The organism is Tenacibaculum sp. UWU-22 (assembly GCF_041021355.1).
Taxonomy (GTDB): domain Bacteria; phylum Bacteroidota; class Bacteroidia; order Flavobacteriales; family Flavobacteriaceae; genus Polaribacter.
In genome coordinates, this window is record NZ_JBFNGP010000002.1 from 1 (window position 1) to 115,343 (window position 115,343).

Genomic DNA, 115,343 nt, shown 5'->3' on the forward strand with positions numbered 1-115,343 from the left:
TTGATGACAACGGTGTTGTAATTAATAATACCGATGGGTATACCACACCCAGCTCAAATTACACCACCCCTGCCCCAATTGCCTTAAACACTCCTTTTGAAGATGTTAGTTTTTGTGAAAATTCTAATGGCACCATAACTGTCGATTCTAATGCCGATCAATTTCAATGGCAACAAAGCACTGACGGAACAAATTGGAATAATTTAGCCAATAACACTACCTACAGCGGAGTGAATACCAAAGATTTAGAAATTGCGAATACCCCTTTAACCCTCAATAACTATCAATATAGGGTTATTTTAAATAGAACAGGTAACAGTTGCGATTATATCACTAACGCAATTACGCTAACCGTACATGAAAAACCTACTATAACCTCACCTGTTACCTTAAAACAATGTGACGACGATACCGATGCCTATACTTATTTTAATTTAACCGAAGCAAATAGCTTAATTTCTAACAATAGTAATAACGAAACATTTAGTTATTTTAATTCGTTGGCAGACGCAGAAAACAACAAAAATCCTATTAAAAACGACACTTCTTACCAAAATAAAACCCCTTCTAGCGATACAGTTTACGCAAGAATTATTAATGCAAATGGATGCTATAAAACAGCCACTGTTAATTTAATTGTTTCAACCACCAAGGTTCCTTCATCATACAAACGAAATTTTGAAGAATGCGATGATTTTTTAGATGTTAATGGTAATAACACCTCTAATAACGATAATGCTGACGGAATTACATCATTTGATTTTAGCAGTGTTAAATCTGAAATAGAGTCGTTTTTTTCTGCTCCTGGTCAAAGAATAACAGCTACTTTTTATCGCAATCAAAGTGATGCTCTTGCCGAAGAAAATGAAATTACTAATACCACAAAATATAGAAATATAGGATACCCAAATACGCAACAAATTTATGTTAGAGTAGAAAGTGATATAGATAACAGTTGTTTAGGTTTAGGCCCTTATGTTAAATTAACCGTAATTAGTGTACCTATTGCAGAACAGGTTTCCGATTTAGTGCTTTGTGATGATGATACCGATGGTTCTAATACAAATGGATTTGTTCAAAATTTTGATTTAGAAAGTCAAACACCTACTGTTTTAGGAAATCAAGACCCAGCTACTTTTCAAGTAACCTACCACAGTAGCAAAACTGATGCAGACAATGGAAACAACCCCTTGAGTTCTCCTTTTACAAATACTATTGCTCACCAACAAACCATTTATGTTCGGGTTACTAATAAAAATACGGGATGCTATACAAGTAATACCACTTTCAACCTTATTGTAAATCCTATACCTATTGCTAATCATGTAGACAATTTACAAGTATGTGATGATGATTCTGACGGGTCGGCTCGTAATGGGTTTGCTCAAAATATTAATTTAGAAAGTCAAACTTCTGGTATTTTAGGAAGTCAAGATGCCGCCTCTTATACCGTAACCTATCACGCTTCGCTTGCCGATGCTCAAAATGGAACAAACCAATTAACCAGTCCTTTTTCTAACACAAAACCTCATAAACAAACTATTTACGCTAAAATTATTAGCAATAAAACCAACTGCAGTAGTAATATTTCAACTTTCAATGTACTGGTTAATCCCGAACCACTTGCTAATCCAGACCCTTTGAACCCAGTATCAAACCTATCTATGTGTGATGATTTAACCGATGGAGATGACACCAATGGTATTGTACAAAATTTTGACCTCGATAGTCAAATACCTGATATTTTAGGTGCTTCACAAGACCCCGATGATTTTATTGTAACTTTTCACCTATCTAAAGCAGAAGCCTCTAGCGGAACAAACTCTTTACATTCGCCTTTTACCAATACCATTGCCCACCAACAAACCATTTACGTGCGAGTACAAAACAAAGCAACAGGTTGCGTTAACGATAATTTTTCTTTTCTACTAATTGTTTATCCAATACCCGATTTCGAGGTAACCTCACCTCAATATATTTGTTTAAACAATACCCCTCTTACCTTACAAGTTGAAAATCCTGATGGTGAATACACCTATCAGTGGAAAGATACTAATGGAAATAATCTAGGTACTGATATTTCTCAAAATGTTTTTGAACCTGGTAAATATACCGTTACAGCAACTACCACAAATGGCTCTGAATGTTCTAAAACAAAAACCATTATAGTTAACCAATCAAATATTGCAACCCTTACATTAGACGATATTATAGTTAAAGATGGCACACACAGCAATACTATTAGTATCAACAATAACAATCATAACTTAGGCGAGGGCGATTATGAGTTTTCACTATTATACCCTGATGAAACTACAGCTGTCGATTATCAAGACAGCCCTATTTTTGAAAATTTAGAAGGTAATATTTACACGGTTTTAGCACGCGATAAAAACGGTTGTGGGGTTGCTCGTATAGATGTATCGGTTATGGAATTTCCTGACTTTTTTACCCCCAATGATGATGGATATAATGATACTTGGCAAATAAAAGGCGTAAATGCTAGTTTTTACCCTAAAAGTGAAATCTATATTTTTAACAGAATGGGTAAAGTACTTAGCAAACTAAGTCTTGATAGCAATGGTTGGGACGGAACCTACAAAAATAAACTAGTTTTACCAGACGATTATTGGTATAAAATTACCCTAATTGATAAAAAAGGAAATATTCATACTAAAACGGGGCATTTTTCACTTATTAGAAAATAAATTAGTTAACACAATACGGATATAATTTTATCCATAAAAAAACATATGGTTTTTCTTTAAAACAATCCGTATTTTTGTTTATATGGAATTCAAGCTTGTATCTAAATTTAAACCAACGGGAGATCAACCTCAAGCTATAGAGCAATTAGTTTCTGGAATACAATCTAACGAAAAAGACCAAACGCTATTAGGAGTAACAGGCTCTGGAAAAACTTTTACGGTTGCCAATGTAATTAATACGGTACAACGTCCTACATTAGTATTGGCTCATAATAAAACTCTAGCAGCACAACTATACTCTGAGTTTAAACAGTTTTTTCCTGACAATGCTGTTGAATATTTTGTTTCGTATTACGATTATTATCAACCCGAAGCATACCTGCCTGTAACGGGTACATATATTGAAAAAGATTTATCGATAAACGATGATATAGAGCGGTTACGAATTAGCACTTCATCATCTCTACTTTCTGGTAGACGCGATGTTTTAGTGGTGGCATCGGTTTCTTGTTTGTATGGAATTGGAAATCCAATTGAATTTAAAAAGAATACAATCACTATAAAAACAGCACAACAAATTTCACGAAGTAAATTTTTGCATCGCTTGGTTACGAGTTTATATGCAAGAACAGAAACCGAAATTAAAAGCGGTACCTTTAAAGTAAAAGGAGATGTAATTACAATATACCCTTCTTATGGAAACAATGGTTACCGAGTTCATTTTTTTGGAGATGAAATAGATGAAATAGAATTATTTAATCTAGAAAGTAATGAGATTATTAATAAATTAGATGAACTAACAATTTATCCTGCCAATTTATTTGTAACCTCTCCTGATGTTTTGCAAAACGCCATACATCAAATTCAAGACGATTTAGTAAAACAAGTTAATTATTTTAACGAAATAGGTAAACCCTTAGAAGCAAAGCGTTTACAAGAACGAACAGAATTTGACTTGGAAATGATTAGAGAGCTAGGATATTGCTCAGGAATTGAAAATTATTCTCGTTATCTAGACGGTCGTAAAGCGGGCTCTCGTCCCTTTTGTTTATTAGATTTTTTTCCGGAAGATTATTTAATGATTATTGATGAAAGCCATGTAACCATACCACAAGTTCATGCAATGTATGGGGGCGATAGAAGCAGAAAAGAAAATTTAGTAGAATATGGCTTTCGCTTACCTGCGGCAATGGATAATCGTCCATTAAAATTTGAAGAATTTGAAAGTCTACAAAATCAAGTAATTTACGTTTCTGCAACACCTGCCGAATATGAACTACAAAAAACAGAAGGTATTTTTGTAGAGCAAATTATTCGTCCAACTGGATTATTAGACCCTGAAATTGAAGTAAGACCAAGCCTTAATCAAATAGACGATCTAATCGAAAAAATTCAAATAAGAGTAGAAAAAGATGAACGCACCCTTGTAACCACCTTAACCAAACGTATGGCTGAAGAACTAGCAAAATATTTAACACGCATACAAGTTCGTTGTAGATATATTCATTCTGATGTTGATACCTTAGAGCGGGTTGAAATTATGCAAGATTTGCGTAAAGGGCTTTTTGATGTACTGATAGGGGTAAACCTATTACGGGAAGGTCTTGATCTTCCTGAAGTATCTTTAGTAGCTATTTTAGATGCCGATAAAGAAGGGTTTTTACGCTCGCATCGTTCACTTACACAAACTGTGGGTAGAGCTGCTCGAAATGTAAACGGCAAAGCGATAATGTATGCCGATAAAATTACGAAGAGTATGCAATTAACAATTGACGAAACAAATCGTCGAAGAGAAAAACAAATAGAGTATAATACCCTAAACAAAATTACACCGAAACAAATAAACAAAAAAATAAACAACACTCTATCTAAAAGTGCTATAAGCTCTTATCATTATGACAATGCCATTAAAAAAGTAGCCGAACAAGATTTAGTATATGCATCAAAAGAAACAATAGAAAAAAAGATTAGAGAAAAACGAAAAGAAATGGAAAAAGCAGCAAAGGCTTTAGATTTTATTGTAGCTGCACAATTACGTGATGAAATTGCTTTATTGAAAGAAAAATTGTAGCGAAACTACAACCGCTATAGATATAACTGGCATAGCGACACCTATACTCAAAACTTCAAGGCAAAAAAGGCTTTCACCAAATACCCCCTTTATAATGCAAATTATACAAACATAGCTTAGGGTTATTATTTTTTGTATAGCTCTTTGTTTTCTTAAAGCAATGTGTTACAAGTGCATTGATACATAAAAACTTACATTGTGGTAGCTGGCGGGAGAATAAAAAAACAGGGAAATCCACAAAGTCTAAGCGGGGAGAATTTTTTTGCCCTAGAGATTTTACTTTCCGTAATGGTAACGACAAGCTGCAATTAACAACTGATGGTTTTCGTATTTATAAACCAATCGATGTTCCGATGTGATTCGTCTTGACCAATAGCCTTGCAAATCTCCTTTTAAAGCTTCAGGTTTTCCGATTCCTTCAAAAGGTGTTCGCATACAGCTTTTAATAAGTTCGTTAATTCGTTTTACTATTTTCTTATCGACTTTCTGCCAATACAAATAATCTTCCCAAGAAAACGTAGACCAAGTTAATTTCATCTATTCGATTAAGCCTTTTTCCATACCGTTTCCTGTTTCTAATTCTTTGATAGAGTTTAATAAAACATCTCTATTTTTTCCTGTTAGCAGATAGGTGGTTTCTTTTAATGAGTTGTATTCATCCAATGATATTAAAACGAGGTCTTTACCATTTTTACGCTTGATAATAACGTCACTTACATCATTGATTACTTTATCAAACCAATGCTTTAGATTTGAACGAAAGTCTGTGTAATTTACTGTTTCCATAATGCAAAGATAACAAAAAAAGAACTTATTTAAGTACTTTTTACTTAATGTTTAACTAATTGAATGAAAGCTGTTAACGATTTTGTGTAGGTTTTCTAAACACAAATAAATCTTGTACTATTATTGGTTCGTTTAAACTTGCATCATCATTATAAGTTTCCACAAGTACATTATTACCCAAAATAAACATCTTTTTTTTTATAAATCTTTCAGTTACACTAGCAACTTTTGAATCCCAAACAATACTCTTATTTCCTTTTGCCCCTATTCACTCAATACAATCATCTGCTTCCAATTGTTCAATCAATTTTATAAAATTTGTTATTTCTATTTCATTATTTTCTCCTGTTATTGTATGAATATTTCCAACATAATCCATCCCTAAATATTTTGCTGTTTCAGAAAAAGGAAGCCAAAAATTTTCTCCAAGATTATTCCCATTTGAACAACTTATCACAGCCATTTTTTTTCCTCGCAACTTTTTTCCAAGTTCTTTTTCAATAGTTAACAAATCTGTAAATCGATCAAAAAACACTTTCATTATTCCACTCATTGAATACCAGTACACTGGTGTTACAAAAATGAGTGTTTTGTATTTTTTAATAATTATTTTCATTAAACTTAGATAATCATCATTTCTATTATCATGCTTATAGTTATAATAGCTAAATTGATAATCATTTAAATTAACCAAATCCCATTTTGATTTTTCAATCAATTGCTTTGTTAAACTTACTGCATCTCCATCATTTCTTGAGCTCCCAACTATTAGTACTTTTTCCATTCAACTTTGTTTTTGCCCCAATAAACTATCTTAAAGCTGTACCTGATAAAACAGTAACTGAACCCGCTTCTAAATCATAGCTTTTATGCACTACTGCATCGCTAGAAATATCTAGTTCTAATGGCTTTAAAACAAACGGTTTTACACTATTATCAGGGTTAGGTTCTACAGAAATAACAACTTTAGCTCCTCTTAAATCTGTTGGAAAAGTTACCCCTACTGCTTGACCCGTAAGGTAATCTTCTCCTGGAAAATCAGGTCCGTTATTTGCCGTTCCTTTATAAGATGAACTTGCTGCGTTATCATCTGCCATATCAACCTTAACAAAAGTACCTGTGCTAACAGGTTTATTATAAAAAAGAACCCAACCTTCGTATTTCCATCCTTCCGATAAAGTAGGTAACGACAAACCTGCTATTGAGGTGCCTGTAGTATTATCTACAAACCAAACCCCACTTAATTCATTGTCAATTGAACCATCTGTTGGGGTGGCTAAAATAAATTTACCCTCAGCATCCGCTAAAGAACCTATAGCACTTGTAGAAGATACAACACTATTATCCGAATTTATTGCCGCAGTATTTCCTTCAAAATCACCCGATAAAATTTTTGTGCTCGCTGGTAAAGCATCTGTATCTGGATTGGGCTCAACACTCACTTCAAATCTTGTGGCTGCTGCCAACTGTGAAGTATTAACTACAAAAGAAGTATTAGAAAGGTTTCCTGAATCATCTACGGTAAAGGTACCTGTTGAAATTGGTTTACCATTTACTATTATCCATCCTTCATATTGATATTGAGTACCTAAGTTTTCTAAGCCACTAATACTTAATGTTAAAGATGAAGTTGACGAAATGTCATTATCACTACTACAAGCATTAAAAATAAAGGCTGCCAAAACAAAAATTGCTAAAATTATTTTTTTCATTCTTTAATTTTTTACGTTTATATTATTTAAGTGATAAATAATAGTTGAAATTACAAAAAAAACTCCAGAAAAAATATCTGGAGCTTTTTTAAAATTTCTATGTCTAGTAAGCCTAAGCGTTTTGCTTCTTAATCAAATTTAAAGCAGACCCCTCTTTATACCACTCTATTTGTCCTGCATTATAAGTATGATTAGCTAAAATAACATCTTTAGAACCATCGCTATGAACCACCTCTATAGTTAAAGGTTTTCCTGGTTGAAACTGGTTTAAATCTAAAAAGTTAAACGTATCATCTTCTTGTATTAAATCATAATCATTTTCGTTAGCAAAAGTTAAGCCTAACATTCCTTGCTTTTTTAAGTTGGTTTCGTGTATTCTAGCAAACGATTTAACTAATACCGCTACCACTCCTAAATGACGAGGCTCCATTGCGGCATGCTCTCTTGACGATCCTTCACCGTAATTATGATCACCCACTACAATGGTTTTTACTCCTGCTTCTTTATATGCTCTCTGTGTTTTTGGAACCGCATCATACGCTCCTGTTAATTGATTTTTTACAAAGTTTGTTTTTTTGTTAAAAGCATTTACTGCACCAATTAAACAGTTATTAGAAATATTATCTAAATGACCACGGTAGCGTAACCAAGGTCCTGCCATAGAAATGTGGTCAGTAGTACATTTTCCAAAGGCTTTAATTAATAATTTAGCCCCTTTAATTTCGTCTCCAATAGGAGTAAAAGGAGTAAGTAATTGTAATCGCTCAGACTCTGGGTCAACAATAACATTAATACCACTTCCGTCTTCTACAGGAGCCAAATATCCTGGATCATCTACAGCAAAACCTTTAACAGGTAACTCCCATCCTTTAGGTTCATCTAACATTACCTCCTCTCCTTCTTCGTTAATTAAAGTATCTGTAATTGGATTAAAATCTAAACGCCCTGAAATTGCGATAGCAGCTACCATTTCTGGTGAAGCTACAAAAGCATGTGTGTTAGGGTTTCCGTCGGCACGTTTAGCAAAATTTCTGTTAAACGAATGAACGATGCTGTTTTTAGGTGCTTTTTTAGGATCTTCGTAACGCCCCCACTGACCTATACATGGACCACATGCATTGGTAAATATTTTAGCATCTAAGTTTTCAAAAACTTCTAAAATACCATCTCGCTCTGCTGTAAAGCGCACTTGTTCTGACCCTGGATTTATACCAAACTCTGCTTTAGTTTTAAGCCCCTTATCTATGGCTTGTTGAGCAATTGAGGCTGCACGAGATAAATCTTCGTAAGAAGAGTTGGTACACGAACCTATTAGCCCCCACTCTACTTGTATTGGCCAATCATTTTCTTCTGCTTTAGCAGTCATAGTACCAACAGGTGTTGCTAAATCAGGAGTAAAAGGACCATTTAAATGAGGCATTAAATCGTCTAAGTTAATTTCAATTAATTGATCAAAATAATTTTCTGGATTTGCATATACTTCTGCATCACCCGTTAAATATTCTTTTATTTTATTTGCTTCGTCAGCTACTTCATCTCTTCCTGTAGCACGTAAATAACGCTCCATAGATTCATCGTATCCAAAAGTAGATGTGGTTGCTCCAATTTCAGCTCCCATATTACAAATAGTACCCTTACCTGTACAAGACATTGAGGTCGCTCCTGGCCCAAAATATTCTACGATAGCTCCAGTACCTCCTTTTGCAGAAACAATACCCGCTACTTTTAAAATAACGTCTTTAGGGGCCGTCCATCCAGAGAGTTTACCAGTTAATTTAACGCCAATTAATTTTGGGAATTTTAATTCCCAAGGCATTCCTGCCATTACATCAACAGCATCTGCTCCACCTACTCCAATAGCAACCATTCCTAATCCACCAGCATTAACCGTGTGTGAATCGGTACCAATCATCATTCCGCCAGGAAAAGCATAATTTTCTAAAACTACCTGATGAATAATTCCTGCACCAGGCTTCCAAAATCCAATTCCATATTTATTTGAAACTGATTCTAAAAAATTAAAAACCTCATTACTAGTATTTAATGCTGTTTGTAAATCTACAGACGCGCCTATTTTAGCTTGAATTAAGTGGTCACAATGTACTGTTGTAGGCACGGCAACTTTACTTTTTCCTGCCTGCATAAATTGCAACAATGCCATCTGTGCCGTCGCATCTTGACACGCAATACGATCTGGAGCAAAATCTACATAATCTTTACCCCTCTCAAAAGATTTTGTGGGTTTCCCGTCCCAAAGATGCGTATATAAAATCTTTTCTGCCAAGGTTAATGGTTTACCAGTAACTTTACGAGCTGTATCTACTCGCTCAACTACATTTGCGTAAACCTTTTTAATCATATCAATGTCAAAAGCCATATATTTAAGAAATTTTGAGTTTAAGTTGGGCAAAATTACATATTTTCTGCTGATTTTAAAAGATAAACAGTATTATATGACATTTAATAAATTTTTTATATTTTTTTTACCATAAACACAATTTATAATGTAAATAATTAATGCTTTTTATCGTTTTATCAAGTTACTTTACCCCCTTATATCATAACAAATCTTTGTAATTTTGATTTTTTAGCTTTAAAAACTAATTTACAAAATCTAATTAACTATTTTGTTATATCAAATGAGTTTATTAACAGTAAATAAATTGAAGAACTTAATTTTTATTTAAATGAAAATATATACTAAAACAGGTGATAATGGTACTACCAGTTTATTTGGCGGAATACGTGTACCTAAACATCATTTACGAATAGAAAGTTACGGAACAGTAGACGAATTAAATTCGCACATTGGTTTATTAAAAGATCAAGAAATTGAAGAATCAATAAAAAGTTCGCTTTTAAAAATTCAAAACGAATTATTTACCATAGGAGCTATGTTAGCAACGCCTCCTGAAAAAGAGGTTTTAAAAAATGGGAACGACCGTTTAAATATTACTAAAATCAGTATTGATGCTATCCAGTTTTTAGAAGACGAAATTGACGCCATGAATAAAAACTTGACACCTATGACTCATTTTATACTTCCTGGTGGTCATTCAACGGTGTCATTCTGTCACATAGCTCGATGTATTTGTCGTAGAACAGAGCGTTTAGTAACCGCCTTAAATGATAATGAAAGTGTAGATTTACATATTTTAATGTATTTGAACCGACTTTCTGACTATCTTTTTGTGTTGGCACGAAAATTGTCTAAAGACCTATCAGTAAGGGAGATTAAATGGATTCCTGAAAAGAAAAAATAAGTTCTTTTTTTATCAATTTTCACATTTTTCAAAAAAAACTTGACTTTTTCAGTAAAAAAATTACTTTTGCAGAAATTAATATTTTAAGAAATGTATTGGACACTTGAATTAGCATCGTACTTAGCCGATGCACCTTGGCCCGCTACTAAAGACGAACTAATAGATTATGCTATTAGAACGGGAGCACCGTTAGAAGTAGTAGAGAACTTACAGGATATTGAAGATGAAGGCGAAGCTTATGACTCTATTATTGAGATTTGGCCCGATTATCCTACAGAAGAGGATTATCTTTGGAACGAAGATGAATACTAAAAAAATACAATGTAAAAAATATTTATAAAAAGTCTCTGTAGAGGCTTTTTTTTTGGGTAATTTTGAGCGCTAATATTTTTTTTCTTTTCAATACTTAAGATAAATAAAACAATACAGTTTTCTTAAACTGCAAAATACATACATAAAAATGAATATTTTAGACTCAGTTATTAAAGTTTTTGTTGGCGACAAACAAAAAAAAGATTTAAAAACACTACAACCTATTGTAGATAAGGTTACTGCCTTGGCAACAAACATTGGTAGTTTATCTAACGACGAATTACGAAATAAAACCGCTGAATTTAAATCAAGAATTACAGAAGCCACAAAACAATTTACAGATAAAATTTCGCTATTAGAAGAACAGGCAAAAAATGCCGATATTGACAAACAAGAGGCTATATATACCGAAATTGACACATTAAAAGACGAATCGTATCAAGCTTCCGAAAAAGTATTAGATACAATAATGCCAGAAGCTTTTGCCGTAATAAAAGAAACAGCAAAACGATTTGCAAACAATCAAGAAATAGAGGTTACAGCCACCCCTTTTGACAGAGAGTTGTCAAGTAAAAGACCTCATGTAACGTTAGAAGATGATAAAGCTTACTGGTCAAATTCTTGGGATGCCGCTGGTAAAGAAGTAACTTGGGACATGGTACATTACGATGTGCAATTAATAGGCGGGTCAGTATTACACCAAGGTAAAATTGCCGAAATGATGACTGGTGAAGGAAAAACATTAGTTTCTACTCTTCCCGTATATTTAAATGCTTTAACAGGTAATGGTGTACACGTGGTTACCGTAAACGACTATTTAGCAAAACGTGACCGCGCATGGATGGCGCCAATATTTGAGTTTCACGGATTAAGTACCGATTGTATCGACCAACACCAACCCAACTCAGAAAGTCGTAGAAATGCCTATAATGCCGATATTACTTACGGAACAAATAACGAATTTGGTTTCGACTACTTACGTGACAACATGGCTTCATCTAAAGAAGATTTAGTACAACGCGAACCTAATTACGCAATTATAGATGAAGTAGATTCAGTATTAATTGATGATGCACGTACCCCTTTAATTATATCGGGGCCTGTACCTCAAGGAGATCGACACGAATTTAATGAATTAAGACCTTTAGTAGCCGATTTAGTTTCGTTACAAAGCAAATACTTAGTAGGTGTATTAGCAGAAGCTAAAAAATTAATTTCTGAAGGAAACACAAAAGATGGTAGCTTTTTATTATTACGTGTATATCGCGGATTACCTAAAAATAAAGCCTTAATAAAATTTTTATCGCAAGAAGGTATTAAACAACTACTACAAAAAACAGAAAACTTTTATATGGCAGATAACAATAAGTTAATGCCAGAAGTTGATGCCGAGTTATGGTTTACTATCGAAGAAAAAAACAATCAAATATACCTAACCGATAAAGGAGTTGGACACCTATCAACCAAAACCAATAACGAAACTTTCTTTGTTTTACCCGATATTGGCGTTCGTGTTGGTGAAATTGAAAATAGTAATGCTTCAGCTGAAGATAAAGCACAACAAAAAGATGAGCTATATCGTGATTTTAGTATAAAAAGCGAGCGTATTCATACAATGAATCAATTATTAAAAGCTTATACGCTTTTTGAAAAAGATGTTGAATATGTAGTAATAGACAACAAAGTATTAATTGTTGACGAGCAAACAGGACGTATTATGGATGGTCGTCGTTATTCTGACGGATTACATCAAGCCATTGAAGCTAAAGAAAATGTAAAAATTGAAGATGCTACGCAAACCTTTGCTACCATTACCTTACAAAACTACTTTAGAATGTACCGAAAATTATCTGGTATGACTGGTACAGCGATTACTGAAGCAGGCGAATTTTGGGAAATTTATAAATTAGACGTTGTTGAAATACCCACTAATAAACCCATTGCCCGTGATGATAAAGAAGATTTAGTATACAAAACAACCCGTGAAAAATATAATGCAGTTATTGATGATGTTGTAAAACTAGTAAACCAAGGCCGCCCTGTTTTGGTAGGTACTACTTCAGTAGAAATATCTGAATTATTAGGGCGAATGTTACAAATGCGAAAAATACCGCATAATATTTTAAATGCAAAATTACACAAACGTGAAGCTGATGTTGTTGCCGAAGCTGGTAAATCTGGAATAGTAACCATTGCAACTAACATGGCTGGTCGTGGTACCGACATTAAATTAACCGATGAAGTAAAAGCTTCTGGCGGACTTGCCATTATTGGTACTGAGCGCCATGACTCTCGTCGAGTAGACCGTCAATTACGTGGTCGTGCAGGACGTCAAGGAGATGTAGGTTCTTCTCAATTTTATGTAGCCCTAGACGACAATTTAATGCGTTTATTTGGTTCTGAAAGAATTGCTAAAATGATGGATAAAATAGGCTTAAAAGATGGCGAAGTTATTCAACATTCTATGATAACCAAATCAATTGAAAGAGCGCAAAAAAAAGTAGAAGAAAACAACTTTGGTATTCGTAAACGATTGTTAGAGTACGATGATATTATGAATGCTCAGCGTGAGTTTGTTTACAAACGTCGTCGTAATGCTTTAGATGGAAAACGATTACAAATCGATATTGCCAATATGATTTACGATACTTGTGAATCTATTGTTACTGAAAACAAGTCTACAAAAGACTTTCAAAATTTTGAATTCGAATTAATTCGATTCTCTTCAATGACCTCACCTTTTTCTGAAGATGAGTTTAATAATTTATCTGAACGAGAAATTGTTGACAAGTTATACCAATTAATTACAGAGCATTATAAAAATAAAATAGAGCACAATGCAATTATAGCATTCCCTGTAATTAAAAACGTTTATGAAAACGAAGGAGACAAGTATCAACGTATTGTAGTACCTTTTACTGACGGTATAAAAACCTTAAAAGTAATTACCAATTTAAAAGATGCATACGAAAGTGAAGGAAAGTCATTAATTACTGACTTTGAAAAAAATATTACCTTAGCTATTATTGATGAAAACTGGAAAAATCATCTTCGAAAAATGGATGATTTAAAACAATCTGTTCAAAACGCATCATACGAACAAAAAGACCCTTTATTGGTATATAAATTTGAAGCTTTTGAATTGTTTAAATCTACCATTGATGAAATTAATAAAGAGGTATTGTCATTTTTATTTAAAGGAGAGTTACCTAATCAAAACAATCCTCAAATTTCAGAAGCTCAAGAACAAAAACGTGAAAAATTAGATTTACGAAAAGACGAAGTTCAAAATTCTACACAACAAGCTATTCAAAATTCGCAACAATCGCAACAACAACCTGTAGAAACCATTACTCGCGAACAACCTAAAATAGGTAGAAACGAACGAGTTACTATTAAAAACGTAATGAATGGAGAAGAAAAAATGGTAAAATATAAACAAGCTATTCCCTTATTAGAAAAAGGAGAATGGGTACTAAATAATTAAAATAATCATTCTTTATTTTTTATAGAATAACAAAAAGAGACTGTCTTAAAAGGCAGTCTCTTTTTTGTGCTTTTTTCTTTCCAAAAGAAAGAAAAACGGTACAATTCAAGCATACCAAAATCTATCAACATAAAATGAGAAAGGCTGCAAAAGCAGCCTTTCTTTTGTGAAATTATATTATTCACAATGAATTAGAAGTTTCCCCCAAAACTTTCTAATTCTATTTTATGTATCGTTTAAAAGACCGAAAAAACTATACTGCTTGTATAACTTTTTATAAATTTAAACTACGTTATAATTAACAAAAGCCCTTTGTTTTTATAATTTGTTAATTTAACTCGGTCTAACACAGAGTAACCTCTGATTCTGTATACTACGACACAGAAAAAATAAAAAGTCACAATTTTTTTTGAAAATTAACTAAGAATCGTAATTTTTGAATTTACAACGTCGGTAACAGGTAACACAACCTTTCCTTCTCTAGTATTTATAACCATGCAAATATTATCTATTGAAACAATAGTTCCTTTAACATCGTTAAACTGAATATTTTGCCCTATTTGAAAGTTTTTGCGAGAATAATATACATACAACATTCGTTTAATAATATCTCTAGAACCCAAACCAAAAGCTATAGTAAAAGAAACCAATATCGAAGCAATAATTAAAGTAAGGTTACTTTTAATTACTGAAGTATTAACCCCTGCTTGGTCTAATGCCGTTATAGAAAGAAAAACAACAATTAGATAAAAGGCAATATTTCCAAGCAAATTACCCCCTGTTATTTCAAGTGATTTTAACATTGTTTGAATAGCCTTTTTAACAAGTGTACCCACGTATACACCTGCCACAAAAATACCTAGAGCAGTTAATAATCTTGGTAAATAAGCAAAAAAGCTTTTGATGCCGTTAGAAACAGTATCCATACCAAAAATATTGGCTCCTGCCATTATAAAAATTAAAACCAAAAACCATTTAAAAACATTCAATATCAAATTTGTGAACACTACATTTATAGTAGTATTTCCAAAAATTTTGGTTTCACTTAATTTTTCTGACCATTTATCTATATTGGTTTTTGCTAAAATTTTTCTTAAAGCATAAATTACTAACTTAATAAATAACCATGAAAAAATTACAAACCCAATAAATTTAAATACTGTAGGTAAGGCAGCTAAAATATCTTGAAAAATTGATTGAAAAGGCTGTAAAAGTGCATTTTTAAATTCTGACATTGTTAAAATAATTTTAATCTAAGTAAGTGTTATATGTTTTTATTTATTTTTATTGTGCTTTTGTTTATTCGTCTTGTTTAGGGTCATCTTTTAATAGGTCAGCTAAAATACTAGGATAATTTACAACAAATAAATCAGCCATATCAATCATTAGCTTAACTTTTGCAACATCATTAAGAACGCGTTCCTTCAATACTTTCGGAACTTCTTCATTAGATAATATTTTCTTAAACGGATTTTCCATAATTACATCTCTTGACAAATTTTCACCACCTTTTCCTTCGCTCGTTTAATTCTCATTTTTACAGCACTAGCTCCTAACCCTAAAACCTCCTGAATTTCTTGAATACTCATATCATCTTGATATTTCATCAACAAAATCATTTTTTCTTGAGGATCTATCATTTCTAGTGCTTTTGCTAACTTGTCTGATTTTAACTCTAACAGGGTTGCATCATCAATTTCATCTATAGGTGATTTCTCTTTAATATTATCAGTAACTACAGTTACCTTTTCTTTTTTCTTCTCAACATTTCTTTGTACGTAATTCACACAAAAATTATACGTAAATGAATACAACCATGTTGAAAATTTAGATTTACCTTTAAATGTTCTTAATTTAACAAACAACCTTACAAATACGTCATGCGTAAGATCTTGTGCTTCTTCTTTATTTTTAGAAAAGCTATAACATCTGTTGTACACAACCTTTGCATACCGGTCATACAATACTGCAAACAAATGAGTGTCATTTGACTGCACTATCTTAAAAACCAGATCTTCATCAGTTAATTTTTTAGCTTCTATTATCCCCAATATATTTAGGTTAGTAATTTACTTCGTATTGAATACGTTATTTAACTCGACAATTAAAATACTTAACCCCTTTATTTACAAGAGATTATTTAAATTTTAAAAACTTTACTAAGATACTATTTTCTAATTATAAAATAAAAATAATAATATTTTTTGTAACAAAAAACATAAAAACAACGTATAAGTAAGTGTACGTAAGTATATTATTTTTAAAATTGTATAAATATCATAGATGAGACAACTTAAAATTACAAAGCAGGTTACTAATAGAGAAACCGCATCTTTAGACAAATATTTGCAAGAAATAGGAAAGGTAGATTTAATTACCGCAGACATGGAGGTTGAGTTAGCGCAACGAATCAAAGCTGGAGATCAACGAGCTCTAGAAAAATTAACAAAAGCAAATTTGCGTTTTGTTGTTTCTGTAGCTAAACAATATCAAAACCAGGGATTAACTTTACCTGACTTAATAAATGAAGGAAATTTAGGTCTAATTAAAGCGGCTAAACGATTTGATGAAACACGTGGGTTTAAATTTATATCGTATGCCGTGTGGTGGATTAGACAATCTATTTTACAGGCTTTAGCCGAACAGTCTCGTATTGTACGCTTACCATTAAATAAAATTGGCTCTATAAATAAAATTAATAAGATGTACGCTTTCTTAGAACAAGAAAACGAACGCCCACCTAGCGCCGAAGAAATTGCTAAAAAATTAGACATGACCGTTAATGATGTTAAAGAGTCGATGAAAAACTCTGGACGTCATGTGTCTATGGATGCCCCGTTAATAGAAGGAGAAGACTCTAACCTATACGACGTATTAAACTCAGGAGAATCTCCAAACCCAGATAAAACCCTATTACACGAGTCGTTACGTATCGAAATAAATAGAGCCTTAGAAACGCTTACCCCGAGAGAAGCTGATGTGGTTAAATTATATTTTGGGTTAGGCGAACACCAACCCATGACCTTAGAAGAAATTGGAGAAACATTTGATTTAACAAGAGAACGCGTTCGTCAAATTAAAGAAAAAGCTATTCGACGATTAAAACACACTTCTCGAAGTAAAATTTTAATGACCTATTTAGGCTAAAAAATCTTTTATAAATCAATTACCAATAGTTTTATTATCGTAAAACTGTTCGTTTTTTTGATTAGTGAATAGAAAACTCTCGCATACAACTTTCGAGAGTTTTCTATTTTATTGTACTCCGTATAGATTTAATTATATTTGCAGCAACAAACTAAAGCAACAAACAACAAATGAGCAAACTTATTGCCCCTTCAATTTTAGCAGCCGATTTTGCTAACTTACAACGCGACGTAGAAATGTTAAACAATTCTGATGCCGATTGGTTTCATGTAGATATTATGGACGGCGTTTTTGTTCCAAATATTTCTTTCGGAATGCCTGTTTTAAAAGCCATTTCTAAACATGCCAAAAAAGTTATCGATGTGCATTTGATGATTGTTGACCCTGATCGGTATATAGACATTTTCTCAAAATTAGGCGCAACAAATTTAACCGTTCATTACGAAGCTTGTACTCATTTACACAGAACCATTCAAGCTATTAAAGCCGCTGGTATGAAAGCTGGAGTTGCATTAAATCCACATACACCAGTATCTTCTTTAGAAGATATTATTAAAGACTTAGATTTGGTATGCCTAATGAGTGTAAACCCTGGTTTTGGCGGTCAGTCATTTATAACCAATACTTACAAAAAAATTAAACAATTAAAGCAGTTAATCGACACTTCTAACTCGCCATGTAAAATTGAAATTGACGGAGGGGTTACCGACCAAAATGCTGACGAACTAATTAAAGCTGGAGCAGATATTTTAGTTGCTGGAAGTTTTGTTTTTAAAAGCAATAACCCTACCCAAACCATATCAAACCTAAAACAAATTGTAACTAAAAGAAGCTAATTTTATTAAAAATAATAAGCCGTAAAAACAAAAAAGCTCATAATATCAAAAAGCTTTTATTTTTTTGTGATTAACAAAAATATTTTTATACATTTGCCCAATGTTGATAATAAAAGATATAACACGTAATCGTCTTCCCAGTTTTAGGGTACGACGCTGTAGTTTCTGTTAATCGTTTGTGTATAAAAACTTAATTACGTATTTTTATTTTTACTCTTTTGAAAACAATTTATCAAATACCATCTCTTACAAAACAAGTTATTGAAAACAATAACACGGCTTTCGTACGCCATTTTTTACCCCGCCGCCCGTAAGGGTATATTCTTAATTTACAGAACTCAGGTGTGTCCAGTTCTTTTTTTCAAACCAAAAAACAAAATAAATAACTTAAAATCAATTCAATGAAAATTGTAATTGCTGATAAATCGCATAGTATATATGCAACCACTATTTGCGAAACTATTGAATCTGCTGCAAAAGTTAGAGGTACTGGAATTGCAAAACGTAAACCATCGTATATTATTGAAAAGATGGAAAAAGGTAATGCTGTAATTGCTTTAGATAATGATATTTTTGCTGGATTTTGCTATATAGAATCGTGGAGCCACGGAAAATTTGTAGCAAATTCAGGACTAATTGTTCATCCTGATTACAGAGGTATTGGACTTGCTAAAAAAATAAAAAAAGTAGTTTTTGAACACTCAAGAGCCAAATTTCCTAATGCAAAAATATTTAGTATTACTACTGGCTTAGCCGTAATGAAACTAAATAGCGATTTAGGCTACAAACCCGTTACTTTTTCTGAACTTACCGACGATCAAAGTTTTTGGGACGGTTGCCAAACTTGTAAAAACTACGATGTGTTACAAAGAACCAATCAAACAATGTGCTTATGCACTGGAATGCTATTTGACCCTAACAGCAATAACAATAACCATAACGATTCTAAAAAAATAAAAGACAAAGTGTTTAATCGATTAAAACGCATAAAACAAACATTGTTTTTAAAAAAACAACAAACACCCCCTTCAAAAAACGATTAAAACACAAAACAAACTTAACTTTATTTATATGAAAAAATTAGTAATTGCTTATAGCGGTGGGTTAGACACTTCTTACTGCGCTGTAAGTTTAAGCAAAGCGGGATACGAGGTACATGCGGTATCTGTTAATACTGGCGGGTTTACCGAAGACGAAATTAATGCTATAAAAACTAACGCCTATAAAATGGGTGTAGCTACATATAAAAATATCGATGCCATTAGCACTTATTACCAAGATGTAATAAAATACCTTATTTATGGTAATGTTTTAAAAAACAATACTTACCCCCTTTCAGTAAGTGCCGAAAGAATTATTCAGGCTATTGAAATTATTAAATATGCTAAAAGTATCGATGCGCAATATATTGCTCACGGAAGCACAGGTGCAGGAAATGACCAAGTAAGATTTGATATGATTTTTCAAACCTTAGCTCCAGAAATACAAATTATTACTCCTATTAGAGACGAGCAACTAACAAGACAGCAAGAAATAGAATACCTTAAAAGCAACGGTATTGATTTACCTTGGAAAAAAGCCAAGTATTCAATTAATAAAGGTCTTTGGGGAACTAGCGTAGGTGGCTCAGAAACCTTAACTTCTTCTAATCCTTTGCCAGAAAGTGCATACCCTTCTCCATTAGAAAAAAATACAGAAGAAAAAATAACAATTACCTTTACCAAAGGTGAGGTAACTGCTATAAATAATATCGCTGATTCACCTGAAAACAATATCGAAAAATTAAATAGCATTGCTTCTAAATATGCTATTGGTAGAGATATTCATGTGGGTGATACGATTATAGGTATTAAAGGTAGAGTAGGTTTTGAAGCTTCAGGGGCATTAATTCTTATTAAAGCGCATCACTTACTAGAAAAACATACACTTACCAAGTGGCAATTACAACACAAAGAGTACTTAAGTAGTTTTTACGGAATGCATTTACATGAAGGACAATACCTAGACCCTGTTATGCGAGACATGGAAGCTTTTTTACAAAGTAGTCAAAAAAATGTTTCTGGAAACGTGTTTGTTACCTTAAAACCTTATCATTTTTCGTTAGACGGAATCGAATCTAAACACGACTTAATGAACGCTAAATTTGCAAGTTATGGTGAAGAAAGTAGAGGTTGGACAGCTGATGAAGCAAAAGGTTTTATCAAAATCATTGGTTATCAAAACAAAATATATCAACAAGTAAATTCTGAACTATGATACAGGTAGGAATTATAGGTGGCGCAGGCTATACCGCTGGAGAACTAATACGATTATTAATAAATCACCCTAAAACCGAGCTTAATTTTGTATACAGCACTTCTAACGCAGGAAACAAAATTAGTGCTATACACCAAGATTTAGTAGGTGATTTAGACCTTAATTTTACCGATACTATAAACACCAATGTTGATGTCATTTTTCTTTGTTTAGGTCATGGAAATTCAAAAGCATTTTTAGAAAAAAACACGTTTTCTAACAATACAAAAATCATCGATTTAAGTAACGATTTTAGATTACAACAAGATAGTACTTTTCAAAACAACACCTTTGTATATGGTTTACCTGAAATACAAAAAAAGGCTATTCAATCAGCAAATTATCTTGCTAACCCTGGTTGTTTTGCTACCGCTATTCAATTAGCAATATTGCCTTTAGCCGCAAATAATTTATTACAAAACGACATCCATATTAATGCCGTTACAGGAGCAACAGGTGCAGGAACTTCATTGTCTAAAACCACCCATTTTACTTGGCGAGACAATAATTTTTCATATTACAAACCTTTTACCCACCAGCATTTAGGCGAAATCAAACAAACAGTTAATATGTTGCAGAAAAATTTTAATTCTGCTATAAATTTTATGCCTAACAGAGGTGATTTTTCAAGAGGAATTTTTGCTACAGCTTACACAAAATTCTCAGGAACATTAGATGAAGCTTACTCGCTGTATAATGCTTTTTATAAAAATGCTGCTTTTACTTTTGTTACCCATACTGAATTACATTTAAAACAAGCCGTAAACACAAACAAGTGCTTAATTCACCTACATAAACACGAAGACAAACTTTTAATTACAAGTATCATAGACAACCTTTTAAAAGGTGCATCTGGACAAGCCATTCAAAACATGAATCTAATGTTTGGCTTTCCTGAAACCGAAGGATTACATCTTAAAGCTACTTACTTTTAAAAACACGTTAACATTAATTTAAAAACAAAAAAATGTCTTTTAAAGATTATTATTCGAAATTAGAATTAAATGAACTTCTTGAACTTTCAAAAACACCTCATAAAGTTAATACAGGAGGAATTCCTTTCTTAATAGATGAACTTGAAAAAAGAGGAGAGAAAGGATATAGAAATAAAGTTGAGGAATATTACCAACAGACAGATAAATTCAAATTTGGTCATTTAAAAATTAGTGGATGGCTTTGGATCATTTTGATAGGGTTAATAATTAATGTAGTTAGGTCAAGTATAAATGTATTTGAATTATTACAAAGTAATTTTGAAAAGATTGAAGCTTCTCTAAACACTGATATGAGATTTGACTTTTATTTATACTATGGAATTGAAATTTTTATGATAATATTTTCAATTGTTTTAATTGCTATGATGTTAAGTTTTAATAAAGATTTCAGAAAATTTATGGTCTTTTTTTATGTAATTTCTGTTGGTTCATCTTTTTATTTTGGATTTAAAAATTCAGAAATTAATGGATTAATTATTTTTCAAGCGTTTTTTGCAATGATTTGGAGTTATTACTTACTTTATTCTGAAAAACCTAAAAAAGTATTTATAAAATAACTAATGCTAACAACACCTAAACTGCATTAAAACGCAGCTTAGCCAAACCGTTGTAGGCCTAGAAAAACAACTACAGTATAAACAAAAGAATTTAAAAAATGAAAATAGCCATTATAGGAACCGGAAATTTAGGACGCTCAATAGCCAAAGGCCTCATTATAAACAACGCCATTACATCATTATACTTAACCAAAAGAAACCTAAGTGGTATTCAAGATTTTGAAGGTTATAAAAATGTAACGTTAACAACAAACAATCAAGAAGCTGTAAAAAATTCTGACATCATTATTTTTGCTGTTCAGCCTGCCCATTTTAATAATATTTTAATTGAAATAAAATCGTTATTAACCGAAAAACACATTCTTATTTCTACCATTACAGGTTTTTCTATTACAAAAATGGAAAGTATTGTAGGAGAAGGTGCTTTTTTAATGAGGGCTATGCCTAATACAGCCATTGCTGTTGGTAAATCTATGACTTGTATTTGTAGTAATGAAAAAGGTAAAGAACGCATAAAAATTGCCCAAGCTATTTTTAATAAATTAGGAAACTCTATTATAATACCTGAAAGTCAAATGCAAGCTGCAACTGTTGTTTGTGCAAGCGGTATTGCATTTTGGATGCGACTTATACGTGCCACTACCCAAGCAGCGATACAATTAGGTTTTGATGCTAAAGAAGCACAAGAACTAGCCATGTATACTTGCGAAGGATCTGCAAATTTATTAATTACCACAGGCAATCACCCTGAACAAGAAATAGATAAAGTTACCACTCCTAAAGGTTGCACGATACAAGGTTTAAACGAAATGGAGCATAAAGGATTAAGCTCTTCGCTAATACAAGGTATGGTAGCTTCTTTCAATAAAATTAACAATATAAAAACCGATCAATTATGAGTTTGTTTGATGTATACCCCTTATTTGATATAACTCCAGTAGAAGGAAAAGATGTTTATGTTTACGATGAAAACGGAACAGAATATTTAGACTTATACGGTGGACATGCAGTAATTTCGATTGGACATTCACACCCTAAATATGTTAGTAGCATAAGTAATCAAGTAAGTAAATTAGGATTTTACAGTAACTCTATTAAAAATCCGTTACAAGTAGAACTAGCAGAACAATTAGGCAATTTTTCGGGCTGTAAAGAATATCAACTTTTTTTATGTAACTCGGGTGCTGAAGCCAATGAAAACGCTTTAAAACTAGCATCATTTTATACTGGTAAAAAGAAAGTTGTTGCTTTTAAAAATTCTTTTCACGGACGTACTTCTGCCGCTGTTGCCGCTACCGATAATGCTAAAATTATTGCTCCTATCAATGCACAACAAGAGGTTGTTTTTTTAGAAGTTGAAGATTTAGTTGGTTTAGAAAACACCCTTAAAAATGACGATGTTTGTGCTGTAATTGTAGAAGTTATTCAGGGTATTGGTGGATTAGATGAAGGCTCTACAAAATTTTACAAAGGCATTGAAACACTTTGTAAAAAATATAATAGCTTATTTATTGCCGATGAAATTCAATGTGGATATGGTAGAACGGGCGACTTTTTTGCCTTTCAAAAACACCAAGTTACACCCGATATTATTTCAATGGCTAAAGGTATGGGAAATGGTTTTCCTATTGGCGGTATTTTAATACACCCCAAAATTAAACCTTCATATGGTTTATTAGGTACCACTTTTGGTGGTAATCATTTAGCCTGCGCCGCAGCTAATAGTGTATTAACTGTTTTAAAAGAAGAAGAACTACTAAAAAATGTTAACGAAATTTCGAAGTACTTTATCCAAAAATCAAAAGAAATTCCTCAATTAAAAAACCTAAAAGGCAGGGGATTAATGATAGGGTTAGAGTTTGATTTTCCTATTGCTGAACTACGAAAAAAATTAATTTTTAATCATCATATTTTTACAGGAAGTGCTAAAAACCCAAACCTGTTAAGAATTCTTCCATCATTAACTGTCAAAAAAAATCATATTGATGCATTTATAGCTGCATTAAAAAGTGAATTAAAATGAAAAAATACACCAACATAAACGATATAGCAAACCTTAAAAGTCTTATCAAAGAGGCTATCAACTTAAAAAGAAATCCGTTTCAAAATACTGAGCTAGGTAAAAACAAAACCTTAGTTATGGTATTTTTTAATGCGAGTTTGCGTACACGTTTAAGCACCGAAAAAGCAGCTAGAAATTTGGGTATGGAAGTAAGTATTTTAAATGTTAATGACGCTTGGAATTTAGAGTTTGAAGATGGCGCTGTAATGAATCTCACAACATCCGAACACATTAAAGAAGCTGCGCAAGTAATATCGCAATATGCTAATATTATTGCCGTAAGAGCTTTTCCTGGATTAAAAGACAAAGCTAAAGATGAAGCTGAAATTATTTTAAACAGTTTTCTAAAATACGCCACCGTTCCTGTTGTAAATATGGAAAGTGCTACCGCACATCCATTACAAGCACTAGCAGATGCTATAACTATTGAAGAATTTAAAACCACAAAAAAACCTAAAGTAGTATTATCATGGGCACCACATCCAAAAGCGCTACCTCAGGCCGTGGCAAATTCTTTTGTAAAAGTAATGCAACACATGGAGGTTGATTTTTCAATTACGCACCCAGAAGGTTACGAATTAAACCCTGAAATTGTTAAAGACACCCCCATAAATTACAATCAAAAAGAAGCGCTAGAAAATGCTGACTTTGTTTATGTGAAAAACTGGAGTAGCTATAATAAATACGGTCAAATTTTATCAGAAGATAGCAATTGGATGATAACTAAAGAAAAATTAGGTCAAGCAAAATTTATGCACTGCTTACCCATAAGACGAAATGTAATTGCTGAAGATGCTGTATTAGATAGTGAAAATTCGATTGTTATACCCCAAGCCAATAATAGAACTTTTTCTGCTCAAATTATTTTAAAAAAAATATTAGAAAACAAGTAAACATGCAACCCATAAAAATTATAAAAATTGGCGGTAATATTATTGATAATCAAGAGGCTTTAAATACATTTTTAGCTAATTTTACAAAAATATCAAATCCGAAAATTTTAGTACATGGTGGTGGAAAATTAGCTACCAAACTAGCTAAAAAAATGGGTATTGACGTTAAAATGACTAATGGAAGACGTATTACTGATGCAGAAACGCTAACTATTATAACTATGGTATATGCTGGTGAAATTAATAAAAATATAGTAGCAAAACTACAGGCTAACAACTGTAATGCCTTAGGATTTTCTGGAGCAGATGGCAACAGTATTATCTCAAAAAAGCGCCCCGTAAAAGAAATTGATTTTGGTTTTGTTGGTGATGTTGAAAAAGTAAACACTCAAATTTTAGATGTACTTTTACAACAAAACATTACCCCTGTTTTTTGTGCTATTTCACATGATAAAAAAGGGCAACTATTAAATACTAATGCTGACACTATTGCTTCAGAATTAGCTATTGCATTTGCTAAAAATTATGAAACCGAACTCTATTATTGTTTTGAAAAAAATGGGGTATTACTAAACGTAGAAGATGAAAATTCGGTTATTGAAGATATTAATTCTAACAGTTATAAAACATTACTAAAAAAAGGTATCATTGCCGATGGAATGTTACCTAAACTAAGTAATTGTTTTAACGCCATACAGCACAATGTTACCAAAGTTTGTATCGGTAAACCTAGTATGCTTTTTAAAACTGATTCTAAATTTACAACGATAAAAAAATAATGTCAATAGAAATACTTTCCAACGAAGCCATAACACTATTAAAAAATTTAATAGAAACACCTTCTTTTTCTTCAAAAGAAGATGAAACTGCACAATTAATTGAACAATGGTTTACAGCACATAAAATTCCATTTAAAAGAACAAAAAATAATGTTTGGGCTACTAATAAATATTTCGATGATACTAAACCAACCCTATTACTAAATTCACATCACGATACTGTTATGCCTAATAAGGCATACACTAAAGACCCTTTTAAGGCTACTATAGAAGATGGTAAACTATATGGTTTAGGAAGCAATGATGCTGGCGGATGTTTGGTATCGCTAATAGCTACTTTTACCTACTTTTATGCTCATAAAGACCTACAATACAATTTAGTTATCGTAGCTTCTGCCGAAGAAGAAAGTAGTGGTGAAAATGGGTTAAATTCAATGCTTTCAATTATTCCAAAAATAGATGTTGCTATAGTAGGAGAACCTACTTTAATGAATTTAGCCATTGCCGAAAAAGGATTAGTTGTTTTTGATGCTAAAGTAAAAGGAACTCCTAGTCATGCGGCGCACCCAAATAACAATAATGCCATTTACAATACCATTGAGGTATTAAAATGGTTTAAAGATTTTAAATTTGCTAAAACCTCTAAAGCCTTAGGTGACGTAAAACTAACCGTTACACAAATAAATGGAGGCAAACAACACAATGCAGTACCTGCAGAAGTAAGTTTAGTAATCGATGTACGGGTAAACGACTGTTATACTAATAAAGAAATTGTAGAAATTTTAGAAAGCAATTCTCCTTGTTCATCAATAAAAGCACGAAGTTTACGTTTAAACTCATCCTCTATACCTGTTGAGCATCCATTAGTACAAGCAGGTATTGCTATTGGACGAACCACTTACGGTTCTCCTACCCTATCTGACCAATCGGTATTAAGTTGCCCTTCTTTAAAATTAGGACCTGGTGATAGTACCCGTTCTCATTCAGCTGATGAATTTATTTATGTTAACGAAATTAAAGAGGGCATTGAAATATATATCAAATTATTAAACAAAGTATTATAAAACAATCCCCACAAAATAAAAGCCAAAAATTAAAAATATGAAACTTTGGGATAAAGGAATTTCAATCGATAAAAAAATAGAACAATTTACTGTTGGAAACGATAGAGAAATTGATATGCACATTGCTAAATACGACGTACAAGCTTCATTAGCACATGCTAGTATGCTAGCTTCTGTTGGTATTATTACTCAAGACGAACTAACACAATTAAAAAAAGGTCTAGAAAAATTAGCAACTTCTATTGAAAACGGAACCTTTGTTATTGAAGATACTTTTGAAGATGTTCATTCTAAAATAGAATTTGAATTAACCCAACAATTAGGCGAAGTAGGTAAAAAAATTCATACCGCACGTTCTAGAAACGATCAAGTTTTAGTGGCTTTACAATTATATTACAAAGAAAATTTAATTGAAATTATTAATGATATTAAAAGCTTCTTTAACACACTTTTACAACTAGCCGAAAAATATAAAAACAACGTTTTACCAGGGTATACACATTTACAAGTAGCCATGCCTTCTTCATTTGGGTTATGGTTTTCTGCTTATGCCGAATTGTTAATTGACGATGTAATTGTTTTAAACGCTGCCTTAAAAACTGTAGATCAAAACCCATTAGGTTCGGCTGCAGGTTATGGAAGCTCTTTTCCTATTAACAGAGAATTTACAACTAAAGAATTAAAGTTTTCAACCTTAAAATATAATGTAGTAGCGGCACAATTGGGTAGAGGAAAAAATGAGCGAATTATTGCCGGAGCTTTAGGTAATTTATGCAATACACTTGCAAGATTTGCTATGGATATTTGTTTGAATAATTCACAAAATTTTGGATTTATTTCTTTTCCTGACGAATTAACTACCGGAAGTAGCATTATGCCGCATAAAAAAAATCCAGATGTATTTGAGTTACTTAGAGGTAAATGCAATAAAATTCAGGCTTTACAAAGCGAAATGATATTGATTACAAATAATTTACCTAGTGGATATCATCGTGATTTTCAGCTATTAAAAGAAAACATGATTAATGCCATCGAAGAAGTAAAAAACTTGATAGCTATTTTTAACTACGCTATTCAGCAAGTAATTGTAAATGATATTGACTTAGATGATAAAAAATACCAATATTTATTTACCGTAGACAGCATAAATAACCTAATAATCAATGGATTATCATTTAGAGAAGCCTACCAAAAAATAGGACAACAGGTTCAAAATGAAACCTACCAAAACACCCCAGCAAAAACACACACCCATATTGGTAGTATTAATAATTTGGGGTTAGAAGAAATTAAACAAAAAATGAAATCTATATAAAAACTGTCCCATCTAAAAACGAATCAGAAAAAGAGTTAGGTTTCACCTAACTCTTCGCTTCTAAATAACACAAAAATTATTCTTAAAAAAAACTAATATAAATTTTGCAACAGTTCTCTTTTCTATACCTAAAAAAGATTGTAACTGTTACTTATTTAGACACTTAAAAAAACAAAAGTCACACAAGGCTTATATTTCATTTTTTATACCCATTAAAAAAAATGAAGTTTGTATCTTTGCTGAAAGATTTTAAAGAAACCTTTTATAAGCGATTTAAAACATAACGAGAATTACTTAGTAAAATAATATTGATAAAAAATATTATGCTAATTATCTCTCATTTTTTATTTTACAAAAATAGCGTTAACTTAAATTTACTCATGAAATTATTTTTTTTAACAATTGGTTTATTAGCATTGGCTTTTGTAGGAATTGCCATTAAAATTTGGGCTAAAAAAGATGGTAAATTTTCGGGCACTTGTGCAAGTCAAAATCCAACACTGAATAAAAGTGGTGAACCTTGTGGTTTTTGCGGTAAAACTCCTGATCAATTTGACACTTGTAGCGAACCTGAACACAAACAATAACTAACTTTTTTATATTAAATGATTATTACTATTCTTTTCTACATTTTTGTAGTAGCTGTTAGTATTCAAATCATTTACTATATACTTCTCTCTACTTTTGCTTTTTCTAAAACAGAAAATACAATACCTGCAAAACAAAACAACCCTGTATCAGTAATTGTATACGCCAAGAATAAAGCACAAGATTTACAAAAGTTTATCCCTTGTATTATCAATCAAAATTATTCTAATTTTGAAATTTTAATTGTTAATAATGCCTCGACAGATACTACTTTAGAAGTAATAGAAAATTTTCAAAAACACAATACCAATATTACCCTTATTGATGTTGAAAATAATGAAACCTTTTGGGGAAATAAAAAATATGCAATTACTTTAGGTATAAAGGCGGCAAAAAATCCGTATCTAATATTTACAGAAGCTGATTGTAAACCCGTATCTAAAAATTGGATTGCACAGCTAATGGGGCGTTTTTCTGAAGAAAAACAAATTGTTTTAGGCTATGTAACCTACCCTTTTAAAAATTATTCCTTTTTTAATTTAGTATTACATTTCGATTCACTGTTAAATGCTATTCAGTGTTTTGCTTCAACTAAATTAGGCTATCCTTACAAAGGTATGAGTAAAAATATTGCCTACACAAAATCTGAATTTTTTAAAGCAAAAGGATATGTTAATCACATTAAAATATACAGCGGAGATAATGATTTTTTTATTCAAGATGCTGCGACAAATACAAATACAACCTTTTGTGCTTCCGCAGAAAGTTTTGTGTATTCTAATCCCCCAAAATCTTTTAAACTCTGGCTTTTAGAAAAATCAAGACAATTTATTGGTTGTAAAAACTACTATAAAACAAAACATCGTTTTTTTATTGGTCTTATATATTGGTCGAAATTAGTATTTTATCTTCTTTCTATAATTCTTTTATTTCTTTTCGATTCGAAAATTATAATTTCATTTATTGGGTTATATTACCTAATTAATTGGATTGTTATAGGCTTATCTGCTAAAAAATTAAAAGAAACTAAGCTTTTAATTTTATTACCTTTTTTAGATATTATCTTATTATTAATACATTTTACTATATTTATAACCGCTAAAAAAATATCTAAATCAACCACTTGGGAGTAAGCAAAAATACCCTACAACAGCAAATTGACAAGGCAAAAAAAGGTGATCAAACGGCTTTTAAATTTTTGTTAGACACCTATTGGAGTAGTGTGTATTATTATCAATTAAAAAAAGTGAATAACGATGAAGATGCAGAAGACATCGCTATTGAAACTTTTTCAAAAGCATTTGATAAAATAAACACATTTAACAATCAATATCAATTTAATACTTGGCTAATTGCAATTTCTAAAAACGTATATATAGACTTTCTTAGAAAGAAAAAATCATCTATTTCTGTTGACATTACTAAAAATGAAGAAAAGGAAGTTTATCATATAATCGATGACGGCCCGTCTCCTGAAGACAAAATAATTACCAAACAAAATTTAGCAAAATTACTTCGCGATATTAAAAAATTAAAACCTAAGTATCAGGAAGTAATTATTTTACGTTATTTTCAAGAATTAAGCTACAAAGAAATATCATCACAAATAAATGAACCTATAAATAATGTTAAGGTAAAATTATTACGGGCAAAAAAGCTATTGGCAGCAATCATAAAAAAAGAAGTGTAAGATTATTATACTTTTATTAAAATCTTATAAAATTAAAAAAACATACATTAAACTTAATACCTTACTCGAATGAAAAAAACTTTTTTAAAATCGCTCGGGCCTGGATTGTTATTTGCAGGGGCTGCTATTGGAGTTTCGCACCTCGTACAATCTACTCGTGCAGGTGCCGATTATGGATTTGGTTTATTATGGGCTATATTTTTTGTACATATATTTAAATACCCCTTTTTTCAGTTCGGACCTCGATATGCCACAGCAACTGGTGAAACCTTATTAGAAGGTTATAAAAAATTAGGCAAAGGTGCTCTTATTGCTTATTATATTTTAAATTTAGCAACCATGTTTAGTATCCAGGCAGCCTTAACTATTGTTACCGCAAGCTTAGCTTCTTATTTATTTGGCTTCACCAATAATTTGGTAATCTGGTCTATAATTATTACTGGCGTTTGTTTAATAATTTTACTTATCGGTAAGTATAAATTATTAGATAGCTTAATGAAATATATTGTTTTAATTTTAACGATAAGCACTATTATTGCTGTTAATATTGCATTATTTAACAATCATAAAAGTTTTGATTTTACTCAAGTTTTTCCAAAAAATACAGTTGAAATTACTTTTTTAATCGCCTTTTTAGGTTGGATGCCTGCCCCATTAGATGTTTCTATATGGCACTCTATTTGGTCTGTAGAAAAAAACAAAACCACCCTTAACAAAATTCAACCCAAACAAGCTATTTTTGATTTTAATATCGGTTATATAGGCACCTTATTTTTAGGCGTTTGTTTTATAATGTTGGGCGCCCTTGTTATGTATCATTCAGGGGAAACTTTTTCTAATAAAGGCACCGTTTTTGCTTCACAACTTATTAACTTATATACTAATAATTTAGGTGAATTTTCTCATGTTTTTATTGGAATAGCTGCCTTTACTACAATGTTTAGCACATCTTTAACAGCATTAGATGCCTCACCAAGAGCAATGGCTAAAACTACCGATTTGTTATTTAAAAAAAATAAACATTTAAACTATTGGTTTTGGATTCTATTTTTATCAGTCGGAACCTACATTATTTTACAATTTTTCTTAGCAAACATGGGCTTTTTAGTTAAAATAGCAACCATTTTATCATTTTTAACGGCACCTTTTTTTGCTATTTTAAACTATTTACTAATAACAGGTAAACACACCCCTGAAGAACACCGACCCAATATGGGATTAAAAATTTTAAGCCTCTTCGGAATTCTATTTTTAGTAAGCTTTAGCATTTGGTTTTTATTCAGTTTATAATTCTTTTATTCGTAACTTTGCACTCCACAAAATTAAACTAGCATGTCAGAAAAGTCAGTAATACTACCAGAACATACTAAAAAGCCTAAGTGGTTACGTGTAAAGCTACCTATAGGTAAAAAATACACCGAATTAAGAGGTTTAGTAGATAAGTATAAATTAAATACAATTTGTACTAGTGGAAGCTGTCCTAACATGGGTGAATGTTGGGGAGAAGGAACAGCTACTTTTATGATTTTAGGCAACATATGCACCCGCTCTTGTGGTTTTTGTGGCGTAAAAACAGGTAGACCCGAATCAGTTGAATGGGATGAACCTGAAAAGGTAGCTCGATCTATAAAATTAATGAATATTAAGCATGCCGTAATAACATCGGTAGATAGAGATGACTTAAAAGATGGTGGTTCTATTATTTGGGCTGAAACCGTTCAAGCGATTCGTAGAGCAAATCCAAATACTACTTTAGAAACTTTAATTCCTGATTTTCAAGGAAACGAAAAACTAATTGACCGAATTATTGAAGTAGCACCCGAAGTAGTATCGCATAATATGGAAACTGTTCGTAGATTAACTCGCGAAGTGCGTATTCAAGCTAAATACGATAGAAGTTTAGGGGTATTAAAATATTTAAAAGAAAATGGTATGCGTACAAAATCGGGCATTATGCTTGGTTTAGGCGAAACCGAAGACGAAGTTATTGAAACAATGAAAGACTTGCGTAACATTGGGTTAGATATTATTACAATTGGACAATACCTGCAACCTTCTAAAAAACATCTTCCTGTAAAAGAGTTTATTACTCCCGAACAATTTAAAAAATATGAAACTTTAGGTCTAGAAATGGGATTTATGCATGTAGAAAGTGGTGCACTGGTGCGCTCTTCGTATAAAGCTCATAAACACGCTAATTAAACCAAATAAAAAAAGTCTTCTTAAAATATAAGAAGACTTTTTTATTTTTAGGGTGAAAGACCGGGTTCGAACCGGCGACCTCTGGAACCACAATCCAGCGCTCTAACCAGCTGAGCTACAATCACCATTTCTAGTTAGCGGATGCAAATATACTTTATTTTGTTTTTTAACAAAAGTTTTTTTTACAATAATTTTCCTAAATCATTTACAGCAACATAACGTTCTACCGTATATCCTTCAGCATATTCTACCCCTACTATTCTACCCAAATCTTGAGCGCGGTATATAATGCTGTCAATAAAGTTTTTACTCGTAATTGGGGTTTCGGGCTCGTTACTTTTTGGATTATAAAATTGCGACGAATAGGCTAAAACAGCTTCCTTTTTTTTATCCATAAAATTAGTTACATCTACTACAAAATCAGGCTCTATATTTTTCCATTGTATATAGTGATATACTTTTGGAGGACGCCATTTTTCTTGTTGCACACCATCTAACATAGTTTCTATTTTTAATAAACCACTTAAAAAACAAGCGTTAGAAACTAATTTACTAGCCTTAGGGTGATCAATATGCCTATCGTCTACCGCATTACACAACACAATTTCGGGTTGGTATTTTCTAATTATTTTTATAATAGCTAACTGATGCTCTTTATCATTTACAAAAAAACCATCAGCAAACCCCAAATTTTCTCGAATTGAAACCCCTAATATTTCAGCTGCTTTATCTGCCTCTTGTTTTCTAATAGTTGCCGAACCTCGTGTACCCAATTCACCCAAAGTTAAATCAATAATTCCTACTTTTTTACCTAAAGAAATTTCTTTAGCTAAGGTAGCTGAACAACCTAATTCTACATCATCTGGATGAGCTCCAAATGCCAAAATATCTAGTTTCATCTATATTATTTTAATTAAAGATTAAGAAAACCCTTTTTATTAATTTTTATGCGAAAATACTATTTATTTACATTTTTCTATTGCTTGTTCTATATCTGCAATTAAATCTTCAACCTCTTCTATTCCAACAGAAAAACGAATTAGCGAATCACTAATTCCTTGTTTTGCTCTTTCTTCTTTAGACAATAAAGCATGTGAAGTTTTGGCAGGACTTAACATTGTGCTTTCAATACCTGCCAAACTCATTGAAGGTTTTATTAATTGTAAATTGTTTTGAAATGCCATGGCGTCAATATTATCTTTCAATTCAAAAGACAACATTCCTCCAAAATAGTTCATTTGCTTTTTTGCCAAATTATAATCTAAGTGAGTTTTTAACCCTGGATAATAAACGTTATTTACGTTGTTGTTTTTTAACAAGTATTTTGCCATTCTCAAGGCATTTTTACTCTGTTTTTTTACCCGTAAATTCATCGTTTTTATACTACGTTCTAACATCCAAACTGTAAAATCACTTAAACTACCTCCTAAATTTTTGGCTTTATTCCAAATTTGTTTAATATGAATATTTGATGCTGCTACTGCACCTGCTAAAATATCAGAATGACCACCCATATATTTAGTAGCTGAATGAATAATAATATCTATACCAAAATCTACAGGTGTTTGATTTATAGGAGAAGCAAACGTGTTATCTATCATTGTTACAATACCTTTTTCTTTCGCTAGTTTAGAAACAGCTTGCATATCGGTAATTTTTAATAATGGATTAGAGGGAGTTTCAATAAAAATAACTTTAGTATTGTTTTTTATTTCGTTTTCAAAATCAGTAATCGATAAACTCTTAGTAAACGAATACTCAATACCAAATTTACCAAACTCTTCAACAACTAAATTATAAGTACCTCCGTAAAGGGTTTGCTGTAATATCACATGGTCTCCTTGTTTTAAAAAAGCAAGTAAAGTAGTACTAATAGCTGCCATACCCGACCCAAATATCAAGGCATTTTCGGTTTTTTCTAGTGCCGAAATTTTTTTACACAACGCCTCTTGATTAGGGGTATTAAAATAACGTGGGTATCGTTTTTTATCTACCCCATCAAAAGCATACGAAGACGAAAGATATATAGGCGAAATACTTCCTTTAAACTGTTTATCTTCTACTTCGCCAATATGTGTGCAAATAGTATTTATGCCTAATTTTTTAGTTAATTTCACGCTAATAAATTTAAATTAAACCTTTAATTAAAGGTAATAAATTATGTTATAGTAATTTAACAGATTTTCAACTAAAAATAATTTATATTTTCAATCTTATTTTTAAAAAAAATATACCCATTTAATAAAACCTATTTCTATTCATATAAAGAAATTCAATATCTTCGCTCGTATGATTTCAGTTGTAATTATTGGACAAGGAAATGTGGCTACACATCTTTTCAAGGCTTTTTCTAAAGTGCCCAGTATCGTAGTAACTCAAGTTAATTCAAGAAATTTAAAAAATATTCCGCTTGTCGACATTACTATTATTGCCATTTCTGACGATGCCATTGCAAGTGTTTCTTCTAAAATAAATAATCCCTTGGTAGTACATACTTCAGGTAGTATTGCCATGGAATCATTAAAAAACCCTACTCGAAAAGGTGTTTTTTATATGCTACAAACATTTTCGAAAGAAAAAGAAGTTGATTTTTCTAAAGTTCCGTTTTGTATAGAAGCCGAAAATAAAAAAGACTTAGAATTATTAGAGTTGTTAGCTAAAAAAATTGGAGAAAAAATTTACCCTATAACTTCTAAAGAAAGACAATATTTACATGTTGCCGCAGTTTTTGCAAACAACTTCAGCAATCATATGTATAAAATTGCAAACGATATTTGTGATACGCATCAAATACCATTTGAAATTTTGCATCCGTTAATCATAGAAACGGGTGAAAAAGCAACTCAAATGCCGCCAAAAAATGCACAAACTGGCCCTGCTATTCGAAATGATAAAAAAACAATACAAAATCATATATCTTTGCTAGATTTTGAACAACAAAAAATTTATAAACTCTTAACAAAATCTATCCAAAATGGAGAAAAGTTATAAAGAATTTTTACCGCAAATAGACACCTTAATTTTTGATGTCGACGGTGTATTAACTAACGGAATTGTAACCATTATGCCAGATGGAGAACTCGTTAGACAAATGAACGTTAAAGATGGGTATGCTCTAAAAACAGCTATAGATAAAGGTCTTAGAATTTGTATAATTTCTGGCGGAAAAAACGAAGGCGTATATACTAGATTAGCAAACTTGGGTGTTAAAGATATATACTTAGGCGCTCATAATAAAATTGAACAGTATAACGAACTTGTAGATATGTACAACTTACAACCCGAAAAGGTGTTGTATATGGGCGATGATTTACCAGATTACCCTGTTATGAAACAAATTGGGGTACCTTGTTGCCCTAACGATGCTACTCCAGAAATTAAAGAAATATCAAAATATATTTCTCATAAAAAAGGCGGAGAAGGCTGTGTTAGAGATATTATTGAACAAACTTTGCGCGTACAGGGCAAATGGGATTATAATGTTGATGCTCAATACGATTAATTTTTAATCATAAAAAAATATAGCGACTTATTTTTGTGCTAAAAAAGCCGCTATATTTTTTTCAATTCGACCCAATACATTCTCTGTATTTGCTTTTACAAAAGTTTCTCCTGTAATTTGCTCATACAATTCAATATATCGATTAGAAATTTCGTTTATTTTTTCGTCAGACATTTCGGGTACTTGCTGTCCTTCTTTTCCTTGAAAACCATTTTTTATTAACCACTGGCGTACAAATTCTTTCGATAATTGCTTTTGCGCCTCTCCTTTTTCTTGACGCTCGGCATAACCATCAGCATAAAAATAACGAGATGAATCGGGTGTGTGAATTTCATCAATTAACACAATTTTACCATCTTTTGTTTTACCAAACTCATATTTAGTGTCAACCAAAATAAGACCTCGTTTAGCCGCTAACTCAGTGCCTCTTTCAAATAATTTTCTAGTATAATCTTCTAACACTAAATAATCTTCTTCACTAACAATACCTTTTGCTAAAATAGCTTCACTAGAAATATCTTCATCGTGTTCTCCATTATCTGCTTTGGTTGATGGGGTAATTATTGGTGTTGGAAATTTATCGTTTTCTTGCATATTCTCTGGCATTGCCACACCGCAAAGTGTTCTTTTTCCTGCTGCATATTCACGTGCTGCGTGCCCAGACAAATAACCACGAATTACCATTTCTACTTTAAACGGCTCACATAAATACCCAACCGCCACATTTTCATCGGGAGTAGCAATTAACCAATTAGGAACAATATCGGAAGTATCATTCATCATTTTGGTAGCAATTTGATTTAAAATTTGCCCTTTATACGGAATTTGACGCGGTAAAATTACATCAAAAGCAGACAACCTATCAGTAGCAATCATTACCAATAAATCATTATCAATATTGTAAACCTCTCTAACTTTACCTTTATATACCGATTTTTGCTTAGGAAAATGAAAATCTGTTTCGTTAATTGTGTTCATTGTATTTATTATTGTGTTGTGGTGGCGCAAAAATAAACTAATCATTAAACACCAACAACAAAAACTATTCGGTTTCTATGCTTTTATAAGCTGATATAATTTTTTTAACTAATCGATGGCGAATTACGTCTTTATCGTCTAAATAAACCATAGCAATTCCATTAATATCTTTTAAAGCTAATAACGATTCTTTTAACCCTGAAACTTGTTTTCGAGGTAAATCTATTTGCCCAGGGTCGCCCGTTATAATAAACTTAGCATGCATACCCATACGAGTTAAAAACATTTTCATTTGTGCATGGGTAGTATTTTGAGCTTCATCTAAAATTACATAAGCATTATCTAAGGTTCTACCTCGCATAAATGCTAATGGCGCTATTTGAATAACACCCTTTTCTATATAACTCTCTAATTTTTCATGCGGAATCATGTCGCGCAAAGCATCGTATAATGGCTGCATATAAGGGTCTAACTTTTCTTTTAAATCACCTGGTAAAAATCCTAAATTTTCACCTGATTCTACTGCAGGTCTAGTTAATATAATACGACGGATTTCTTTATTTTTTAATGCTCTTACTGCTAAAGCTACGGCTGTGTATGTTTTACCCGTACCTGCTGGACCAACTGCAAATAACATGTCGTTAGCCTGCATTAATTCTACCATTTTACGTTGGTTAGCCGTTTGTGCTTTTATTAATTTTCCATTAACACCATGTACTAATACCCCATCTCCTTTTCCGCTAGATTTAGGACCTTCTTCTTCTTTTTCTGTAGAGGTTAAAATACGCTCAATACTATTTTCATCTAATCGGTTATAGCGATTAAAATATTTTATAAGCCTTTCTAAACGTTTTTCAAACTCGTCTAAAAGTTCAGCTTCACCATAAATTTTAAGTTTATTTCCTCTCGCAACAATTTTAATTTTAGGAAAATACGTTTTCAACTGTGCTATAGTGCTGTTCTGCGCTCCAAAGAAATCATTCGGATTAATTTCTGTTAGCTCAATAATTCTTTCGTTCAAATGTTGTTTTTTTTATAATATTTATCACATTAAAAGTAGGTATTCTTTTTAAAGAAATATGTAGATTTGCTAAAAATAGTCAACAACTTTTTCACAATTAATTAACAGGTAATTTTTTGATGCCTTTACTTACTTTAACTACAGATTTCGGAACCAAAGACCACTTTGTGGGGGCGGTAAAAGGCGCTATATACAAAGAGTTATCTACCGCTAAAGTGGTAGATATTACACACCATATTTCGCCTTTTAATATAACTGAAACGGCTTATATACTTAAAAACTCGTATAAAAGTTTTCCAAAAGGTACGATTCATATTATAGGTGTAGACTCTGAATTATCTGTAGACAACAAACACATTGCACTAGAATTAGATAATCATTTTTTTATTTGCCCTGATAATGGGCTAATATCAATGATTGCTTTAGAAATTAAACCTACAAAAATTGTAGAAATAACAATTCACAATCATATAGAAAGTAGTTTTCCGGTGTTAGATGTGTTTGTAAAAGTTGCCTGTCATATTGCCCGTGGTGGTAGTTTAACTGTAATTGGAAAAGAAATTACATCGTATAAAAATTTAATTGAAATTCAACCCAAAGTAAATCAATCACAAACCATTATTAGTGGTGGTATTATATACATTGATAATTATGGAAATGTAATTAGCAACATCAGTAAAAAATTGTTTAACAAAATAGGTAAAGGCCGCAATTTTATAATTACAGCTCGTCGATATAAGTTTACCAAAATTTACAATCAATACAACGAAATTGTAGATTTTTCTATCCCTAAAGAGCGGCGTCAAAATGACGGAGAACGACTAGCTTTATTTAATTCGGCTGATTTTTTAGAAATTGCTATCTACCGTAGTAACTTAGATACCGTAGGGGGTGCATCTTCATTATTAGGATTAAGTTATCGCGACAGTATTACTGTTGAATTTGAAACCGTAACCAAAGCAGAATTTACCACAATACATTAAACATATGCTTGTACGAATTGTAAAAATGAGTTTTCACCCAGAAAAAACGGAAGCTTTTTTAGCTTTTTTTAATACAAAAAAAGAATTTATACGAAACGCTAAAGGATGTCGTTTATTAGAATTATATAGAGATAAAAATAATACGAATGTATTTTTTACCTATAGCTATTGGAATTCTGAACAAGATTTAGAAAATTATCGAAACTCTGCTTTGTTTAAAGATGTTTGGGCAAAAACAAAAATATTATTTAACGATAAGCCCTTGACTTGGAGCGTAGATAAAATAACAACCTTACCATAAATTATAAAAACTAAAAACTTTCAAACACCATTCTATGTTTGCCTTATTAAAAAAAGAATTTAACTCGTTTTTTGCATCGCCAATAGCTTATTTGGTTATCAGCGTTTTTTTAGTAGTCTCGGGGTTGTTTTTATGGGTTTTTAAAGGCGATTTTAATATTTTAAATGCTGGTTTTGCCGATTTAAACAATTTTTTCTACCTAGCCCCTTGGTTATTTTTATTCTTAATACCAGCTATCACAATGAAAAGTTTTGCCGACGAGTTTAGTAACGGAACAATCGAAATTTTAAAAACTCGCCCTTTAACTAATTGGCAAATTGTAATGGGTAAATTTTGGGCTTCCCTAATATTAATTATAGTTGCGTTATTGCCTACACTAACCTATATATACACCGTATATGTCATTGGAAATCCTATTGGTAATATTGATATGGGCAGCACCATTGGCTCTTATATTGGGCTTCTTTTTTTAGCAGCTACTTACACTGCAATTGGGCTGTTTACCTCTACCCTTACTAAAAATCAAATTATCAGTTTTATTTTAGCTGTTTTTATTACATTTTTAGTTTTCTACGGATTTGATGCCCTTTCTAGCTTATACCAAAAAAATAGTTTTCTTATTCAAAAAATAGGTATAAACCAACATTTTAAAAGTATTTCTAGAGGTGTTATTGACACTAGAGATATCGCCTATTTTATTAGTGTTACACTATTCTTTTTATTTATTACCAAAATGCAATTAACCGATGAGTAAAAAGATAAAATATATTGTTTTTGCACTTTTAACCGTTATTTTATTTAACACCATAGGTAGTTATTTTTACAAACGTTTCGATTTAACTAGCGACAAACGTTTTACGCTTGCTAAAATAACACGAACACTTCTTGATAAAGTTGATGCTCCACTTACTGTTAAGGTATACTTAGAAGGCAATTTCCCTGCCGAGTTTAAACGGTTACAAATAGAAACCCGTCAGTTTTTAGAAGAGCTAAGAGCCAAAAATGCTAACATTATTATTCGTTTTATCAATCCAGACAATATCCGAAAAAAATTGATTGATAAAGGTATGATGCCTAGTAAGCTTACCGTTGAAGAAGATGGCAACGTATCAGAAGCTATTATTTTTCCGTGGGCAGAGGTTTACTACAAAAATAAAACAGAAACTGTTTCTTTATTACCTACGGGTATTGAAAAATCACAAGAAGAGCAGCTACAAAAAGCTATTGAAAATTTAGAATATAGTTTTACCAATGCTATAAACAACCTTACTCAAAAAAATCAAAAAAAAATTGCTGTACTAGTAGGCAATGGAGAACTACAAGACATTTATTTGTACAGTTTTTTAAAAGAAATTAGCAAAAAATACCATTTAGCAAAATTTACATTAGACTCGGTTAAAAAAAATCCTAAAAAAACACTTCAAGAATTAACGAATTTTAATTTAGCTATTATTGCTAACCCCACACAACGATTTAGCGATGAAGAAAAAGAGACTCTTGATCAATTTATAATCAATGGGGGTAAAACTTTATGGATGCTAGATAACACACAAGCCGACCAAGATAGCCTGTTTACCGATGGAAAAATGCTCGCTTATTCGAGAGATTTAAACCTAACCGATTTCTTTTTTTCATACGGAATTAGAATAAACCATACCTTAATTAAAGATTTATATGCCGCTAAAATTTCGTTAGCTACCGGAAACATTGGAAATCAAACCCAGTTTAAACAGCTTCCTTGGCTATATCATCCATTAGCAAACACAAATCCCAATCATGCAATTACTAAAAATGTACCTCGTGTTCGATTACAATTTGCAAATAATATTGATACCCTAAAAAACAATATAAAAAAAACACCTTTATTGGTTAGCTCTGCTTTAACCCACAAAATAGGAACTCCAAAAATAATTACCCTACAAAGCATGACTACCACACCTAAACAAGAATATTTTAACAATGGAGTGCAGTTATTTGGTGTTTTGTTAGAAGGTAAGTTTACCTCTATGTATAAAAACAGAACTAAACCTTTTGATTTAAAATCGTTTAAAGAAACAAGCCCTAAAAACAAAATGATTATTATCGCCGATGGAGATGTAGCTAAAAATCAGATTTTAAAAGGAAAACCCTACGATTTATCTTTTGACAAATGGACTAACGAAGAGTTTGGCAACAAAGCTTTTTTATTAAATGCCGTAGATTACTTATTAGACGATTCTGGCATTATTGGTTTAAGAAATAAAACCATTCCTATAAAAATTTTAGACAAACAAAAGGTTTATACCCAACGTACTTTTTGGCAATTTTTCAATATTATATTTCCATTAATATGTTTAGCCCTTTTTGGTTTCGGTTTTAATTATTGGAGAAAAAAGAAATACTGTAAAAAAAGTAATTAAACCCAATATACAAAAGTTATTATAAAGAAAGTATAGCTGAGTAAAAGTATTCTGCATTTTATTTTAAAAATCGGTAAATTAGAATATCTTTGTAAACCAACTTTTAAAAGTAAATTTAATGAAATTTATCGTTTCAAGTTCGCAATTATTAAAGCAATTACAAGTTTTAGGCGGAGTTATAAATAACAACAATACGTTACCTATATTAGATAATTTTTTATTTGAGTTAGCTGAAAACAAACTAAAAATTTCAGCTTCTGATTTAGAAACTACAATGAGTGCTATTGTGGCTGTAGAAAGTGATAGCTCGGGTGCTATTGCTGTAAATGCTCGTTTATTATTAGATACTTTAAAAACGTTTCCAGATCAACCATTAACCTTTAAAACCGAAGGTGAAAGCACTATTGAAATTAGTTCTGATCAAGGAAAATATGACATGGCGTACTTTGGCAACGAAGAATTTCCAAAAGCGGTAGAGTTACCGTCACCTAGTAAAACATTGGTTACGGCTCATATACTTGGTACAGCAATATCTAAAACTATTTTTGCCTCTGGAAATGATGATTTACGTCCTGTAATGAGTGGTGTATTTTTTCAATTTTCATCTAGCAACTTAACCTTTGTAGCAACCGATGCTCACAAATTAGTTAAGTATACCCGAACTGATGTTACTGCCGATAAAACTGCAGAATTTATAATGCCCAAAAAGCCTTTAAATTTATTGAAAGGAATTTTAGCTGGTTCAGATGAAGAAGTAACTATTGAATATAACGACACTAATGCAAAATTTACTTTTGATAATATTGTTTTGGTATGTCGTTTAATTGATGGTAAATACCCAAATTACGAAGCCGTAATACCAAAAGAAAATCCGAATAAATTAACTGTAGACAGAGCTTCTTTTTTAAATTCTGTTCGTAGAGTTTCTATTTTTTCTAGTAAAACCACTCATCAAATTCGGCTAAAAATGGCCGGAACCGAGTTAAACATTTCTGCTGAAGATATCGATTATGCAAATAAAGCTGAAGAGCGATTAAATTGTGATTATCAAGGTGACGATATGCAAATTGGTTTTAACTCTCGTTTTTTAAGTGAAATGCTTAGTAATTTAGAAGCAACTAATGTACTTATTGAAATGAGTTTACCTAATAGAGCTGGAATTTTAACTCCTATTGACGGAACCGAAGAAGGTGAGCAAATTACTATGTTGGTAATGCCTGTTATGTTAAATAACTAAACATAAAACGAATCTAATAAAGAGTATTACGCTCTCTTAATTTTTAGTTACCAAAAATATCTTTATCAATTTTTGGTAACTGTAAGCGGTATTTTACGGCAACAAATCGAACAGTGAAAGTTACTGCTGCCGAAATAATAAATTGCAAATTACTATCTATTTTTAACTTTTGTAAAATTAAGTATACTACCCCCCCTAATAAACACGCCGAAGCATAAATTTCTTTCTTGAAAATTAAAGGCACCTCTCTAGTAAGCACATCGCGTAATACACCTCCAAAAACAGCAGAAACCATACCCATAATTAAGGCGACAATTGGGGGTAAATGAAAACTCAACCCTTTTTGCAAACCTAATATTGTAAACACACTAATGCCTACAGTATCAAATAAAAACATTGTTTTACTTAAAGAGGCTATTTTACTTTTAAACAAGTACATAACCACTACCGCCATTAAAATTACCCAGATATAATTTAAATCACCAATCCAATTTATAGGGTATGCGTTAATAAGAATATCACGCAACATACCACCGCCTACAGCAGTTACAAAAGCAATAATAATAACCCCAAAAATATCAAAATCTTCTCGTTTTGCAACCAAAGCACCACTAATTGCAAAAGCAAAAGTTCCTATCAAATCTATAGCATAAACAACTCCCATATTAAACTATTTTATCATAATTAAACCTACTCGTTTAATATACTTTCACCATTTAAATTTGTAGTTAAAATATCACTAAATAAATCAAAAAATGGGCGTAAAGCTTTATATGAATTATCTATTTCTTGCAAAAAAAATTCAGACAACACTTCTTCATCTGTAAAATTTCTAACAGCAATAAATCCTTTTTTTCGTAATAATTCTATATTTGGATGTTCTTTATCAAAACCTCTTGGAGCAGTTTTAAGCTCTTCGCCTTGAAATTTACCTCCAAAATATTTTACATAATTTTCATCATTTAAAATAGCGAGTATTTCAGTAGCATCTATTTCAATTTCTTTTCTAATTCTAAATAAATCTTCTTTGGTAGGCTCCCAAAATCCGCCAGCTAAAAAACTTTCTCCTGGACGAATACGCAAATAATACCCTCCTCGTAAATGTTTACCTAATCTAGAAAAATGACCTGCAAAATGAGCTTTATAAGGTGTTTTGTCTTTACTAAAACGTACGTCTCTATATATTCTAAATAATTTAAACTTTTCTATTTCATCGTGTTTTTCTAGATTTTCTCTTATGGTTGCATAAAAGTCTTTAGCATTATTTTGTGCTTTAACAAAAGTGCTTTTAGTAGCAGAAAACCATTCTCGATTGTTATTTTGTTTTAAATCTTTTAAGTATTGTAAACTCGATTTTTCGAATTGCATAGTACAGAAATTTAACAGCAAAGTTATTTATAAATAAGTGAAGATATATGCCTGAATTTTAGAAAGTTAAATTTTAATAAAAAAATAAATACTTACAAAAACACAAATACTATACACGTAAAATCGACAACAAATTTACATTGTATAAAATGTTAATAGTAAAATAACGTGAATCTGTTTATTGTTTAATAAAAACTAAAAAATACGTTTACACATTAAATCTAAAGTGCATGATGTCGCCATCTTGTACGATATAATCTTTTCCTTCTATACGCATTTTACCTGCTTCTTTTACTTTGGCTTCGCTACCATACGTAACATAATCTTGATAACCAATGGTTTCTGCACGTATAAAGCCTTTTTCAAAATCGGTATGAATTACACCTGCTGCTTGTGGTGCCGTAGAGCCTACAGGAATTGTCCATGCTCTAACCTCTTTTACACCCGCCGTAAAATAGGTTTGTAAGTTTAATAATTTATATGCTGAACGAATTAAACGAGATACTCCTGCCTCTTCTAAGCCTAAATCTTCTAAAAACAATTGTCGTTCTTCATAATCTTCTAGCTCAGTTATATCGGCTTCAGTACCAACTGCCAACACAATAACTTCAGCATTTTCTTCAGCAACAACTTTTTTTACTTTTTCTACATAAGCATTACCTGTAACTGCCGATTTTTCATCTACGTTACAAACATACAATACGGGTTTAGCAGTAATAAATTGCAATGGTTTTATAAACACCTGCTCTTTTTCTGAAAAATCAATAGATCGAACTGACTTACCCTCTAACAAAGTAGTTTCTACCCTTAGTAATACTTCTAATTCTGTTTGGGCATCTTTGTTACCCGTTTTTGCAACTTTTTTTACACGCTCTAATCGTTTTTGAATAGTTTCTAGATCTTTTAGCTGCAATTCAATATCAATAGTTTCTTTATCGCGAATAGGATCTATCGAACCATCAACATGTACAATATTATCGTTATCAAAACAACGTAATACATGTAAAATAGCATCTGTTTCTCTAATATTAGCTAAAAATTGATTTCCTAACCCCTCTCCTTTACTGGCTCCTTTTACTAAACCTGCAATATCAACAATTTCAACGGTAGCTGGTAAAACTCTTTCTGGCGTTACCAATTCTTCCAATTTTTCTAACCTTTGATCAGGCACATTTACAACTCCTAAATTAGGCTCTATAGTACAAAATGGAAAATTAGCACTTTGTGCTTTAGCATTTGACAAACAATTAAATAAGGTTGATTTTCCAACATTGGGTAATCCTACAATTCCAGCTTTCATTCTATTTTTTATTGAAATTTTGCGAGTGCAAATATAATACTTTGTAAAAGTTTAAAGCTAATTATTGTAAAATATCAAAATACTAAATTAAATTAGGTAAGTTACCCTCGAAGTTTCTATTTTCAAATATCTCAGCTCAGTCAAATAAAGAGTATATGCATTACTCATTATGCATAAAACGCTGTTTCGCTAACAACTCGTCTTCAGTTTCTACATGATCTTCATCAGGTATACAACAATCAACAGGGCAAACAGCTGCACATTGAGGTTCTTCATGAAAACCTTTGCACTCAGTGCACTTGTCAGAAACGATATAGTAAATTTCATCAGAAACAGGTTCTTGGTCTTCATCAGCGTTAACCGATTTACCATTAGGTAGCACAACAGACCCACTTAAATCGGTTCCGTCGGCGTATTTCCAATCGTCTGCACCTTCATAAATTGCTGTGTTTGGGCATTCTGGTTCACAAGCTCCACAATTTATGCATTCATCTGTTATTATTATTGCCATAATCTTTAATTCAGTTTTGTACCTTTGCGGTTGCAAAAATAACGCCAAAATAATTTATAAACAAAATAAATGGATACAATCCAAAGCCGTATAAATGCATTTGTAAAATTAGGTGATTTTTTAAGTCAATTTTCTCGAAAAAAAATCAATAAAAAAGAAAATATTGAGCATAATGACTTGTTTTTTGACGGGTTTAAACACCAACTAAAGATTGCCGAAGAAAATAATACGTGGTTTACACAAGACAATATTTTGTTTTCAATAGAAAACTGGACCAATTTATTAACCAAAAGCAACCTTAAAAAATGGGTAGCAAACGAAAATATTGGGCAAAACAAGCCGAAAAAAGTGGCTATTATCATGGCTGGAAATATTCCTTTGGTCGGGTTTCACGATTTTTTATCGGTGCTTATTACTGGGCATGCTGTAGTGGTAAAACAATCGTCTAACGACAAACATTTACTCCCTTTTATCGCAAAATACCTAGAATATATAGAACCTAATTTTAAAAAGAATATTGAATTTACCGATAAAAAATTACCCTCTTTTGATGCAGTTATTGCTACTGGAACAAATAATACAGCTCGTTATTTTAAATATTATTTTAAAAACAAACCCAGTATTATTAGAAAAAACAGAAACTCTGTAGCTGTTATTACGGGTAAAGAAACCGAAGACGACTTTAAAAAATTAGGAGAAGATGTTTTTCGTTATTTTGGATTAGGTTGTCGTTCCGTTTCGAAACTATTTGTTCCTAAAAATTATAACTTTGATCCTTTTTTTAAAGGCATGTATCATCAAAAAAAAATTAGCAACAATATAAAGTATACAAATAATTACGACTATAACAAAGCTGTGTATTTAATGAGTGAGTTTAACATCTTAGAAAATGGATTTTTAATGATTAAAGAAGATAAAAGTTACGCCTCACCCATTGCTACTGTTTTTTATGAGTTTTATGATAACACAGACAATTTAAAAATTAAATTATATCAAGACGCTACAAATATTCAATGTATTGTAGCTAACAATTTTATAGAAAACGAGGTGGCATTCGGGCAAACCCAATATCCTAAATTATGGGAATATGCCGATGGCGTTAACACCTTACAATTTTTATCAAATATATAAATTTAGGTTGCTTACCTATTAAACATCTTAATTAAATGAAAAAACATAATTTTAGTGCAGGCCCTTGTATTTTACCTCAAGAAGTACTACAAAAAGCTTCTGAAGCGGTAATTAATTTTAACAACAGCAACCTTTCATTAATTGAAATTTCACATCGAAGCGACGATTTTGTAGCCGTTATGGAAAATGCGAGAAGTTTGGTATTAGAACTTTTAGGATTACAAAACAAAGGGTATCAAGCACTATTTTTACAAGGTGGTGCCAGTATGCAGTTTTTAATGGTTGCATATAATTTGTTAAATAAAAAAGCTGCTTACTTAAATACAGGTACTTGGTCTAGTAAAGCTATAAAAGAAGCTAAAATTTTTGGTGATATAGTAGAAGTTGCTTCATCGGAAGATAAAAATTTCACATACATACCTAAAGGCTATACAATCCCTGCCGATAGTGATTATTTTCACTGCACAAGTAATAATACGATTTATGGCACGCAACTAAAAGAATTTCCTTCTTTTAATGGAACCACCGTTTGCGATATGAGTTCTGACATTTTTTCTCGACAATTAGACTTTTCTAAATTTGATTTGATTTATGCTGGAGCCCAAAAAAATATGGGACCTGCAGGAACAACTCTAGTTGTTGTTAAAGAAAGCATTTTGGGTAACGTAAACAGAGTTATTCCGTCAATGTTAAAATACAAAACACATATTGAAAAAGACAGTATGTTTAACACCCCACCTGTATTTGCGGTATATACCTCTATGCTAACTTTACAATGGTTAAAAAAACTCGGCGGCATATCATTTATTGAAGGGGTTAACAACAAAAAAGCAGCATTGTTATATACCGAAATTGACCGTAATTCACTATTTAGCGGTGTGGTAGAAAAAGATGACCGAAGTATTATGAATGCTACTTTTACACTTACCAATGAATCACTAAAAAGTAAATTTGATGCGATGTGGAAAGAAGCTGGAATTAATGGACTAAATGGGCATAGAAGTGTAGGCGGCTACAGGGCTAGCATGTATAACGCTTTACCTTTGTATAGTGTACAAGCTCTTGTAGATGTAATGCAAGAATTAGAAAGAATTAGTTAATAAAAAAGAGCCTAGATTATTTCAAAAAATGAAAATATTAGCAAATGACGGAATTTCGCAAGGCGGAATTGATATTCTAGAAAAAAACGGATTTGAGGTTATTGTTACTAAAGTTGCCCAAAATCAACTAAAAAATTACATCAACAACAACAATATAGATGCTATCTTAGTTAGAAGTGCTACTCAAGTACGTCAAGAATTATTAGAAGCTTGTCCTAGTATTAAATTAATAGGGCGTGGCGGAATTGGTCTAGATAATATCGATGTTGATTATGCAATAGAAAACGGAATTCATATTATTAATACCCCTAAAGCATCGTCTAATTCTGTAGCCGAATTAGTATTTGCTCACTTATTGGGTATGGTACGATTTTTACACCAATCTAACAGAGAAATGCCTCTAGAAGGAGAAACCCGTTTTAAATTATTAAAAAAAGAATTTTCAGCTGGTATTGAACTAAGAGGAAAAACCCTTGGAATAATTGGTTTTGGTAATATTGGACAACAAGTAGCCAAAATAGCGCTAGGCATTGGCATGAAAGTAATAGTTAGTGATATCAGTATTGAAAAAGCAACAATAACTATTCCTTTTTTTAATGAGCAATCAGTTGATATAACCTTACAAACACATTCCACAGACGAAGTAATAGAGCAATCTGATTTTATTACTTTACATATCCCTGCTCAAGAAAAGTATATTATTGGCGAGGATCAATTTAATGGCATGAAAGACGAGGTAGGTATAATTAATACCTCTAGAGGTGGTGTTTTAGATGAAGTTGCTCTTGTAAATGCCATAGAAAGCGGAAAGGTAAAATATGCAGGTTTAGATGTTTTTGAAAACGAGCCTTCTCCAGAAATTCAATTATTAATGAACCCTAAAATTTCACTAACACCTCATATTGGCTCAGCTACTATTGAAGCCCAAGACCGAATTGGAATTGAATTAGCAGAGCAAATTATTACTTTACTTAAATAATAACGCGCTTTCTTATATAAAAAGAATTTAAATGGCAACGGTAAAACCTTTTAAAGCAGTACGAAGCCCAAGAGACAAGGTCGCATTAGTTTCTTGCAAATCTTACGAACTCTATTCGCTCGATAAACTTCAAGCAAAATTAGCCTTTAATCCGTACACTTTTTTACACGTAATAAACCCTGAGTATAGGCATTATCAAGAAGTAAGTAATAAAGAACGTTTAAAATCAATTAATAATCGATATAACGAGTTTAAAAAGAAGCAATTTTTTAAAAAAGACGAAACACCCTCTTTCTATATTTATCAAAAAATAACTCCTAAAAATTCTTTTTGCGGAATTATAGCTGCCACATCGGTTAACGATTATTTTGACAACACGATAAAAATACACGAAAGCACCCTAAAAAAAAGAGAATTATTATTTGAAAACCACTTAAAACATACTGGTTTTAATGCCGAACCCATACTGCTTACTTATCCTGATAACGAAGTAATTAATTCAATTATTAAAAAATATCAGAAAAAAAGAGCTGAATACGAATTTTCTACTACCGATAAAAACACACACCTACTTTGGATAATAGACAACGCTAAAGACATAAACCAAATTGCTACTGCTTTTGACCAAATAAACACTTTATATATTGCTGATGGTCACCATAGAACTACATCTTCTTGTTTATTAGCCGAAAACTTAGCAAAAAACAACCCAAACCATACAGGTAACGAAGATTATAATTTTTTTATGAGTTATCTGCTACCCGAAAGTCAATTACACATCTATGAATTTAATCGGTTTATAAAAGATTTAAACGGTTTAACTAAAGAGGATTTTTTACAAAAAATAGCTACTATTTTTACTATTGAAAATCGTGGTCAAGAACTCTATAAACCGAAACAAAAACATCAGTTCAGCATGTATTTAAATGGTGAGTTTTATGCATTATCGTTACGTAAATCAAGTTACAAATTTACCAACGCATTAAGCAAACTAGATGCGCATATTTTATACACCACTGTTTTAAAACCAATATTAGGCATTAACGACATTAGAAACGACTCTAAAATAATATATTCGCAAGATAAATCGGGTGGTATAGAATTAAAAACAAAAGTAGATAGCGGTGAGTTTAAAGTTTCGTTTGGTATGCTCCCTACAACTATTAAAGAATTAAAAGCCTTAGTAGACGCTGGATTAGTAATGCCCCCAAAAACTACGTATATTGAACCCAAATTACGAAATGCCTTAACTATTTACGAATTTTAAGTATGATTACAGGAATCAAAGAAAATTTAGAAAAAATAATTACTACCATCCCCAAAAATGTAACATTAGTAGCTGTATCTAAAACAAAACCTATTGCTGATATTAAAGAAGCATACCATGCGGGGCAACGTATTTTTGGTGAAAACAAAGTACAAGAAATGGCTGCTAAATACGAGGCGTTACCTAAAGATATCCAATGGCATATGATTGGTCATTTACAGCGCAATAAGGTAAAATATATGGCTCCTTTTGTAAGTTTAATTCATGGCGTTGACAGTTTTAAAACTTTACAAGAAATTAACAAACAAGCTAAAAAGCACAACCGCATTATAAATTGTTTATTACAAGCAAAAATTGCTCAAGAAGACACCAAATTTGGTTTTTCTTTTAATGAAATAGAAACCATTTTACACTCAAAAGAATTAGTAGATCTAAAAAACATCAACGTTACGGGTTTAATGGCAATGGCTTCTTTTACAAATAACCAAACCCAACTCGCAAAAGAATTTTCATCGTTAAAACTATTTTTCGATAAGTTAAAACCTTTACAAACAACCAATGTTAATTTAGAAACTTTAAGCATGGGTATGAGTGGTGATTATGAGTTAGCCATTAAAAATGGTAGTACTATGGTAAGAATTGGTAGCCTAATTTTTGGTGCTCGAAATTATATTGTGTAATTTTATAAGTCAAAAAAAAACAAAATTTGTACGCAGTATTAGATATTGAAACCACCGGAGGTAAATTTAATGAAGAAGGTATTACCGAAATTGCCGTATATAAATTTGATGGTATTGATATTGTCGATCAATTTATTTCTTTGATAAACCCTGAGCGAGAAATACAAAATTTTGTAATAAAGCTTACTGGCATTAACAATAAAATGCTAGAAAACGCCCCTAAATTTTACGAAGTAGCTAAACGCATTGTAGAAATTACTACAGACTGTACTATTGTTGCACACAATGCCAATTTTGATTATCGTATTTTACGAACAGAATTTAATCGGTTAGGTTATGATTTTCTGCGAAATTCACTATGCACTGTAGAATTGAGCAAAAAACTTATTCCAAATGCGCCATCGTACAGTTTAGGAAAACTATGTAAAACCTTGGGTATTCCTATTACTAATCGTCATAGAGCTGATGGCGATGCTATAGCAACCGTTGAGTTATTAAAATTATTATTAGAAAAAGACACCGAGAAAGAAATAGTAAAACAAACTGTAAAATATTTTGATAATCGAAACATAAATAAAAAACTAAATGCTATTATAAACAAAACACCTGCCATAGAGGCTGTTTATTATTTACACAACAAGCAAGGTAAAGTATTGTTTATTGGCAAAGGAAAAAACATAAAAAAAGAAATAAATAACCTTTTTTTAAAAACCACTAAACGGGCTAATAAAATACAAGAAAAAGTAAGTTTTTTTTCATTTGAAAAAACAGGCAATGAACTACTTACAAAACTTAAATATTATACCGAGTTAGACACCTTAAAACCCAAATACAATATTATAACATCAAAAAAAACAAACAACAACATAACCTTTAACCACCCTAATATGTTGTTAATTGATAAAGGCAGAACTGTAGAAGAACACGCGGTTATTTTAATAGAAAACAATCAAGTAAATGGGTATGGTTTTACTAATTTAGCATTTCAAGAAAATCATCTCGATATTTTAAAAAGTATTTTAACCCCCGTTGAAAATAAATTATTAGCAAAAACCATAGTAAAAAATTATTTAAATAGAAAAAACGTTCAAAAAATTGTTCGATTTTAGTAGCGCTTAATTTTTATAGTAATTTGCAATTTTAAACCCTCTTTTTTTGAAAAAAACAAATTTAAAAAATCAAACCTGGAAAGAAAGACTTCATGAAATAATTTACGAAGCCGATACCCCTGCAGGCAAATTATTTGATGTTGTTTTACTAATAACCATTATTGTAAGTATTTTATTAGTTATGTTAGAAAGTGTCGAAAAGTTCGACAATAAGTATCATGATTTATTAAATATTTCTGAATGGATAATAACAATACTATTTTCAATAGAATATATCTTAAGAATTATTTCTATAAAAAAACCTATAAAGTATATTTTTAGTTTTTATGGCATTATTGATTTACTCTCTACCATACCAAAATATTTATCTCTTTTTATAATAGGCTCACATAATTTAGTAGCATTCAGAGCATTACGTCTATTACGAATTTTTAGAGTATTAAAACTAACCAGATACATAGGCGCATCAAATAAACTAATAAAAGCTATTAAAGCCAGTAGAGCCAAAATTATTGTCTTTTTGTTTTTTGTATTAATACTCTGTATTATACTGGGCACCATAATGTACTTGGTTGAAGGAGTAGATAGAGGTTTTACCAGTATACCCAAAAGCGTATATTGGGCTATTGTAACCCTTACCACTGTAGGTTTTGGCGACATTGCCCCGCAAACCCCTTTAGGGCAATTTATTGCCAGTATTATTATGATTTTAGGATACAGTATTATTGCTATCCCTACAGGAATAGTAACTTCTGAATTAACAAAAACTACACCAGTAAACACCAATACTCAATCGTGCCCAAATTGCTCATATAGCGGGCATAAAGACGACGCTAAATATTGTTACCATTGCGGAACAAAACTCAATTAATTTTTATTAATCAATAATCATTTTAGTATAACTAAAAACAATAATTTTTTAAATTTAAAAAACTTGAATAATACCTTAATTACTATTGTTGGCGCAACTGCTATAGGCAAAACAGCATTAAGTATTAAACTAGCAAATTACTTTTCTTCGGATATAATTTCGTGCGATTCGAGGCAATTTTATAAAGAAATGACTATTGGTACTGCGGTTCCAGAACCAGAAGAATTGGCCGCCGCAAAACATCATTTTATACAAAACCGAAGTATTTTTGATGATTATTCAGTCGGTGAATTTGAAAAAGACGCTATTGCCAAATTAAATGAATTGTTTAACAAAAACTCCATTCAAATAATGGTGGGTGGTAGTGGATTATATGTAGATGCTGTTTTAAAAGGATTAGATGAATTTCCAAAAATACCTCCTCAAATTAGAAAAACACTAACCCAACAAATTGAAAAAACAGGTATTGAATCATTACAAAACGAATTAAAAAAAGTAGATATCGATACCTACAATACAATAGCCATTGATAATCCGCACCGATTAATTCGAGCTTTAGAAATATACCGTGCAACTGGAAAAACGTATGCTTCATTTAAAAATAAATCAAAAGCAAAACGCAATTTTAAATCTATAAAAATAGGTCTAACAGCCGAAAGACCAGTTGTATATAATCGCATTAATCGTAGAGTAGATATTATGATTAAAAATGGTTTAATTGAAGAAGCAAAAAAACTATATCCCTATAAAGAGTTAAACGCTCTACAAACAGTTGGGTACCGTGAATTATTTCACTATTTTGATGGTAATTTTACCAAAGAATTTGCTATTGAAGAGATTAAAAAAAATTCACGAAGATTTGCCAAACGACAAGGCACCTGGTTTCGAAAAGACCCCAATATAATTTGGTTTGATTTTCAAGAAAACCCACAACAAATTATTAAAAAAATAACCGATAAACTTTAACTTTTTTTAAGTTTTTTTAACCGCTACTCTTTACTATATTTACGAACACAAAAAATAATCATTTTAAAAATGAGTATGATTATTTAATTTAAGTTTATTTAATGAAAAAATTTATACTTACTACCCTTTTTATATTTACGTTAATTTCAATACAAGCACAAGAAATTAATTGGGTAACTTTAGATAAAGCTTTAGAGCTACAAAAAAAGAATCCAAAAAAAATAATAATGGATGTATACACCAATTGGTGTGGACCTTGCAAATTATTAGATAAAAACACATTTCATAATAAAGATGTTGTTGCTTACGTAAACGAAAATTATTATGCGGTAAAATTTAATGCAGAAGGTAATTCTACCATTCAGTACAAAGACCAATCTTTTGGCAATCCAAGATACGATGCTAATAAAGCAAATACTAGAAATAGCTCACATCAATTTTCTTCTTATATGGGTATTAGAGCTTACCCCACTATTGTTTTTATGAATGAACAAGGTGATTTTATTATGCCTATTCCAGGTTATAGAACTCCTCAACAATTAGAGTTGTTTTTAAAAATGTTTAAAAATAACGATCATAAAAAAATGACTTCGAAAGAAAAATTTGAAGAATATTACAACGCTTTTAAACCTACATTTGTAAATTAATTATTTTGTTATTTCAAAATAAATGCGCCTTTTTTTGACGTATAATAAAATGGCGTTTTTTGTTTATTACAAACTATTTGCCAACGGTTAACATAACTTTTAAAATTACTGCCATCAGCTATAATTTTAGTAGGGTGTAGCGTATCAAATAATCTTTTTAGATTAATTTTTGGTGATTGTCTTAAAATTACAAAAGTATTTTTTAACGACTTTACATTATAAATACCTAAACTATCAACTACTAAAATTTTCATTTTTTTAAATTGAAAAATATTAGGTATTGTAAAGTTATATTTTAAACGAACATTTTCTCCTATTTTATACGAACGTAATACTTTTTCATGCTGTATCGTTGAACTATCTATATTACTAAACACGTTTAATTCTTTTCCATTACGCACACCAATAATTGATTTTCTGTTTTTATTAAAAACAATTAGTTCGTGTTTATTTACTACATAATACTGTTCTGTTATTAAAACAATTTGTAATAAAATTATTGCACCTAAAAACCGATATAATTTTACGGGTAACTGCTCAATAAAAAATTGAATAGCTAAAATTATAACCAAATACCAAGCTAGCATTTCGTATATAGACATTGAAATGTCTTTAAAAACAAATGATTCATGTAACGAAATCCAACTAACAAAACTATTTATTAAATAAATTACAAATTCATAAACCGTTGCTAAAAACTGAGGTAATAACTGTAAAAGAGCCAATATAATAATTAGTATCCCTCCAAATAAAACAACCTCTAAAAACGGAATAATAACCAAATTAGAAAGTACAAATAAACTTGGAAATTGATGAAAATAATATAACGTAATGGGCAAAATACCCGCTTGTGCCGCTAATGAAACAGTAAATAATTGCCATAACTTATTAGACACCTTTAATTTCGGTGTATATATCGCGTATAGTAGCGGTTGTACCCAAACAATTCCAAAAACCGCTAAATAACTTAATTGAAACCCTACATCAAACAAAAACATAGGTTTAACTAGTAACAAGATAAACATTGACGCAATTAGTGAGTACACTATATTTTTTTTTCTTTTAAAACCTTGCCCTATAGCTATAAAAGTAAACATGGTAACTGCCCGAACAACCGAAGCTGTTAACCCTGCCAAAAAAGCAAATAACCACAATAAAACAATAATTAAAATTGTTTTTAAAACAACGCCATTTCGATACCGATCTAATGGTTTAAATAGAAATAACAAAACCCATAAAATAATACCAATGTGTAGGCCTGAAATGGCCAAAATATGAATAGCTCCTGCTTTAGTATAATTTTCTAGTAGTGTTTTAGAAACATCTTGTCGTTGACCTAGCAATAATGCATTAATTATAGCATATTCATTATTTTTAAAATGGTATTTTTTTAAGGCTTGTTGAATTTTTTTTCTAACACTAGCCACCTGCCCCATAAAAGAAACCCGTTTTTTAGCAAGTATTTTAAAAGGCTCTTTGTCAATAAAAATTTGTTGATATACACCCTGCTTAGCTAAATATTCTTTATAATTAAATTGATGTGGGTTTAAAGGCGGATTTAAAGTTTGTATGGTAGAATTTACCACAATTTGATTAGCTATTTCTAAAGGCGGTTGTAAACTGTCTTTTTTTATATTCAACAATAGTTTACCCGTTGTTAAATGCTCGTTAACCTGAGATACTGTTACCTTATATTTATTATAATATGGCCCCGATTTTAATACTTTATTAATTACTAATACATCTATTGAATTAGGCTGAACATAATGTGTATAATAATTTTTAGACAGTCTAGCATCTTGTATATAAACGGTAAAAACACCTAATAGAATAACCAATAAAAAAGAACAAATACTAAATAAGAACGGTTTATTAAAACGATGCAACACAATGAGTACAAGTATACTCGCCGTAAAAATAACAATTGATTCAAAAAAACTAAATTGCCAAATATTAGTATAAAACTGAATACAAATACCTGTAATTAAACACAGTAGTAAATAAAAAGGTAAATAGTGCAATAACTTTTTCATACGAAATAAAGTTAAGCATTTGATTATTATTTAAATAAAAAACAGTGCAATTTTCTTTTAAGGCAACCTAATTTTTTTCTTTTATCAGAAAATCTTACGTAGTAAAATTTTAATGCTACCTAAAAAATATTTTTTACAATAGGGTAAATGTATCGCTATCTTCTAAAAAGGGTAATTTTTCACGAACCTTATCTTGAGCATTTTTATCAAGTGTAACCAAAAAAATGGTTTCGATTGTAGAGCTTTTTTTTATCATACTATTACCCAAGGCATCATAACAAATTGTTTTTCCGTTGTACTGGTAATTATTACTATCTACCCCTACTCTATTTACCCCAATAGTATAGCTCATATTTTCGATAGCTCTAGCTTTTAATAACGTTTTCCACGCCTTAATACGAGGTTTTGGCCAACTGGCAACATACATAAGTAAGTCGTATTTTTCGATATTTCTAGCCCAAACGGGAAAGCGTAAATCATAACAAATTAAAGGGCAAATTTTCCATCCTTTATAAGTAATAATTACTTTTTTATTTCCTGAAGTAAATACATTTTGTTCTCCAGCTAAAGTAAACCTATGCCTTTTATCGTAAACATCTATTTTTTTTGAAGGGTGCACAAACAATAACCGATTAAAATAAACAGCTTCGTTTTCAATGGTGCCAGAAGATTTTTCTTTAATAACAATACTTCCTGTAATAGCTGCAGATTTTTGCTGAGCTAAACGTTGCAACCAATGTACAGTTTCACCATTCATGGTTTCGGCAACCTTTGCTACATTCATTGTAAAACCCGTAGTAAACATTTCGGGCAACACAATTAAATCAACTGGATCGGTAATGCTATTTATCTTGTTTTCTAATCTTTTTCTGTTTTCGGCGGGGTTTTCCCAAACCAAATCAGATTGAATTAAAGCAACCTTTAATGTTTTTTCTTGATTCATAAATAATACACTATTATTACATCAAAAATAGGATAAATATTGTATTTTCGATTTAAAATCATACCCAAACAATAACTTTTTACAGCAGTCTTTTTTAAGTAATTTTTTTATTTTAATAATGCAAACTTTTATTTCAGAAACAGTAACAACCATTTTACAAACCACAAAATCGTTTAGAGATGTTGTTTTCGTGCTTCCTTCACAAAGAGCCAATATATTTGTAAAACAAGCATTTAAAGATAAAATTTCTACAGGGTTTCTTCCTGAAATTTTAAACATTGAAGAACTTATTGCTTTAATTTCTGAACTAAAAAAAACAGACGCTACGGAGTTATTATTTTATTTTTATGGTATTTATAAAGAGTTAGCGGATAATCCAGACTCGTTTGAAGTGTTTTCTTCTTGGGCTTATACCGCTATTCAAGATTTTAACGAAATTGACCAAAATTTAATATCTCCTAAAGATATATTTGTGTATTTACGCGATATTCATCGACTACGAAAATGGTCAGTAAAAGGCGAATTTAAAGAAACTCAACTAATAAAAGATCACTTTTCATTTATCGAAAAATTACACCATTTTTACGAAGCTTTTTATCTGTTTTTAGTTAAAAATAAGATAGGTTATCAAGGTATTTTGTATCGTGAAGCTACAGAAAAAGTGGCAACTTTTATCAATAACAATAAACACAAAAAATACATTTTTATAGGGTTTAACGCTTTAAATAAAGCAGAAGAATTTTTATTTCAACAATTTTTACTTGAAAAAAACACTGAAATTTATTGGGATATTGATGTTGCTTTTTTAGAAAGCAACCACGAAGCAGGAAGCTTTTTAAGAAAGTATAAAACCCAATGGAAGTACTACCAAAAAAACCCCATTAAGATTGTTAAAAATCACTTTTCTGAAAAAAAAAACATAACCCTTATTGGTGCCCCAAAAAACAATACGCAAATAAAACATGTAGGAGAAATTTTAAAAACCTTTACCAACTACAACAACACGGCATTAGTATTAGCTGACGAGGCACTTTTACCGATTACTTTAAATTCGCTACCTCAAAATGTAAACGCCGTAAACATTACCATGGGGTATCCGTTAAAAGACATACCAACTACAAGTTTAATGTTTGCCTTTTTTCAGTTATTTATTAATCAAAAAAAATTACAAAAAAACACGCTTTTTTATTATAAAGATGTTATTGGTTTTATAAAAAACAGTTCGATATATCAACTTTTTCAAATGAATACTGAAATCAATATTGCTGATGTAATTTTAAACACTATTACAAAAGAAAACAACACATTTATAAGCCAACAAAAAATAGTTGAAATTCTTTCGCCACTTAATCAAGATATAAAAAAAGTTATTCAGTCTATTTTTAATCCATTTACCTCAATCGATGATTTTTTACAACGAATTATTGAATTGATTAATGTGTTAAAAGAAAAAGCTAATCCGCTTGAAAAAGAATATTTATTCCGTTTTTATACCGTATTTACGCAACTACAAAATTTAGATAGTCAATTTAATTATATACAAGATTTAAAAACATTATATCTTTTTTTTAGACAATTAATTATATCTGAAAACCTATCATTTCAAGGCGAACCCTTACAAGGGCTACAAATAATGGGAATGTTAGAAACACGTTTATTAGATTTTGAAAATGTAATTATTACCTCTGTAAATGAAGGGGTTTTACCTGCAAATAAACAAAGAAATAGTTTTATTCCTTTTGATGTAAAAATAGCATTTGAATTACCTACCTATAAAGAAAAAGATGCTTTGTTTTCGTATCATTTTTTTAGATTATTACAACGTGCTAAAAACATTTACATTTTATACAATACAGAAAATGATGCATTTGGTAGTGGCGAAAAAAGTAGGTTTTTAGCCCAGTTAGCAATGATGCGAAATGATGTAGTTGAAAAAATTATTAGTCCAAAAGTAATAGCTGCACCCATTGAATTAAAAATAATAAAAAAAGACAGCAAGGTTATTAAACGACTAGAAGAAATTGCTAAAAAAGGAATATCACCCTCTGCATTAACCAGTTACTTATACAATCCTATTGCTTTTTACAAACAAAAAATATTAAAAATAAATGAATTAGAAGATGTCGAAGAAACCATAGCCGCCAATACTATGGGTACAGTAATACATGATACTTTAGATGAACTATACCAACCCTATATAGGCAAGTTTTTAGCTGTAAATGATATTGAACAAATGCTCAACAAAACAAAAGAGCTAGTTTCTTTTTATTTTTTAAAACACTTTAAAAGTGGCGACATAACTACAGGTAAAAATCGATTAATCTTTGAAGTTGCTAACCGTTTTATTATCAATTTTTTATCAAAAGAAAAAAAAATATTACAAAACGAAAATAACGAACTAAAAATAATAGCAACAGAACAAGAATTAACATCAGAAATTAAAATTGAAGGCATTCCTTTTCCTATTAAACTTAAGGGTATTGTTGATCGTATTGATGAGTTAAATGGAGTTACTCGAATTATTGATTATAAAACTGGAATGGTAGAAGCCACAAACCTTAAAGTAACCGATTTTAAAACAATTCGAGAAATAAAATATCACAAAGCTATTCAGGTATTATTGTATGTTTATTTATATACCAAACAAAAAGAAATTTGTTTAGATGAGCCTATAACTGCAGGAATTTTTTCGTTTAAAAATTTAAAAAGTGGTTTTTTAGCTATTAATTTCTCTGCAAATTACCGCTCACCTGACTATAAAATTACCCAAGAACACTTAGATGAATTTATAGTAGAAATAAAAAAGATGATACTCGAAATTTACAATCCAGAAGTAGATTTTGTAGAACCTAAAGAATTACCTTACTAAAATTAAGAAAGTGGAGCATATCGGATTCGAACCGATGACCTTTTGACTGCCAGTCAAACACTCTAGCCAACTGAGCTAATGCCCCATTTTATACTTATAATTTTTCGCTTAATATCAATAGCGGAACTGAACAATAAAATTCTTTTTTAAGAATGGTATTTTTTTCCCAAAGTTTTTTAAAAAAACCTCTCTTTCGTCTAAAAACACAAAGCATATCAGGATTTTGCAAATGAATATTTTCTAACACACCCTGAAAAGTAGTAGGGCTTTCAACAACAATCAACTCATTTTTTATAGACGCTAACTGAGCATCTAATACCAAATCTTTAGGTTTGTAATTTGGGGTTTTTACTAATAATAAGTTCGTTGTAGCTTTAAAAGTTGATAAAATAATTTTTAAAGGATTTAGCACATCCTCTCTATTTATAACTCCTGATTTAAATGCAGTTAAAACTTTTTTTATCGGAGAAAAAACATATTCTTCTGGCACAACCAGCATTGGTATTTCTGTTTGCTTTACTATACTGCCAGAGGTACTTCCTAAAAAAACTTCTTCTTTAATTGAATTACTTCTAGGCCCCATTACAATTAAATCAATTCCTAGTTCTCTATCTATACTAACAATACTACTCAACACATCACCCTTAGCCGCTATCATATTAACCTCTACATCTTTTTTATCAACACTATTAATAATCGTACGCAAATACAAATTTGTTTCACGCTGCATGGTTTTATCTACGTTTACAAATGCACCTGCCTTTGTATGTATATTATAAGCCCTAAATAAAAACACTTTTGCTTGCATTACCTTTGCAAAATCTATGGCATACTGCACCGTGTTTTTAGCGTTTTGAGATGAACCTATGGGAACCAAAATGTGTTTCATGAAAAATATTTTTTATGGTGTGTATAAAAATTATTTAGCTACAAAGATACTATATAATTCTATAAAACATGACAGTTATTACTGTTAGTTAACTAAAAAATAGATTATAACAAAGAAACATTAATATTATATAAACTAGAAATGTTTACCTCAAATAAAAAGACCTTAAACTTGCGCTTAAGATCTTTTTGTCTAACCAAACTTAGTATAAAAACTAACTACTACTAACTTTTATGAAAAAAAACTTTTTACTAATTTTTGTAAGCTTTTTTATTTTTACCTACACTTATTTGACACTGTTTTTTTTAAAAGTCACATAATGTCAAAAAAAAAATATTTATTTTTTTATCTATACTAAATGGCTTGTTTAAAAGTATTTTTACCAAATATACTTTTTCAGTATAATTCGATGTTCAGAGATAGATTTATCATAATTAGCTACCAATAATTCTAGCGTTTCTGGTGGTGTACAGCCAATCGATTTTTTAGAAGAATATCTAGACAAATACAAATTATAAATTGTATTTTCTTTTTCAAAAATTAAAAAATGAGTATCGTTTAAGGTCGAATAACAAATAAGATTTTCGGAAAATGTATTGGATTTATCTGGAAAAAATTTTGAAAAATCATAATATTTTAAAATACTCTCCATACTAAACCAACTCTGCAGACAGCCCTAATTGTAGTAATTTAGAGCAACGGGGTTCTAAATCTTTATACTCGCCTGTTTTAACAGTACATTTACCTTTGTAATGCACTAAAATAGTACATTGCTCTGCTTGTTCAAGGGTATGGTCGCACACATCTATCAAAGAATCAATCACAAAATCAAACGTATTTACATCATCATTGTGTAAAACAATTTCATGCTGAGGCGTTTCTTTTTCAAGTATATCAACTTCTTCTTGTATCTTTTCTTTTGTGCTCATGTTGCTAATTTAAAAAAGATTTTTTAATTTTTCACATATTTTACAGCCACCCAGTTATTTTTTTCAATAACCCTTTTTAATTGTAACTCGTTTTTCAAGGCTTCTTTATCAATAATTGGAATGTCGTCTTTGTAAAATCCACTCAAGAGTAAAACCCCTTTTGAAGATAAACATTTTGTATATTTATTAATATCTGCTAACAAAATATTTCGATTAATATTGGCAATAACAATATCGTATTTTTTATTCGTTAACAATTCAGCATCGCCCTCATACACTTTAATACGACTACAATTATTGCGCTGTACATTTTCTAACGAATTTAAATAACACCAATTATCAATATCAATTGCGTCAACAGAATCTGCACCTTTTAACTCTGAAAAAATAGCCAAAATACCTGTACCACACCCCATATCTAACACTTTTTTATCTTTTACATCTAACTGTAATAAATGTTGAACCATCATAAAAGTAGTTTCGTGATGTCCTGTGCCGAAACTCATTTTGGGTTCAATAACAATATCATAAGGTAAATTTGGGTTTTCGTGAAACGGAGCTCTAATACTTACCAAATCATCAACCTGTATGGGATTAAAATTCTTTTCCCACTCGGCATTCCAATTGGTTTGTGCTACTTCTTTTTGATTAAATTTTATTTGAAATTCGTCTGAATTTAAAATAAAAATATCATTTAAAATTGTCGGATTCCAATCGCTTTTTTGAATATAAGCAGTCACCCCTTCTTCATTTTCAACAAAACTTTCAAACCCCACCTCTCCTAACTCTGCAATTAATATTTCTGTTGCTGGTTCTTTAGGCGAAACAGTGAAGTTATATTCAATATAAATGCTATCCATACTAATCATACAGCCCTATTTGGCTTACTTTTTACTAATAAATAATCTTATAAATTTATTTTGTAACAACGAGCAATTTTTATGCCTTTTGTTAGAATATTGATTTTTTTATTAAAATAGCTTGTTAACTAGCTTTTTATAATTGCGGTAAAATCATCAGCTTGTAACGAAGCTCCACCAATTAAACCACCATCTACATCGGGTTTTGAAAAAATTTCTTTTGCATTGGCTGGCTTAACGCTTCCTCCATATAAAATAGACATATTGTCTGCTACCTTATTATTGTATTGTTTTACTAGTAAACTTCTAATAAAAGCATGCATTTCTTGCGCTTGTTCTGGAGTTGCTGTTTCACCCGTACCTATTGCCCAAACAGGTTCGTAAGCTAAAATAATATTACTAAACTCTTCTGCTGGCAAATGAAATAATCCGTTTTTTAATTGGTTTTCTACAACCTCAAAATGAGTATTCGATTTTCTATCGTTTAATAACTCACCAAAACAAAAAATAACTTCTAATTCATTTTTTAATGCAGCTGTTACTTTTTCAGCAAGAATTTGATCGGTTTCATTAAAATAAGTGCGTCTTTCTGAATGTCCTAAAATTACTGTTTTTACGCCTACGCTTTGTAACATTTTAGCTGAAACTTCACCGGTATACGCTCCACTTTCAGCTTGATGCATATTTTGTGCAGCTACTTCTATTTTTGATTTTTTAGCTTTTTTAACAGCTAAGGGTAAATTAACAAATGTTGGCGCTATTATTACTCTAGTGTTTACTAGGTCGAGAGATTTTATATTTTTTTTAATGTCTTTTACTAACGATTTTGTTGCGTCTTTATCGTTATTCATTTTCCAGTTACCGGCAACTATTTGAGTTCTCATAAAATATTGTTTTTTCTATAATTAATGCTTAATACTTAAAATTTTTATTAAGGGTGTAAATTTAACTATTGAAAAAATAAACTTACCATTAAATTAAAAATACTTACTAAAACGATGTATTTTGTTTTAAAGCTTCTGAAATTTTATCATCTAAAGCGTTGGTTGCATTAAATACAGTAATGTTTCCTTGTTCATCTACTACTAAATAGCGAGGAATCCAATTTAGATGTAAAAAACTTACAAAATCTCCTTTTTTCATTCCTTTTGGCAAATTATAATGCTCTCCTTGAATATTATATTGCTGAATTCTTTTTTTCCAAGCTTCACTATCTTCATCAACAGACATAAACAAAAAGACTACTTCAGGAAATTGTTTTTGCAATTTTGCTACCTTAGGCAAGCCTCCTATACAATCTGAACACCAAGATGCCCAAACATCTATCAATACTTTTTTTCCTTTGTATTGATTAATCACTTCTTCAAATGTGGTTTTATTATTTGTTAAAGTAACAACGGTATCGTGTAATGCTTTATCAGAAAATTGCGTAGCATCTTTAAAACCACAACCTACTAATAATAAAGCTATTACTAATAAAAAACTATTTTTTCTCACATGAATAAATTTAAGTTAACTTTTTACTATTAATTATTTTCAACTGTAACACGTCAAAAAAACAAAATAATTTTATTTTTTTATGAAACATTACAAAACAACAAATTAATTAATCATTTCAATGCAAAGATAAAAGATAGTACTAAAATATATATCTTTGCGCTACTTATTATCCATAATAATGATCACAACTCAACTCGTTAAAGAAATTAATAAAAAACAATCGTTTTTATGCATTGGTTTAGATGTAGATTTAGCTAAAATACCCGCTTATTTACTAGACGAAGAAGACCCTATTTTTAGTTTTAATAAAGCAATTATAGATGCCACTCACCATTTGTGTGTTGCTTATAAACCTAATATTGCTTTTTATGAAGCCTACGGAATTAAAGGTTGGGAGTCGTTAAAAAAAACAATTAATTACTTAAACGATAAACACCCTGAAATTTTTACAATTGCCGATGCTAAACGTGGTGATATTGGCAATACTTCAACCATGTATGCTAACGCTTTTTTTAACAATTTAGCTTTTGATTCGGTAACAGTAGCCCCATATATGGGAAAAGATTCGGTAGAGCCTTTTTTAGCTTTTGAAAATAAACATACCATTTTGTTAGCATTAACTTCAAACCAAGGTGCTTTTGATTTTCAAACAAAAAAAATTGACGATAAAGAGTTGTATAAACAAGTTATTGAAACGTCTAAATCTTGGAAAAACGCACACAATTTAATGTATGTTGTAGGTGCTACAAAGGCAGAATATTTAGCTGCTATTAGACAAATTATACCCGATAGTTTTTTATTAGTTCCTGGAGTTGGAGCACAAGGAGGCAGTTTAGAAGAAGTATGTAAATATGGCTTAAATAAACAAGTTGGGTTACTTATAAATTCTTCTCGTGGAATTATCTACGCTTCTAACGAAACCGATTTTGCAGAAGCTGCTGCTAAAAAAGCAGAAGCGTTACAAAAGCAAATGAAAAAAATTTTAGCTAAATTTTAAACAAAAAAAAAGGGTTTAACCGATTAAGTCAAACCCTCTATAATTTTAATTTAGACCCTTTTTAAAAATCGTGTCAAAATTTATTAATCTCTATTTTATCTAAGGTTAAACCCTGCTCTAACAGTAAAAACATCATACTGTTGCACAGCGTATTCTGCCGCAATATTAATGAAAAGCAGATTAATATTTAAACCTAAATTAGCTTTTATAGGACTTCCTTTATAACCTAATTTTATAGGGTCTACATACGTTTTATTAGATGAAGATGTGGTATAAGTACCTAACACATTTACATCAGTATTATAAGAAGTTAGCCCTAAACCACTATAGAAAGTAAAAATAGAAAGCTTCTTAGAGGCTAACACTTGAAACATAAATGTTTTTGTATTAAACTCTAATGCTTGTGTTGGCTCGTTACTTGGGTCTAAAAAGAATTTAGATCTTATATCATTCCATGCTGCTATTACCGATACATCAATAGGTAATTTTTTTACAAAAGGAATCCATTGTTTAATATCGTGCTTAACACCAATACCAAAAACAGAAAAGTTATAATCTTCAGTTTTTTGTTCTGGCACAAATCTTAGAATCAAATCTGTTTTTTTTAATAAACCCACTCCTACTTGTACCATTGGAGAAGGTACAACATTATACCCTATTTCTTCTTTTAATCCAGAACCAGGTAATGCAGAAGTAGAAACCGTATTTCCATCGCTATCGGTAAACTTTAACATTGGTCTGTCCTCTAATTTTTGAGAACCAAATAGTGTTGGTAATTCAGCACTAGAAATACTAGCATCATCTAATTTTATATTTGTATAATCTGCATTATTAAAAGTAAATTTTTCAGCTGAAGAAGGTACAAATGCAGCATTTGCTATAACAGCTATATCAAAACCTAAAGTTTTGTGCGCTTTTGCAGTAGTATACCAACCACCATTAATACCGTTTCCAAACCCTCTAGGGAATGGCTCAATATATCCTTTTAACAATGTTTGTGCGTCAGACGCGCCTCCTTCTAAAATTGATGAGATATCTATTTGCTGTGCAAATGTAAAAAAGCTTGTAAGTAAAAAACTAAGTACGATTAATTGTTTTTTCATTGTGTTTTTATATTGTTTTTTTATAATATTCCCTTATGTCTTTGTAATTATATGCTTGTTATAGCTTTTATTTCTGTATTAACTTTAATTTTAAATTCATTATCTCTAACCTTTGCATTTGTAAAGCTATACTCAAGTGTTATTTTACCATTTTTTATTAATTTTTTAGCTTCAATTGGCGTAATAGCAAGCTTAACTACTGGCGCAACTTTTGAAGCATTGTTGTTATCGGCATCAACATTTGTCCCTAAATCTACGTTACCTTCATAAATTACCTTTTCTTCATTATTACCCATAATAGTAATTTTTATATCTCCCGTTAAAGGATCTGAAATATAAGAATCTCCATCAATACCAGTTGTTTTTGGGTCGTATCCTTCAAGTTGTAGAGTTAACCCTATAATTGATAGAGAACTAATAGCACTAACATTATCAATATTGTCATTTAAATTAACATCTGCCGAAATCAAAACATCGGGTGCTTCAGAACCATTTTGAGATGGTGTTGCAACATTTAGATCAAAGTCAAAATTAGATTTTACTTCAAATTCTACATTATCTGTACAACTGTACGATAATAAAAGTAAAAAAATAAAGGATGCTGTTTTTAGAATAATTTTTTTCATTATTTATTATTTTGTTAAAATGTTATTAAATATTTAGGCAAATGTAATAAAAATTATAGAAGTCGTTAAAATCATATAATCGGATTTACTTATTTAATTTATTTAACTTATTTAAATCAAATAAATTAATAATCAATTATTTAAAAAAACAAACAACACCGTTTTTTAGTAATAATCTGTTTTTTTTAATTTATCTTAATTACTAGTTTTGGATTATTTATACTACTTTTGCAAGACATTTTTTTTCAAACAAAAAACATAATTTAAAAATGAAAGTAACAGTCGTTGGCGCAGGTGCCGTAGGCGCAAGTTGTGCAGAATATATTGCTATAAAAAATTTCGCCTCAGAAGTTGTAATTTTAGATATTAAAGATGGTTTTGCTGAAGGTAAAGCAATGGATTTAATGCAAACCGCTTCATTAAATGGTTTTGATACAAAAATAGTTGGAACCACGAATGATTATAGCAAAACTGCAAATTCAAATATTTGTGTAATTACTTCAGGTATTGCCCGTAAACCTGGCATGTCACGTGATGAATTATTAGGTATTAATGCAGGTATTGTTAAATCAGTTGCTACTAGTTTAATAGCGCAATCACCTAATACCATTATCATTGTAGTATCAAACCCAATGGATACTATGACCTACTTGGTACATAAAGCTACTGGATTACCTAAAAACAGAATTATTGGTATGGGTGGCGCATTAGATTCTGCTCGTTTTAAGTATCGTTTAGCAGAAGCTTTAGAGGCTCCAATTTCGGATGTTGATGGTATGGTTATTGGCGGTCACTCTGATAAAGGAATGGTGCCTTTAACACGTTTAGCTACTCGCAATTCTGTTCCAGTATCTGAGTTTTTATCTGAAAAACGCATAGAACAAGTAAAAGAAGACACTAAAGTGGGTGGTGCAACCTTAACAGGTTTATTAGGCACATCAGCTTGGTATGCTCCAGGGGCTGCTGTTTCTGGATTAGTACAAGCAATTGCTTGTGACCAGCAAAAAATATACCCTTGTTCGGCTCTTTTAAATGGCGAATATGGATTGACTGACTTATGTATTGGTGTTCCTGTTGTTTTAGGAAAAAATGGAATAGAAAAAATCGTTGAAATTAACCTAAGCGATAGTGAAAAAGAACATTTAGCAACCTCTGCTGAAGCTGTTAAAAAGAATAATGCAGCTTTAAGTTTTTAAAACTGAATTAACCATAAAAAAACTGCCTAAGAATAGCTGTTCTTAGGCAGTTTTTTTATAGTCTTTTCCCTGTAATTTAATAATATCCTAGGATATTATCTAGTACTTAAGACAATCCAGAAATTACCCCATTACTATCAATATTCATCGATTCTGAAGCGGGTTGAGAGGGCAATCCTGGCATTCGCATCATTTTTCCTAAAATTGGTATAATAAATTCTGCACCAGCAGCAATAGCTATTTCTCGTACCGTAACCGTAAAATTTTCAGGTCTTCCTATTAATTTAGCATTATCAGAAAATGATTTTTGAGTTTTTGCCATACAAATTGCAAAATTGTTAAATCCTAATTTATCTATACGGCGTAAATCTAATTTAGCCCTATTATCAAAATCTACGGAAGAAGCACCATAAATTTCTTTAGCAATTTTTTCAATTTTTTCAACAACAGGGGTTTCCCAATTATATAAAGGTTTAAAAAGTGTTGCTTTATTTTCAACTACATCTACAACAGCTTTGGCTAAATCAGTCATACCTGCTCCTCCTTTAGCCCATCCTTCAGCTAAAACTGCGTGTACCCCCAATTGCTCACAAGCTGTTTTTACAAAATTAACTTCTTGATTTGTGTCAGAAGAAAATGCATTTATAGCAACCACAGGTTCTATGTTAAATTTTCGAATATTTTCAATGTGTTTTTCTAAATTTTTAAATCCTAATTTAACGGCCTGTATGTTGGGCGTATTATAATCTTTTTCCAACACGCCTCCATGATGTCGCAAGGCTCTAATAGTAGCTACCAACACCACACATTTTGGATTTAATTTTGCGTATTGTGATTTTATATTTAAAAATTTTTCGGCACCCAAATCAGCTCCAAACCCTGCTTCTGTAACCACATAATTTGACAAAGACAAGCCCATTTTAGTAGCAATAATGGTATTGGTACCTTGAGCAATATTGGCAAAAGGACCTCCATGTATAATAGCCGGATTTTCTTCTAGCGTTTGCACTAAATTAGGTTTTATTGCATCTTTTAGCAAAATAGCCATAGCGTCTTGCGCCTTTAAATCTCTGGCAAAAATGGGGTTTCTATCAAATGTAAAACCGATAAAAATATTACCTAAGCGTTTTTTTAAATTATCAAACGAAGTTGCCATACATAAAATTGCCATTACTTCAGATGCTGGCGTAATGTTAAAACCATCCTCTCTCGGAATTCCGTTTGCAGTACCTCCTAAACCGATAGTAATTTGACGTAACGAACGATCATTCATGTCAATTACTCGTTTCCATAAAATGGTTCTTGGGTCTATATTTAGGTTGTTAATTTTGTTTTGTAAATTATTATCTATTAACGCAGCTAATAAGTTATTAGCTTTTTCTACCGCATTAAAATCGCCTGTAAAATGTAAATTGATATCTTCCATTGGCACTACTTGCGAATATCCTCCGCCGGCAGCACCACCTTTAATACCAAAAACAGGACCCAAAGAAGGCTCTCTTAATACAACTGTGGCTTGTTTTCCAATTTTATTTAACCCCTCGGTTAATCCTATTGAAACAGTTGTTTTTCCTTCCCCCGCAGGAGTAGGTGTTAAGGCTGTTACTAAAATTAAATTATTTTGTGCTATCTTTTCTTCATCTATTAAATGTAATGGTAACTTCGCTTTATACTTGCCATACATTTCAATTTCTTTTTCATCAACATTTAACTTAGCTGCTACACGTTTTATGTGCAGCATTTTTTTTGATTGTGCTATTTCAATATCTGATTTATAATCCATATTATCTATAAACTATTTTTATGTGAATTTTATAAGGCAGATTACACTAAAATCAGATTAAGTATAAATTAAAAAGACCAGAGAAAACTCCTTAAATTCCTACGGTTAGTAACGATTGGTAAATATATCAATTTTAACAGGTATTTAGCGAAAGTTTTAAAAGCATTTTTAACCTTTTACAATTGTTTATATAATTTATTGGGTAATCATAATTGAAATACTATATTTGCACGTTTTTATTACAGACAAAGTCGATTAAAATTATTAAAAATGCAGAATAAAGGACTTATTAAAATATTTGCTATTCTATTTGGATTAGTGAGTTTATACCAATTATCATTTACGTTTGTTGCTAACAAAGTTGAACGTAAAGCACTTAAGTATGCAGAGTCAAAAGTTACCAATAACGATGGTAGAGCTCTTGCAAAATCAGAACGAATTTACTTAGATAGTGTCGCTAACAAAGATATTGTTGCTGGATACACCTACAACGACATCAAGGATAAAGAAATGAACCTTGGTTTAGATTTAAAAGGGGGTATTAATGCTATTTTACAAGTATCGGTTAAAGACATACTTATTGCCTTATCTAATAATTCTAAAAATGCTGTTTTTAATCAAGCACTAGCTAAAGCAGACGAAGCACAAAAAAATAGTCAAGACAATTATTTAGATTTGTTTTATAAAGAATTTACTACGCTAAGTAATGGAACTATTAAATTAAGTGACCCTAGTATTTTTGGTAATAAAACTTTACGCGGTAAAATCGACTTTAAAAAAACAGATGCAGAAGTTAAACCTATTTTACAAGAAGAAATAAACACTTCTATTAATACTGCTTTTGAAGTATTACGTAGTCGTATTGATAAATTTGGAGTAGTACAACCTAATATTCAACGTATTGGAAACTCGGGTCGTATCCAAATAGAATTACCTGGTGCTAAAGATATCGACCGGGTAACTAAATTAATTACAAGTACTGCTAAACTACAATTTTGGGAAGTTTTTACCAATTCTGACCTTCAAAACTTTTTCTTTGCTGCCAACAACAAAGTAGCAGAAATTTTAAAACAAGAAAAAAAATCAGCTCCTCAACAAGCTAAAGATTCTACCAAAGCAAATAATATTGACGATTTATTAGGTGAATCGGCAGATTCTACCAAAGTAGACACTCAAAAAAATCTATTTTCATACCTATACCCTAACATTGCGCAAAGTCAGCGACAAGTTAGCTCTTTAATTGCTCAAGCTAAAGTTACTGACACCGCTAAGGTAAATAAGTTTTTAGCAATGAAAGAAGTGAGAGCTTTGTTGCCAGAAAACTTAAAATATGCAAAATTTTTATGGGATTATAAAGCTCAACTAAGTAGCGACAAATCTTCTGAAATCATTGGTTTATACGCTGTTAAATCTAACAGAAACGATCAAGCTCCAATTGATGGAGATGTGATTGCAGATGCAAGTCAAGAATACGACCAACTTAGCAAACCTGTTGTTTCGATGTTGATGAACAGCACAGGTGCAAAAAAATGGGCTAAAATGACGAGCGAAAATGTAGGTAAATTTGTTGCTGTTGTATTAGATAATTATGTATATACTGCACCCGTTGTAAATGGGGCTATTACAGGTGGTAGCACTCAAATTTCTGGTGGTAGTATGACCGTTAATGAAGCACAAGATATTGCTACCGTTTTAAAAGCGGGTAAACTGCCTGCGGCTGCAAGAATTATTCAAGCTGAAATTGTTGGTCCATCATTAGGTAAAGAATCGATTAACAGAAGTATTTGGTCTTTTGCATTGGCTATTTTATTAGTATTAGGATGGATGGTTTTATACTACGGTAAAGCTGGGGCATATGCTAACATTGCTTTAGTAGTCAATATTTTATTTATCTTCGGAATTTTAGCTTCCTTTAATGCCGTATTAACACTACCTGGTATTGCGGGTATTATTTTAACCATTGGTATGTCGGTCGATGCCAACGTAATTATATTTGAACGAATTCGAGAAAATTTAACCTCAGGTAAAGGGCTAAGGCAAGCCGTAGAAGAAGGCTTTAGTATCAAAGGAGCGTTATCAGCTATTATTGATGCTAATATTACAACCCTATTAACAGGTATTATTTTATATGTTTTTGGTACTGGACCTATTAAAGGTTTTGCCTTAACTTTAATGATTGGTATCGCAACGTCGTTATTTACAGCTGTTTTTATAACACGTTTATTTATTGACGGAGCTGTTGACAGAAAAAGTAAGTTAACTTTTAATACTAAAATATCTAAAAACTGGTTTAAAAATATTAATGTTGACTTTTTAAGAAAACGAAAAATAGCCTATTTTGCTTCTGGAACTATTATTGTTATTGGGTTAATTTCAATTTTCACTATCGGTTTAAAACAAGGGGTTGATTTTAAAGGAGGACGCTCATACATTGTTCGTTTTGACCAACCTATGAAAGCTAACGAAGTAGCTTCTACCTTAAAAACTGTTTTTGGTACTGCTCCTGAAGTAAAAACATACGGTCCTACCAACCAATTAAAAATTACAACTACTTTTAAAATTGATGAAAAAGGTAAAAATGTAGATGATGAAGTAGAAAACACACTATATAAAGGGTTAAAACCTTATTTAAAAGATACCTCTTACGAAAACTTTAAACCTGGTTTTGAAAAAGCTGGTAACGGTATTATGAGTTATATGAAAGTAGAACCTACCATTGCTGACGATATCAAAAAATCTGCATTATGGGCAGTATTAGGTTCGTTAATTGGCGTTTTCTTATATATTTTATTCCGTTTTAGAAAAGTATCATTTTCTATCGGAGCTGTTGCTGCACTTTTTCACGATGTATTAATTGTATTAGGTGTGTTTTCAATTTTCTATAAATTCATGCCTTTTGATATGGAAATTGGACAATCGTTTATTGCTGCCATATTAACCGTAGTAGGATATTCGATAAACGATACCGTAATTATATTTGACCGAATAAGGGAATATATTGGAAAAAGCAAAACAATGTCAGAAGGTGTCGTTGACAAAGCTTTAAGCTCAACCTTAAGTAGAACTATTAACACCTCGTTAACCACTTTATTGGTAATGCTAGCAATCTTCTTCTTTGGAGGCGATTCTATTAGAGGTTTTATGTTTGCCTTAATTGTTGGGGTTGTAGTAGGTACCTATTCATCTTTATTTATAGCAACACCTATTATGTATGATACTTCTAAAAAAGAAGAACCTAGAAATAAAAAATAATTTTTAGTAAATAAAATTAAAAACCGTTTTTAGATTCTGTACAACAGTATAAAAACGGTTTTTTTGTTTAAACCCAACAAGTATCTTTGCAGTTTTAATTACCTAAAAATAAAAACACATAACCAGTGAAAATTATTAAACTTCACGATTTATACTTTAAGCCTTTTATTTGTTCAACTAAACTTAAGGTTATCGTAAAAAATTTAGTACAACAAGTAACAGACGACTTACCCGAAAATGAAGTACCTGTTTTTATTGGTATTTTAAATGGTTGTTTTGTGTTTGCTTCCGATTTTATTCGCGAATTTGAAAGAGATTGCGAAATATCGTTTGTAAAATTAGCCTCTTATCAAGACACCACATCATCAAAAAAAGTAAAAAAATTAATAGGCATCAACCAAGATTTAACGGATAGAACCGTTATTATATTAGAAGATATTATTGATACGGGAAATACCCTACAAGAAATTTATAATATCTTTAAAAACGAAAATATTAAACAACTTAAAGTAGCTACACTATTTTTTAAACCTAGTGTGTTTAAAAAAGAACTTCATGTTGATTATGTTGGAAAAAACATTGAAGACAAGTTTATAGTAGGCTACGGTTTAGATTACAACGAATTGGGAAGAAATTTACCCAGCATTTACCAATTAACACCACCACCCAAAATGAAAAACATTGTATTATTTGGCCCTCCAGGAGCAGGAAAAGGAACTCAAGCAGACATTTTAAAAGATACTTATAATTTAAAACATATTTCTACTGGAGATGTGTTTAGATATAATATTAAAAACGAAACCGAATTAGGTTTATTAGCAAAAAAATATATTGATGCTGGCGATTTAGTACCCGACCAAGTAACCATTGATATGTTAAAAGACGAAGTAGATAAAAATAAAAATGTTAACGGGTTTATATTTGATGGATTTCCTAGAACGGAATCACAAGCTGAAGCTTTAGATGCTTTTTTAGCCGAAAAAGGCGAAAAAATAAGTGGTATGATTGCCTTAGAAGTACCCGAAGATTTACTAGTAGAACGATTACTTGAAAGAGGTAAAACAAGTGGGCGTTCAGACGATACAGACGAAAGTAAAATACGCAACCGCTTTAACGAATACAATACTAAAACAGCTGTTTTAAAAAATTATTACCAAGCTCAAGATATTTACTTCGGTATAAACGGTGTAGGTGCTATTGAAGAAATTACACAACGTTTATTAGATGTTATTGATACATTATAATATTTTATCTTTAACTACTTTTACAAAAAGAATATCTCATAAATAATGACTGAAGGAAATTTTGTCGATTATATAAAAATATATGCCTCTTCAGGTAAAGGTGGACGTGGGTCTACACACTTACACCGCGAAAAATACATTGCTAAAGGTGGACCAGATGGTGGCGATGGCGGACGTGGAGGGCATGTAATTATCAAAGGCGACAAAAACATGTGGACTCTTTTTCACCTAAAATACCAACGCCATTTTAAAGCAACCCATGGTGGTGATGGAGGTAGCAGTAGAAGTACAGGTGCAGATGGTGAAAATGTAATTATTCCTGTACCTCTAGGCACTATTATTAGAGATGCCGATAGTGATGCTATTTTATTCGAAATTACAGAAGATCAAGAAGAAATTATATTATTAGAAGGCGGTAAAGGCGGTCGAGGAAATTGGCATTTTAAAACGGCAACCAACCAAACTCCACGTTATGCACAACCAGGTATAGACGGGCAAGAAGGTTGGTTTAGAATTGAATTAAAAATACTAGCCGATGTAGGCTTAGTCGGTTTTCCTAATGCGGGAAAATCAACCTTATTATCGGTAATTACGGCGGCTAAACCCAAAATTGCCGATTATGCTTTTACCACTTTAAAACCTAATCTAGGCATTGTTAATTACCGTAATCAGCAAAGTTTTGTAATGGCTGACATACCTGGTATTATTGAAGGTGCTGCCGAAGGTAAAGGGCTGGGACATTATTTTTTACGCCATATTGAACGCAATTCGGTTTTGCTGTTTCTTATCCCTGCTGATAGTGACGATATTAAAAAAGAATACGCTATTTTACTAAACGAACTTCGAAAACACAACACCGAGTTACTAGATAAAAGCCGATTGCTAGCAATTTCTAAATCTGATATGCTAGACGATGAATTAAAAGCTGAAATTACAAACGATTTACCCAATGGTGTTGAAACTATTTTTATATCATCAGTAGCACAACAAGGTTTACAAGAACTAAAAGATAAACTTTGGCAAATACTAAATTAACATTAAAAAAGTTTTCTTATTTATTTTCTTCTGCTAACTGAATTTTTATTGGCAATGAATATTTGGTGGTTACAGGAATACCTCTTTTAATTGCAGGAAAAACTTCAGGTAATTCTGCAACCGAAACATATAATAAACTGTCTAATTTAGGCAATAAAGTTTTTATATTTTTAGAAGATATAATAGTATCTATTTTAATATTTCCTTTAGATGAAATTAGCAACGTTACCGAAATCGTTTCGTTAATAGAATCTTTAATTTTAAATTTATGTTTTGCTAAACTAGTGGCAATTTTTTGATGAATAGTTTCTCTAAAACATGCTGTTTTTTCTTCATCAATTTTATTTTTGCAAACTGTAAAAGACGGAGACACATCTACTTTCGTAAAGTTTATAGTGGTGTCGGTTAAATTTGCAGAAGACGATTCTTTTTTTAATGTAAAAAAGCGACACGAAGTACAGCAAAACAGCACCAAAACAAAAATTACAACTCGCACTAACATATAATTAATTAATTATGTGAAAATACAAAATTTCAATTAATCTAATTGTTCTCCTTGTCTAAAATAAAACTTTTTTATCTCTTTAATACGGTAAGCAAATTGAGTTGTTAAAATGGTATCCTTTTTATCGAATGATATCGGTATGAGCATAGTAATAAATCCAATTAACTTAATTGTAACAAGTGATTCTAATTTTATTGAAGCACCAATTTTTGACCAATAGCAAGGGTATTGCTTTCTAAGTCATTTAATTGCTTTAATTTTTCAACCGAAGTATTATACTTTTTAGCTATCGAATATAACGTATCTCCTTTTTCAACAATATAAAGCGTAGTATTAGCTGTTTTATCTTGAATTGTTTTTGAAGTTTCTTGTATTAGCGCCCCATCTGATTGTAAGTAATCATATTGATACAACTTATAGCTTTCTATTAAATTAATTAATTTTTGTGGATATTTTTTATCGGTAGCATACCCTGCTTTTCGTAAACCTTTTGCCCATCCTTTATAATCTGTTTTTTTTAGTTTAAACAAATCAGCATACCGTTTTCTAGAGGTTAAAAAAAGTGAGTGATCTTCGTACGACATGTCTGGGTGTTTGTATTTTCTAAAACACTCCCCCAACTCATCATCATCGTGCAATACGCTAGCCCCTTCCCATCCTTTATGACATTTAATACCAAAATGATTGTTAGAGCGAGTTGCTAAATCACTAAACCCACTACCCGATTCTAAAATTCCTTGAGCCAATGTAATGCTTGCCGGTATATTATATTTATACATTTCGGTTACTGCAATAGCCGCAAATTTATCAATATACTCTTGAGTACGCTGATTAACACTTAAAACAGGCGTGTCTAATTTTGTGTCTTTTGAAGGAGTTGTATTTTTTTGAGTTTCTTTAGGTGCTGTGATAACCACAGTTTTAGAAGTGGTAGATTTTATTACTTTTTTTTGGGTTCCACAACTTGTAAAAAAAAGAGTGGTTATTACCATTATAAAAACAAATTTTGTACTCATTAAATTATTATTAATTCTTTATTTTTTTGTTTTAACAATTGATTTACACCATTAATTCCCTGTAAACCTCCTGTATGAATTGCTAAAATTTTATTTCCTTCTTTAAAATGATTGTTTTTAATTAAATCGACAATTCCAAATAACATTTTACCAGTGTAAATAGGGTCTAATAATATATTGGTTTGTGTTTTAAAAGCATTTATAAATGAAATTAAACTACTGGTATGCTTTCCGTAACCGCCAAAATGATATTCATTTACTAAACTCCAATTAAGGTTGTTAAGTGTATATTTTTTTATTTCTTCTGATAAAAAATCACCTTTTAACGCTGGAAAACCGATAACTTTTTGATATTTTTTTGTCGAGTTTATTAATCCTGAAACAGTACCTCCTGTACCAACAGCCACACAAATATAATCGAATTTTTCATCGGCAGTTGTTAAAATTTCTTCACAACCTTTAACGGCAAGTGAGTTTGTACCCCCTTCTGGAACCAAATAAAAATCACCAAACTCTTTTTTTAGTTGCTCAATAAACAATTGAGATGTTTTATTACGATACGCCTCTCTTGTGACGAACTTAAGTTGCATACCATTTTTATAAGCCTCATTTAAAGTTGTGTTAGTTGTTAAGGTTTTGTGTAAATTATACCCTAACTCTTCTCCACGAACAACACCAATAGTTTTAAAACCTGCTATTTTTCCTGTAGCAGCAGTAGCCGCTATATGATTAGAAAAAGCACCGCCAAAGGTTAATAAGGTATCTTTTTGTTGTTCTCTAGCCGCTTTAATATTGTATTTAAGCTTTCTAAATTTATTACCCGACACAAATGGATGGATAGCATCTTCTCGTTTAATAAAAAGCTCTATCCCCATTTTTTCTAAAACAGGCAAAAATACTTGCTGATTTTTAGTAGTAATAGTTAAATCAAAAATAGAATTATTCACTTTAAAAACTGGTTACTTGTTCTTCTACCGTTTCCCATTCTTCTAACAAAGCATCTAAAGCGGCTTTTTTAGCTTTATAAGTTTCAAAAAAATTAGGGCGAGAAGATACTTCGTCATAATTTTGAGCCAAGGCTAAATCAATCTGCTCAATTTCTGCTTCTAAATCAGAAATTTGGGTTTCAATTTTACCTAATTTATTTTTTAGCTTTTTTAACTCTTTTTCTTGCTCTCTAGACAGTTGTTGAACTTCTTTTTTAGGGGATATATTTTTTTCATCAACCACCGTTCTTTTTTCAGCATCGCGCAAACTTTCTATTTTATGCTGCTCTAAAAAATAATCGATACCCCCTAGATATTCTTTAATTTCTTGATCTTTAAATCCATATACTTTAGTAACTAATCCTTGTAAAAAATCACGGTCGTGCGACACAATAATTAACGTGCCATTAAAGTTTTGAAGTGCCTGTTTTAATACTTTTTTAGACGCAATATCTAAATGGTTTGTAGGCTCATCCATTATTAATACATTAAATGGAGACAATAGTAATTTACAAAGCGCCAACCTATTTCGCTCACCTCCTGATAGTACTTTGGCTTTTTTATCTACTGCTTCACCACCAAACAAAAATGCCCCTAACATGTCACGTACGCGTACGCGATTAGTGTCATTTGCCGCATCTTCCATAATTTCTAAGACGGTTTTTTCAGGAGGTAATTCTTCGGATTGATTTTGAGCAAAGTATCCTACTTCTACATTATGCCCGAGTTTTAAGTTTCCTTCAAACGGAATTTCACCAACCATAATTTTAGCTAAGGTTGATTTTCCTTGCCCATTTTGTCCTACAAAAGCTATTTTTGCATTACGCTCAATTAATAAATTAACATCTTTTAAAACTTGATTATCATCGTAATTTTTAGCTAAGTTTTCAGCTTCTACAATAATTTTACCTGGCTCTTTAGAAATCGAAAAGCGAATATTCATCGTTGCATTATCATCTTTATCTACCTCAATACGTTCTACCTTATCGAGTTTTTTCATTAACGATTGCGCCATTGATGCTTTATTAGCCTTTGCCCTAAATTTATCGATTAACTGTTGGGTATGTTTTATTTCTTTTTCTTGATTTTTTTGTGCCTGTATTTGCTTTTCTTTAATTTCTGAACGGAGTTCTAAAAATTGAGAATATGGTTTTTTATAATCGTAAATTTGCCCTAAAGAAATTTCAATAGTTCTATTGGTTATATTATCTAAAAACATTTTATCGTGCGACACTAACATAATTGCACCTGAATATGATTTTAAAAAATTTTCTAACCATATAATTGATTCTATATCTAAATGATTCGTAGGCTCATCGAGTAATAAAATATCGTTGTTTTGTAACAAAAGCTTTGCTAGTTCTATTCGCATACGCCACCCGCCAGAAAATGTATCGGTGAGTTTATTAAAATCGTCTCGTTGAAAACCTAAGCCTTGTAAAATTTTTTCAGTTTCGCCTTGATAATTATACCCGCCTAGTAATTCGTATCGTTCAGTAGCCTCATTCAAATTAATAATTAACTGGTTATACGCTTCACTTTCGTAATCAGTTCTTTCAGCTAATTGTTTATTAATTTTATTAAGTTCTAATTCTATCTTATTAATTTCTGTAAATGCTTGATAAGCTTCTTCTAAAACAGTTCTTCCTATTTCAAAATCGATATCTTGACGTAAAAAACCAATACGCACATCTTTTTCAAAAGCCATATTACCATCACTACTTTCAATATCTTTAGATAATACTTTTAAAAGTGTTGATTTACCAGCTCCATTTTTTCCAATTAGCCCCACTCGGTCACCTTTATTTAATTTAAAAGTAATACCTGAAAACAAATCAGTACCCATAAATGAAACCGATAAATTATGTACATTTACCATATACTTATTTCTATTTTATATTTTTTACAAAACTACTTAAAATATGATTAAAAAAGGAACCAAGTCATATAGTGTTATCAAAGGAAAATGTCCACGTTGTAATGAAGGTGATTTTTTTAAATATGGCATTACTTATAATCCAAAAAAAGTAATTGAACTACACAATTGTTGTAGCTCTTGCAAACAAAAATATATGATAGAACCTTCGTTTTATTTTGGTGCAATGTATGTAAATTACGCTATTGCTGTTGCGCTTGTTATAATTATATTTGTTATTGCTAAACTTATTATAAACCTTACTTTTTTACAAACTGCCATAACTATTGTGGTGGTTTCATTACTATTATCGCCTTTATCGCTACGGTTTTCAAGAATAATTTGGATTAATTTTTTTGTGTATTACGACCCTAAACTTGCAAAAGAAGCTGAAAAAAAAGAAAAATAACAATTTTCTATTTTAAAATTACCCAAACCTTTTAATATCAATATCTAAATCTAATTTTTCATTTTTTTCTAAATGATTATATAGGTTTTTAGCTACCGTAGGCGCAATCATAACACCTCGTGTACCCAAACCATTTAAAACAGCTAATTGTGGGTGTTTTAGATGAACACCTACCAAAGGACGTCTATCTTTAACCGTAGGGCGAATACCTGCTGTTTGTTCGATAATTTTATAGGGTACTGTAAGTACTTTTTTTAGTTTCTCTATCAATTCATTTTTTCCGTCTTCGGTAGGCGCTACCGTTTTGTCTTTCCAGTTAAAAGTAGCCCCTACCTTATAAATATCTTTTTCTATAGGAAGTACAAATACGGCTGATTTTAATAAAAAATTGATTTGTAAATCAGGGGCATAAATAGTTAACAATTCGCCTTTTGCTTCTTTTAGAGGTAATGTATTAAAAAACGGATTGTCTTTTACTCCATAGCCTTCACAAAAAACAATTTTTTTAGTAATGATATCTTGATATACTACTTGCTGTTCTTTAAACATTATTTTATGATGTTTAAATTTTTCAAACCTAATTTTATCTTTACCTGCTAAAAAAGCCCTGTAGGTAGATATTATTTTTTTTGTATCTATTCTTCCTGTTCCTGTAAGTTCTCCAAAACCAATATCACTTATTACGCCGGCAATTTTATCACGTGAAATTTTAGGCAACATATAGTTGGATAAGGTAGGCTTATCTAATGCGGAAAACCAATTGTTTTCATCTTCAACAGATTTTAAAACTTTTTTTGTATTGAATTTTGTATCTAATTCTTGATTAAAATTATCAGCTATTTTTTGGTAAAAAGGCAAGGCATACGCTAATTGTTGATGCCCGTTCCAAACAGGTGTAAAACGCTTTAAAACAACTGGATTATAAACTCCACCTGCTACTAATGAGGCATTTTGCGAGTGGTTTTCAAAAACAATAAAGGTTTTATTATTTTCTATTAAATTCTCGGCAAACGCTAATCCTGCCAGCCCTAAACCTACAATAATATAATCAACATTCATTTATTAAAAAATATATGTTTTATGAGTATGTATATGTAAAAAAAACAGCATTATACTATGCTAAATTATTTTACCTATAAGCTATTCGGTATAGTTTATACTAAAAATAAAAACCTGAAACAAAGTTCAGGTTTTCAAAAATATTTTTATATAAATATCTGCTTTATTTTTTAAATAAAGCGATTCGGGAAGTTTTAATAACTCCACATATCCATTTCACGATCTCTAATATCGTTTTTAATTTTTTCAGACTCTAACAATTGAAATAATGCATTTCCACGTATATAGTCGGCAATACTTCTATTTCCATATATGTTTTCTTCTTTTACAATTTCCGAATTAAATCTACGAGCATTTAACAAATTATCGTACGATATTGGCTGTGAAGAATTTTTTGGATTAAACACTTTCGATTTATGTAATACCTCGCGCGCATCTGGAAAAAACACCCAAAAAAGTTCATACACATTATCAGAATCATCAATTTCTTTAACCCCAATAGATTGCACATCGGGTCCCATTGGAGCAATAGCTAATAAACGGTATTTTAACTCGCCTTGACGTTTATCAAAGTACCAAACTCCTTTTAACATATAGCCTTGAACTAATTCTGAATTAATACGATACTCATCAACAAACTCTCCATTTTGTCGTTTATTAACCAACAACTGATCTAAACTTTCAGGAGTTACTTTTGTAGTAAAATTAGAATCAGTATAAACTTCTTTTATCTTTCCTGATTTAATACCTGTAATTAAGGTATCAAACAAAGAGCGACGGTTTAATGGCGCATTGGTAGAATCGATAGGATAATAATACGGTAAATTAATTTTTTGATTTAAATCAATATATTCCCATACCACTTTAGACCATAAAATATCTTTATCGGCAATATACCCATATGGTAAAGGATCGTCTTTATCAACGGCTTTTTGCTCTTCGGTTTGTTTACCAATGTCTTCTACTTTTTTAGCATTTAGCAGATTTGATTGAGCACGTACTGTACCTACTGTTACCAATACAAGTAAAACGATATAAAACTGCTTCCAATTCATACTTTTATTATCTATTAATTTGTAATCTCTATATTAACTGGTAAAACTCTTTTTAATTGATACGAAGAGTTACTTACTTTTGCCTTAATGTCATATATGGTAATAATATCACCTCTGCTAGCTTTACCTATAACACCTATTGCTCTCGAATCTAACTGTGACCCATTAACAATAGCCGTTAACTGACCTGGTACTTTAACTTTAAAACTTAACACTTGTAGTTTTAAATCAAATAAAAAGTCAGGTAAACCTGCTGCTATACTTATTCTAGCGGCACTACTTTTAGGCATTTGAATAGTACCAAATTGCCCTCGAACCATACCCATTGCTGGGGGTATATCTTTTATTCTAAAAACTTTATTTGAGCTAACGGGTTTGCCATCTGGTAAAGTACCTGAAACTCGTATGGTAACATCACTTCCTCCTGCTCCTTGTGGGTTCATAGAATAACTACTGCCTGTATTTCTTGTTAAACCAGGGGCACTAGCTGTTACTTTATTTGATGGAATACCAGGTATTGATATTGTCATTGGGTTTGTTAGCCCTTTATATACCACATTCATTTTATCTGCAGAAATCACTGCTTCATTAGGTCTTGGTATTACCGCATAAGACCCTTTTATAGGTATTTCTACTAATGAATCATTTTCTTTAAAAAAGAACGATCCTTTTATTGTTTTATCTCCTACAGAACCTGCAGGCCCATCTAACAATACCTGCCCTGCCTTTATTTTAGATTTAGAAACTTCTCTGCCATTTAAAATTACTTTTTCTGCTGTTAAATTAGGGTCATTTTTACCCAAAACTATTTTACCCGATAAATTTTCACCAGCGTAATACGCATTTTTATCAAAAACAACCATTGCTTCATAATTAGTCATTGAAACAGCCGCTGATAACTCTTTTTCTAACAACGAAGAAAGCGCATCAGATTCAGTAGTTCTAATGTCTGACTGCATCTGTGTTAATTTTGTTACCGAAGCTATTAAAGGGAAACCTTCAAAATGATATTTTAATCTGTTTAAGGTTATACCCTCACTATTGGTTATATCTGATGTTTGAAATCGAGAAGCTACAATATCTGCTAACTCTCTTTTACCCAATATTTTAATTACTCCATCACGATAAGCACTTACCTTATCTATAAATTCTTGACCATGAGTTGACACTTTTCCTCCTTCAAAAAAATATTGGTCTAAAAAACTAGACTTATCCATTGTTTCATAGCCTGTCTTATCTTCAACATCTTGAGTCATTTTTGTTTTTAAATCTTCAATATAGTTGTATAAATCATCAGACATTGCTCTAATACTATCGGTTTTTTCTTTAGCCTTACCGTATTGTTTTTCTTGTTCTGATGCTTTTAAAGCTAAAGCATCATAAGCTGCTACGTTCTTTTTTTCAGCTCTAGTATTAGAGTCTACAAGTTTTTCGTTCATTAAACCAAAAGCTGATAGCACTTCTTTACTCATATTCATTGCTAGCATTGCAATAAATACAAGATACATCAAGTTAATCATCTTTTGCCTTGGTGATAATTTTCCGCCTGCCATATTAATTAGTTAAATGTTTTATAGTTAGTTGATACTAATTAATTATTACTTATTTATTCGACATTGCAGATAACATACCTCCATAAACACCATTTAGTGAAGATAAATTTGCTGCCAATGATTCCATTTGTTCTTGTAATCGTCTAGAATTTTCCACCAACTCTTCATTTAAAGCTGTTTGTTTTTCTGAATTTTCTACCTGTGATTGATATAAACTATTTAACGACTCCATTTTTACAGCCGCTAAAGACATTTGTTCGTTATATTTGTTTGTTGAACTTACCACTTCTGAAGCAGAAGTTAACCCCTGTGCGGCATTTTCAAAATTTTTAATTCCATCACCTAAACGCGACATTAAATTAGCATCTAGCTTTGCTTCTTTTAACATATCATCTAGCTTTTGTGATAATAAGCTTTGTGCTTCGCCTGAGGTTGGTTCTTTTTTACCTGAAGATTTACCATCTGCTAATTCAGGGTAAACCTTGGTCCAATCTAACTCTGATTCAACGGGTTCGAAAGCCGAAATAGCAAATATTACTGCCTCTGTTATTAAACCAATTGCTAATACTTTTGACCCTGTAAGCCATCCAAAGCTATAATGATTAAGTTTAAACAAAGCTCCGATAATAACGACTGAAGCACCTAGGCTATACGCCATGTTAAATATTTTTTTAATAGATTTTGATTGTGCCATAATTTATTTTTTAGAGAAATTTAATGATTTTTGGTTGTTGTTTAATTTTTTTTGGTACCTAAATAATCTTGTACCGTTCTAAAGCCTATATAACTTCTGGCTGTATCGGCATATTCCCAATCACGAGAACTTACCTCTAAAAAGTAGGAAACATCTTTCCACGACCCGCCTCTAATAATTTTTCTTTGATTTTTTTCATCTTCTACATTTGGGTTCATCGTTGATCCCATAGAATACGACATTTGGTTGTATGCAGTAGCCGTCCATTCTGATACGTTACCAGCCATATTATACAATCCATAATCATTTGGATTATATGATTTTGCTTCTACAGTATATAAAGCTCCGTCTGCTGCATAATCACCTCTAACAGGTTTAAAATTAGCAAGAAAACAACCTCTGTCGCTAGTTGTACTTGGTCCACCCCAAGGATATTTTGCATAATTTAGACCTCCTCGAGCAGCGTATTCCCACTCGGGCTCTGTAGGTAAACGAAAATAAGGTACTAAACCTAAGTTTTTTCTAGTACGTTGATAATCGTTTTTCTTTTTTGTTTTCCAGTTACAAAAGGCTTTTGCTTGATACCAGTTAACCCCAACTACTGGATAATTTTCGTAAGCTTGATGCGAAAAATATTCTTGGTGCATTGGATCATTATACGAATAGTTAAAATCTTTTATCCATACAGTAGTATCTGGATATACATTAACCACTTCGTGTCTTAAGAAATTTTTTCTATTTTCTCCTTTACGAGCCGCAGCCTCATTATCAAACCATGAATATCTATACTTTAAAAATTTAGTATTAAAGGTTCTAATTCCGTTTAAGGCTTCATTTTTTTTGATATAAAGCGAATCCATAACTTCTACGTAATCAGCATCTGGATATTGACTTTTATCCCAAATAAGTTCTACTTTCCTGTTCAAGGGTTTTAAAGAATCAAGCCCATCACCAATTTCATAGTAATTTTCTAACATATATTTATCGTATGCCGACATATTGGTAGTATCTGCAGTTGCAAATGCATATTTTTGAATTCCTGTAGTTTTAGCATTTGGTCCAGCATCTGCTCCCATAGATGCAAATTCTGCTTGATAGGCTAATTTAGTTCTAGTAATAGAGTCTCTTACCCAGTATACAAATTCTTTATATTTACTGTTTGTTGTTTCTAACTCATCCATATAAAATGGCTGAACAGTCACCGTTCTTGCTGGAGCATTTAACGTTCCTAATGGGTCTTCGTCTTGTTTACCCATAGTAAATGAGCCTCCTGGAATAAACGCCATTTGATAGGGTCTTTCTGGAAACCATTTCCTTTTTGATTTAACTCCTAACACCTCTCCTCTATCGTTAGAACCACAACTGTAAATAATAGCTATTAATACTGCAAATACTGCTAATTTCTTCATATTAATTTTATGTCTTTTCAAAAAAGTATGTAAACGTATTATTTTTTTAATTAAAAACCAACGTTTTTAATTAGTCTTTTATATTTTTTTCATCGCTTTGTACCATCTATCAGGAATTTTTTGAGCAATCGCGTCTTGATAATCTTGATACGTACATGGTATTAACGCATGTCTTTTGTATTTATTATTTGTAATTAAATTAATTTCCATCCACCAGCGTCCACTTTTATCACTTTTATAGAAATTAATTGGATCGTCATTATCTAATAAAACGGTAAATTTTTGATATTTATTTTTTGTTGAAAACGGATAATCTTTAGCTCTAAAGTTAACACCTTCAATAAAATACCAAATAATTTGAGCTATTAAATGAGCTGTTTGATGGTTTACATCAAGTCTGCTATTATATTCATAGACACCAAAAGAAGTAACTTTGTCACTTATACCTGCATAACGAGCTATAGCACAAATTTGTTCACCATAAAATCCGTTAGGTGACGCATTATTATTTGCTGGAGCTTCACTTTGACGAATCGACCCTATATCAAAACTCACAATATCTGCATCGCGCATTACGGGCTCTGTTATTTCTGTGTTTTTAGCCTCACCTAAACGATAGGCATCAAAAAACATTTTATCTAACAAATCTATTTCTTCTTGAGCATTAAAATAGGTTTGATAACCAATATTAGCGTAATTAAATAAATTATTGGGTTTACACATAATAATTTTACTCAAAAAAGAGTGCGAGTTTAACTCATCATCTACCGAGCCTATATCAAAACGGCTATCAACCGAAACTAAGTTTACCGTTTGCTCTAATACATCATAAGCGCGGTAATTTGCATATGTAATATCTTGACTACCTCCTATTATAACAGGTATAATATTACTTTTAAGTAAGTACGAAATAATTTCTTGCACCGCAAAATAGGTGTCTTTAACGGTATTTCCTTTTTCTACATTGCCTAAGTCTGCAATTTTTGTATGCCAGTTTCCTTGAAAAAGTTGGTATAAATGCTTTCTTATAAAGTGTAGATTTTCTCCACACCCCGTATTATCTAATCCGTTTCGCCCTTCTTTAACTCCTAAAATAGCTATCTTAACCCCTTGTAAATCTGGAAATCCATTTTTTTTAGAGTAAATGGCTATTTTTTTTCCCAAACATTGAGGCAATTGCAACACAGTATGTGCTAAAACAGTTTCTTTTACAGGACTTAAAAAATCTGCAATCATTTACTTATTTCTTTTTGGTTGTTTTCGTAGCTCTTTTTTTTGGCGTTTTAGCTTCTATCAATTTAACTGCTTCTTCTTTAGTTATTTTTTCTATATCGGTTGTTTTAGGTAATTCTACTTTTATTTTTCCCTTAATAACATTAAATCGCCCCCATCGCGCTTTTTCTACGCGAATACCAACATCTTCAAAATTATGAATTACTTTTTCTCGCTCTTTTTTCTTTTTATCTTCGATAAGCTCTTCTAAATCGGTTTGTGATAACTTATCAAAGTTATATTTTTTATTTACATTAATAAAAATTCCATTCCATTTTATGTAAGGACCAAAACGCCCCACTCCTTTTTGAATAGGCAACCCTTGATATTCACCAATAGGAGCATCGGCTTTTCGCTTCGCTTCAATTAACTCAATAGCTCTGTCTAAATCTACCGACATCGGGTTTTCACCTTTATCTAACGAAACAAATAATTTATCAAAACGTACAAAAGGACCAAATCTTCCATTGGCTACAACAACTTCTTTCCCTTCATATTCTCCTAGTGTTTTTGGCAGTTTAAACAAATCCATTGCTTCTTCAAAAGTAATAGAATTCATTGTTTGATCGCCTTGCAAACTTGCAAACCTTGGTTTTTCTTCGTCTGTCACCTCACCTATTTGCACCATAGCTCCATAACGTCCTAAACGAACATAAACGTTTTTACCGCTTTCAGAATCCACCCCAAGCAATCGCTCTCCTTTAGCTCGATCAGCATTAGCCGCTACATCTTCTACCATAGGATGGAAATCGTTGTAAAAAGCTTTAATTACCGATGTCCAATTTTCTTTTCCTTCGGCAATTTCATCAAATTCGTCTTCTACTTTAGCGGTAAAACCATAATCTAAAATATTTGAAAAATTTTCTACTAAAAAATCGTTTACAATATTACCTATATCAGTAGGCACCAATTTACCTCTATCAGAACCTACTTTTTCTGATAAGGTTTTTTCAGAAATTTCGTTATTTTTTAAGCTTAACTGAGTATATTTTCGATCTTTACCTTCTACGGTTCCTTTTGCCACATATTCTCTACGCTGAATAGTAGAAATAGTAGGTGCATAAGTAGACGGACGACCAATACCTAGCTCTTCTAATCGTTTTACCAATGCAGCTTCAGTATAACGAGCCGCTGGACGTGTATACCGCTCTGTTGCTAAAATTAATTTATTATCTAGCTTTTCTGAAATTTTCATTTTAGGCAACATTCCTGCTTGTTCTTCTTCTTCATTATCAGTACCTTCTAAATACACTTTTAAAAACCCTTCAAAGGTAATTACCTCTCCATCTGCTCTAAATTGATGATCGTTATTAGTATTACCAATTTTTACAACGGTACGTTCTAATTGAGCTTCGCTCATTTGTGAAGCAATAGTACGTTTCCATATTAAACTATATAAGCGGTCTTGATCATAATCTACTGAAACTTCGTGAAGCTGCATATTGGTTGGACGAATAGCTTCGTGAGCTTCTTGAGCACCTTTTGATTTTGTAGAAAAATTACGAGGTTTACTATAAGCCTCACCATAACTTTCTATAATTTCTTCTCGAGCAGCATTTTTAGCATCATCAGATAAATTAACGCTATCGGTTCGCATATAAGTAATTAACCCTGCTTCATATAAACGCTGTGCCATTAACATAGTTTTGGCTACTGGGAAACCTAATTTTCTAGAGGCTTCTTGCTGTAATGTTGACGTTGTAAATGGTGCTGTAGGTGATTTTTTTGCTGGTTTTTTTTGTAAATCAGCAACCGAAAATTCTGCTTTTAAACAAGAATGAAGAAAATCTTCTGCTTCTTTTTTAGTAGAAAAATTGTTTGTTAATTTGGCTTTAAATTTTTTACCCTCAGCATTTACAAATTCAGCATCTATTCTATATGATGCTTGGGGTTTAAAATTTTCTATTTCTCGTTCACGTTCTACAATTAATCGAACAGCTACCGATTGTACTCTACCTGCCGATAAACCACCTTTAACTTTTTTCCAAAGTACAGGTGAAAGCTCATACCCTACTAATCGATCTAAAACACGTCTTGCCTGTTGGGCATTTACCAAATTATAATCAATTTTACGTGGATTTTCAACTGCTTTTAAAATAGCTTTTTTAGTAATTTCATGAAAAACAATACGTTTAGTGTTTTTATCATCTAACTTTAATTGCTCTGCCAAATGCCATGCAATAGCTTCTCCCTCCCTATCTTCATCGGAAGCTAACCATACAGTATCTGCTTTTTTAGCTAAGTCTTTTAGTTTTTTTATTACACTTTTTTTATCAGAACTAACTATATATTTTGGTTTAAAATCACCTTCAACATCTACCCCTAATTCTTTAGACGGTAAATCAGCAACGTGCCCAAAACTAGAGGCTACCTGAAAATCGTTTCCTAAAAATTTTTCAATGGTTTTTGCTTTTGCTGGTGACTCTACTATAACTAAATTTTTTGCCATAAATCATTTACAATTATCAACATTCTAAGTCTTAACTAAGACATTTTTGGTTAGCAAAAGTAGGTATTTTTTTTAATCTGTAGTTTTTGTCTTAAAAAAATAGGTCGTATATTTAATATATAAATCTACAAAAAAATAAATCTTCAATAATTTTAATAAAAGTCTAAATTTTGCTAAAACTTATTCTGAAACGCTATCTATTGCCTTTAAGCTGATTATAAAAATTGATATAACTTTGATTATTAGGATAAAGTTGTACAAGTTTTTCAGCGGTTTTTTTAGCATTTTCATATTCTTTATTTTTAAAATAAGTGTATGCTAATATGTATAATAAATCACCATTTTGAGGCGATTTTTCTAACCCTTTTTTAACTGTAATCTTAGCCTGAGCATAATTGTTAACTTTGGTATACATTAAACCAAGGTTATAATACAATCTAATATTATCAGGCATATACTGTATAGCTTTTTTTATTTGAGCAATAGCCTCATTTGTTCTGTTTAATTCAGACAATAACAAGGCATACGAATAATAGGTTTCTCCGTATGCTGGCTCTTGTTTTATAATGGTTTTAAACGCTTCTTCTGCCTTAACCATATCGCCATTTCTATAATATAAATTTGCTAAATTTGTTCGAGCAATATTATTTAAATTATCAATTTTTAATGCTTTTTCGTATTCTGATATTGCTAAAGAAAGTTTTCCTTTTTTTAAATAATAATCTGCTTTTTTCATTCTTCCACCAACAAAATCAGCATTTTGATTAATATTTGCATTAAATTCAGCTTTTACCTTTTTATAGGCTTCTTGGTATTCTTTTGGCACCTGTAGTTCATCTAAACCGCCTATAGCAAAAAAAGCTTTTATTCTAACCGCTCGTTTTTTGTCTTTTAACAACGGTAAAAAGTAAGAAAAATAATCTTTATTATCTATTTGACCTAAAACATCTAAACTAGCCGCTTTTACTAACGAAGAATCGTCTTTTAAAAAACTTAATAATTGATTTACTACTTGAGCATTTAAATACGGTTTCATTCCATTAATTGCCGAAGCTCTAGCCATTACTGGGTAAGCAGTATCTTTTGCTAGGGTTAAAAGTGAATTTAAACCATTAGGTTTACCTGTTAACCCAGGAGCTAATAAATCAGAAAAATGGTTTTTTTTAGGCTCACCAAACATTTTTTTATAATTTTCTAAAGCCCACTTATTATCTTTATCTGTATGGCATTGAGTGCACGCATTTGGTGTGCCATAGGCTATGCTTAAATCTGGTCGTGGTATTCTTAAACTATGATCACGTCTAAAATCGTTTTTCATATAAAATTTACCTGGCATATGACAATTAACACACTTGGCGCCTTCTGAATTACTCAAGTGTTTGTAATGAGACGGCACATTAAACTTGGCTGGCTCATGGCATTGCATACATAATTTATTACCTTCAAATTTTATTGATGTTGAATGTGGATTATGACAATTTACACAACTTACACCATTGTGATACATTTTACTTTGTATAAAAGAACCATAAACATAATCTTCATCTAAAATTTGCCCATCAGGATAATAGGTATTTTGCATGATTAAATTTGGATAATAATGATCTAACAAAGTGCCTTTATAATTATAATTTGTAGAAATTTGCTCTCTACGCATATGACAACGTGCACACTCATCAACTATTTTTTTTGAGGGCATACCTGTTGTCATTTTTAAATTACTTGTCGATTTTTTGTATTGCCCTGCCAATTTAGTTACTTGGCTTATATGCTCTTTTCCAGGTCCGTGACAAGCCTCACAACTTACATTAATAAGCGAATATTGTGTGTGATAACTATCGGTAGATGTATTATAATTTTTTCTAACATTGGTAGAATGGCAATCGGCGCACATATTATTCCAATTCATAGCCCCTTTGGTCCAATGTAACCAATCAGAGTGTACAACTTTAAAGTCAGGGTATAAGCTAAACCATTTGTTTTTTTGACTATCCCAAGCTGTGTTTAAACACTGATACCGACCGTTAGGGAATTTTACAATATACTGTTGTAATGGCTTAACCCCAAAGGTGTATTCTATTTTATAATCATAATACTCCCCGTCTGGGCCTTGAGTATTAACGTAATAGTTTCCATCTTTTTTATAAAAATGAGAAGTTACTTTTTGACTTGTAAACCTTTGGTTATCAAAATTTCCTAAAACACTAGAATCTGAGGCAATTTGCATTGCTTTATCATGAAAAGAGCCTTTCCAATTTTTATATTCTTGCTTATGACATTTTTTACAAGCTTGGTCGCCAACAAAAAGACTATCAGAAATTACTTTCGACGATATAAAAATAGCTGTAGTGTCTGTTTTACCTACAGCATTATACTGCTCTTTTTTATGGCTACAAGATGCTAAAAAGAGTAGGAATACAAAAAAAAACAGGTATTGTATTTTATGCTTCAAAAAATATTTTTATTTTTTTTATATTAAACTTTAAGCTGTTGAATAGCGGGCGCATATTGTTTTTCGTCAATTACAATTTTAGCAATAATTTCTTTAAGAATTTCTGAAGTACCTCCTCCAATAGGACCTAAACGACTATCTCGTAATAAACGCGCCATAGGATAATCTTCCATATAACCATAACCGCCTAATAGTTGTAAAGCTTCATATATAACCTCATCTGCCATTTTTGTAGATAATAATTTAGACATACTAGCTTCTTTAACAGCGTATTCATTATTATTTAAACGTTGTACTATAGCATAGTTATAGGTTTTACACATGTCTACTCTACTCGCCATTTCGGCTATTTTATGTCGTAATGCTTGAAATTTATCTAATGTTTTGCCAAAAGCAATTCGTTCTTTTACGTAAGCCAAAGCATAATCTAATGCATATTCTGCACGAGCATGTGCATTAATACCCATAAGTATTCGTTCTAATGCAAAATGTTGCATAATATAACCAAATCCTTTTCCTTCTTGTCCCATTAAATTAGTTGCCGGAACAATGACGTTATCAAATGCTATTTCTGCAGTATCAGAAGCTCGCCAACCTAATTTATCTAATTTGGTTGCAGAAATTCCAACAGTATCTCTATCTATAACAAAGATACTAATTCCTTTATACTTTTCTTGCGTATCTGTTTTAGCCGCAACCACTAAATAATCTGAATAAACACCATTGGTAATAAAGGTTTTCGACCCATTAATAACGTACGCATCTCCTTTTTTTACAGCAGTAGTTCGCATACTGGCAACATCGCTTCCTCCAAAAGGCTCAGTAATACACAAACAACCTATTTTATCACCATGAATACTCGGCGTTAAGTAGGTTTGTTTTATGTTATCATCACCTTCTTCTTTAAGGTGCGTCATTGCTAAATAAGCATGAGCCCACATAGCCGCAGCAAAACCTCCTGAATTTATTTTTTGCAACTCTTCTAAAAAAATAACTGTATAATACAAATCTAAATCAAGACCTCCGTAGGCTTCAGGTTGATGCAACCCAAAATACCCCATTTCTCCAAATTTTTTCCATATAAAACGTTCTATACTTCCTGTTTTTTCCCATTTATCAATATGAGGCACAACTTCTTTTTGTAAAAACTTCCTAAAACTTTGGCGAAAATCTCTGTGTTCTTGCGTAAAATACATTATTGTGGTTGTTTGTTTATTCAGCGGTCAAATATATAATTATTCTCTCGTATTTATTTAACGGAAAACCCTTAATATTTTTTAATTCTGAAATGTCTTGAAGCTCTGCAACTTGGTCTCTATATTCGAATATTTTTTTACATAATGTATAATCTATATAAGGGGTTTTTAACACCTCTTTAAAGGTTGCTGTGTTTATATTTATTCTTTTAATTTTAGGTTTGGTTATAATTTTAAAAGTATTAAGTACTTTTTTTACAACTACAGAATCTATATTCCAAACTTCATATAATTGATAATCGTACGAAAACCCTTGTAATCTAGCTCGATAATTAACAATTCTTGCCGATAGTTTATCACCAATACCGTTAACCGTTTGTAAATCTTGCTGGGTGGCCTTATTAATATCGTTAGTAGAAACTGGTATGGTTTTATCTGATTTTTCTATTTTTTTTAAATCATTATTAGACTTAACTGCTGATTTTATTTTTTTATTTTGAGCGATAACCCAATCAGGAAACTTAAAATACGCTGAAATTTTGTTTAATAGCGAATCGGATACTTGTGTTACCTGCTGAAATTCTTTAGCAGAATTAATAAATTTATTTTGTTTTCGATAAGCATGTAGTCGATTAATTTCTTCTAGAGACATACCTAATTGCTCTCCTTTAAAATCACTTATATAATTAGGATTAAAAGGTGTTATAGTAAAAGACTCATTGGTAATATGAATTTCTTTTAAACTATCTATTTGTTTTTGAAGTTCTACCAAATCTGACGAAGGAAGTAATTCTGATTTGTTTGATGTACTAGAAAAATAAAAGTATACTAACTGCAATAAAACAATAAAAATGCACAAAAATAAAATCCCATTTCGTTGACGTTTATTATATCTGAAATGGGATTTTAAATACTTCACTTTTAATTTTAATTTTAATTTTATTATGATGTTTTTAGCACTCCAATAGCTTTTAAGTATTTTACAAGTTCTTCACGTACTTTTGGAAACAAGAAAAACAGCCCTATAATATTAGGTACTGCCATAGCAAATATCATTGCATCTGAAAAATCGGTAACAGCGCCTAAACTAACAGACGAACCAACAATTACAAATAAACAAAATAATATTTTGTAGGTGTAATCTGATTTTTTTGAACGCCCAAATAAAAACATCCAACCTTGTAACCCATAATAAGACCAAGATAGCATCGTAGAAAAGGCAAATAACACAACTGCTAAGGTTAAGATATAAGGAAACCAAGGTAATACGGTTGCAAATGCTTTTGAAGTAGCTAGCACCCCGTCAGGAGATTTAACACCATAAGTCATAACATCTCCATTACTGTTCGTGATAATAATTACTAAAGCTGTCATAGTACAAACAACAACCGTATCTATAAAAGGCTCTAATAGCGCCACTAAACCTTCTGACGCAGGATATTTTGTTTTTACTGCTGAATGCGCAATGGCTGCAGACCCAACCCCTGCTTCGTTAGAAAAAGCTGCTCTTTGAAAACCAATAATTAACACCCCTAGTATTCCTCCTGAAATTCCTTTAGGCTCAAATGCCCCGTCCATAATTTGACTAAATGCATCTCCAATGTGTACAAAATTTACCGCTAGTATAATAATTGCCGCTACCACATATATACCGACCATAAAAGGCACTATTTTTTCAGTAATATTACCTATTCTTTTAATTCCTCCAATAATTACAACAGCTACTAAAACAGCCATTATAACGCCAAAGGTTAATGCTGACGACAAATTGTTAGACCCTATCATACTGGTAAACTGTTGTGCCGCTTGATTTGCTTGAAACATATTACCTCCACCAAAAGATCCGCCAACAACCATCACGGCAAAAACAGCGGCTAATATTTTTCCTAATTTACTTTTTCCAACATCTGCTAAACCTTTTCTTAAATAATACATAGGACCTCCATAAATACGTCCTCCTTCTCCTACATCTCTATATTTAACTCCTAGAGTACATTCTACAAATTTTGAAGACATGCCTAACAAACCTGCTATTACCATCCAAAAAGTAGCTCCTGGACCTCCTAACGAAAGTGCCACAGCAACTCCTGCAATATTTCCTAAACCTACAGTACCTGACAAAGCCGCCGTTAACGCTTGAAAATGAGATACTTCACCAGCACCTTCTATTCTAATTGTTTCGATAGCATCACCTCCTGGAGTAGGGTCGCCCTCCATAATATCAGAAGTTACATGGTCAATATCATCATACTTACCTTTAACAATATTAATAGAGGTTGGAAACCTTCTAATATTTACAAATTTAAAAATAATGGTAAAAATTAATCCTGCTAGCAGTAATAGAATAATAACTAGAGGCATTTCAACACCGTTGCCGAACTTAACTGGATAAAAAACGAAGCTACCCCAAGCATCAGCTATAGGCTTAAATCCATCATTAATACGTTCTGCTAAACCTTTTCCCTCTGCAAAAGTGAATATGGGGGTTATAATAAATAATATTGTTAGTAGTGATTTCTTCATAATCTATGAATTGGTTATTTTTTAATTAAAAAAGCGCAATATCTTAAAAAATTCAACTTTTGGCAAATTTTGTTTGTTAAATATCCCCTTAAAGCATGGTTGTTTTAAATATTTCTAAATCTTCTTTAAAAGATTGAACGTGTAATTGTAATACATTTTGTGTTTTAGATAAGTCAAATCCTGTCTTTACAGGTCTCGGAGCTATTTGATTTAACGTTGTTGTAGAAATCGGTTTTATTAAACTTTTATCTAAATTAAAAACCTCAGCTATTTGCAAAGCTATTTCGTATATACTTAACAACGTGTTTGACGAAATATTATAAATACCTGTATGTGTTTTATCTATAGCTATTTTACAGGCTAACGCAAGGTTTTCTACGTAGGTAGGCATTCTATATTGATCGTTAACAATAGTTACTTCTTTTCTTTCTTTTAACGATTGCTTTACCCATAACACAATATTTTTTCGAGGCATATGGTGTACATTACCATACACTAAAATTGTACGTAAAATAGTGTATTTTATCTTTGACTTTTCAATAATTTTTTCTGACTTTAACTTTGATAAACCATAGTAGTTTATAGGGTTTGGCATATCGGTTTCTGCATAGTATCCTTTTGTACCATCAAAAATAAAATCGGTAGAAATATGAACAAGGTGAGCATTGGTTTCTTCACAAAAATCTACAAGATATTTTACAGCAGTTACATTTATGTTATCACATTGTTGTTTGTTTTTTTCACATTCATCCACATTTGCCATTGCTGCTGTATTTATAATTACATCAGCATTGCATTCGGTTAGTTTTTTATGTAATTGAGTTTTATTGGTAATATCAATAGATATATAACTAAAATCTTCTCTACCGCTTTTATTTTCGCCTCTCGAAAAACCATAAACTTTGTAGCTTTCTTTTTCTTTTAACAATAAATTTACTAACGATTGACCTAATAATCCGTTACTACCTGTTATAACTACTTTTTTCACACAAATTTAGATTTAACTTAGTGTTACGTTTATATTTAAAATTATAGCAATTGCTTTAAGTTGTTTGCTTGTTTTAGAGTTTTACAAACCATTTTTTAAATACTACAACTTATCGTTTACTAAACTCATAATTCTTTCAAATTGTTCTTGCAACCCCATATCACTATTATCAAGTTCAATAGCATCAGATGCTTTTACTAAAGGAGAGTCTTTTCGAGTAGAATCGATACGATCTCGTTCTTTAACGTTTTGTAAAACTTCTTGATAATTAACCTCGTACCCTTTATCAATTAATTCTTTATAACGTCTTTTTGCTCTTTTATCGGGCGATGCATTCATAAATAATTTTAATTCAGCATCTGGAAAAACAACTGTTCCAATATCACGACCATCCATAACAATACCTTTGTTTTTTGCAACAGCCCGCTGTGCTAATACTAATTTTTTTCGAACTTCAGACAATGTTGCAACCTTACTCACCAATTTAGACACCTCCATACCTCTAATTAATTTTTCTACATTTTTTCCATTTAAAAATATTTCAGAAGCTTCTTGCTCTTGGTTATAAACAAAAGTTAGGTTAATTTTATCTAAATCGTTTATTAGTTTTTCTTTATCAAAAAAACTTGTTGATATATAGTTTTTTTGTATTGCATATAATGTAACTGCTCTATACATAGCTCCTGTATCAACATAAATATACCCTAATTGTTTAGCTAGTTGCTTAGCAATTGTACTTTTTCCTGTCGATGAAAACCCGTCAATAGCAATAATTATTTTTTTTTTCATTTCTGTTGTTATTGCAACCGTAAAGGTACATTAAAATTAAACTTCATTTCAATACAATAAAACACTTTAAAATTTCTTTACGTTATCTTTACCTCTTTTATAACTCTTCTCTCCCATATCAATTTGTAGACTAAAAGTACTTACATTAGTTGCTGAATGATATTTAGAGTATGCGTATTGTAACTTTAGTTTATTCATTTTCAAACCAAAACCAAACGAAATTCCACCAAAGGTGCGCACATTTTGCAACTTCAATTCATTACCTCTTTTAAAATTGTATCCTAAACGCAAATTAATTGCTTTTTCAGGAAACAGTTCTACTCCCAACACAAAATGACGAGCTAAATTATTAATAAAAGTAATTTTTTCTGGGGTTACATTTCCATTAAAATCGGTTGTTGAATTTGACGGATTAGGTACTGAAAGATTCCATTTTTGTAAATTATTTATTGTAAAATACCAACATAACGGAACATGTTCTAACTTATACGAACCCCCTATCGCTATTTGTAAAGGTAGCGACTCGCTAGTGCCGTTATATGAGGTAATTTGTGTACCTACATTTCTAACAACTAAAGAAATTTTATAAGGCAACCCTTTGCGATAATATAACATACCAAAATCAAAAGCAATACCTGTAGAAGAAAACGTATCTATAACTGAATTAATAACTTTTAAATTTGTTCCTATATACACACGATTAGGTAAAATGGGATATGCATACCCTACAGAAAGGGCTATATCACTTGCACTGAAGTTACCTGTTTCATTTCCTTGTTCATCTGCACCAATTAAAGTACCATAGTTTAAGTATTTTATATTTGTTTGTAAAGTACCTACCCTTCTATTTATAGTATATGCAAAAGCAGCTGAACCTACATTAACTCCTGCTAAATAATTGGTATAATTAACCGATAATTTTTTATCAATACTACTTGTTATGGTTGCGGGATTCCAAGTGGGTTGGTTTACGTTATCTACCAAAGTTAGTGTTTCACCACCTAATGCAACCTGTCTTGCAGAAGTGCTAATGTTTAAAAACTGATATACTTTTTCGCCACCAATTTGTGAAAACGCACAAAAAGAAAAAAAATAAAGAAAAATCACGAAAAAATATTTTCTCATAAAATTAGATTACATTGAAAACAGCAATATAAGTATAACGCTGTAAATCGATAATATTTTATATTTTTTTTAACGTTATAGCATGCAAGTGCAATCCTGAAGCAGGAGCAATAGTTTTTAAAAAAGACTCTTTTTCTGACACCTTTAAAGATTGTTTTATAAAATCTAACGAATAATTTCCCTTTCCTAATTCTACCAAAGCTCCCATAATTAAACGAATTTGATTTCGCAAAAAGCCCTCTCCTTTTATAATTAAAACATAACTCTTTTTCGGAAAAAACGAAGCTGTTAATTCCGTATTTTCTTTAATACAACATACATCTATAGTTCGTTTTACTTTGGTGGCTTCTGATGGCTTAGTACAATAGTGTACAAAATTATGATAGCCTTCAAATAGTTTTGCTCCTTTTTTCATTAAATCAACATCTAAATTATCTATATACCCTGTTAAAAAGGGCGCACAATAAGGATGGTTTTTTTCACCAAACGAAAAATAATAATGATACTCCTTTATTTTAGGGTGTTGTATAATATTAAAGTTTTCATCCGTTATTCGTTTTATTGCTAAGGCTTTAATGTCGGCGGGTGAATTTGTATTAAATTCTTGTATAAAACCAACTTCATCTAATTTTTCATCAACAAAAAGCTCAAAATAGTAATTAAATGCCGAAACTTTAGCATCAGTTCTTCCTACACCAACTGTTTTAAACCTCGTTTTACTAATAAATTTTAGTGTTTTATCTACCGCCCAATGTACTGTTTTTAAATTCGGTTGTTTTTGCCAACCATGAAATCGAAATCCTAAATATTGAAACGTTACTAAATATAAAAATTGATAATTCATTAATACAAATATATGTGCATTGCAAAATTATTCAACAAATAAACTTTTCATAATAATAAATCAAAAATAATTGCCGCAACAAATTTTACAATATCACACTTAATCGTTTATACTAGATTAAGCTCATCAATAATGGTTTTTATACCTTTGCAAGGTGGAAAACAACAATAAACATTCAACTAATCTAAATAAGTTTATTAGCGCTACTGGAATTTGTTCTCGTAGAGAAGCTGAAAAATTTATTATAGCGCAACGGGTAACCATTAATGGCAAGTTAGCGGTTTTAGGCAATCGTGTTTTTGAAGGTGATATTGTTAAAATAGATGGCAAACCACTTAAAACCAAGCCTAAAACACTTTACATTGCACTAAACAAGCCTATTGGCATTGTTTCTACAACCGACAGTAAAGAAAAAAAGAACATCGTTAAACATATAGGGCACCCGCAACGATTGTTTCCTATAGGACGCTTAGACAAACCATCTGAAGGACTCATTTTTTTAACAAACGATGGCGATATTGTAAACAAAATTTTACGAGCCGGAAACAATCACGAAAAAGAGTATTTAGTTTGGGTTGATAAAAAAATTGATACTGATTTTATAAAAAAAATGAGTAACGGAATTCCTATTTTAGGCACTGTAACTCAGAAATGTAAAACTGAAAAAATAGACGAAAAGGTTTTTAAAATTATTCTCACTCAGGGTTTAAATAGGCAAATTCGTAGAATGTGTGAATATCTAGGTTATACTGTTACTAAGTTAAAACGTACCCGAATTATGAATGTGGCTTTAGGAAATTTAAAACCTGGAAGCTGGAGAGAACTTACCTCAAAAGAAATAAACGAAATTAACAGGTTAATTGCTAGCTCATCTAAAACCGAAGAAGCCTCGTTAGCTATTAACAAATCTAAAAATAAAAGAAAAAAATAAGCTACCTAAACACCTAAACAAACTAACAATCAAAACACAACGCTTTCTATCACAGAAATTTATAAACATCTAAATGCTTTCAAAACCTTAGCAATCTTTTAATTTTCCAATACTTAAATAGTGTTATCTTTGCAGGCAGTATTCTTTAAAGAATTGTTTTACAAATCCCTTTAAGTAGGTAATTAATTTATTTTTTTGAAATTTAATTTAACAATATCCGATTCTAAAAGCAAAGCCAGAGCTGGAGAAATTATAACTGACCACGGTAAAATAGAAACCCCTATTTTTATGCCCGTAGGTACCATTGCATCGGTAAAAGGGGTGCATCAGTCAGAATTAAAAAACGAAATTAACCCCGATATTATTTTAGGAAACACCTATCATTTATATCTACGCCCTCAAACCACTATTTTAGAGCAGGCAGGTGGCCTACATAAATTTATGAATTGGGATAGAAACATTTTAACGGATAGTGGTGGTTACCAAGTATATTCACTGGCGAATAGAAGAAAAATTAAGGAAGAAGGTGTAAAATTTAAAAGTCATATCGATGGATCTACTCATTTTTTTACTCCTGAAAATGTAATGGAAATACAGCGAAGTATTGGGGCTGATATTATTATGGCTTTTGATGAATGTACGCCTTATCCATGCGAATACAACTATGCCAAACAATCAATGGAAAGAACCCATCGTTGGCTAACTCGCTGTGTAAATCACTTAAAAAGAACACCTTTAAAATACGATTACAATCAAACGCTATTTCCTATAGTACAAGGTAGCACATATAAAGATTTGCGAAAACAATCAGCAAATTTTATAGCATCTATTGAAGCAGAAGGAAATGCTATTGGCGGATTATCTGTTGGCGAACCAGCAGAAGAAATGTATGCTATGACCGAGGTGGTTACTGAAATTTTACCCAAAGATAAACCCCGCTATTTAATGGGTGTAGGCACACCTATTAATATTCTTGAAAACATTGCCTTAGGTATTGATATGTTCGATTGTGTAATGCCTACACGAAATGCTCGAAATGGCATGCTATTTACAGCTCACGGAACAATCAATATTAAAAATAAAAAATGGGAAAATGATTTTTCGCCAATAGATGAAATGGCAATAACTTATGTAGATACCCTTTACTCTAAGGCTTATTTAAGACATTTATTTGCTTCAAAAGAAATGTTAGGAAAACAAATAGCTACCATACATAACCTTGGATTTTATTTATGGTTAGTACGTGAAGCAAGAAAACATATACTAGCTGGAGATTTTACACAATGGAAAGATACAATGGTAAAACAAATGAACAAACGTTTGTAATTAATACTTTAATTTTTTGAAAATACTAGACTGGTACATATTAAAAAAATTCTTAGTAACGTTTTTATTTACGCTATTAATTTTAATACCTATAGCAGTAGCCATAGATATAGCTGAAAAAATAGATAAATTTTTACATAGCGACGATTTAACTTTTTTTCAAATAGTAGATGAATACTATAAAAATTTTATTATTTACTATGCAAATACTTTTATGCCTTTGGCATTGTTTATTTCGGTAATCGTATTTACTTCTAAGCTAGCAAACAATACAGAAATTGTAGCCATGACTAGTGCTAAAATTTCTTTTACTCGTTTTTTATACCCTTATTTTATTGGTGCTTCTATAGTAACATTATTAGCACTAACAATGAACCATTACGTGGTACCTAACAGTAGTGTTGTTAGAAAAAAATTTGAACGAACTTATTTTAAAAAACAAAAATATGCTGACCATGTTGTACTAGATTTTAGTTTACAATTAAATGACAGCACCTATATTTATATTCAAAATTACGATTTACGAAGAAATACAGGATATAATTTTTCAACCGAAACCTATCAAGGATTAAAACTAAAGCGTAGACTTACGGCAAATAATATAAACTGGATAAAAAAAGACAGCGTTTTTAGATTATCAAATTGGAAAGAACGCATAATTTTTAACAAAAGAGATAGTATTTTCTTTGGTAACAAATTAGACACAGCCTTTGCTTTTACCCCTAAAGATTTGATGTATAAATCTGCAATGGCACAAGAAATGACCTCTGACAAGTTGAGTAATTTTATAAAACTATCTAAAAAAAGAGGAGTAAAAAACTTAAATGCTTATTTAGTAGAATTATACAAACGAACCAGCCTGCCTATTGCCTCTTATTTTTTAACCTTAATAGCTGTAGCCTTAGCCTACAAAAAACGCCGTGGTGGTACAGGGGTTAATATTGCTATAGGTATAACAGGTATGTTTATTTATGTTTTTTTCTTAAAAGTGTCTGAGGTTTTAGGAGCCGTAGCTGGCGCCAACTCATTACTTAATATTTGGATGCCTAATATTATTTTTGGGGCTGTTGCCTTATTTTTATACCAAAATGCACGAAAGTAAACTATCAAATTACCTACAACTACACTTTGTTGTTTTTATTTGGGGGTTTACTGCCATATTAGGCGCATTAATTTCTATTGATGCCATTCCTTTAGTTTGGTACCGAATGCTCTTAGCTATAATTTTTATTAGCCTTTATTTTTTATTTTATAAAAAATCGTTTTTAATAGATAAGAAAGGAATCTTAAAATTTATACTTTCAGGAATTATCATTGCTGTTCATTGGATTACTTTTTTTAAAGCTATAAAAGTGTCTAATGTTTCAATTGCCTTAGTTACCATGAGTACAGGGGCTTTTTTTACTTCATTAATCGAACCCATTTTTTTTAAACGAAAAATTAAACTTATAGAAGTGCTTTTAGGAATAATGGTAATTATTGGTTTATATATTATTTTCAATTTTGAAAGTAAGTACACCTTAGGTATTTTATATGCACTAATCTCAGCCTTTTTATCTGCTTTGTTTTCTGTTTTAAACGGATTATATGTTAAACAATACCAACCCGAAGTAATATCGCTATACCAATTACTATTTGGCACACTAGCAGTTAGCCTTTATTTAATTGCAAACCATAGTTTTAATGCTCATTTTTTTAACCTATCGGGCTCAGATTGGTTTTATCTACTTATTTTAAGCAGTATATGCACCGCCTATGCATTTGTAACATCGGTAAAAGTAATGAAATACTTAACTCCCTTTACAGTAATGCTTACCATTAATTTAGAACCCATTTATGCAATTATTTTAGCCCTATTAATTTTTAAAGAAAAAGAACAAATGCATGTTGAATTTTATTATGGGGCTATCATTGTTTTAGGCACTGTTTTAATAAACGGAATATTAAAAAACACAACACTAATCAAAAAAAACAATTAATACGTAACCTTAAAAATTAAGGTAAATGTATACATTCAAACAAATTTTATAGTAAGTTTGCTTTTGCAAACAATAGAACACCATCAATACAAATCAAACTATATATAATGATCGAATATTTAGACTTTGAAATGCCTATTAAAGAGCTAGAAGACCAATTAAAAAAATGCCGATTAATTGGTGATGAAAGTGAGGTAGATGTAACTGAAACTTGTGATAAAATTGAAGAAAAATTAGAAAAAACTAAAAAAGATATTTATAAAAATCTTACCGCATGGCAACGTGTACAACTATCGCGTCACCCTAACAGGCCCTATACTCTAGACTATATAAATGCTATTTGTGGAAATACTTTTATGGAATTACATGGAGATCGAAATGTAAAAGACGATAAAGCTATGATTGGCGGTTTAGGCAAAATTGGAGACCAATCGTACATGTTTATCGGACAACAAAAAGGATACAATACAAAAACCCGTCAATATCGCAATTTTGGTATGGCAAACCCTGAGGGGTACCGTAAAGCATTGCGTTTAATGAAAATGGCCGAAAAATTTAAAATTCCGGTTGTTACCTTACTAGACACACCAGGTGCATACCCTGGCTTAGAAGCGGAAGAACGCGGTCAAGGCGAAGCTATAGCCCGAAATATTTTTGAAATGACTCGTTTAAAAACTCCTATTATAACCATTGTTATTGGTGAAGGCGCTTCAGGAGGCGCTTTAGGAATTGGTGTGGGCGATAGAGTTTATATGATGGAAAATACTTGGTATACGGTTATTTCTCCTGAATCATGTTCTTCTATCTTATGGCGTAGTTGGGAATATAAAGAACAGGCTGCCGAAGCATTAAAATTAACTGGAAAAGACATGAAGCACTTAAAGCTAATCGACGGTATTATTAAAGAACCTATTGATGGCGCTCACCGTGACAGAGAAGGTGCTTTTAAAGCTGTTGAACAGCAAATCACAAAAGCTTTTAACGAGCTTAAAGACTTATCTGATAAAGATTTAGTTGACCAACGCATGGAAAAATATGCACACATGGGTGTTTTTAAAGAATAGAAAACGAAACACATTATATAAAAAAACCTCACAAATTTTAAATTTGTGAGGTTTTTAAGTTTATTCGAAGTTTGTTATTTAATTAACTCATAACTACGTTTAATAAAGTTTGTTAGCTCTTCACCATGCAATAGGTTTTGAGATAATTTAGCTAAATCAAACGCCTGACTAATTAAACGTTGTTGTTTCTTTTCTGTTTTAGTATTTAAAATTTCTGAAACTAATGGGTGATTTGTATTTACCACTAAATTATACATTTCTGGTAAATTACCCATACCCATCATACCACCACCTGTAGCACTCATTTCTTTCATACGGCGCATAAATTCTGGTACTGTAATTAAAAACGGAGAAGCATTAGAATCCATAGCTTCTAATTGAACGGTATACGTTTCTTTAGGCACAGCAGCTTCAATAATAGGCTGTAACTTCTCTTTTTCTTCATCAGAAAGTTTAGATATTACCGTATCATCCTTTTTAATTAAATTATCTATGTGATCTGCATCAACACGTTTAAATTGAATTTTTGCGTCACCTGCTGAAGTTTCTAATTTTTGCATTAAATGACTAACAATAGGAGAATCTAATACTAACACCTCATACCCTTTTGCTTTAGCTTCTTCTATATAACTATGTTGAGCGTTTTTGTTAGCCGCATATAAAATTACCTGATTTCCGTCTTTATCGGTTTGTGTATCTTTGGTTTTTTCAATTAACTCATCAAAAGTAAAATAAGTATTATCAACCGTTGGATACAATGCAAATTTTTTGGCTTTATCAAAAAACTTATCTTCCGACAACATTCCGTATTCAATAATCACTTTAATATCGTTCCATTTTTGTTCAAAATCTTCACGATTATTTTTAAATAAAGACGACAGCTTATCTGCTACTTTTTTAGTAATGTACCCCGAAATTTTCTTTACCGCTCCATCAGCCTGTAAATAACTACGAGAAACATTTAATGGAATATCGGGAGAATCAATTACCCCTTTTAACATTTGTAAAAAATCAGGCACAATACCCTCTACATTATCCGTTACAAATACTTGATTTTGGTATAATTGAATTTTATCTTTTTGTATATCTAAGTTCTGTGTTAATTTAGGGAAAAATAAAATTCCTGTTAAATTAAACGGATAGTCAACATTTAAATGAATATGAAATAATGATTCTTCAAACTGCATTGGATATAGCTCATGATAGAAGTCTTTATAATCTTGATCTTCTAAATCAGCCGGTTTTTTGGTCCATGCAGGGTCTGTGTTGTTTATAATATCGTCAACCTCAATTTGTTTATGCGGTTCGGTAACCTCTTTACCGTCTTTGTCTTTTGTTGTTTTTGGCGTAAAATTGGGGTCGTTTATTTTTTTAGTACCAAATTTAATAGGCACCTGGTTAAAACGATTGTATTTAGTTAATAAGCCACGTATTTTACCCTCTTCTAAAAATTCTGTAGAATCATCAGCAATATGCAATACTATTTCTGTTCCTCTATCAGCCTTATCATGTTCTACTAAAACATATTCTGGCGATCCATCGCAAGTCCAATGCGCTGCAGGCTCATCTTTGTACGATTTAGTAAAAATTTCTACTTTATCGGCCACCATAAAAGCTGAATAAAAACCTAATCCAAAATGCCCAATAACACCTGTTTCATTTTTATCATCTTTATATTTTTCTAAAAACTCTTCAGCTCCTGAAAAAGCAATTTGATTAATGTATTTTTCAACTTCATCAACAGTCATACCAATACCTTGATCTTTAATCGTCAAGGTTTTTGCATCTTTATCAATGCTAATTTCAATTTTACTATCACCTAATTCAGTTTTTGCCTCACCTATAGAAATTAGGTGCTTTAATTTAGTAGTAGCATCTGTTCCGTTCGAAATTAATTCTCGTAAAAATATTTCGTGGTCAGAATACAAGAATTTTTTAATTAGTGGAAAAATATTTTCTACCGCTACATTAATGTTTCCTTTACTCATGTTTTATTATGTTTTTTAGTTTTACTCTTTAATTTTAGAGCACTATTTTTAAATTATAATCAGTATGTGTCAAAAAAAATACCAAATAAAGCTTTGGTGACAAGATGACATTTACACTTCAATTTATTTTAATTTTTATACTTTTATAATCGACAAAAAAAGAAAATATTATGTATAATTCTAAAATTATAGGACTTGGATATTACGTTCCTGAAAATATAGTTACCAATAACGACCTCAAACAATGGATGGACACAAGTGACGAGTGGATTCAAGAACGAACAGGTATAAAAGAACGTCGTTGGATTGATACTGAAACATCGAATGATACCACTTCGTTAATGGGTGCTAAGGCTGCTAAAATTGCCATTGAAAGAGCTGGGTTAACAAAAGATGATATTGATTTTATCGTTTTTGCGACTTTGAGTCCAGACCTATATTTTCCTGGAGGAGGCGTTGAAATACAAGAACTATTAGACATGCCCACCATTGGTGCCCTAGATGTACGTAATCAATGTTCTGGTTTTGTATATGCCTTATCGGTAGCCGATCAATTTATTAAAACGGGTATGTATAAAAATATCTTGGTAATAGGTTCTGAAAACCATTCGGGTGGTTTAGACCGTTCTACCCGAGGTAGAAATGTTTCTGTAATTTTTGGTGATGGTGCTGGAGCGGCAATACTTTCTCGTACCGAAGAAAAAAATAAAGGGATATTATCTTCACATTTACATTCTGAAGGAAAATATGCAAAAGAATTAGCCCTAATAAGTCCGTCTACCCAAAAATGGGTTAATACTATTATACAAGAAAACAATCCAGATGACACTTCGTATTACCCTTACATGAATGGGCAATTTGTATTTAAGCATGCTGTAGCACGTTTTTCTGAAGCAATTATTGAGGGGTTACAAGCAAACCAATTAAAAAAAGAAGATATTGATATGCTTATTCCACATCAAGCCAATTTACGAATTGCACAGTTTATTCAAAAAAAGTTTCAATTACCTGACAATAAAGTATTTAATAATATAGAAAAATATGGTAATACTACTGCTGCTTCTATAATTATTGCTTTAACCGAAGCATGGGAAAAAGGTAAAATAAAAGACAACGACTTAGTAATTTTAGCTGCCTTTGGCAGTGGTTTTACTTGGGGCTCTGTAGTAATACGGTGGTAACCATTATAAGCTAAAATACAGAAAGTTAATTTTCTGCCAAATTGTCACCGAATTAAATTATTGGTTGTATCTTTGTTGCTTTATTCTTAAACATGGAACAAGTAAAGAAAATCATAGATGAAAAAGCGCAGGGTCAAGCGTTAATTACCGAAACTAAAAAAGAAAATGCCAAAAAACTTTTTATAGAAAGCTATGGCTGTCAAATGAATATGAACGACAGCGAAATTGTAGCTTCTATTTTAGCTGACAACGGTTTTAATACCACACAAAACTTAGAAGATGCTGATTTGGTATTAGTAAACACCTGTTCTATTCGTGAAAAAGCAGAAACCACAATACGTAATCGATTAAAAAAATACAATGCTGTAAAAAAAATAAACCCGAGTATGAAAGTAGGGGTATTAGGCTGTATGGCAGAACGATTAAAGTCTAAGTTTTTAGAAGAAGAAAAAATTGTAGACCTAGTAGTAGGACCTGACGCCTATAAAGATTTACCTAATTTAATTGAAGAAATTGAAGCTGGGCGCGATGCCGTAAATGTAATTTTATCAAAAGATGAAACTTATGGTGATGTTTCTCCTGTACGTTTAAACTCTAATGGCGTTTCTGCTTTTGTATCTATTACTCGTGGTTGTGATAACATGTGTACCTTTTGCGTAGTACCTTTTACTCGTGGTCGAGAACGAAGTCGTGACCCCAAAAGTATTTTAGAAGAAATACGTAGTATGCAAAAAAAGAACTTTAAAGAAATTACCCTATTAGGGCAAAATGTAGATTCATACCTATGGTACGGTGGCGGACTTAAAAAAGACTTTAAAAATGCATCAGAAATAGCACAAGCAACTGCTGTAAATTTTGCACAGTTATTAGATATGTGTGCTACAGAATTTCCTAAAATACGTTTTCGTTTTTCCACCTCAAATCCACAGGATATGACTTTGGATGTAATTCACGTAATGGCAAAACACAGTAACATTTGTAAATACATTCACTTACCCGTTCAAAGTGGAAGCAACGCTATGCTTAAAGCTATGAACCGCCAACACACTCGAGAAGAGTATATGGAATTGGTAGATAATATATACAAAATTGTTCCTGAAATGGCACTATCACAAGATATGATTGCTGGCTTTTGTGGCGAAACAGAACAAGATCACCAAGACACATTAGCATTAATGAACCATGTAAAATACGATTTTGGGTTTATGTTTGCCTACTCTGAAAGACCCGGAACTTTAGCCGAAAAAAAAATGAAAGATGATGTGCCTTCTGAAATAAAAAAACAACGTTTACAAGAAATAATTAACCTACAACAAGAACATAGTTTATATAGAACTAAACAACATGTAGGCAATATCGAAGAGGTTTTAATCGAAGGAGAATCTAAAAAATCTAATAAACATTGGAAAGGAAGAAACACACAAAATACTGTAGTTGTTTTTCCGAAAGAACACTATACATTAGGCGATTTTGTTAATGTAAAAATAGAAGACTGTACTACAGCAACCTTAATAGGAAGGGCTGTAGGTTATAGTGATAATAACTAATTTGGCAAAAAGTTTAAACATTTTAAAGTTTAAGTAAACTTTAAAACCATTAACTTTAAAACTACATAGATGGAAAGTTTACAAGCTATAAAGCAACGTTTTAGCATTATTGGTAATGATACGCAATTAAATCGAGCATTAGAAAAAGCAATGCGTGTTGCACCCACAGATATTTCTGTTTTAGTTACTGGAGAAAGTGGTGTGGGTAAAGAAAATATTCCAAAAATAATTCATTCTTTATCACATCGAAAACACGCAAAATATATTGCTGTTAACTGTGGAGCCATACCAGAAGGAACTATAGATAGTGAACTTTTCGGTCATGAAAAAGGTGCTTTTACTGGAGCCACAGCAACCCGAAAAGGATACTTTGAAGTTGCTGATGGAGGAACCATTTTTTTAGATGAAGTAGGCGAATTACCCTTAACCACACAGGTACGACTACTACGTGTTTTAGAAAATGGTGAATTTATAAAGGTAGGTTCTTCTGAAGTACAAAAAACAAATGTACGTATTGTTGCCGCTACTAATATTGATATGTTTAATGCTATTGCAAAAAACAAATTTAGAGAAGACCTGTATTATCGATTAAGCACTATCGAAATTCATTTGCCTTCGCTACGCGAACGAGGAGACGATATTCATTTATTATTTCGAAAATTTGCTTCCGATTTTGCTCAAAAATATCATATGCCTACGATTCGCCTAGATGATAATGCTGTTCGTGTTTTACTAAACTACCGTTTTCCAGGAAATATTAGACAATTAAAAAATATTGCTGAACAAATCTCAGTTGTTGAAGAAAATAGAGAAATCACCCCCGAAAAGCTAATGCAATATTTACCAAACAATAGCTCAAACTTACCCGCTGTAGTAAGCGGAAAAACAACTTCTAATGATTTTGCTACCGAACGCGATATTATGTATAAAATACTGTTTGATATGCGTAACGATATTAACGACCTAAAAAAATTAACCTTAGAGTTAATGAACAATGAAGATTCGAAACAGGTACGGGCAGAAAATCATCAATTAATCAAAAAAATATATCAAGATAAACAACCCGAGTCAGAACCAATAGAAGTAGTTAAAATTCCGCATAAAACAAACGAAAACAAATACGATTATGCAGAAACTATCGAAGAAGATGAAAATTTATCATTACAAGAAAAAGAAATAGAAATGATAAAAAAATCACTCGAAAAAAACAATAATAAACGTAAATTAGCCGCAAAAGAGTTAGGTATCTCTGAACGAACTTTATACCGAAAAATTAAACAATACGACTTATAAAAAATAATTATTTTTAATTGTTATTATTCAATATGCAAATAAAAAAACTCTTGTATGTACCATTAATAATTAGCCTATTTAGTATTCTAATAGCTTGCGGAGCATACTCTTTTACAGGAGGTAACACAGGAGATGCAAAAACCATACAAATCGATTTTTTTCCTAACAGAGCAACCTTAATTGAACCTACTTTAAGTCAGCGTTTTACTACTGAACTACAAGATTTATTTACCCGACAAACAAATCTAAGCTTAATAAAATCGGGAGGCGACATGCAACTATCTGGCGAAATTACCGATTATAGAATTACTCCGATGACTGCTACGGCCAATCAAACAGCAGCTCAAAATAGGCTAACCATTACAATAAATGTTCGGTTCACCAATAAACTAAACGAAAAAGATAATTTTGAAAAAAGTTTTTCTTTTTATTCTGATTACGGAGCTAATCAACAATTAATAGGCGGTGTATTAGATAATGCTTTAAGCGAAATTATAGATAGAATTACTCAAGATATTTTTAATGCTTCTGTGGCAAAATGGTAGTTATAAAACAAAATTGTGGATACTGAAAATTACATAAACATATTAAAAAATCCAGAAAAAATTGAACACGACAATATTGGTGAGTTAAAATATATTGTTAACCAATTTCCTTATTTTCAATCGGCAAGAGTATTATATTTAAAAGCTCTAAAAGAACAAGAAAGTTTTAAATATAACAATGAATTAAAAGTTACTGCCGCTTACACAACAGACAGAAATGTTTTATTTAATTTTATTACCGCTAAAAAATTTAATAGCACCAAACAAAACGACTCTCAGCGTGTAAAAAAAACAGATGCTTCTAAAGAAAAAACAACACCTGACACGGTAGAAAAACAATTAGCGCTTAACACTCCTTTTAATTTTAACAAAAACGAAAACTATTCTTTTAATCAATGGTTACAGTTAGCGGCTAAAAAACCTATTGTTAGAAAAAAAGCCATTAACAAATCGTTAATAATAGATACCTTTATAAAAAACAACCCTAAAATACCTCGAGCTCAAAACAACATTACCCCTATAAAAATTACTCAAAACGAAGAAAATAATCAGTTAATGACTGAAACTTTAGCTAAAGTATATCTTGAACAAAAAAAATATGAAAATGCAATTAAAGCATATCGAATATTAAGTTTGAAATATCCAGAAAAAAGTGGTTTCTTTGCTGACCAGATAAAACGAATACAAATTTTACAAAATTTAAAATAAATGACAACTTACGGTTTACTTTTAATTTTAATTTTAATCATTGCTGTTGCATTGATTTTAATAGTAATGGTACAAAACCCTAAAGGAGGAGGATTGTCATCTTCTTTTGGTGGCGGTGGCACACAATCTATTGGTGGTGTACAAAACACCAATAAATTTCTAGACAGAACAACTTGGACATTAGCAATTTCTTTATTTGCCTTAATTTTATTGTCAAATTTTGCTATTCATAGAGGTAATCAAAAAGATGTTCCTCAATTAGAAAAAACATTAGAAAATGTTACACCATCAAAACCAGCAGTTCCTGCTAAAACTACAACAACTACCCAAAATGATAGTGTAAAATAATTTTTTTATAAATAAAAAATAAAAAAATGCCAATGTGAAAAATGACACGTTGGCATTTTTTTAGCCCATTATTTTTTACACTTTTCAGCTGAATAGAAAAATTGTCAGTTTAATTACATTGGCATACTTTCTGACAAAATAGAAGCAGAAAAACATTAAACAATTAATCAAAAAAACTAATATAAAATGGGATTAAATATCAAACCTCTTGCAGACCGTGTTCTTGTAGAACCTGCTGCTGCTGAAACTACTACAGCCTCAGGTATTATTATACCTGACAATGCAAAAGAAAAACCACAAAAAGGAACTATTGTTGCCATTGGAACCGGAAAAAAAGATGAACCTCTAACTGTAAAAGTTGGTGACACAGTTTTATATGGAAAATATGGAGGCACTGAATTAAAATTTGAAGGAAAAGAATATTTAATGATGAGAGAAAGTGACATTCTTGCTATTATCTAATCATTCTCTATACTATTAGATTTACTAATAGCAATTTTTAATTAAAAAATATAAACTAAGCCTATATTAAAAGCTAAAGGCTAAAAAAATAAAACAAACATGGCAAAAGATATAAAATTTGATATAGAATCGCGCGACGGATTAAAACGAGGCGTAGATGCATTAGCAAATGCTGTAAAAGTAACTTTAGGACCTAAAGGACGTAATGTAATTATTTCAAAATCGTTTGGTGCCCCAACAGTAACAAAAGATGGTGTTTCTGTGGCTAAAGAAGTAGAGTTAGAAGATGAGTTAGAAAACATGGGCGCTCAAATGGTAAAAGAAGTTGCTTCTAAAACCAATGATATAGCAGGAGACGGAACAACAACTGCAACCGTTTTAGCTCAAGCTATTGTTAAAGAAGGATTAAAAAACGTAGCCGCAGGTGCAAACCCTATGGATTTAAAACGTGGTATTGACAAAGCTGTAGAAGCTATTATTACCGATTTAGAAAAACAAGCTAAAAAAGTAGGTAATTCTTCAGAAAAAATAAAACAAGTAGCTGCTATTTCTGCAAATAACGATAATACTATTGGTGATTTAATTGCAACCGCTTTTGGAAAAGTTGGTAAAGAAGGCGTAATTACTGTTGAAGAAGCAAAAGGAACAGATACTTATGTAGATGTAGTTGAAGGAATGCAATTCGACAGAGGTTATTTATCACCTTACTTTGTTACCGATGCTGATAAAATGATTGCTGATTTAGAAAATCCATACATCTTATTATTTGATAAAAAGATTTCTAATCTACAAGAAATTCTTCCTATTTTAGAACCTGTAGCACAGGCTGGAAGACCTTTATTAATTATTGCTGAAGATGTTGACGGACAAGCCTTAGCTACATTAGTAGTTAATAAATTACGTGGCGGATTAAAAATAGCTGCTGTAAAAGCTCCTGGATTTGGCGATCGTAGAAAAGCCATGTTAGAAGATATTGCTATTTTAACTGGTGCAACCGTAATTAGTGAAGAAAGAGGTTTTTCTTTAGAAAACGCCACTTTAGATTTATTAGGTACTGCTGAAACAGTAACTATAGATAAAGACAACACTACTATTGTTAATGGTGCTGGCGACGGTGCTAACATAAAAGCTCGTGTTAACCAAATAAAAGCTCAAATAGAAACTACTACTTCTGATTACGACCGTGAAAAATTACAAGAGCGCTTAGCTAAATTAGCAGGTGGCGTTGCTGTATTATATGTAGGTGCCGCTAGTGAAGTAGAAATGAAAGAAAAGAAAGACCGTGTAGATGATGCTTTACACGCAACTCGTGCTGCTGTTGAAGAAGGTATTGTTGCTGGTGGAGGTGTTGCTTTTGTTCG

105 protein-coding genes and 2 tRNA genes (1 of these 107 running past the window's edge) are annotated in these 115,343 nt (G+C 31.3%); 58 read left to right on the forward strand and 49 right to left on the reverse strand.

Annotated features, from left to right (window positions below; translation table 11 throughout):
- Nucleotides 1-2,708, forward strand: a 2,708-nt coding sequence (locus tag AB2B44_RS05310; protein ID WP_369048534.1) for a T9SS type B sorting domain-containing protein, incomplete at its 5' end; no start/stop codon positions are given.
- Nucleotides 2,709-2,790: 82 nt separating this feature from the next.
- Nucleotides 2,791-4,779 (forward strand): excinuclease ABC subunit UvrB, encoded by a 1,989-nt coding sequence (gene uvrB, locus AB2B44_RS05315; protein WP_369048535.1) that lies wholly within the window; start codon nt 2,791-2,793, stop codon nt 4,777-4,779.
- A 276-nt stretch (nt 4,780-5,055) separates the two neighbouring features.
- Here uvrB and AB2B44_RS05320 read toward each other — a convergent pair whose 3' ends face one another.
- The 5 genes from AB2B44_RS05320 to AB2B44_RS05340 form a co-directional block, all read right to left on the reverse strand.
- A complete protein-coding gene (locus AB2B44_RS05320; protein WP_369048536.1) occupies nt 5,056-5,316 on the reverse strand; it encodes a Txe/YoeB family addiction module toxin in 261 nt (86 codons plus the stop codon).
- Entirely contained in the window at nt 5,317-5,565 is a 249-nt protein-coding gene (locus tag AB2B44_RS05325; RefSeq protein WP_369048537.1) for a type II toxin-antitoxin system Phd/YefM family antitoxin, read from the reverse strand.
- 268 nt (nt 5,566-5,833) lie between these two features.
- Entirely contained in the window at nt 5,834-6,349 is a 516-nt protein-coding gene (locus AB2B44_RS05330) for a flavodoxin family protein (RefSeq protein WP_369048538.1), read from the reverse strand.
- Nucleotides 6,350-6,374: 25 nt separating this feature from the next.
- Nucleotides 6,375-7,277 carry an anti-sigma factor gene (locus AB2B44_RS05335; RefSeq protein ID WP_369048539.1) on the reverse strand — a complete coding sequence of 301 codons (903 nt, stop codon included), beginning with the start codon at nt 7,275-7,277 and terminating at the stop codon, nt 6,375-6,377.
- Between the two features lie 112 nt (nt 7,278-7,389).
- Nucleotides 7,390-9,654: an aconitate hydratase gene (locus tag AB2B44_RS05340; protein WP_369048540.1), complete on the reverse strand. Its 2,265-nt coding sequence runs from the start codon at nt 9,652-9,654 to the stop codon at nt 7,390-7,392.
- 310 nt (nt 9,655-9,964) lie between these two features.
- On the opposite strand from AB2B44_RS05340, the gene AB2B44_RS05345 reads away from it, so the two are divergent.
- From AB2B44_RS05345 to secA, 3 genes are all read left to right on the forward strand, one after another.
- Entirely contained in the window at nt 9,965-10,540 is a 576-nt protein-coding gene (locus tag AB2B44_RS05345) for a cob(I)yrinic acid a,c-diamide adenosyltransferase (RefSeq protein ID WP_369048541.1), read from the forward strand.
- 90 nt (nt 10,541-10,630) lie between these two features.
- The gene (locus AB2B44_RS05350) at nt 10,631-10,852 is read left to right on the forward strand and encodes a DUF2795 domain-containing protein (protein WP_047789198.1); all 222 of its coding nucleotides are present in this window, start codon (nt 10,631-10,633) and stop codon (nt 10,850-10,852) included.
- 148 nt (nt 10,853-11,000) lie between these two features.
- Nucleotides 11,001-14,339 (forward strand): preprotein translocase subunit SecA, encoded by a 3,339-nt coding sequence (gene secA, locus AB2B44_RS05355; RefSeq protein ID WP_369048542.1) that lies wholly within the window; start codon nt 11,001-11,003, stop codon nt 14,337-14,339.
- 416 nt (nt 14,340-14,755) lie between these two features.
- Here secA and AB2B44_RS05360 read toward each other — a convergent pair whose 3' ends face one another.
- The 3 genes from AB2B44_RS05360 to AB2B44_RS05370 form a co-directional block, all read right to left on the reverse strand.
- Nucleotides 14,756-15,574, reverse strand: a complete 819-nt coding sequence (locus AB2B44_RS05360; RefSeq protein ID WP_369048543.1) for a hypothetical protein — start codon at nt 15,572-15,574, stop codon at nt 14,756-14,758.
- Between the two features lie 64 nt (nt 15,575-15,638).
- Entirely contained in the window at nt 15,639-15,818 is a 180-nt protein-coding gene (locus AB2B44_RS05365; RefSeq protein ID WP_369048544.1) for a hypothetical protein, read from the reverse strand.
- 2 nt (nt 15,819-15,820) lie between these two features.
- Nucleotides 15,821-16,390: an RNA polymerase sigma factor gene (locus AB2B44_RS05370; protein WP_369048545.1), complete on the reverse strand. Its 570-nt coding sequence runs from the start codon at nt 16,388-16,390 to the stop codon at nt 15,821-15,823.
- A 232-nt stretch (nt 16,391-16,622) separates the two neighbouring features.
- On the opposite strand from AB2B44_RS05370, the gene AB2B44_RS05375 reads away from it, so the two are divergent.
- The 17 genes from AB2B44_RS05375 (at nt 16,623) to lipA (ending at nt 32,762) form a co-directional block, all read left to right on the forward strand.
- A complete protein-coding gene (locus AB2B44_RS05375; protein WP_369048546.1) occupies nt 16,623-17,486 on the forward strand; it encodes an RNA polymerase sigma factor RpoD/SigA in 864 nt (287 codons plus the stop codon).
- Between the two features lie 170 nt (nt 17,487-17,656).
- Nucleotides 17,657-18,322 (forward strand): ribulose-phosphate 3-epimerase, encoded by a 666-nt coding sequence (gene rpe, locus AB2B44_RS05380; protein WP_369048547.1) that lies wholly within the window; start codon nt 17,657-17,659, stop codon nt 18,320-18,322.
- A gap of 401 nt (nt 18,323-18,723) precedes the next feature.
- Nucleotides 18,724-19,365 carry a GNAT family N-acetyltransferase gene (locus tag AB2B44_RS05385; protein WP_369048548.1) on the forward strand — a complete coding sequence of 214 codons (642 nt, stop codon included), beginning with the start codon at nt 18,724-18,726 and terminating at the stop codon, nt 19,363-19,365.
- 28 nt (nt 19,366-19,393) lie between these two features.
- On the forward strand, nt 19,394-20,578 hold the full coding sequence (gene argG / locus AB2B44_RS05390) for an argininosuccinate synthase (RefSeq protein WP_369048549.1): 1,185 nt from the start codon (nt 19,394-19,396) through the stop codon (nt 20,576-20,578).
- Entirely contained in the window at nt 20,575-21,552 is a 978-nt protein-coding gene (gene argC / locus AB2B44_RS05395; protein ID WP_369048550.1) for an N-acetyl-gamma-glutamyl-phosphate reductase, read from the forward strand. The genes argG and argC overlap by 4 nt, the downstream gene beginning before the upstream one ends.
- A gap of 32 nt (nt 21,553-21,584) precedes the next feature.
- A complete protein-coding gene (locus tag AB2B44_RS05400) occupies nt 21,585-22,169 on the forward strand; it encodes a DUF2569 family protein (RefSeq protein WP_369048551.1) in 585 nt (194 codons plus the stop codon).
- Nucleotides 22,170-22,267: 98 nt separating this feature from the next.
- Complete coding sequence (proC, locus tag AB2B44_RS05405; RefSeq protein ID WP_369048552.1) at nt 22,268-23,068, forward strand: pyrroline-5-carboxylate reductase; 801 nt, start codon at nt 22,268-22,270, stop codon at nt 23,066-23,068.
- Nucleotides 23,065-24,192: an aspartate aminotransferase family protein gene (locus AB2B44_RS05410; protein WP_369048553.1), complete on the forward strand. Its 1,128-nt coding sequence runs from the start codon at nt 23,065-23,067 to the stop codon at nt 24,190-24,192. Before proC ends, AB2B44_RS05410 begins: the two co-directional genes overlap by 4 nt.
- Nucleotides 24,189-25,124 (forward strand): acetylornithine carbamoyltransferase, encoded by a 936-nt coding sequence (locus AB2B44_RS05415; RefSeq protein ID WP_369048554.1) that lies wholly within the window; start codon nt 24,189-24,191, stop codon nt 25,122-25,124. Before AB2B44_RS05410 ends, AB2B44_RS05415 begins: the two co-directional genes overlap by 4 nt.
- Before the next feature lie 2 nt (nt 25,125-25,126).
- Nucleotides 25,127-25,903 (forward strand): acetylglutamate kinase, encoded by a 777-nt coding sequence (gene argB, locus AB2B44_RS05420; protein WP_369048555.1) that lies wholly within the window; start codon nt 25,127-25,129, stop codon nt 25,901-25,903.
- On the forward strand, nt 25,903-26,967 hold the full coding sequence (locus AB2B44_RS05425; protein ID WP_369048556.1) for a M20 family metallo-hydrolase: 1,065 nt from the start codon (nt 25,903-25,905) through the stop codon (nt 26,965-26,967). The genes argB and AB2B44_RS05425 overlap by 1 nt, the downstream gene beginning before the upstream one ends.
- A gap of 37 nt (nt 26,968-27,004) precedes the next feature.
- Entirely contained in the window at nt 27,005-28,282 is a 1,278-nt protein-coding gene (gene argH, locus AB2B44_RS05430; RefSeq protein WP_369048557.1) for an argininosuccinate lyase, read from the forward strand.
- Nucleotides 28,283-28,662: 380 nt separating this feature from the next.
- Entirely contained in the window at nt 28,663-28,869 is a 207-nt protein-coding gene (locus tag AB2B44_RS05435) for a membrane or secreted protein (protein WP_369048558.1), read from the forward strand.
- A gap of 18 nt (nt 28,870-28,887) precedes the next feature.
- Nucleotides 28,888-30,003, forward strand: a complete 1,116-nt coding sequence (locus AB2B44_RS05440) for a glycosyltransferase (protein WP_369048559.1) — start codon at nt 28,888-28,890, stop codon at nt 30,001-30,003.
- The gene (locus AB2B44_RS05445; RefSeq protein ID WP_369048560.1) at nt 29,994-30,560 is read left to right on the forward strand and encodes an RNA polymerase sigma factor; all 567 of its coding nucleotides are present in this window, start codon (nt 29,994-29,996) and stop codon (nt 30,558-30,560) included. Before AB2B44_RS05440 ends, AB2B44_RS05445 begins: the two co-directional genes overlap by 10 nt.
- 69 nt (nt 30,561-30,629) lie before the next feature.
- Entirely contained in the window at nt 30,630-31,850 is a 1,221-nt protein-coding gene (locus AB2B44_RS05450; RefSeq protein ID WP_369048561.1) for an Nramp family divalent metal transporter, read from the forward strand.
- 42 nt (nt 31,851-31,892) lie between these two features.
- The gene (gene lipA / locus AB2B44_RS05455) at nt 31,893-32,762 is read left to right on the forward strand and encodes a lipoyl synthase (RefSeq protein WP_369048562.1); all 870 of its coding nucleotides are present in this window, start codon (nt 31,893-31,895) and stop codon (nt 32,760-32,762) included.
- A gap of 50 nt (nt 32,763-32,812) precedes the next feature.
- Here the strand turns inward: lipA and AB2B44_RS05460 are convergent.
- The 3 genes from AB2B44_RS05460 to AB2B44_RS05470 form a co-directional block, all read right to left on the reverse strand.
- Nucleotides 32,813-32,888: transfer RNA gene (locus AB2B44_RS05460), tRNA-His, on the reverse strand.
- Nucleotides 32,889-32,944: 56 nt separating this feature from the next.
- A complete protein-coding gene (gene bshB1, locus AB2B44_RS05465; RefSeq protein WP_369048563.1) occupies nt 32,945-33,661 on the reverse strand; it encodes a bacillithiol biosynthesis deacetylase BshB1 in 717 nt (238 codons plus the stop codon).
- 63 nt (nt 33,662-33,724) lie between these two features.
- A complete protein-coding gene (locus AB2B44_RS05470) occupies nt 33,725-34,879 on the reverse strand; it encodes a PLP-dependent aspartate aminotransferase family protein (RefSeq protein ID WP_369048564.1) in 1,155 nt (384 codons plus the stop codon).
- Between the two features lie 172 nt (nt 34,880-35,051).
- On the opposite strand from AB2B44_RS05470, the gene AB2B44_RS05475 reads away from it, so the two are divergent.
- Complete coding sequence (locus AB2B44_RS05475; protein WP_369048565.1) at nt 35,052-35,753, forward strand: Rossmann-like and DUF2520 domain-containing protein; 702 nt, start codon at nt 35,052-35,054, stop codon at nt 35,751-35,753.
- On the forward strand, nt 35,737-36,264 hold the full coding sequence (locus tag AB2B44_RS05480) for a KdsC family phosphatase (RefSeq protein ID WP_369048566.1): 528 nt from the start codon (nt 35,737-35,739) through the stop codon (nt 36,262-36,264). The genes AB2B44_RS05475 and AB2B44_RS05480 overlap by 17 nt, the downstream gene beginning before the upstream one ends.
- 27 nt (nt 36,265-36,291) lie before the next feature.
- On the opposite strand, the gene AB2B44_RS05485 is transcribed toward AB2B44_RS05480, so the two are convergent.
- Both AB2B44_RS05485 and AB2B44_RS05490 read right to left on the reverse strand, forming a co-directional pair.
- Nucleotides 36,292-37,242 (reverse strand): phosphoribosylaminoimidazolesuccinocarboxamide synthase, encoded by a 951-nt coding sequence (locus tag AB2B44_RS05485; protein WP_369048567.1) that lies wholly within the window; start codon nt 37,240-37,242, stop codon nt 36,292-36,294.
- 64 nt (nt 37,243-37,306) lie between these two features.
- A complete protein-coding gene (locus AB2B44_RS05490; RefSeq protein WP_369048568.1) occupies nt 37,307-38,263 on the reverse strand; it encodes a PhoH family protein in 957 nt (318 codons plus the stop codon).
- Between the two features lie 119 nt (nt 38,264-38,382).
- Here AB2B44_RS05490 and AB2B44_RS05495 point away from each other — a divergent pair, with 119 nt between their 5' ends.
- From AB2B44_RS05495 to dnaN, 5 genes are all read left to right on the forward strand, one after another.
- A complete protein-coding gene (locus AB2B44_RS05495; RefSeq protein ID WP_369048569.1) occupies nt 38,383-39,246 on the forward strand; it encodes an S-adenosyl-l-methionine hydroxide adenosyltransferase family protein in 864 nt (287 codons plus the stop codon).
- Nucleotides 39,247-39,250: 4 nt separating this feature from the next.
- Nucleotides 39,251-39,547: a putative quinol monooxygenase gene (locus tag AB2B44_RS05500; protein ID WP_369048570.1), complete on the forward strand. Its 297-nt coding sequence runs from the start codon at nt 39,251-39,253 to the stop codon at nt 39,545-39,547.
- A 34-nt stretch (nt 39,548-39,581) separates the two neighbouring features.
- Nucleotides 39,582-40,301: a gliding motility-associated ABC transporter permease subunit GldF gene (gene gldF, locus AB2B44_RS05505; protein WP_369048571.1), complete on the forward strand. Its 720-nt coding sequence runs from the start codon at nt 39,582-39,584 to the stop codon at nt 40,299-40,301.
- Nucleotides 40,294-41,946 carry a gliding motility-associated ABC transporter substrate-binding protein GldG gene (gldG, locus tag AB2B44_RS05510; protein ID WP_369048572.1) on the forward strand — a complete coding sequence of 551 codons (1,653 nt, stop codon included), beginning with the start codon at nt 40,294-40,296 and terminating at the stop codon, nt 41,944-41,946. The genes gldF and gldG overlap by 8 nt, the downstream gene beginning before the upstream one ends.
- A gap of 118 nt (nt 41,947-42,064) precedes the next feature.
- Nucleotides 42,065-43,183: a DNA polymerase III subunit beta gene (gene dnaN, locus AB2B44_RS05515; protein ID WP_369048573.1), complete on the forward strand. Its 1,119-nt coding sequence runs from the start codon at nt 42,065-42,067 to the stop codon at nt 43,181-43,183.
- A 43-nt stretch (nt 43,184-43,226) separates the two neighbouring features.
- Here the strand turns inward: dnaN and AB2B44_RS05520 are convergent, their stop codons facing one another.
- The 4 genes from AB2B44_RS05520 to AB2B44_RS05535 form a co-directional block, all read right to left on the reverse strand.
- Nucleotides 43,227-43,847 (reverse strand): trimeric intracellular cation channel family protein, encoded by a 621-nt coding sequence (locus AB2B44_RS05520; protein ID WP_369048574.1) that lies wholly within the window; start codon nt 43,845-43,847, stop codon nt 43,227-43,229.
- Nucleotides 43,848-43,873: 26 nt separating this feature from the next.
- Nucleotides 43,874-44,551 carry a DUF2461 domain-containing protein gene (locus AB2B44_RS05525; RefSeq protein WP_369048575.1) on the reverse strand — a complete coding sequence of 226 codons (678 nt, stop codon included), beginning with the start codon at nt 44,549-44,551 and terminating at the stop codon, nt 43,874-43,876.
- Nucleotides 44,552-44,759: 208 nt separating this feature from the next.
- Nucleotides 44,760-45,851, reverse strand: a complete 1,092-nt coding sequence (gene ychF, locus AB2B44_RS05530) for a redox-regulated ATPase YchF (protein ID WP_369048576.1) — start codon at nt 45,849-45,851, stop codon at nt 44,760-44,762.
- A gap of 160 nt (nt 45,852-46,011) precedes the next feature.
- A complete protein-coding gene (locus AB2B44_RS05535) occupies nt 46,012-46,362 on the reverse strand; it encodes a 4Fe-4S dicluster domain-containing protein (protein ID WP_369048577.1) in 351 nt (116 codons plus the stop codon).
- Nucleotides 46,363-46,431: 69 nt separating this feature from the next.
- Between AB2B44_RS05535 and AB2B44_RS05540 the strand changes: the two genes are divergently transcribed.
- From AB2B44_RS05540 to AB2B44_RS05580, 9 genes are all read left to right on the forward strand, one after another.
- Nucleotides 46,432-47,493: an acyl-CoA reductase gene (locus tag AB2B44_RS05540; RefSeq protein WP_369048578.1), complete on the forward strand. Its 1,062-nt coding sequence runs from the start codon at nt 46,432-46,434 to the stop codon at nt 47,491-47,493.
- 35 nt (nt 47,494-47,528) lie between these two features.
- Nucleotides 47,529-48,593, forward strand: a complete 1,065-nt coding sequence (gene serC / locus AB2B44_RS05545) for a 3-phosphoserine/phosphohydroxythreonine transaminase (protein ID WP_369048579.1) — start codon at nt 47,529-47,531, stop codon at nt 48,591-48,593.
- Nucleotides 48,594-48,621: 28 nt separating this feature from the next.
- Nucleotides 48,622-49,572, forward strand: coding sequence for a D-2-hydroxyacid dehydrogenase (locus AB2B44_RS05550; protein ID WP_369048580.1), 951 nt, complete (start codon nt 48,622-48,624; stop codon nt 49,570-49,572).
- Between the two features lie 31 nt (nt 49,573-49,603).
- Nucleotides 49,604-50,839: a DUF1015 domain-containing protein gene (locus tag AB2B44_RS05555; protein WP_369048581.1), complete on the forward strand. Its 1,236-nt coding sequence runs from the start codon at nt 49,604-49,606 to the stop codon at nt 50,837-50,839.
- Between the two features lie 2 nt (nt 50,840-50,841).
- Nucleotides 50,842-51,519, forward strand: a complete 678-nt coding sequence (locus AB2B44_RS05560; RefSeq protein ID WP_369048582.1) for a YggS family pyridoxal phosphate-dependent enzyme — start codon at nt 50,842-50,844, stop codon at nt 51,517-51,519.
- Between the two features lie 26 nt (nt 51,520-51,545).
- Nucleotides 51,546-52,628 (forward strand): exonuclease domain-containing protein, encoded by a 1,083-nt coding sequence (locus tag AB2B44_RS05565; RefSeq protein ID WP_369048583.1) that lies wholly within the window; start codon nt 51,546-51,548, stop codon nt 52,626-52,628.
- A gap of 46 nt (nt 52,629-52,674) precedes the next feature.
- Nucleotides 52,675-53,499 carry an ion transporter gene (locus AB2B44_RS05570; protein WP_369048584.1) on the forward strand — a complete coding sequence of 275 codons (825 nt, stop codon included), beginning with the start codon at nt 52,675-52,677 and terminating at the stop codon, nt 53,497-53,499.
- Nucleotides 53,500-53,562: 63 nt separating this feature from the next.
- The gene (gene miaA / locus AB2B44_RS05575; protein ID WP_369048585.1) at nt 53,563-54,465 is read left to right on the forward strand and encodes a tRNA (adenosine(37)-N6)-dimethylallyltransferase MiaA; all 903 of its coding nucleotides are present in this window, start codon (nt 53,563-53,565) and stop codon (nt 54,463-54,465) included.
- 101 nt (nt 54,466-54,566) lie between these two features.
- The gene (locus AB2B44_RS05580; protein WP_369048586.1) at nt 54,567-55,112 is read left to right on the forward strand and encodes a thioredoxin family protein; all 546 of its coding nucleotides are present in this window, start codon (nt 54,567-54,569) and stop codon (nt 55,110-55,112) included.
- Between the two features lie 8 nt (nt 55,113-55,120).
- Here the strand turns inward: AB2B44_RS05580 and AB2B44_RS05585 are convergent, their stop codons facing one another.
- Nucleotides 55,121-57,145: a ComEC/Rec2 family competence protein gene (locus AB2B44_RS05585; RefSeq protein WP_369048587.1), complete on the reverse strand. Its 2,025-nt coding sequence runs from the start codon at nt 57,143-57,145 to the stop codon at nt 55,121-55,123.
- A 133-nt stretch (nt 57,146-57,278) separates the two neighbouring features.
- On the reverse strand, nt 57,279-58,088 hold the full coding sequence (locus AB2B44_RS05590; protein WP_369048588.1) for an amidohydrolase: 810 nt from the start codon (nt 58,086-58,088) through the stop codon (nt 57,279-57,281).
- Between the two features lie 118 nt (nt 58,089-58,206).
- Here AB2B44_RS05590 and AB2B44_RS05595 point away from each other — a divergent pair, with 118 nt between their 5' ends.
- On the forward strand, nt 58,207-60,957 hold the full coding sequence (locus AB2B44_RS05595; protein WP_369048589.1) for a PD-(D/E)XK nuclease family protein: 2,751 nt from the start codon (nt 58,207-58,209) through the stop codon (nt 60,955-60,957).
- 11 nt (nt 60,958-60,968) lie between these two features.
- On the opposite strand, the gene AB2B44_RS05600 is transcribed toward AB2B44_RS05595, so the two are convergent.
- The 7 genes from AB2B44_RS05600 to AB2B44_RS05630 all read right to left on the reverse strand — a co-directional run bounded on the left by AB2B44_RS05600 (nt 60,969) and on the right by AB2B44_RS05630 (nt 65,132).
- A tRNA-Ala gene (locus AB2B44_RS05600) sits at nt 60,969-61,042 on the reverse strand.
- Between the two features lie 9 nt (nt 61,043-61,051).
- Nucleotides 61,052-61,846, reverse strand: coding sequence for a universal stress protein (locus AB2B44_RS05605; RefSeq protein ID WP_369048590.1), 795 nt, complete (start codon nt 61,844-61,846; stop codon nt 61,052-61,054).
- A 379-nt stretch (nt 61,847-62,225) separates the two neighbouring features.
- Complete coding sequence (locus AB2B44_RS05610; RefSeq protein ID WP_369048591.1) at nt 62,226-62,498, reverse strand: hypothetical protein; 273 nt, start codon at nt 62,496-62,498, stop codon at nt 62,226-62,228.
- Nucleotide 62,499: 1 nt separating this feature from the next.
- Nucleotides 62,500-62,775: an ATP-dependent Clp protease adaptor ClpS gene (locus tag AB2B44_RS05615; protein ID WP_369048592.1), complete on the reverse strand. Its 276-nt coding sequence runs from the start codon at nt 62,773-62,775 to the stop codon at nt 62,500-62,502.
- Between the two features lie 23 nt (nt 62,776-62,798).
- Entirely contained in the window at nt 62,799-63,635 is an 837-nt protein-coding gene (gene prmA / locus AB2B44_RS05620; RefSeq protein ID WP_369048760.1) for a 50S ribosomal protein L11 methyltransferase, read from the reverse strand.
- Nucleotides 63,636-63,763: 128 nt separating this feature from the next.
- A complete protein-coding gene (gene tpiA / locus AB2B44_RS05625; RefSeq protein ID WP_369048593.1) occupies nt 63,764-64,519 on the reverse strand; it encodes a triose-phosphate isomerase in 756 nt (251 codons plus the stop codon).
- A gap of 106 nt (nt 64,520-64,625) precedes the next feature.
- Nucleotides 64,626-65,132 carry a thioredoxin-like domain-containing protein gene (locus AB2B44_RS05630; RefSeq protein ID WP_369048594.1) on the reverse strand — a complete coding sequence of 169 codons (507 nt, stop codon included), beginning with the start codon at nt 65,130-65,132 and terminating at the stop codon, nt 64,626-64,628.
- A 181-nt stretch (nt 65,133-65,313) separates the two neighbouring features.
- On the opposite strand from AB2B44_RS05630, the gene pyrF reads away from it, so the two are divergent.
- Nucleotides 65,314-66,132, forward strand: coding sequence for an orotidine-5'-phosphate decarboxylase (gene pyrF / locus AB2B44_RS05635; RefSeq protein WP_369048595.1), 819 nt, complete (start codon nt 65,314-65,316; stop codon nt 66,130-66,132).
- A gap of 95 nt (nt 66,133-66,227) precedes the next feature.
- Here the strand turns inward: pyrF and AB2B44_RS05640 are convergent, their stop codons facing one another.
- On the reverse strand, nt 66,228-67,235 hold the full coding sequence (locus AB2B44_RS05640) for a DUF6588 family protein (RefSeq protein ID WP_369048596.1): 1,008 nt from the start codon (nt 67,233-67,235) through the stop codon (nt 66,228-66,230).
- A 47-nt stretch (nt 67,236-67,282) separates the two neighbouring features.
- On the reverse strand, nt 67,283-67,861 hold the full coding sequence (locus tag AB2B44_RS05645; protein WP_369048597.1) for a hypothetical protein: 579 nt from the start codon (nt 67,859-67,861) through the stop codon (nt 67,283-67,285).
- A 269-nt stretch (nt 67,862-68,130) separates the two neighbouring features.
- Here AB2B44_RS05645 and mdh point away from each other — a divergent pair, with 269 nt between their 5' ends.
- The gene (gene mdh, locus AB2B44_RS05650) at nt 68,131-69,057 is read left to right on the forward strand and encodes a malate dehydrogenase (protein WP_369048598.1); all 927 of its coding nucleotides are present in this window, start codon (nt 68,131-68,133) and stop codon (nt 69,055-69,057) included.
- Between the two features lie 106 nt (nt 69,058-69,163).
- Here mdh and AB2B44_RS05655 read toward each other — a convergent pair whose 3' ends face one another.
- On the reverse strand, nt 69,164-70,840 hold the full coding sequence (locus AB2B44_RS05655; RefSeq protein WP_369048599.1) for a formate--tetrahydrofolate ligase: 1,677 nt from the start codon (nt 70,838-70,840) through the stop codon (nt 69,164-69,166).
- A gap of 270 nt (nt 70,841-71,110) precedes the next feature.
- On the opposite strand from AB2B44_RS05655, the gene secDF reads away from it, so the two are divergent.
- From secDF to obgE, 3 genes are all read left to right on the forward strand, one after another.
- Complete coding sequence (secDF, locus tag AB2B44_RS05660) at nt 71,111-74,092, forward strand: protein translocase subunit SecDF (protein WP_369048600.1); 2,982 nt, start codon at nt 71,111-71,113, stop codon at nt 74,090-74,092.
- Between the two features lie 125 nt (nt 74,093-74,217).
- A complete protein-coding gene (locus AB2B44_RS05665; RefSeq protein WP_369048601.1) occupies nt 74,218-75,336 on the forward strand; it encodes an adenylate kinase in 1,119 nt (372 codons plus the stop codon).
- Between the two features lie 45 nt (nt 75,337-75,381).
- Nucleotides 75,382-76,371 (forward strand): GTPase ObgE, encoded by a 990-nt coding sequence (gene obgE, locus AB2B44_RS05670; protein ID WP_369048602.1) that lies wholly within the window; start codon nt 75,382-75,384, stop codon nt 76,369-76,371.
- 16 nt (nt 76,372-76,387) lie between these two features.
- On the opposite strand, the gene AB2B44_RS05675 is transcribed toward obgE, so the two are convergent.
- From AB2B44_RS05675 to AB2B44_RS05690, 4 genes are all read right to left on the reverse strand, one after another.
- Nucleotides 76,388-76,873 carry a hypothetical protein gene (locus tag AB2B44_RS05675; RefSeq protein ID WP_369048603.1) on the reverse strand — a complete coding sequence of 162 codons (486 nt, stop codon included), beginning with the start codon at nt 76,871-76,873 and terminating at the stop codon, nt 76,388-76,390.
- A gap of 194 nt (nt 76,874-77,067) precedes the next feature.
- Nucleotides 77,068-77,892 carry a glucosaminidase domain-containing protein gene (locus AB2B44_RS05680; RefSeq protein WP_369048604.1) on the reverse strand — a complete coding sequence of 275 codons (825 nt, stop codon included), beginning with the start codon at nt 77,890-77,892 and terminating at the stop codon, nt 77,068-77,070.
- Entirely contained in the window at nt 77,892-78,839 is a 948-nt protein-coding gene (locus AB2B44_RS05685) for a 1-aminocyclopropane-1-carboxylate deaminase/D-cysteine desulfhydrase (protein ID WP_369048605.1), read from the reverse strand. Before AB2B44_RS05685 ends, AB2B44_RS05680 begins: the two co-directional genes overlap by 1 nt.
- 1 nt (nt 78,840) lies before the next feature.
- Nucleotides 78,841-80,757 carry an ABC-F family ATP-binding cassette domain-containing protein gene (locus AB2B44_RS05690; RefSeq protein WP_369048606.1) on the reverse strand — a complete coding sequence of 639 codons (1,917 nt, stop codon included), beginning with the start codon at nt 80,755-80,757 and terminating at the stop codon, nt 78,841-78,843.
- A gap of 43 nt (nt 80,758-80,800) precedes the next feature.
- Between AB2B44_RS05690 and AB2B44_RS05695 the strand changes: the two genes are divergently transcribed.
- Nucleotides 80,801-81,202, forward strand: a complete 402-nt coding sequence (locus AB2B44_RS05695; protein WP_369048607.1) for a DUF983 domain-containing protein — start codon at nt 80,801-80,803, stop codon at nt 81,200-81,202.
- 18 nt (nt 81,203-81,220) lie between these two features.
- On the opposite strand, the gene AB2B44_RS05700 is transcribed toward AB2B44_RS05695, so the two are convergent.
- The 15 genes from AB2B44_RS05700 to AB2B44_RS05770 all read right to left on the reverse strand — a co-directional run bounded on the left by AB2B44_RS05700 (nt 81,221) and on the right by AB2B44_RS05770 (nt 100,610).
- Nucleotides 81,221-82,261, reverse strand: a complete 1,041-nt coding sequence (locus tag AB2B44_RS05700; RefSeq protein WP_369048608.1) for an NAD(P)/FAD-dependent oxidoreductase — start codon at nt 82,259-82,261, stop codon at nt 81,221-81,223.
- Nucleotides 82,262-82,455: 194 nt separating this feature from the next.
- Nucleotides 82,456-83,316 (reverse strand): gliding motility protein GldN, encoded by an 861-nt coding sequence (gene gldN, locus AB2B44_RS05705; RefSeq protein WP_369048609.1) that lies wholly within the window; start codon nt 83,314-83,316, stop codon nt 82,456-82,458.
- 14 nt (nt 83,317-83,330) lie between these two features.
- Nucleotides 83,331-84,869 carry a gliding motility protein GldM gene (gene gldM / locus AB2B44_RS05710; protein WP_369048610.1) on the reverse strand — a complete coding sequence of 513 codons (1,539 nt, stop codon included), beginning with the start codon at nt 84,867-84,869 and terminating at the stop codon, nt 83,331-83,333.
- Between the two features lie 49 nt (nt 84,870-84,918).
- A complete protein-coding gene (gldL, locus tag AB2B44_RS05715) occupies nt 84,919-85,563 on the reverse strand; it encodes a gliding motility protein GldL (protein WP_369048611.1) in 645 nt (214 codons plus the stop codon).
- A gap of 41 nt (nt 85,564-85,604) precedes the next feature.
- Nucleotides 85,605-86,972: a gliding motility lipoprotein GldK gene (gene gldK, locus AB2B44_RS05720; RefSeq protein ID WP_369048612.1), complete on the reverse strand. Its 1,368-nt coding sequence runs from the start codon at nt 86,970-86,972 to the stop codon at nt 85,605-85,607.
- 78 nt (nt 86,973-87,050) lie between these two features.
- Nucleotides 87,051-88,208 (reverse strand): formimidoylglutamase, encoded by a 1,158-nt coding sequence (locus AB2B44_RS05725; protein WP_369048613.1) that lies wholly within the window; start codon nt 88,206-88,208, stop codon nt 87,051-87,053.
- A 4-nt stretch (nt 88,209-88,212) separates the two neighbouring features.
- Nucleotides 88,213-90,693 (reverse strand): type I DNA topoisomerase, encoded by a 2,481-nt coding sequence (gene topA / locus AB2B44_RS05730; protein WP_369048614.1) that lies wholly within the window; start codon nt 90,691-90,693, stop codon nt 88,213-88,215.
- A gap of 193 nt (nt 90,694-90,886) precedes the next feature.
- Nucleotides 90,887-93,145 (reverse strand): tetratricopeptide repeat protein, encoded by a 2,259-nt coding sequence (locus AB2B44_RS05735; RefSeq protein WP_369048615.1) that lies wholly within the window; start codon nt 93,143-93,145, stop codon nt 90,887-90,889.
- Nucleotides 93,146-93,168: 23 nt separating this feature from the next.
- Nucleotides 93,169-94,341, reverse strand: coding sequence for an acyl-CoA dehydrogenase family protein (locus AB2B44_RS05740; RefSeq protein ID WP_369048616.1), 1,173 nt, complete (start codon nt 94,339-94,341; stop codon nt 93,169-93,171).
- 16 nt (nt 94,342-94,357) lie between these two features.
- The gene (locus tag AB2B44_RS05745; RefSeq protein ID WP_369048617.1) at nt 94,358-95,179 is read right to left on the reverse strand and encodes a ComEA family DNA-binding protein; all 822 of its coding nucleotides are present in this window, start codon (nt 95,177-95,179) and stop codon (nt 94,358-94,360) included.
- 104 nt (nt 95,180-95,283) lie between these two features.
- Entirely contained in the window at nt 95,284-96,864 is a 1,581-nt protein-coding gene (locus AB2B44_RS05750) for an alanine/glycine:cation symporter family protein (protein WP_369048618.1), read from the reverse strand.
- Between the two features lie 88 nt (nt 96,865-96,952).
- On the reverse strand, nt 96,953-97,852 hold the full coding sequence (locus AB2B44_RS05755) for an NAD(P)-dependent oxidoreductase (RefSeq protein ID WP_369048619.1): 900 nt from the start codon (nt 97,850-97,852) through the stop codon (nt 96,953-96,955).
- 102 nt (nt 97,853-97,954) lie between these two features.
- The gene (gene cmk / locus AB2B44_RS05760; protein WP_369048620.1) at nt 97,955-98,641 is read right to left on the reverse strand and encodes a (d)CMP kinase; all 687 of its coding nucleotides are present in this window, start codon (nt 98,639-98,641) and stop codon (nt 97,955-97,957) included.
- A 66-nt stretch (nt 98,642-98,707) separates the two neighbouring features.
- Nucleotides 98,708-99,748 (reverse strand): type IX secretion system protein PorQ, encoded by a 1,041-nt coding sequence (gene porQ / locus AB2B44_RS05765; protein WP_369048621.1) that lies wholly within the window; start codon nt 99,746-99,748, stop codon nt 98,708-98,710.
- A 76-nt stretch (nt 99,749-99,824) separates the two neighbouring features.
- Nucleotides 99,825-100,610: a tRNA pseudouridine(38-40) synthase TruA gene (locus AB2B44_RS05770; protein WP_369048622.1), complete on the reverse strand. Its 786-nt coding sequence runs from the start codon at nt 100,608-100,610 to the stop codon at nt 99,825-99,827.
- Between the two features lie 154 nt (nt 100,611-100,764).
- On the opposite strand from AB2B44_RS05770, the gene rluF reads away from it, so the two are divergent.
- The 5 genes from rluF (at nt 100,765) to AB2B44_RS05795 (ending at nt 105,910) form a co-directional block, all read left to right on the forward strand.
- A complete protein-coding gene (gene rluF, locus AB2B44_RS05775) occupies nt 100,765-101,541 on the forward strand; it encodes a 23S rRNA pseudouridine(2604) synthase RluF (protein WP_369048623.1) in 777 nt (258 codons plus the stop codon).
- Nucleotides 101,542-101,736: 195 nt separating this feature from the next.
- Nucleotides 101,737-102,867, forward strand: a complete 1,131-nt coding sequence (gene tgt, locus AB2B44_RS05780; RefSeq protein ID WP_369048624.1) for a tRNA guanosine(34) transglycosylase Tgt — start codon at nt 101,737-101,739, stop codon at nt 102,865-102,867.
- A 16-nt stretch (nt 102,868-102,883) separates the two neighbouring features.
- Complete coding sequence (locus AB2B44_RS05785; RefSeq protein WP_369048625.1) at nt 102,884-103,969, forward strand: LptF/LptG family permease; 1,086 nt, start codon at nt 102,884-102,886, stop codon at nt 103,967-103,969.
- Nucleotides 103,956-104,846 carry a DMT family transporter gene (locus tag AB2B44_RS05790; protein WP_369048626.1) on the forward strand — a complete coding sequence of 297 codons (891 nt, stop codon included), beginning with the start codon at nt 103,956-103,958 and terminating at the stop codon, nt 104,844-104,846. The genes AB2B44_RS05785 and AB2B44_RS05790 overlap by 14 nt, the downstream gene beginning before the upstream one ends.
- Nucleotides 104,847-104,956: 110 nt before the next feature.
- Nucleotides 104,957-105,910, forward strand: a complete 954-nt coding sequence (locus tag AB2B44_RS05795; protein WP_369048761.1) for an acetyl-CoA carboxylase carboxyltransferase subunit alpha — start codon at nt 104,957-104,959, stop codon at nt 105,908-105,910.
- A 74-nt stretch (nt 105,911-105,984) separates the two neighbouring features.
- Here the strand turns inward: AB2B44_RS05795 and htpG are convergent, their stop codons facing one another.
- On the reverse strand, nt 105,985-107,898 hold the full coding sequence (gene htpG / locus AB2B44_RS05800) for a molecular chaperone HtpG (protein ID WP_369048627.1): 1,914 nt from the start codon (nt 107,896-107,898) through the stop codon (nt 105,985-105,987).
- A gap of 170 nt (nt 107,899-108,068) precedes the next feature.
- Between htpG and AB2B44_RS05805 the strand changes: the two genes are divergently transcribed.
- From AB2B44_RS05805 to groL, 8 genes are all read left to right on the forward strand, one after another.
- A complete protein-coding gene (locus tag AB2B44_RS05805) occupies nt 108,069-109,079 on the forward strand; it encodes a 3-oxoacyl-ACP synthase III family protein (RefSeq protein ID WP_369048628.1) in 1,011 nt (336 codons plus the stop codon).
- A gap of 92 nt (nt 109,080-109,171) precedes the next feature.
- Nucleotides 109,172-110,626, forward strand: a complete 1,455-nt coding sequence (gene miaB / locus AB2B44_RS05810) for a tRNA (N6-isopentenyl adenosine(37)-C2)-methylthiotransferase MiaB (protein WP_369048629.1) — start codon at nt 109,172-109,174, stop codon at nt 110,624-110,626.
- Between the two features lie 69 nt (nt 110,627-110,695).
- Nucleotides 110,696-111,919, forward strand: a complete 1,224-nt coding sequence (locus AB2B44_RS05815; RefSeq protein WP_369048630.1) for a sigma-54 interaction domain-containing protein — start codon at nt 110,696-110,698, stop codon at nt 111,917-111,919.
- Between the two features lie 38 nt (nt 111,920-111,957).
- Entirely contained in the window at nt 111,958-112,464 is a 507-nt protein-coding gene (locus tag AB2B44_RS05820) for an LptE family protein (protein WP_369048762.1), read from the forward strand.
- Nucleotides 112,465-112,479: 15 nt separating this feature from the next.
- Complete coding sequence (locus AB2B44_RS05825) at nt 112,480-113,172, forward strand: hypothetical protein (RefSeq protein ID WP_369048631.1); 693 nt, start codon at nt 112,480-112,482, stop codon at nt 113,170-113,172.
- A complete protein-coding gene (gene secG, locus AB2B44_RS05830) occupies nt 113,173-113,520 on the forward strand; it encodes a preprotein translocase subunit SecG (RefSeq protein WP_369048632.1) in 348 nt (115 codons plus the stop codon). It abuts the gene before it with no gap.
- 186 nt (nt 113,521-113,706) lie between these two features.
- Nucleotides 113,707-113,982: a co-chaperone GroES gene (gene groES / locus AB2B44_RS05835; protein WP_369048633.1), complete on the forward strand. Its 276-nt coding sequence runs from the start codon at nt 113,707-113,709 to the stop codon at nt 113,980-113,982.
- A 99-nt stretch (nt 113,983-114,081) separates the two neighbouring features.
- Nucleotides 114,082-115,343, forward strand: the 5' portion of a protein-coding gene (gene groL / locus AB2B44_RS05840) for a chaperonin GroEL (protein ID WP_369048634.1). It continues 373 nt past the right edge of the window; 1,262 of the gene's 1,635 nt are visible here — the first part of the coding sequence; it begins with the start codon at nt 114,082-114,084; its stop codon lies beyond the right edge, outside the window.

What these genes read in the sequence shown, in the direction of transcription:
- uvrB (WP_369048535.1), top strand. Translation starts at nt 2,791, where the DNA reads ATGGAATTCAAGCTTGTATCTAAATTTAAACCAACGGGAGATCAACCT.
- AB2B44_RS05320 (WP_369048536.1), bottom strand. Translation starts at nt 5,316, where the DNA reads ATGAAATTAACTTGGTCTACGTTTTCTTGGGAAGATTATTTGTATTGG.
- AB2B44_RS05325 (WP_369048537.1), bottom strand. Translation starts at nt 5,565, where the DNA reads ATGGAAACAGTAAATTACACAGACTTTCGTTCAAATCTAAAGCATTGG.
- AB2B44_RS05330 (WP_369048538.1), bottom strand. Translation starts at nt 6,349, where the DNA reads ATGGAAAAAGTACTAATAGTTGGGAGCTCAAGAAATGATGGAGATGCA.
- AB2B44_RS05335 (WP_369048539.1), bottom strand. Translation starts at nt 7,277, where the DNA reads ATGAAAAAAATAATTTTAGCAATTTTTGTTTTGGCAGCCTTTATTTTT.
- AB2B44_RS05340 (WP_369048540.1), bottom strand. Translation starts at nt 9,654, where the DNA reads ATGGCTTTTGACATTGATATGATTAAAAAGGTTTACGCAAATGTAGTT.
- AB2B44_RS05345 (WP_369048541.1), top strand. Translation starts at nt 9,965, where the DNA reads ATGAAAATATATACTAAAACAGGTGATAATGGTACTACCAGTTTATTT.
- AB2B44_RS05350 (WP_047789198.1), top strand. Translation starts at nt 10,631, where the DNA reads ATGTATTGGACACTTGAATTAGCATCGTACTTAGCCGATGCACCTTGG.
- secA (WP_369048542.1), top strand. Translation starts at nt 11,001, where the DNA reads ATGAATATTTTAGACTCAGTTATTAAAGTTTTTGTTGGCGACAAACAA.
- AB2B44_RS05360 (WP_369048543.1), bottom strand. Translation starts at nt 15,574, where the DNA reads ATGTCAGAATTTAAAAATGCACTTTTACAGCCTTTTCAATCAATTTTT.
- AB2B44_RS05365 (WP_369048544.1), bottom strand. Translation starts at nt 15,818, where the DNA reads ATGGAAAATCCGTTTAAGAAAATATTATCTAATGAAGAAGTTCCGAAA.
- AB2B44_RS05375 (WP_369048546.1), top strand. Translation starts at nt 16,623, where the DNA reads ATGAGACAACTTAAAATTACAAAGCAGGTTACTAATAGAGAAACCGCA.
- rpe (WP_369048547.1), top strand. Translation starts at nt 17,657, where the DNA reads ATGAGCAAACTTATTGCCCCTTCAATTTTAGCAGCCGATTTTGCTAAC.
- AB2B44_RS05385 (WP_369048548.1), top strand. Translation starts at nt 18,724, where the DNA reads ATGAAAATTGTAATTGCTGATAAATCGCATAGTATATATGCAACCACT.
- argG (WP_369048549.1), top strand. Translation starts at nt 19,394, where the DNA reads ATGAAAAAATTAGTAATTGCTTATAGCGGTGGGTTAGACACTTCTTAC.
- argC (WP_369048550.1), top strand. Translation starts at nt 20,575, where the DNA reads ATGATACAGGTAGGAATTATAGGTGGCGCAGGCTATACCGCTGGAGAA.
- AB2B44_RS05400 (WP_369048551.1), top strand. Translation starts at nt 21,585, where the DNA reads ATGTCTTTTAAAGATTATTATTCGAAATTAGAATTAAATGAACTTCTT.
- proC (WP_369048552.1), top strand. Translation starts at nt 22,268, where the DNA reads ATGAAAATAGCCATTATAGGAACCGGAAATTTAGGACGCTCAATAGCC.
- AB2B44_RS05410 (WP_369048553.1), top strand. Translation starts at nt 23,065, where the DNA reads ATGAGTTTGTTTGATGTATACCCCTTATTTGATATAACTCCAGTAGAA.
- AB2B44_RS05415 (WP_369048554.1), top strand. Translation starts at nt 24,189, where the DNA reads ATGAAAAAATACACCAACATAAACGATATAGCAAACCTTAAAAGTCTT.
- argB (WP_369048555.1), top strand. Translation starts at nt 25,127, where the DNA reads ATGCAACCCATAAAAATTATAAAAATTGGCGGTAATATTATTGATAAT.
- AB2B44_RS05425 (WP_369048556.1), top strand. Translation starts at nt 25,903, where the DNA reads ATGTCAATAGAAATACTTTCCAACGAAGCCATAACACTATTAAAAAAT.
- argH (WP_369048557.1), top strand. Translation starts at nt 27,005, where the DNA reads ATGAAACTTTGGGATAAAGGAATTTCAATCGATAAAAAAATAGAACAA.
- AB2B44_RS05435 (WP_369048558.1), top strand. Translation starts at nt 28,663, where the DNA reads ATGAAATTATTTTTTTTAACAATTGGTTTATTAGCATTGGCTTTTGTA.
- AB2B44_RS05440 (WP_369048559.1), top strand. Translation starts at nt 28,888, where the DNA reads ATGATTATTACTATTCTTTTCTACATTTTTGTAGTAGCTGTTAGTATT.
- AB2B44_RS05450 (WP_369048561.1), top strand. Translation starts at nt 30,630, where the DNA reads ATGAAAAAAACTTTTTTAAAATCGCTCGGGCCTGGATTGTTATTTGCA.
- lipA (WP_369048562.1), top strand. Translation starts at nt 31,893, where the DNA reads ATGTCAGAAAAGTCAGTAATACTACCAGAACATACTAAAAAGCCTAAG.
- bshB1 (WP_369048563.1), bottom strand. Translation starts at nt 33,661, where the DNA reads ATGAAACTAGATATTTTGGCATTTGGAGCTCATCCAGATGATGTAGAA.
- AB2B44_RS05475 (WP_369048565.1), top strand. Translation starts at nt 35,052, where the DNA reads ATGATTTCAGTTGTAATTATTGGACAAGGAAATGTGGCTACACATCTT.
- AB2B44_RS05480 (WP_369048566.1), top strand. Translation starts at nt 35,737, where the DNA reads ATGGAGAAAAGTTATAAAGAATTTTTACCGCAAATAGACACCTTAATT.
- AB2B44_RS05485 (WP_369048567.1), bottom strand. Translation starts at nt 37,242, where the DNA reads ATGAACACAATTAACGAAACAGATTTTCATTTTCCTAAGCAAAAATCG.
- AB2B44_RS05495 (WP_369048569.1), top strand. Translation starts at nt 38,383, where the DNA reads ATGCCTTTACTTACTTTAACTACAGATTTCGGAACCAAAGACCACTTT.
- AB2B44_RS05500 (WP_369048570.1), top strand. Translation starts at nt 39,251, where the DNA reads ATGCTTGTACGAATTGTAAAAATGAGTTTTCACCCAGAAAAAACGGAA.
- gldF (WP_369048571.1), top strand. Translation starts at nt 39,582, where the DNA reads ATGTTTGCCTTATTAAAAAAAGAATTTAACTCGTTTTTTGCATCGCCA.
- gldG (WP_369048572.1), top strand. Translation starts at nt 40,294, where the DNA reads ATGAGTAAAAAGATAAAATATATTGTTTTTGCACTTTTAACCGTTATT.
- dnaN (WP_369048573.1), top strand. Translation starts at nt 42,065, where the DNA reads ATGAAATTTATCGTTTCAAGTTCGCAATTATTAAAGCAATTACAAGTT.
- AB2B44_RS05520 (WP_369048574.1), bottom strand. Translation starts at nt 43,847, where the DNA reads ATGGGAGTTGTTTATGCTATAGATTTGATAGGAACTTTTGCTTTTGCA.
- AB2B44_RS05525 (WP_369048575.1), bottom strand. Translation starts at nt 44,551, where the DNA reads ATGCAATTCGAAAAATCGAGTTTACAATACTTAAAAGATTTAAAACAA.
- ychF (WP_369048576.1), bottom strand. Translation starts at nt 45,851, where the DNA reads ATGAAAGCTGGAATTGTAGGATTACCCAATGTTGGAAAATCAACCTTA.
- AB2B44_RS05535 (WP_369048577.1), bottom strand. Translation starts at nt 46,362, where the DNA reads ATGGCAATAATAATAACAGATGAATGCATAAATTGTGGAGCTTGTGAA.
- AB2B44_RS05540 (WP_369048578.1), top strand. Translation starts at nt 46,432, where the DNA reads ATGGATACAATCCAAAGCCGTATAAATGCATTTGTAAAATTAGGTGAT.
- serC (WP_369048579.1), top strand. Translation starts at nt 47,529, where the DNA reads ATGAAAAAACATAATTTTAGTGCAGGCCCTTGTATTTTACCTCAAGAA.
- AB2B44_RS05550 (WP_369048580.1), top strand. Translation starts at nt 48,622, where the DNA reads ATGAAAATATTAGCAAATGACGGAATTTCGCAAGGCGGAATTGATATT.
- AB2B44_RS05555 (WP_369048581.1), top strand. Translation starts at nt 49,604, where the DNA reads ATGGCAACGGTAAAACCTTTTAAAGCAGTACGAAGCCCAAGAGACAAG.
- AB2B44_RS05560 (WP_369048582.1), top strand. Translation starts at nt 50,842, where the DNA reads ATGATTACAGGAATCAAAGAAAATTTAGAAAAAATAATTACTACCATC.
- AB2B44_RS05580 (WP_369048586.1), top strand. Translation starts at nt 54,567, where the DNA reads ATGAAAAAATTTATACTTACTACCCTTTTTATATTTACGTTAATTTCA.
- AB2B44_RS05585 (WP_369048587.1), bottom strand. Translation starts at nt 57,145, where the DNA reads ATGAAAAAGTTATTGCACTATTTACCTTTTTATTTACTACTGTGTTTA.
- AB2B44_RS05590 (WP_369048588.1), bottom strand. Translation starts at nt 58,088, where the DNA reads ATGAATCAAGAAAAAACATTAAAGGTTGCTTTAATTCAATCTGATTTG.
- AB2B44_RS05595 (WP_369048589.1), top strand. Translation starts at nt 58,207, where the DNA reads ATGCAAACTTTTATTTCAGAAACAGTAACAACCATTTTACAAACCACA.
- AB2B44_RS05605 (WP_369048590.1), bottom strand. Translation starts at nt 61,846, where the DNA reads ATGAAACACATTTTGGTTCCCATAGGTTCATCTCAAAACGCTAAAAAC.
- AB2B44_RS05610 (WP_369048591.1), bottom strand. Translation starts at nt 62,498, where the DNA reads ATGGAGAGTATTTTAAAATATTATGATTTTTCAAAATTTTTTCCAGAT.
- AB2B44_RS05615 (WP_369048592.1), bottom strand. Translation starts at nt 62,775, where the DNA reads ATGAGCACAAAAGAAAAGATACAAGAAGAAGTTGATATACTTGAAAAA.
- prmA (WP_369048760.1), bottom strand. Translation starts at nt 63,635, where the DNA reads ATGGATAGCATTTATATTGAATATAACTTCACTGTTTCGCCTAAAGAA.
- tpiA (WP_369048593.1), bottom strand. Translation starts at nt 64,519, where the DNA reads ATGAGAACTCAAATAGTTGCCGGTAACTGGAAAATGAATAACGATAAA.
- pyrF (WP_369048595.1), top strand. Translation starts at nt 65,314, where the DNA reads ATGATCACAACTCAACTCGTTAAAGAAATTAATAAAAAACAATCGTTT.
- AB2B44_RS05640 (WP_369048596.1), bottom strand. Translation starts at nt 67,235, where the DNA reads ATGAAAAAACAATTAATCGTACTTAGTTTTTTACTTACAAGCTTTTTT.
- AB2B44_RS05645 (WP_369048597.1), bottom strand. Translation starts at nt 67,861, where the DNA reads ATGAAAAAAATTATTCTAAAAACAGCATCCTTTATTTTTTTACTTTTA.
- mdh (WP_369048598.1), top strand. Translation starts at nt 68,131, where the DNA reads ATGAAAGTAACAGTCGTTGGCGCAGGTGCCGTAGGCGCAAGTTGTGCA.
- AB2B44_RS05655 (WP_369048599.1), bottom strand. Translation starts at nt 70,840, where the DNA reads ATGGATTATAAATCAGATATTGAAATAGCACAATCAAAAAAAATGCTG.
- secDF (WP_369048600.1), top strand. Translation starts at nt 71,111, where the DNA reads ATGCAGAATAAAGGACTTATTAAAATATTTGCTATTCTATTTGGATTA.
- obgE (WP_369048602.1), top strand. Translation starts at nt 75,382, where the DNA reads ATGACTGAAGGAAATTTTGTCGATTATATAAAAATATATGCCTCTTCA.
- AB2B44_RS05675 (WP_369048603.1), bottom strand. Translation starts at nt 76,873, where the DNA reads ATGTTAGTGCGAGTTGTAATTTTTGTTTTGGTGCTGTTTTGCTGTACT.
- AB2B44_RS05680 (WP_369048604.1), bottom strand. Translation starts at nt 77,892, where the DNA reads ATGAGTACAAAATTTGTTTTTATAATGGTAATAACCACTCTTTTTTTT.
- AB2B44_RS05690 (WP_369048606.1), bottom strand. Translation starts at nt 80,757, where the DNA reads ATGGTAAATGTACATAATTTATCGGTTTCATTTATGGGTACTGATTTG.
- AB2B44_RS05695 (WP_369048607.1), top strand. Translation starts at nt 80,801, where the DNA reads ATGATTAAAAAAGGAACCAAGTCATATAGTGTTATCAAAGGAAAATGT.
- AB2B44_RS05700 (WP_369048608.1), bottom strand. Translation starts at nt 82,261, where the DNA reads ATGAATGTTGATTATATTATTGTAGGTTTAGGGCTGGCAGGATTAGCG.
- gldN (WP_369048609.1), bottom strand. Translation starts at nt 83,316, where the DNA reads ATGAATTGGAAGCAGTTTTATATCGTTTTACTTGTATTGGTAACAGTA.
- gldM (WP_369048610.1), bottom strand. Translation starts at nt 84,869, where the DNA reads ATGGCAGGCGGAAAATTATCACCAAGGCAAAAGATGATTAACTTGATG.
- gldL (WP_369048611.1), bottom strand. Translation starts at nt 85,563, where the DNA reads ATGGCACAATCAAAATCTATTAAAAAAATATTTAACATGGCGTATAGC.
- gldK (WP_369048612.1), bottom strand. Translation starts at nt 86,972, where the DNA reads ATGAAGAAATTAGCAGTATTTGCAGTATTAATAGCTATTATTTACAGT.
- AB2B44_RS05725 (WP_369048613.1), bottom strand. Translation starts at nt 88,208, where the DNA reads ATGATTGCAGATTTTTTAAGTCCTGTAAAAGAAACTGTTTTAGCACAT.
- topA (WP_369048614.1), bottom strand. Translation starts at nt 90,693, where the DNA reads ATGGCAAAAAATTTAGTTATAGTAGAGTCACCAGCAAAAGCAAAAACC.
- AB2B44_RS05740 (WP_369048616.1), bottom strand. Translation starts at nt 94,341, where the DNA reads ATGTATTTTACGCAAGAACACAGAGATTTTCGCCAAAGTTTTAGGAAG.
- AB2B44_RS05750 (WP_369048618.1), bottom strand. Translation starts at nt 96,864, where the DNA reads ATGAAGAAATCACTACTAACAATATTATTTATTATAACCCCCATATTC.
- cmk (WP_369048620.1), bottom strand. Translation starts at nt 98,641, where the DNA reads ATGAAAAAAAAAATAATTATTGCTATTGACGGGTTTTCATCGACAGGA.
- AB2B44_RS05770 (WP_369048622.1), bottom strand. Translation starts at nt 100,610, where the DNA reads ATGAATTATCAATTTTTATATTTAGTAACGTTTCAATATTTAGGATTT.
- AB2B44_RS05790 (WP_369048626.1), top strand. Translation starts at nt 103,956, where the DNA reads ATGCACGAAAGTAAACTATCAAATTACCTACAACTACACTTTGTTGTT.
- htpG (WP_369048627.1), bottom strand. Translation starts at nt 107,898, where the DNA reads ATGAGTAAAGGAAACATTAATGTAGCGGTAGAAAATATTTTTCCACTA.
- AB2B44_RS05805 (WP_369048628.1), top strand. Translation starts at nt 108,069, where the DNA reads ATGTATAATTCTAAAATTATAGGACTTGGATATTACGTTCCTGAAAAT.
- miaB (WP_369048629.1), top strand. Translation starts at nt 109,172, where the DNA reads ATGGAACAAGTAAAGAAAATCATAGATGAAAAAGCGCAGGGTCAAGCG.
- AB2B44_RS05815 (WP_369048630.1), top strand. Translation starts at nt 110,696, where the DNA reads ATGGAAAGTTTACAAGCTATAAAGCAACGTTTTAGCATTATTGGTAAT.
- secG (WP_369048632.1), top strand. Translation starts at nt 113,173, where the DNA reads ATGACAACTTACGGTTTACTTTTAATTTTAATTTTAATCATTGCTGTT.
- groES (WP_369048633.1), top strand. Translation starts at nt 113,707, where the DNA reads ATGGGATTAAATATCAAACCTCTTGCAGACCGTGTTCTTGTAGAACCT.